A 109981-nucleotide genomic window follows, 5' to 3' on the forward strand; every position below is an offset into this window, starting at 1 on the left:
GCGCGAAGGTTCCCTGGCGCTCGGCGCGACCAAGATCGAGACGCTCTGGCGGGTGGTGCTGCCGATGGCCAGCCCGGCGATGATGACCGGCCTGATCCTCGCCGTGGCCCGCGCCGCCGGCGAAGTGGCGCCGCTGATGCTGGTCGGCGTGGTCAAGCTGGCGCCCTCGCTGCCGGTGGACGGCAACTACCCGTATTTGCACCTGGATCAGAAGATCATGCACCTGGGTTTCCATATCTACGACGTCGGCTTCCAGAGCCCCAACGTCGAGGCCGCGCGGCCGCTGGTCTACGCCACCGCGCTGCTGTTGGTGCTGGTAATCGCGGTGCTGAACCTCACGGCGGTGTTCATGCGTAACCGCCTGCGCGAGAAGTACAAGGCGCTGGATCACTAAATCCTTTTACTTGGCTGCCACAGTGGCGGCCAACGTGATAACGAATTGTTAGCGTAGGGAGCATCCCATGCAGCACCAAACACGTACACAGGGCATCGACATCTCGGCCCTGGGCCGGGACAAGCAGAGCTTCAACCTGGCCGCGGAGACCGTGGCGATCCAGGTGCCGGGTCTGAACCTGTACTACGGCGACAAGCAGGCGCTGTTCGACGTCCAGCTGAACATCCCCAAGCAGCGCGTCACCGCGTTCATCGGCCCGTCCGGTTGCGGCAAGTCGACCCTGCTGCGTACCTTCAACCGGATGAACGACCTGGTCGACGGCTGTCGCGTCGAGGGCGAGATCAACCTCGACGGGCGCGACATCTACCGCAAGGGCGAGGATGTGGCCGAGCTGCGCCGCCGGGTCGGCATGGTGTTCCAGAAGCCCAACCCCTTCCCCAAGAGCATCTACGAGAACGTGGTCTATGGCCTGCGCATCCAGGGCATCAAGCAGAAACGCGTGCTCGACGAGGCGGTGGAATGGGGCCTGAAAAGCGCGGCGCTGTGGGATGAGGTCAAAGACCGCCTGCACGAGTCGGCGCTCGGCCTGTCCGGCGGCCAGCAGCAGCGCCTGGTGATCGCCCGAACCGTGGCGGTGCAGCCGGAAGTGCTGCTGCTCGACGAACCCTGCTCGGCGCTCGACCCGATCTCCACGCTGAAAGTCGAAGAGCTGATCTACGAACTGAAATCCAAATACACCATCGTCATCGTCACCCACAACATGCAGCAGGCGGCGCGGGTGTCGGATTACACTGCCTTCATGTACATGGGCAAGCTGATCGAGTTCGGCGACACCGACACCCTGTTCACCAACCCGGCGATGAAGCAGACCGAGGACTACATCACCGGCCGTTATGGCTGATGGCCATGCCAGCGTGCGCTGGGCAATGTGACGAGGAATGCCGTATTACGCGTAATGTGACCCACAGGGATGCGGGAAATGCCTGAAAGCGAAGGGATCGCGTCAGGCGCTGCGTTCCGCCTCCTTGCCCAGCACCCCCTGGCAAAGACCATCCACCTGATAATTCGTAGGGTGCGTCGTGCGCACCACAGCCAGCCGGCAGCTTTCGCGGAGCGATCAAGATGATCAACAAAGACAACCTCACCCAGCACATCTCCCAGCAGTTCAACGCCGAGCTGGAGGAGGTGCGCAGCCACCTGCTGGCCATGGGCGGCCTGGTCGAGAAGCAGGTCAACGACGCGGTCACCGCGCTGATCGACGCCGACTCCGGTCTGGCCCAGCAAGTGCGCGAGATCGACGACCAGATCAACCAGATGGAGCGCAACATCGACGAGGAATGCGTGCGCATCCTCGCTCGGCGGCAGCCGGCGGCGGGCGACCTGCGCCTGATCATCAGCATCTCCAAGTCGGTGATCGACCTCGAACGCATCGGCGACGAGGCGACCAAGATCGCCAAGCGCGCGATTCTCCTGTGCGAGGAAGGCGAAGCGCCGCGCGGCTATGTGGAAGTGCGGCATATCGGCGACCAGGTGCGCAAGATGGTGCAGGAGGCGCTGGATGCCTTCGCCCGCTTCGACGCCGACCTGGCGTTGTCGGTGGCGCAGTACGACAAGACCGTCGATCGCGAGTACAAGACCGCCCTGCGCGAGTTGGTCACCTATATGATGGAAGACCCGCGCTCGATCTCGCGGGTGCTCAATATCATCTGGGCCCTGCGTTCGCTGGAGCGCATCGGCGACCACGCGCGCAATATCGCCGAGCTGGTGATCTACCTGGTGCGTGGCACCGACGTCAAACACATGGGCCTGACCCGCATGAAGGAAGAAGTCCAAGGCGCTGGCAAAGACCGCTGAGTCAGCGCCCGAGAGCCGAAGGCGGCCGTTGCTCAACGGCCGCTTGCGGCAGGAACGACCGGCCAAGCCGGTAAATTCGCGGATAAATCCGCTCCTGCAAAAGCGTTACTTCACCCGCGAGCGAGAAGCGGGGCATGGCCGCTTTAACGCCGTACCGGCAGCGGAGGTGGTTTTGCAACGGCCGGCTAAAGTGGCCAGCAGCTACTTTAGGGTTGGCCTTTGGCCGTTCGCCGCGCTTATGCTTGCAGCCATTCGAACAGGAGTGGCCGATGAGTAAAGTCAGCGTACTGGTGGTGGACGACGCCACCTTTATCCGTGACCTGGTAAAAAAAGGCCTGCGCGATCACTTCCCCGGCGTGCAGATAGTCGAAGCCATCAATGGGCGCAAAGCCCAGCAGTTGCTCGGCCGGCAAAGCATCGACCTGATCCTCTGCGATTGGGAGATGCCCGAACTGTCGGGCCTCGAACTGCTCGGCTGGTGCCGCGAGCAGGACAGCCTGAAAACCGTGCCCTTCATCATGGTCACCAGCCGCGGCGACAAGGACAACGTGATCCAGGCGATCCAGGCCGGTGTTTCCGACTTTATCGGCAAGCCGTTTTCCAATGAGCAGTTGCTCACCAAGGTCAAGAAAGCCTTGAGCCGTGCCGGCAAGCTGCAAACCCTGCTGGCCAGTGCGCCGCCGAAAATGCTCAGCAGCGGCGGCTTTGCCAATGATTCGCTGGCGGCGCTGACCGGCGCTCAGGCCGCGCTGAGCAAACCGGCGGCAGCCGCTCCGGCTGAAGCCGCAGCGGCGCGTCAGGAGGTTCCCAGGGCTCCAGCAGCCTCGGCCAAATCGGCGGGGCAGGCTCCGGGCGGGCGTGGCCAGGGCCAGCTGCGTCTGGCTGGCGGCACCATGAATTGCGTGATCAAGGCGCTCAGCCTCAAAGACGCGCAACTGGTGGTCAAGCGCGCCGAACTGTTGCCGCAAGTGCTGGACAGCGCGGTGCTCGACCTCGAGCAGGGCGAAGGCGGCGAGGTGGCGCGGCTCAACGGCTACCTGCACGCAGTGGCGGCGCTGGAACCCAAACCGGACAGTGAGTGGCTGCTGTTGACGTTCAAGTTCGTCGACCAGGATCCGCAGAAACTCGACTACCTGTCGCGCCTGATCGCCCGTGGGACGACGCAAAAGCACTTTGTCCCCGGAGCCTGATCCGCTCTAGCAGGCTGTTGAAAAACTACCTGCGTTGCCATCGCCGCGTTAAAAACAGGCTCAAAATGCTCATTTACAACTCGTAAACTCCGCTTTTTCGCCTGTTTTTGCCTTGCGTTGGCTGCCTCGCCAACGTTTTTCAACGGCCTGCTAGCAGGTTGCTAGCCCAGGCGCTGCAGCAGCAGGAAGGACATCAGCAGCAGCGTATTGATCGCCCAGGCGGCCGTCAGGACGCGGGCGATGTCGCCGTGGGATGGGTTTGTCACGTTGCCGCTGCAGTACCAAATCTCACTGATAATCCAGGCGGTATAGGCGATCAGCACGCCGAACATGAGCACGACCGTGGCCAGTGCGGCGCCGCTGAAATACACCGCGAGCGTTACCGCCCAGAGGATATTGCTGGGTATCACGCCGTAGAACCAGAAAATATCCCGCAGCGGTTTGTCGATCAGCAGGCTGTTGAACATCGATGTTTTCATGACGGTTAATCCTCATGCTGGCGAATGCGCTCGTGTGGAATCCGGATGCCCGTTCCGTGTCGAGCCAGCGGGCATCTCTAGTCCTGAGGTTAGGTCTGCGCAAGCGCTGCGTCAAACGGTCGCAGGTGCTCTGGGGCGGCGGCAAATGCGTGGGATCACATTTCGCGCCTATCGGACTCGCGTGTCTGCAACGGCGCTGCTAGTCTCCAGTGCTCTGGAGAGCCACAGCAGTTCGTGAGCCCATGCCCTTTCGTCTGACCGTTTGCTGCGCCCTGCTGCTGGTTGCCAGCCAGGCCGCCGCCCTGACCATCTATAAGTACACCGACGCCAATGGAGTGGTGACCTATACCGATAAAGCGGCGGCGGGCGCCCAGGTGTTCGTCTTCCGTGAGCGCATGGTCGAGCGCCTGGACAACCAGGTGAAGCTGGAAACCCGCAAGCACGCGGCCGGCGACACCCTGCTGGTGCGCAACGACCTGTATGCGCCGGTGCAGATCGAGTTGAAGCTGGAGCAGGTCGACAACGCCATCGGCGCCCCGGATCAACCCATCACCTGGGTATTGCCGCCGCGCAGCAAGATCCGCCTCGCCACCCTGACCGCGCGCGATGCCGGCAAGCCGCTGCGCTATACGCCGAAACTGCGTTATGCCCTGGGCGACCCGCGCCTGCTGCCAACGCAAAAGAACTACCCGCTACCCTGGCGTGGCGGCCCCTTCCGCCTGACCCAGGGCGCCAACGGTAAATACAGCCACTTCACCGCCAAAGGCCGTTACGCCATGGACATCGCCATGCCCGAAGGCACGTCGATAGTCGCGGCGCGCGGCGGCGTAGTGGTCAAGACCGAGAATCGGCAGAGCGGGCGCGGCAACAACCCCTCCGGTAACTATGTGCGCATTCTGCACGACGACGGCACCATGGGCGTCTACCTGCACCTGATGCAGGGCTCGGTCAGCGTGCGCGAAGGCCAGCGGATCAACCGCGGCAGCTTTATCGCCCGTTCCGGCAACACCGGCAACAGCACCGGGCCGCACCTGCACTTCGTGGTGCAGCGCAACGTCGGCCTGGCCCTGGAATCGATTCCCTTCGACTTCACTCAGCCGGTCAACAGCCTGCCGAATTTCGCCGTGGGGGGCGAGTAGCCAGTCGCGACAAGCCAAGGCCAGGGCGCCGCTGATGGGCTGGCGAACGGTACAGGCTGGTGCGGGTTGATCCGCGTGCAGTTAATCCAGCCTGAGCACCTTGGCCAGGACGATCTTCGGCCCCTTCATTTTCTTGACGATGATGCGCAGGCCGTCGACCTCCAGCACTTCCTCTTCCTCGGGCATGCGCTTGAGGGTTTCATAGACCAGCCCGGCCAGGGTTTCCGCCTCGATATGGTCGAGGTTGACCCCCAGCAGGCGTTCGACCTTGAACAGCGGGGTGTCGCCGCGCACCAGTAGCTTGCCCGGTTGGTAGGCGAGGATGCCGCGCTCGGTCTTGTGGTGTTCGTCCTGGATATCGCCGACCAGCGCCTCCAGCACGTCTTCCATGGTCAGGTAGCCGATCACCTTGCCGTCGGCTTCCTCGACCAACGCGAAGTGCGAGCCGCCCTTGCGGAATTGCTCGAGCAGGTCGGACAGCGGCATATGCCGGCCTACCCGTTCGATCGGGTGCATCAGCTCCGTTAGCTTCAGCGCCGAGGGCAGCATTTCCAGCAGCGACAGGTGCAACAGCAAATCCTTGATGTGCAGCACGCCGACGAACTCGCCCATGGCCTCGTCGTACACCGGGTAGCGGCTGTACTTGTGCCGGCGGAACACGTTGAACACCTCGTCCAGCGGTGCGTTGAGTTCCAGGTAGACCAGGTCTTCACGCGAGTTGGCCCAGTCCGCCACCTCCAGTTCGCCGAGCTCCACCGCCGAGGCCAGCACCCGCATGTCCTGGTCGCTGGGGTTGCTGGCGCGGCTGGAATGCAGGATCAGCTTGAGCTCGTCGCGGCTGTAGTGGTGCTCGTGGTGCGGCCCCGGTTCGCCCTGGCCGGCGATGCGCAGGATGGCGTTGGCGCTGGCATTGAGCAGGAAGATCGCCGGGTACATGGCCCAGTAGAACAGGTACAGCGGCGCGGCCGTCCACAGCGAGAGCAGTTCGGGTTGGCGGATCGCCCAGGACTTGGGGGCCAGCTCGCCGACCACGATGTGCAGGTAGGAAATGATCGCAAAGGCGCTGAAGAAGGCAATGCCGTGCACCAGCTGCGGCGACCCGATGCCGATGGCGCCGAGCAGCGGGGCGAGCAGTTCGGCGAAGGCCGGTTCGCCGACCCAGCCCAGGCCCAGCGAGGCCAGGGTGATCCCCAGTTGGCAGGCCGACAGGTAGGCATCCATCTGGTGGTGCACGGTGCGCAGGATATGCCCACGCCAGCCGTTCTGGTTGGCCAGGGCCTCGACCTTGGTGGCGCGCAGGCGGACGATGGCGAACTCGGCGGCGACGAAAAAGCCGTTGAGCAGGACTAGCAACAGGGCGAACAGAAGAAGGCCAAAATCGGCGAAAAAGGTAGCGGCGGAATAACTTGTGGAGGGATCCATATAGGGTTCGGTAGGCCAATGAGCGCTAAAGGGTGGGGCTAAGCAATCGGCTTTGCAAGCCTGTTCGCCTCACGCGCAGGCTTAGCCAACACGGCGCACCGTTTGGCTGTTGGGGAAGTGGCAGGTGAAGCTGCTGCCCTTGCCCAGGCTGCTGGCGATGTCCAGGCGGGCGCGGTGGCGCAGCAGCACATGCTTGACGATGGCCAGGCCCAGGCCGGTGCCGCCGGTGTTGCTGGCGCGGCTGGAGTCGACCCGGTAGAAGCGCTCGGTCAGGCGCGGCAGGTGCCTGGCCTCGATGCCCGGGCCGCTGTCCTGCACCGCGAGGTGCGCGCCTTGTTCGTCGCCCCACCAGCGGATGCGAATCGCGCCTTCGTTGGGGCTGTACTTGACCGCGTTGAACACCAGGTTGGAGAAGGCGCTGCGCAGTTCCGCCTCGCTGCCCTTGAGCTTGAGGTGCGGATCGGCCTCCAGGCTGATGCGGTGGCCCCGTTCGCCGGAGAGTGCCTGGGCGTCGCTCTGGATGCTCAACAACAGCAGGTCGACCGCTACCGGCTGGTTGTCCGAGGGGTAGTCGGTGGCCTCCAGCTTGGCCAGCAACAGCAGGTCGTTGAGCAGGTTCTGCATGCGTGCGCCTTGCTGCTGCATCTGCTGCAGCGCGCGCAGCCAGCGCGGATTGACGCCTTCGACGTTGTCCAGCAGGGTTTCCAGGTAACCGGCGATCACGGTCAGGGGCGTGCGCAATTCGTGGGAGACGTTGGCGACGAAGTCCTTGCGCATCTGCTCGAGCTGATACAAACGGGTGACGTCGCGCACCAGCATCAGGTGCTCGCGATTGCCGTAGCGGGTGATATGGAACTGCAGGCGGCGACGGTCGCTCAGCGGCGAGGGCAGTTCCAGCGGTTCAAGGTAGTTGCCGCGTTCGAAGTAGTCGATAAAGCGCGGGTCGCGCAGCAGATTGGTGATCGACTGGCCACTGTCCTGCGGGGTTTTCAGGCCGATCAGGGTCTCCGCCGCGCGGTTCCACCATTCCAGGTTGCCGTGGCTGTCGAGCATGATCACCGCATCCTTCAGCGCGGCGGTGGACTCCTGCACGCGGTCGATCACCGCTTGCAAGCGGCCGCGAGCCTTCTCATTGCGTCGTTGCAGGTGATAGATGCTGTCGAACACCTCGCCCCACAGGCCATAGCCATCCGGCGGCGGCTCGTCCGGCTGGTGCTCTTGCAGCCACTTGTGCAGGCGCAGCAACTGACTCAGGGTCCAGCCCAGGTAGGCGGCCAGACCGGCCGCCAGCGCCCAGGCGTATTCGCCGCTGAGCAGACCGAGCAGCAGGCAGGCGCCGATTAACAACAGTAGGCGGCGCACCATGGCGCCACGCCAGTTTTGCTTCACTTGGGAGTCATCCGCCAATCGATCCATTGGGCCGTCGAGGCCAGCCGGCAATCCTAACCCGCGGCGTCATCGGCCGGGGACAGCGCTAGTTCTTGCTGGAGAAACGATAGCCCGTGCCGCGCACGGTCTGCACCAGGTTTTCGTAGGCCTCGCCGAGCGCCTTGCGCAGGCGGCGGATGTGCACATCGACGGTGCGCTCCTCGACGTAGACGTTGCCGCCCCAGACCTGATCGAGCAGCTGGCCGCGGGTATAGGCACGTTCCTGGTGGGTCATGAAGAATTGCAGCAGGCGGTATTCGGTAGGCCCCATCTCGGCCGGCGTGCCGTCGATGGTCACCCGGTGGCTGATCGGGTCGAGCAGCAGGCCGCCGACTTCGATCGGCCCTTCGCTGTCGCTGGGGCCGGCGCGGCGCAGCACCGCCTTGAGCCGGGCGACCAGCTCGCGCGGCGAGAAGGGCTTGGTGATGTAGTCGTCGGCGCCGACCTCCAGGCCCTGGATCTTGTTGTCCTCTTCGCCCTTGGCGGTGAGCATGATGATCGGGATGTCGCCGGTCAATTCGTCACGCTTGAGCCGCCGCGCCAACTCGATGCCGCTGGTGCCGGGGAGCATCCAGTCGAGCAGGATCAGGTCGGGCTTGCGGTCGACGATGATGGCGTGGGCTTGCTGGCTGCTCTCCGCCTCCAGGCACTCGTAACCGGCCATTTCCAGGGCCACCGCGATCATTTCGCGGATCGGTGCTTCGTCATCGACGATCAGGATGTTCTTGCCAACCATGGATCCGGCCTCGAGTCGTTGAACTGTCATGCGTGGCATTAGATAACGGAATTATTGCAGTGATATGACAGGTAGGCGGCGAAGACCCATCCTACCCGCGCAGGGCATAGTCCAGCACCAGCCCGACAAAAATCGCCAGGCCGGCCCAGTGGTTGTGCAGGAAGGCGTTGAAGCAGGCCATCGGCTTGCGGTTGCGGGTCTTGTGGTATTCCCAGGCGAAGCAGGCGGCCGCCACGACCAAGCCGAGGTGGAAATACACGCCCAGCTCGAAACGGCTGCCTGCCAGCAGCAAGCAGAGCAGGGCCAGACCCTGGAGCATGGCGATGATCAGCCGATCGGCGTCGCCGAACAGGATGGCGGTGGATTTGACCCCGATCTTCAGGTCGTCGTCGCGGTCGGCCATGGCGTAGTAGGTGTCGTAGGCCACCGTCCACAGCAGGTTGGCGATGTACAGCAGCCAGGCCTCGGGTGGCACGCTGCCGGTCTCGGCGGTGAAGGCCATCGGCATGCCCCAGGAAAACGCCGCGCCCAGCACCACCTGGGGATAGAAGGTGTAGCGCTTCATGAACGGGTAGCAGGCGGCCAGGGCCAGGCCGCCGAACGACAGCCAGACGGTCGCGGCGTTGGTCAGCAGCACCAGACCGAAGGCCAGCAGCACCAGCACGGCGAACAGGATCAGCGCCTCGCGCGGCGTTACCTTGCCGCTGGCCAGGGGCCGCGTCTGGGTGCGTTTGACGTGGCCGTCGAAGTCGCGGTCGGCGTAGTCGTTGATCACGCAGCCGGCGGCGCGCATCAGGATCACGCCGAACACGAAGACCAACAGGTTCTTCGCGCTGGGCACGCCTGCGGCCGCGACCCACAGCGCCCACAGCGTCGGCCACAGCAACAGGTAGATGCCGATGGGTTTTTCCAGGCGCATCAGCTGGATGAAATCCCAGGCGCGTGGGTGCAGGCGATTCAGCGATTTGAGCAGGCGGGTGTACATCGAGCGCGTCTCCGTGCGGGTTGCGCGGATTATACGGGCGTGCGGATAAATGTAGGGTGGGCTTCAGCCCACCCTACGCCTCGATCCCGGCGGCGGGCCAGAATTCGGGCAGGAAGACTTCGGCCACCAGCACACCGAGGACGCCGCGGCTGAAGCAGGAGCGGCGTGCCCACAGACGTTCCTCGCGCACCTCGGCGGGCAGCCAGGGTGCCGGGTAACGGCAGACCTGCAGGGTGTTGCGGTCGAAGGCGCGGTCGCTGAACAGCAGTTCGCCCAGCGAGCGGCTGCCGAGTTGCTCCAGGGCCAGGCCGGAGCCTTCCAGAACGCTGCGCGCGGCCACGCTGCGGGCGAATACCCAGGGTTGGCCATGGCCGCGCAAATACACTTCGCGCACCCAGCCCTGGCTGCCGGCGGCCACGTTGAGGGCGCTGCATTCGTCGCTGCGCAGGCGCTGCCAACCCTCGACCAGCGGGGTGACGCTGAAGCCGTCATGGGACAGCGCGGTCAGCCTGCGGGTCAGCGAGTCTTGATTGAACAGCCAATCGCGCACGCCGGCAGCCGGGGCCGGGTGCAGTTGGCTGGCGGTCAGCCAGCGCGGCGGATGGGCGAGGGCGGCGTGAGGCACGGCAGAATTCACCACGGATCGGAAGCGCGCGAGTCTAGCATGGACGCTTGCGGGCGTAGGGTGGTCTTGCTTGTCGCGCCTAACAGGCCGTTGAAAAACCTAGGCGAGGCAGCCGAGCCTGTTTTTAACGCCGTATCGGCAACGTAGGTAGTTTTTCAACGGCCTGCTAACCCACCCTATGCCGGCTGTTGCTCCTGCGACCAGCCCTCCAGCCGCATGGTCAGCCACGAGCCGAGCGAACGGGTGATCAGCACGCGCCGGCCCTGGGGCGGCTCGGTGCGCGACATGTTGCGGGGCACGCGCTTGATCGCCGGCCAGGGCAAGCATCTGCGTTTCGGCGGCGCGGTCGAAGACGTGCTCGGCCGCTGGCTCTCGAACGCCGCGACGGCTGCGCGCCGATTGGCGCCCCCGCGCATTTACGGTAGCGTAGCTGCATGCACTACCTGCACCCGAGGGCGTTATGAAGAAGTGGCAATGTGTGGTTTGTGGATTGATTTACGACGAAAGCCAGGGCTGGCCCGACGAAGGCATCGCCGCGGGTACGCCCTGGCAAGATGTGCCGCAGGACTGGCTGTGCCCGGACTGCGGAGTGGGCAAACTGGATTTCGAGATGATCGAAATCGGCTGACCGCGCCCCCCGCGTTGGCGTGTGCCGGGCTTGGCGCATGCCGGGCAATGCGCTAGGGTCAAGAAAATATTCGCCGCGCAGAGGTCGCTATGCGCAAGTGGCAATGTATCGTCTGCGGCTTTCTCTACGACGAAGCGGCAGGCCTCCCCGAAGCAGGCATTGCGCCTGGTACCCCCTGGGAAGACATCCCCGCGGACTGGCTGTGCCCGGACTGCGGCACCGGCAAACTGGATTTCGAGATGATCGAGATCAGCTGAGTCTCCTGGCCCTTGGGCCGCCCCCATGAATGCTCCGGGTCGTGGCGATAGCCTGAGACCGTGGCCCTGTTTTGCCGATCGAGGAAGTGAAGATGCATGCAGCTGTGGTGATCGTCGGTACCGGCCTGGCCGGCTACAACCTGGCCCGGGAATGGCGCAAGTTGGACGGCGACACCCCGTTGCTGCTGATCAGCGCCGATGACGGGCGTTCCTACTCCAAACCGATGTTGTCCACCGGCTTCGGCAAGCACAAGGACGCCGACGGCTTGAGCATGGCCGAACCCGGCGCCATGGCCGAACAGCTCAAGGCCGAGATCTACACCCACACCCGCATCACCGGTATCGATCCGGATCAACGCCGGCTGTGGATCGGCGCAGAGGCGGTGCCTTATCGCGATCTGGTGCTGGCCTGGGGCGCCGAGCCGATCCGGGTGCCGGTCGCGGGCGATGCCCAGGACGCGATCCTGTCGATCAACGACCTGGAGGACTACGCGCGTTTTCGTGCCGCCGTGGCCGGGAAAAAACGCGTGCTGCTGCTCGGCGCCGGCCTGATTGGCTGCGAGTTCGCCAACGACCTCAGCCTCGGCGGTTATCAGGTCGAACTGGTGGCGCCCTGCGAGCAGGTGATGCCCGGCTTGCTGCATCCGGCCGCCGCCGCGGCAGTCCAGGCGGGCTTGCACAGTCTCGGTGCGCGCTTCCATCTCGGCCCGCTGCTGGCCAGCCTCAACCGCGTGGATGGGGGGCTGCAAGCGCGCCTGTCCGACGGTACGCTGATCGCTTGCGATCTGGTGCTCTCGGCGGTCGGCTTGCGCCCGCGGATCGAGCTGGCAGCGGCCGCCGGCCTGGCGGTCAATCGCGGGGTCGCGGTCGATCGCGAGCTGCGCAGCTCGCACGCCAACATCTATGCCCTGGGCGATTGCGCCGAGGTCGATGGCCTCAACCTGCAGTACGTCATGCCGCTGATGCACTGCGCTCGGGCCCTGGCCCAGACCCTGGCCGGCAAACCGACCGCGGTCAGTTACGGGCCGATGCCGATCACGGTGAAAACCCCGGTGTGCCCGCTGGTGGTTTCGCCGCCGCCGCACGGTCTGCAGGGCGAGTGGACGGTCGAAGGTAGCGGCCGCGACATCAAGGCACTGTGCCGCGATGCCGCCGGCAGCCTGCTCGGCTATGCCTTGACCGGTACGGCCGTGCAGGAAAAGCTCGCGCTGAACAGGCAGTTGCCGGCGCTGTTGGCATGAATGCCGGTCGTTCTGGCGGATACACCTCTAAATTGTCCGGTTAAACTGTCGGACAAGACTGGCGCAGCTCCGAATCACATGCCATCCTCCTTGAGGTCTGCCGCAGCGCAGAGCTGTTGCGGCGCCTTGGGCGCTGTTCTGGATGAGCAGCACGGACACAACAACAAAAAACCGTCAAAGGGGCATTTATGCGTAAACCGGAACTCGCCGCCGCCATCGCCGAAAAGGCGGATCTGAGCAAAGATCAGGCTAATCGTGTACTCAACACCGTACTGGAAGAAATCACCGGTGCACTGAACCGCAAGGACAGTGTGACCCTGGTGGGCTTCGGCACTTTCGTGCAACGCCACCGCGGTGCCCGTACCGGCAAAAACCCGCAAACCGGCCAGCCGGTAACGATCAAGGCCAGCAACACCGTGGCCTTCAAACCGGGCAAATCCCTGAAAGATGCTGTAAATTAAACAGGGAGCGTTTCATTTTCTGTGGATAAGTTATTCAAAGCCCCGTAATTCGGGGCTTTGTGCTATGTGAGGCAAGTAAAAATATCGAAACAGGGGCGATAAAAAAGACAGGATTGGCCTTACTCCTGCACTTCAGGCCAAGTTCATTGCCATTATTGACCCTGATGAGTCAGGGCTCTTTCAGTTGGAGAGCAAAGGTCTGGCAGCATTGGCGCAGTGAGCCTATGAAACTGTCGACGAGCGGGGAATATGGGCGGTACAGCGGGCGGGCCATGTTAAGCGTATAGGGGATGGACAGCGCAAAACGGCGAACCTGCAGTCCGAGCTTGGCGTAGGCCAGCGCCGTCAGCGGATTGATGATTGCAATGCCAACACCCTGGGCCACGGTTGCACAGACTGCTACCGCGCTATGGGTCTCAACCAACAGGCGGCGTTTGATGTCGCGGCTATCGAAACAACTATCGATCTTGTTCCGGTACGCGTCGCTGGCCGCCAGTGAAATGAAATTCTCACCTGCAAAATCCTCTGGTTGCAATATTGTCTTGGCATTCAACCGATGCTGCGAAGGCAGTATACAGACGGTATCGGCGGTGAAAATGCACTCTACCTCTGTACCACCGGGCACAACGCTGTCCTCGATCAGGCCAAGATCATAGCGTTGCGACGAAAGCCATTCGTTCAAGAGCGGAGCATCCTGCGGCGTGATGTTGATCGCCACGTCCGGGTAAAGGTCGAGGAAATGCTTGCACACCACAGGCACTACTGTTTGAGAAAAGGCAGGCAGGCAAGCCAGGCTAACCTGGCCATGCTTGTATTGCCTGATCGCATCGGCAGCCTTGGAGATTCGCTCCAGCCCGAAATACGCGCGCTTCACCTCGTCGAAGAGCATCAGGGCCTGCTCGGTGGGAACCAACTTAGCGTTGGCGCGTTTGAACAGCACCAATTGCGTGATTGTTTCGATCCTTTTCAGTTCCCGACTGATGGTGGGTTGCGAGGTATGCAGCAGAGCCGCTGCTGCCGTGGCGCTGCCTGTGGTCATAACCGACCAGAATATTTCTATATGCCTTAAATTCAGTCGTCTCATTATATTTATGCCTTTGAGGAATATATCAAGCATATCAAAACTGAATGAATGACGTGAATATTGATATTTTTAATCTAGAAAGCTTGCCGAGACAATATTACTGAACACAGGCGACTTCGCTTGACGATTGCGCGTTAAGGATGACTCGATGAATTACAGAGCTTTTGGCCGACTGGGTTGGAACGTCAGTGAAGTCGGCTTCGGGATGTGGGGCATTGCCGGCGGAGAGGGGGGGTGGACTGGCTCCGACGATGAACGGGGAATGCAAGCCCTGCAGCTAGCAGTCAACAACGGCTGCAATTTCTTTGATACTGCCTGGATATATGGCCGCGGTCACAGTGAGCGAATGCTTGGCCGGCTGCTCAGGAACAATCCGGACAACCCCCCCATAGTCGCGACCAAAGTGCCGCCAAAGAACCGCGAATGGCCATCGCGTCGCGGCGATAAACTCGAAGATATCTTTCCACCCGACCATATCCGCACCTACGTCGACAAGAGCTTGGAAAACCTCGATCGTGGGAGCCTGCAACTGCTGCAGTTCCATGTTTGGGAAGATGACTGGGCCCACGATGAGCGCTGGATGCGGGTGGTTGACGACCTAAAGTCGGAAAAGCTAATTGATGGGATCGGAATTAGCGTCAATCGCTGGGAACCGGAAAATGTGATCCGCACCTTGGAAACTGGACTGATCGACAGTGTTCAAGTGATCTACAACATCTTTGATCAGGCACCAATGGATCAATTGATCCCGTTATGTGCGCAACACCAGATCGCTGTGATCGCCAGAGTGCCCTTCGATGAAGGCTCGTTGACCGGCACCCTGACCAAGCAGTCGATATGGCCAGAGGGCGACTGGCGCAACAGCTACTTCGTTCGGGAGAACCTGCATGCCACCGTTGATCGTGTTGAAGCGCTGAAACAGGACCTCCCCGTCGGCATGACACTCGCCGAATGCGCCTTGCGCTTCATTCTGAGCAATCCGGGCATCACGACAGTCATTCCCGGTATGCGAGCCCTGGGCAATGTTGAGCAGAATCTGGAGTGCTCAAGCAAGGGGCCGCTCCCCCCCCCCACCTCCTGCAGCGTCTTGCGGCGCACCGCTGGGATAGAACGCCAACGGCATGGTCGCAATGAGCGACGGACAATCATGTTTAATTGATCAAGGGAATGTCATGAAACTCGTAGAGCTGAAGAACAAGAAAGTTGAGGAACGTGACCCCAAGGGGCTATATGCCAAAGCACGGGCAGGGGCGATCAGCGAGTTCACCGGTGTAAGTTCACCCTACGAACCACCCTTGAGCGCCGAACTACAGATGGACGGTGGGCAACAGAGCGCCGAGTCGATTGCCGAGAGAATCGTCGGCTACCTGTACGAAACCGGCAGATTGAACTGATTCGAACACAACTGCGTAACCGCACCTGCGGTGCGTATCTAATTGTTGCTTGCGCGTGGAGGCTGGGATGGACGGTTTCGCATACAAAAATGGTGTGCTATGGGCGGAACGGGTGAATCTTGAAACCCTGGCTTCGACATTGGGCACTCCTTTGTTTGTCTATTCGCTGGGTACCTTGGCGGCGCACTTTCGTAGCCTGCAGCAGGCGTTCTCGCCGATCGATCCACTAATCTGTTTTTCGGTGAAGAGCTGCAGCAACCTGAGCGTCTTGAAGTTTCTGGTCGAGCAAGGCTCGGGGCTGGATGTGGTGAGTGGTGGAGAGATCCATCGCGCAATGTTAGCCGGTGCTTCACCGGACACCATTGTCTTCGCAGGCGTAGGCAAGTCGGCCCAGGAAATCCGCTACGCCATAGACTCCGGCATCCACCTATTTAACGTCGAGTCGGAGAGCGAGCTCGAGCGGATCGACAGCATTGCCGGCGAATCCGGTCGTCACGTCAAGGTATCCATCCGCATCAATCCGGATGTCGCTGATGCTGATACCCCACAGAAAACCTCAACCGGAGGACGGCAAACCAAGTTTGGCATCCCGGTCACTCGTGCAGCGCGGCTATATTCACCTGGGTTGTACGACAACCTCCGCGTGGTAGGTATCCACGCGCATATCGGTTCTCCGATCTATAACGCGGCGTCCTACCTGAGCGCCCTGGACGTCATCGAGAGCCTGCTTATTGACGTAGAGCGCCTGGGAGGTAAGGTCGAGTCGATCAATATGGGCGGTGGTTTTCCAGCCATTTACGATGCAGTGCAGTCAGAGCGCGTCTCGCTGCAGGAAATGGGTGCAGCTATCTGCACCCGCCTGCTGAAGTTCAATACCCGCGGCCTACGCTTCGTGATCGAGCCGGGGCGCTCGATCAGCGCCAACGCCGGGGTTCTTCTGACCCGTGTCGAATACCTCAAAGACGGCTGGGATCGCCAAATCATCATCGTAGATGCGGGAATGAATGTGCTGCTACGGCCGACATTGTATTCCGCCCATCACTGTATCTGGCCGGTGCGCAGCGATGGCTCCGATGGGCACTGGATCGAAGTCACCGATAGCTCGCGTGGTGATAAGGCGGGGCAATCCGTGGATGTGGTGGGGCCGATCTGCGAGACGGGTGACTACCTCGCTCTGGCGCGGACGTTACCGCAACTGACCCAGGGCGAGACGCTCGCGGTCTTCAGCGCTGGCGCCTATGCGATGAGCATGGCCAGTCAGTACAACTCTCGAGGGCGTCCCGCCGAAGTGGTGGTTCAGGGCAACCAGTACCGCGTGGCGCGTCAGCGGGAGAGCTATGAGGATCTGACAGCGCTAGAACTGGTAGGCCTCGATCCGTTGGAGCACCCCGTTTAGAGGCAGCCACCCGAAACCCGCAGGCTCGGCCAATTTACTCGGAAGTATGTTGTGGATAGTGAATATTTTTGGTGGGCGTTCCTCTTATCGGCACTGCTGTTAAATCTCTCCCCCGGCCCGGATCTGCTGTACATCCTGTCGAGAACGATTTCCTCAGGACGCAGGGTTGGTATTGCCTCGGCCTTGGGCGTTTGTTCGGGTGCATTCGTCCATGTGGTTCTCGCGGCCTGCGGCGTCAGTGCCATTCTTGCGAGTTCAGAGCGTGCCTTCGATTTTCTGAAGTACGCTGGGGCAGTCTATCTCCTCTACCTGGGGTTGAAGTGTTTGATACCTGCAACAGGGTCGCCTGTCCCCCAAGGTGATCTCGAGCCTAGGAAAATTAGTGCGCTGGAGGCTTACCGCCAGGGGATTCTCATTGATGTGCTCAACCCCAAGGTGGCCTTGTTTTTTCTAGCCTTCCTGCCACAGTTCGTGCGCTCATCAAAGGGTAGCGAAGCGGTGCAGATTTTCTTCTTGGGCTCGCTGGTCATCCTAATTGCGATTGTCGTCGAAGTGTCCTTCGTGCTTTTGGCAGCTAAGACGACCGAAAAACTACGAACCAATCCCAATGCTGGGAAATGGCTCGATAAAGCTTTGGGCTTGATATTGGTCAGTTTAAGCCTGCACCTGGCAACGACAGCCGGTGGGTGATGGGTGAGTCCGCCCATCAGGATGATTTGTACAACAAAGGGATTTGTATATGACTGGCACCTTTCTTTCCGCGGCTGTTGAACCTACGCCCACACCACAGCGCACAGTTTTAGACCTGATTCTGACTGCGCATCTCGCCAATCCGCATGGCGCAGCGGTCCTGAGTGGTGATGCGCGACTGAGCTATCGGGAACTGTTATCCCTAGCCGAGCACTACGCACAAGTATTGCGTGACGCGGGGATGCTGCCCGGGCACTGTTTGTTGTGTGGTGTCGACGCCGGTCTCGAGCTACCCGTCGCCTGGCTAAGTGCAATGATAGTGGGTGCGGTGCTGATCCCCGTCGACCCGCGCTGGCCAGCCAATCGCTTAACGGCAGTTCTGCGGAGCACTCAGGCACGGGTGGTCTTGCTCACCGAAGAGAACCAAGACAGTGTGGCGTTTTGCGACATACTGACCTTGACGGTCTCTCCCCACATTGCACGCCTCAAGCGCAGTGATCCGCCGGCGCTCAGCAGTGCACAAACCAACCTTTACGGCTTCTTCACCTCCGGTACCACAGGCACTCCGAAATGTGCACTGAATCACCACGCCGGGCTGGTTAATCGCTTTACCTACATGACCCGTAGCTTCGGCAGTGAGCATGTGGTCTATCAGAATAGCGCGCCGCTGTTCGATTCCTCGATATGGCAATTGATCTGGCCGTTGACCTGCGGTGCGGTCACTGTGGTACCGGCTAGGCGCGAGCGATGGGATCTTGATAACGTCGTCGAACAGATCGAACGACATCGTGTCAGCATGACCGACTTCGTACCGTCCATTTTTAAGGTATTAGTGCGAGCGCTAGAACAAGGCCAGATTGCTCCGGCGCGTCTACACAGCTTACGTTTCGTCTTGGTGGGCGGCGAAGCCATCGATCCTGTTTCAGTACAGGCTTTTCGCCGGATACTGCCTGGTGTCGACATCATCAATACCTATGGACATACAGAAGCGTCGATCGGCATGGTCTTTCATCGGGTTCGCGATGAGGATGCGCAGGCCATTCCGCTGGGGCAGCCTATCGACAATACATACGTCAAAATCGTTAACGAGGCACTGCAACCCGTCCCTCAAGGGGCCATCGGTGAAATCCTCGTGGGCGGTGTATGTGTCGGTAACGGGTATTTGAATGAGCCCGAACTGACGGCAAAGTCCTTTCTGCGCAACCCCTTCCCGGACATGCCGGGGCCACTCGTCTACCGTACCGGCGATCGTGGCTGCCTGCGGGCCGATGGATTGCTGGAGTTTCATGGACGAAATGATCATCAGGTCAAAATCAGAGGCGTCAGAGTCGAACTCGACGAAGTACGGGCACGTTTCAGTGAAGCTTTTCCAGAAGCTCGGGACGTGGCTGCGGTAGTGGTGCCCGCAACGAACTATGACGCATTGCTGGCCCTAGCCTACACCGCGCCAACAACGATCGAGGCTTTTGAGTTGCGCAAGGGCTTGTCCCGTGTCTTGCCCTTGAGCCACATACCGCAGCAGTTCCTGCGCATGAAAGCCTTACCGATCAGCCAAAATGGCAAACTCGATTACGCTGCAATCAAACGGGCCATCACCGCTGCCCTACAGGCTCCCGAAGCTGGCGCCGCTAACTCATCCCTGCTCGATTGTTTTCGCCAAGTGTTGGGCAACCGTGAGTTCGCTGAATTCTCAGATTTTTTTGAATGGGGCGGAGACTCACTGACCGCGCTTTCGCTCAGGGCTCTTGTCAAGGAGCGCCTGGCCGTTAACCTGACCTTGCAAGACCTGTATCGCAACCCAACACCAGCGCGCCTTGAGGCCATACTGTTCGGCCATGCATCGGAGCTTCCGGCGCCAAGCCTTAACAGTTCTCGCCTGCAGTCTTTACGGCCTTGGGGCGAGCCCAGCAACGCGGTGAGAAACGTGCTGTTAACTGGGGCGACGGGATTCGTCGGCATTCACATTCTGGAACGCTTGCTGAACTCGACCGAGATGCAGGTGACAGTGCTGCTGCGAGGCAGTCACTCTGAGACCGCTCTTGCGCGGCTAAAGGCCCTGTACACGAGCGCCTTTTCCGGTCACCAACTCGATGACAGCCGACTGAGCGTGGTGCTTGGAGATCTTAAGTTGCCCGGCCTGGGGATTGAGCCTCAGCGTTGGGAGCAACTGAGCGCAAGCATTGACGAAGTCATTCATAGCGCCGCTGAAGTCAACTTTCTGTCCGAACCTGCGCAACTCTATGCGGCCAATGTCGGGGGTACGGCTGAGCTGATCCGCTTCTGCAACACATCAACTTTCAAACGGTTGCATCATGTCTCTTCGCTAGCGGCGCGCCACAATGGCGAAGCTGGCAACGGCGATAGCCCCCCGCAAGACATGAACGGCTATGGTTACACCAAGCACTTGGCCGACAAGCTTGTCGCCGATGCTCAGGCTCAGGGGATGGCAGCAAGAATTTATCGTATCGACGATGTATTGCCCTCGGCAACGACAGGCTACTCCAACAAAAAGTCTCTGGTGTATCTGCTGCTGAAACATTGCCTACGTAGCGCAATGGCACCTGACGGCTGCGGACACATCGGCTTGTTGCCGGCGGATCGTTTGGCCAGCTGGATCTGCGGTTTCATAGCGGCGCCCGAGGCTTTTAACGCATTGCCAGCTCAAATGGACATCACAGCCACTGTATTCGTCCCCTTCGAATACCTCGCCAGCCATTTCGCCAATCGGCTGGGACGTTCGGTTCGGGTCATCGACTACGGCGAGTTCACGGCGGCGCTGGCGAAATGTACGGACTATGAATCGATGCTGCTCGCTACCATCTTGCCGAGCAAGGACTGCAAACGCACGCTGTTTACCAAGCCCAGTGACGTGGATCGGCAGGCCTCTATCCATCCGCAATTTGGACATTCCCTGTATCAATGCCTGAACGTTAGCCTCACAGATTTCGCTCAATTCGAGGTGCGATTATCTTCTGAGGTATGTTGACGACAAGGTGCGCTTCCGTGTGCTGAGGCTCGCCAGTCCGGAGCCGGCTGGCTCCGGGCTCCTTTCAGGACGCTGCCGAGCTGGGTAGGGCCGTTTGCCGGCCGACAGTCTCCCTCGCGTATCGCCGACCCCGGAGCAGGGCTGTAGTCGCGTGCGAAAACCACTACAATGCGCCGTCAATTCCCTTCCCCCGTCGAGACCGTGCGCATGAAATTTCGTTTTCTCCTGTGGATGCTGGGGCGCCTGATGGTCAAGGCCAGCCGAGACAACCCGGCGTTCCAGCAGCAATTGGTCGACCGCGACATGGTGTTCCAGCTGTACACGCTGGACGGCAAGGTTGCCCGCCACTTCATCGTCAAGGATCAGCGCATCAGCAGCAAGCGCGGCCCGGCCAGCCAGCCGGCCTTTGCCTTGGGCTTCAAGGATGCCGCCTACGGCTTCGCCACCATGAGCGCGAAGAACAAGCAGTTGGCCTTTATGCAGGGCATCCAGAATAAGGACATCCAGATCCAGGGCAACCCGGCGCTGGTGATCTGGTTCCAGGGGCTGACCAAGTACCTGATGCCGAAAAAGAAAAGCAGCGAGAAAAAAGCCGCCTGATAGGCTGCGCCGCCAGTGCCGCTGCCCGGTTGCTTCACCGGGTATGCGTCAGCGCAATCCGGGATCTGTCCGGGCTATCGGCGGCGGAGTTGAAGCCCAGCTTAGCGGCTGCCGATCGTCGGTCGGTGCGGCGCGATGGCTATCGCGGCGCCCAATCGCATCCTACCGCGGCGGCCGTAAGCCGAGAGGTTGCCGCCAGCCTCAATGCGGCGGATGGAACTGCGCCGCCAGTTCGCGTAGCGCCACTTCGGCGGCGAGCACCTTGTTCACTGCGTCCTCGGCTTTCTCGCGGCTCAAGCCCAGGGCATCGAACAGGCTCTGCGGAATTGCGCATTGCGGGCCGCCACCGATGCCGCGGTTGCGCAGCAGGTTGACCGCCAGACACACCAGATTCGGGTAGGCCGCATGGACACCGGCGTACTCGGGGTCGTGCTGGAAGCGCAGGGCGCTGGCCAGTTCTTCGGGCATGTCCCAGTAGCGCATCAGCCAGGTACCGATCTGCTCGCGGCTGATGCCCAGCAGATGCTGTTCGATATAGCTGTGCGACAGGTGCGGATTGACTTCCATATGCCGGCAGATCAACGAGAAGTGCGGCGGAAAGACATGCGCCAGCACCAGGTAGCCGAAGTTGTGCAGCAGGCCGGCGAGGTAGGTCAGCCCGACCTCCGGACGCTGCGCGCGGGGCATGGCGCGGGTCAGACCCTCGATCACCGCGGCGGTGTAGATCGCCTGTTGCCAATAGGGCGTGGCCTGCTGCGGCTGATCCTTGGGCAGGCTGAGGGTTTTGCCCAGGGCCAGGCCGAGGGCCAGGTTGATCACCAGGTCGAAGCCCAGCACGCGGACGATGGCGTCTTCCACCGAGCGAATCTTGCCGGGTGCGGCGTAGTAGGGCGATGCCGCCCAGCTGACCACCTGGGCGGCCAGCGCCGGGTCGGTTTCGACCACGCCGGTGATGTCGTCTACCGTGGCATTCGGATCGACCCGCAGCTTGATGATCTTCTGCGCGGTTTCCGCCAGTGGCGGGATTTCGATGGTTTCTTCCAGGCGTTGCTGGATGCGCCGCGCGGTGAAGGCTTGCACCGCCTGGGTAATCTCGGCGCGGTCGTCGTCCGGGCGGTCGAGGTTCGGCCGGATATTGCTCAACGGCTCGCCGATACGCGCGGCGCTGGCCTTGCTCAGCAGGTTCTTGAAGGCTTGGCTGGAGATTTCCAGGAGCACGCCGGGTTGGCCGGACTCGATGAACAGGCTCGGCACTTGCAGCAGGCGCTCATCGTACAGGCAGGGCGAACTGGTCAACTGCGGCAGGCCAGGCAAGGTGCCGAGGGCATGTTTGGCGAGCATGCGCGCAAGGCGCTCGGGTTTCACCGCGGTGAGTTTGCGCCCGGTCAGCTCGGCCAGGCGATCCAGGGCGAGCAGTTGACTCTGCGGGTAGAGCACCAGCAAGGCGCCAATCGCGTCATCGAGCAGCACCGCTTGTACGCGCTGGGTGGCGGGCAAGCCGGGGTGCTCGCGGTGCACCCTGTAGCTCAGGCCGAGCTTCTCCAGCAATTGCACGATCACCGACGGTGGCGCCGCGAGGGTGTCTGGGGCGAGGGCTACATCACTCATAACGAAATCCGGTTCGAGGGGCGCAAGTGCCCGAAGTATAAACAGCAGAGCAGTGGGTCGAGGGTTCAGGCGACGGATGCCCTGTGCCCCGGATCACACTTGTCCGTATTGTTGACCATGGCGCAACCAGCGCTCGAGCAGCGGGCTGACATGTTGCGGCCAGTGTTCCAGCAGGGCTTGCGCGGCATCGCGCACGGCCGGCAGCAAGTCGGCGTCGCGCATCAGGTCGGCGACCTTGAACTGCAGCAGGCCGGTTTGCCGGGTGCCGAGCATTTCTCCCGGGCCGCGCAGTTCCAGGTCTTTTTCGGCGATGACGAAACCATCGCAGGTCTCGCGCATGATGCCAAGCCGTTCCCGGCCCAATTGCGACAGCGGCGGGTGGTAGAGCAGCACGCAGTGGCTGGCGGCGCTGCCGCGGCCGACCCGCCCGCGCAACTGGTGCAGCTGGGCCAGGCCGAGGCGTTCGGGGTTCTCGATGATCATCAGGCTGGCATTGGGCACGTCGACGCCGACCTCGATCACCGTGGTGGCGACCAGCAGTTGCAGACGGCCCTGTTTGAACTGCTCCATCACCGCGGCCTTTTCCGCCGGCTTCATGCGCCCGTGGATCAGCCCGACGTGCAGGCCACCGAGGGCGGCGGCCAGATCGGCGAAGGTGGTCTCGGCGGCCTGGCAGGTCAGCTCCTCGGACTCCCCGATCAGGGTGCACACCCAGTAGGCCTGGCGGCCCTCGTTGCAGGCCGAGCGTACCCGTTCGAGCACTTCCAGGCGACGGCTGTCGGCGATCACCAGGGTATTGACCGGGGTGCGTCCGGGCGGCAGCTCGTCGAGGATCGAGGTGTCGAGGTCGGCGTAGGCGCTCATCGCCAGGGTGCGCGGGATGGGGGTGGCGGTCATGATCAGTTGGTGCGGGCACAGGCGCCCGCCGACGCCTTTCTGGCGCAGGGCCAGGCGCTGCTGTACGCCGAAGCGGTGCTGTTCGTCGATGATCACCAGGGCCAGGCGGGCGAATTTGACCTCGTCCTGAAACAGCGCATGGGTGCCGACCACCATGGCCGCACCCGCGGCGATCTGTTCCAGTGCCGCGGCGCGGGCCTTGCCCTTGAGCTTGCCGGCCAGCCAGGCCACGTCGACGCCGAGCGGTGCCAGCCATTTGCCGAAATTGAGGAAATGCTGCTCGGCAAGGATCTCGGTAGGCGCCATCAAGGCCACCTGGTAGCCGGCCTCCAGCGCCTGTAGGGCGGCGAAGGCGGCGACCACCGTCTTGCCGGCGCCGACATCGCCCTGGATCAGGCGCAGCATGGGTTCGTCCTGGCTGAGGTCGTAGGCGATCTCGGCGCCGACCCGTTGTTGCGCGCCGGTGGGGGCAAAGCCCAGGTTCTCGAGGAACTGCTGCGGCAGGCGTTTGGCCAGCGGCAGTGGCGGCGCCTGCTGGGCGCGCACGCTGTCGCGCAGGCGTTGCAGGGACAGCTGGTGGGTCAGCAGCTCCTCGAAGGCCAGGCGGTGCTGCGCCCAATGGCGACCCTCGGCGAGTTCGGCCTGGTCGGCGTCCGGCGGCGGCCGGTGCAGGTAGCGCAGCGCCTGATCCAGCGGGCTGAGCCGGTAGTCGCGGGCCAGTTCGCGGGGCAGCCAGTCCGGCAGGCTCTGCGGGCCGAGGCGGGCCAGGGCCTGTTCGCTCAGGCTGCGCAGGCGCTGCTGGGTCAGGCCTTCGGTGCTCGGGTAGATCGGGGTCAGGGTCTGTTCCACGGCAATCGGCTCGCTGGCCGAGAGTGCGCGGTATTCCGGGTGGTAGATCTCCAGGCCGGAGGAGCCGGGGCGCACCTCGCCGTAGCAGCGCACCTGGGTGCCGCGCTTGAGGCCTTCCTTCTGCGCCTGGCTGAAGTGGTAGAAGCGCAAACTCAGGGTGCCGCTGCCGTCCTGCAGACGCACCAGCAGGCTGCGGCGGCGGCCCATGACCACCTCGGCGCTGGCGACCGTGCCCTCGACCACGGCGTCCTGGCCGGGGCGCAGGGCGCCGATCGGCACGATACGGGTGCGATCCTGGTAGCGCAGCGGCAGGTGGAACAGCAGATCCTGCAGGGTTTCCAGGCCGACCCTGGCGAGTTTCTCGGCCAGGGCGGCACCGACGCCTTTCAGTGCGGTGACGGAAACCGCAGCGAGCTCGGTCATGGGCGTGCCTTAGGCGGTTTCGGCTTGCGGGCGGGCCACCGAGCACAGGCGAATCGAGTCGGCGAGGATCTCGATGGCTTTCGGCCGCGGGAAGCTGGCGCGCCAGGCGATGGCCACGGTGCGGAATGGCGTCGGCGCGCTGAGTGGGCGCACTTCGATGATCCCGGGCGCATAGTGGTGGCTGTCCACCGCCGAGAGCGGCAGGATCGACACGCCCAGGCCCGAGGCGACCATGTGGCGGATGGTTTCCAGCGAGCTGGACTCCACTGTGGTGTGCTTGGCGTGTTCTTCGCTGCCCTTGCGCAGGCTCGGGCAGGCTTCCAGCACCTGGTCGCGGAAGCAGTGGCCTTCGCCGAGCAGCAGCAGGCTCTTGTCGTTGAGCAGTTTGCTGTCGATGCTCGGCAGCGCCGCCCAGGGGTGGCCGGCGGGCAACAGGGCGTAGAACGGCTCGTCGTAGAGCGGCAGGGTCAGTACGTCGGCTTCCTGAAACGGCAGGGCGATGATGATCGCATCCAACTCGCCGGTGCGCAGCTTGTCGCGCAGCACGTGGGTGAAGTTCTCTTCGATATACAGCGGCATCTGCGGGGCGACCCGGTGCAGCTGCGGAATCAGGTGGGGGAACAGGTAGGGGCCGACGGTATAGATGGCGCCGATCTTCAGCGGCGCGGCCAGCTGGTTCTTGCCGGCCTGGGCCAGTTCGCGAATGCCCTGGGCCTGCTCCAGCACCTTCTGCGCCTGGGTGACGATGCCCTCGCCGACCGGGGTCAGGCGCACCGCGCTCTTGCTGCGCTCGAAGATCAATACGCCGAGCTCGTCCTCGAGCTTCTTCACCCCCACCGACAGGGTTGGCTGGCTGACGTGGCAGCGCTCGGCGGCCCGGCCGAAGTGCTGCTCCTGGGCGAGGGTAACGATGTAGCGCAGCTCGGTGAGGGTCATAGCGTTTATCCATTAAGTTGCCGCTAAGCATAGCCTTTGCATTGCAATCAACCAACCGGGCTAAACTGCCTGCCAGTGAATTTGACGGGATGGAGGGTTCCATGTCGACGTGCGCGAGTCTGTTGATTGCCGGTTGCGGCGATGTCGGTACCCGTCTGGGCTTGCGCCTGGCCGCGGCGGGCTGGAAGGTGTACGGCCTGCGCCGTGCAGTCGAGCGGTTGCCCGCGCAGATCCTGGCGGTTGCCGGGGATCTGCAGGCCGCTGCTTGTCCACCGGCCTGGCCGGCGGGCGGGCTGGATTACCTGGTGTACTGCGCGGCGCCAAGCGAGCGTGACGAGGCCGGCTACCGCGCCGCCTACGTCGCAGGCTTGCGCCGGGTACTCGGCTGGTTGGCGGAGCATGGGCAAAGGCCCAAGCGCCTGCTGTTCGTCTCCAGCAGCAGTGTCTATGGCCAGCAGGCCGGCGAGTGGATCGACGAGGGCTCAGCGGCCGAGGCCACCGGCTTTTCCGGACGCATCATGCGCGAGGCGGAGCAGTTGGCGCTGGCCAGCGGTATCGCCGCCAGCGTGGTGCGCCTGGCCGGGATCTACGGCCCGGGGCGGGAGTGGCTGCTTGGTCAGGTACGCCAGGGTTACCAGGTGGTGAGTGAGCCGCCGCTGTATGGCAATCGTATTCATGTCGAGGATGCCGTCGGCTTGCTGGCCTTCCTGCTGCAAGCCGATGCCCGTGGGGTGGCGCTGGCGGACTGCTACCTCGGCGTCGACGATGAGCCGGCACCGCTGCACGAGGTGGTGGCCTGGCTGCGCGGGCAGTTGGGCGTCAGCCACTGGGCCGAGCAGTCCAGCGTGCGCCGCGCCGGCAGCAAGCGTTGCAGCAACGCCCAGGCGAGAGCCTTGGGTTGGGCGCCGCAGTACCCCAGTTACCGCGAAGGCTATGCGGCGCTGCTGAAGGCGGAGCGGTAATGGCCGGGTCGCGCGGCTAGCGTCGCTCCAGCCGCCAGTGCAGTTCGCCCTTGTAGTAATCGGGCATTTCTTCACTCGACGCCCGGTTGCGCGCCTCGAAGATGCGTAACTGCTGGGCGTCGCGCTCGAACAGCCAGCTCTGCCCCTGTTCGCCGAGTTGCAACCAGATGCTGTCGGATTCGCCGCTCATCGCGGCGCAGTCGCCGGCCAGGCACAGGGCATAGCGCTCGGCACCGGGCAGGCCTTCGACGCGGCCATCAGCCTGGAACAGCACCAGGCCGCCTTCGCCCAGGCCTTGTCGGATCGTCCAGCTGCCGCCCAGATAGGCACTGTAGAGCGCTTGCTCGAAGCTCTGGCCCAGCGGAGCCGCCACGGCGGCGGGGCTTGCCGGTCGGACAAAGCGTTGCTCTGGCCAGGAGTCGCTGGCGGCCTGCAGCAGCTCGCCGTCGTTGAGGCTGAGCGCTTCGTGATAGTCCGTGTAGAAATCGACCCGCCAGCGGTTGCCGTCTTCGCTGAGCAGTTGGCCTTCGCCCTGCTCGAAGCCGTTGCTGTAAGCGGCGAGCCGGCGCTGCGGCTGGATCCGCCATTCAAGGTTGGGGCCATAGGCGAGCAGGGCTTCGCGCAGGTTGCCGCCTTCGTTGGCGGCATCGATCGCCGCCTGGTTGATCCAGGTGCCGCTGGGGTCGACTGGCTTGCCGGCACAGCCGCCGAGCAGCCAGGCGCCGAGTAACAGCGCGAGAAGGAGGCGCATGAGCCATTCCTTGTGCAAGAAGGGTGGCGGGGCGTGGCCCCGCCGAAGGGCTTATTCGAGTACCAGGATCGCGTCCATTTCCACTTGGGCGCCCTTTGGCAGTGCTGCTACGCCGATGGCGGCGCGGGCCGGATAGGGTTGTTGGAAGTAGCGGCCCATGACCTCGTTGACGGTGGCGAAATGGGCCAGATCGGTGAGGAAGATGTTCAGCTTGACCACGTCCTTGAACGAGCCGCCGGCGGCTTCCATGACGGCCTTGAGGTTCTCGAAGACCTGCACGGTCTGGGCTTCGAAGCCTTCGACCAGCTCCATGGTCTGCGGATCCAGCGGGATCTGCCCGGACATATAGACGGTGTTGCCGGCCTTGATCGCCTGGGAATAGGTGCCGATGGCGGCCGGGGCTTTGTCGCTGCTGATAACGCTCTTGCTCATGAGGATCTCCTGGTGAGGGTAGGCGGTGGGCTTGGAGCCACCAATGGGTGTAACAAAGTGCGGCGGGCTACAGCCCACTCTAGGGGAATGGGTCTGGCGGCATGGGTTTAGGTGCGGGCCCGAGTGATGCGCATCACGCCCTTGAGTGCGCGCAGCTTCTTGATCACCCGGGCCAGGTGCACACGGTCATGCACGCTGACCACCAGCTGCACGACGCTGATGCGGCCGTCGCGTTCGTCCATGCTGATCTTCTCGATATTGCCGTCGGCGGCGTTGACGCTGCCGGCCAGCAGGGCGATCAGGCCGCGCTGGTGTTCCAGCTCGATGCGCAGTTCGACATTGAATTCGCCGACCACGTCCTTGGCCCAGGACAGCTGGATGCATTTCTCCGGGTTGTGCCGGGCTTCACCGATGTTCCGGCAGTTATCCAGGTGCACCACCATGCCCTTGCCGGCGGACAGGTGGCCGACGATCGGGTCGCCGGGAATCGGTGTGCAGCATTTCGCGTAGCTCAACACCAGGCCTTCGGTGCCGCGAATCGCCAGCGGCCCTTCGGCGCTCGGCAGCTGCTCGCCGTCGCTGGCCAGTAGCCGGCGTGCCACCACATAGGCCATGCGGTTGCCCAGGCCGATGTCTTCCAGCAGATCCTCGATCACTTCCAGGCGATACTCGGCGAGCACCGCGTGCACCCGTTCGTGGGTGAGTTTGTCCAAATGGCTGTTGAAACCGGTCAGCACCTTGTTCAACAGGCGCTCGCCGAGGCTGATCGACTCGGAGCGGCGTTGCAGCTTGAGGGCGTGGCGAATATGCGTGCGCGCCTTGCCGGTGACCACGAAATTCAGCCAGGCGGGGTTTGGCCGGGCGCCGGGGGCGCTGACGATTTCCACCGTCGAGCCGCTTTCCAGGGCTTGGGACAAGGGCGCCAGGCGGCGATTGATACGGCAGGCGATGCAGGTATTGCCGACGTCGGTGTGCACCGCGTAGGCGAAGTCGACCGCGGTCGAGCCCTTGGGCAGCTCCATGATCCGGCCCTTGGGCGTGAACACGTAGACCTCGTCGGGGAACAGGTCGATCTTCACGCTCTCGATGAATTCCAGCGAGTTGCCGGCGCGTTGCTGCATCTCCAGCACGCCCTTGACCCACTGGCGGGCGCGGGCGTGGGTGCCCTTGGGCTGGTCTATCTCGTTGGCCTTATACAGCCAGTGCGCGGCGATACCGTTGTTGGCCATCTCCTCCATCTCGCGGGTACGGATCTGGATCTCGATGGGCACGCCGTGCATGCCGAACAGGGTGGTGTGCAGCGACTGGTAGCCGTTGGCCTTGGGGATCGCGATGTAGTCCTTGAAGCGTCCGGGCAGCGGCTTGTACAGGTTGTGCACGGCGCCGAGCACGCGGTAGCAGGTGTCGACCTTGTCGACCACGATGCGGAAGGCGTAGACGTCCATGATCTCGTTGAACGCCTTACGCTTGCCGCGCATCTTCTGGTAGATGCCGTACAGGTGCTTTTCGCGGCCGAGCACCTCGCCTTCCAGGCCTTCGCGGGTCAGACAGTGGGTCAGCGACTCTTCGATCTTGTTGACGATTTCCTTGCGATTGCCGCGGGCGCGGCGCACCGCGGCGCGGATGCGTTCGGCGCGCATCGGGTGCATGGCCTTGAACCCGAGATCCTCGAACTCCACGCGCATGCTGTGCATGCCCAGGCGGTTGGCGATGGGGGCGTAGATTTCCAGGGTTTCCTTGGCGATGCGCCGGCGCTTCTCGCCGGACAGCACTTCCAGGGTGCGCATGTTGTGCAGGCGGTCGGCCAGCTTGACCAGGATTACGCGAATATCGCGGGCCATGGCCATGGCCATCTTCTGGAAATTCTCGGCCTGCGCCTCGGCCTTGGTTTCGAAGTTCATCTGGGTCAGTTTGCTGACCCCGTCGACCAGCTCAGCCACGGTCTCGCCGAACTGGGTGTTCAGCGCTTCCTTGGCGATCCCGGTGTCTTCGATCACGTCGTGCAGCATGGCGGCCATCAGGCTCTGATGGTCCATGTGCATGTCGGCCAGGATATTCGCCACCGCCAGGGGATGGGTGACGTAGGCTTCGCCGCTGCGTCGGCGTTGGCCGTCGTGGGCTTGTTCGGCGTAGAAGTAGGCGCGCCGAACCAGGTTGACCTGGTCGTTATCCAGGTAGCCCGAAAGTCGATCGGCGAAGGCGTCTATGCTCGGCATGGATGATCTCCCTGCCGATTCTCATGGCCCAGCGCCGCGCGACTTCGTTCAGGCATAGGTTTACAGAGGCTCGTTGGCCTCATCCTCGAAGGCCGCGAACAGGGGCTCTTCTTCGATGATTTCGTCTTGGGCGATGACGTCGTAGCTCATCAGGCCGGCGGCGATTTCACGCAGAGCGACCACGGTCGGCTTGTCATTTTCCCACGCGAGTTTCGGCTCTTTGCCGCCAGTGGCGAGCTGGCGCGAACGCTTGGTGGCGAGCATGACCAGTTCAAAACGGTTCTCAACGTGGTCCAGGCAATCTTCGACGGTAACGCGAGCCATGGTGTTCCTCGTAGCAAATGCAAAATAAGGCTGGGCCCAGATGGGCGAGCGGACTGGATAGTCTAGTTAAGCCCGTGGGGCTGCCGCAAGCTTTAAGCTACAAGCGGCAAGAAATAGCCGGCTGTGAGCCCGGCGTGTGGCGTGCTGCTTGCGCCTGCCTTCAGGCCAGCAATTCGCTGAGCAGGCCGGCGTGACGCTGTTGTTGCGGGCTTTGCAGCAACTGGTTGGCGCGGAAGATGGCCTTCAGGTCGCTGAGCGCATGGGCGAAGTCGTCGTTGATCAGCAGGTAGTCGTATTCGACGTAGTGGCTCATTTCGCTGACGGCCTCGCGCATGCGCCGCTCGATGATTTCGCCGCTGTCCTGGCCGCGATTGGTCAGGCGGTGGCGCAGAGCCTCCTGGGTGGGCGGCAGGATGAAGATGGATTTGGACTGAGGCATCAGGCGGCGTACTTGTTGGGCGCCCTGCCAGTCGATTTCCAGGATCAGGTCGAAGCCTTCGGTAAGTGTCTGCTCGACCCAGGTTTGCGAGGTGCCGTAGAGGTTGCCGAAGACTTCGGCGTGTTCGAGCAATTCGCTGTGGTCGATCATCGCGTGAAACCGGTCGCGATTGACGAAGTGGTAATTCACCCCGTCCACCTCGCCAGGGCGCATGGCGCGCGTGGTGTGCGAGACCGAGACGCGGACTTGGGCTTCGCTGTCGATCAACGCCTTGACCAGGCTGGTCTTGCCGGCGCCGGAAGGGGCGGAAATGATGTAGAGGGTGCCGGTGGTGATGGCCATAGAGTGTTTCCTGGGACGGTCTTTTCTGTTCTTTCAGGTCTTGAATACGTCGCGAGCGACGGCTAGGGCCGCATCCGTGTGGGGCGCAAGGCGCAACGCAGCATAGCCTCGCGCAGTGGTTTTTACTCGATGTTCTGCACTTGCTCGCGCATCTGCTCGATCAGCACCTTGAGGTTGACCGCCGCCTGGGTGCTGCGGGTATCGAAGGCCTTGGAGCCGAGGGTGTTGGCTTCGCGGTTGAGTTCCTGCATCAGGAAGTCCAGGCGCCGACCGGCGGCGCCACCGCTCTTGAGCACGCGGCGCACTTCGCCGACATGGGTGCTCAGGCGATCCAGCTCTTCGGCGACATCGCTTTTCTGGGCGAGGATCACCAGCTCTTGTTCCAGGCGCTGCGGGTCGAGTTCGGCCTGCAGCTCGGCGCTGCGTTCGAGGATTTTCTGCCGTTGCAAGGCGAGCATCTGCGGTACCAGTTCGCGCAGGGTCGCGACTTCGCCGTCGATGCTGTCCAGGCGCTCGTTAAGCAGTTTGGCCAGTTCGATGCCTTCGCGCGCGCGGCTTTGCTTGAGCTCGCCCAGCGCTTGCTTGAACAGGCCCAGGGCCGCTTTGTTGAGGGCTTGCGGGTCGGCGGCGTCGGCGACCAGCACCCCTGGCCAGCTCAAGACTTCCAGTGGATTGAGCGGCGCCGGATGTTTGATCAGGCTGGCGACGCTTTCCGCCGCGGCGACCAGCTGGGCGGCGCGCTCGCGATCCACTTGCAGGGGCTTGCCGGCGCTGTCTTCGGCGAAGCGCAGGGTGCATTCGACCTTGCCGCGCGACAAGCCATTGCGCAGCGCCTCGCGCACCGTGCCTTCGAGGTCGCGCAAGGTGTCCGGCAGGCGCAGGTGCGGCTCCAGGTAGCGGTGGTTGACCGAGCGCAGTTCCCAGCTCAGGGTGCCATTGGTTCCGGCCTGCTCGGCGCGGGCGAAGGCAGTCATGCTGTGGATCATGGGCGAACCTCGCGGAAAGTCGGTACGAAAGGCGCGCGATTGTAGCGCAGTGCATCGGTCGCTCCCAATTCGGCATGTCGTTGCCGGCGTGCGCGCCCTATAATGCCCCGTAGATTTCTATTCAGAGCAGGTATTCCTCGATGAAACGTCCCAGTGGCCGCAGCGCCGATCAGTTGCGCTCGATCCGTATCACCCGCAACTACACCAAGCATGCCGAAGGCTCGGTGCTGGTGGAATTCGGTGACACCAAGGTGATTTGCACGGTCAGCGTCGAGTCGGGCGTGCCGCGTTTCCTCAAGGGCCAGGGTCAGGGTTGGTTGACTGCCGAGTACGGCATGCTGCCGCGCGCCACCGGCGAGCGTAACCAGCGCGAGGCCAGTCGTGGCAAGCAGGGCGGGCGCACCCTGGAGATCCAGCGCCTGATCGGCCGCTCGCTGCGCGCCGCGCTGGACATGAGCAAGCTGGGCGAAAATACCCTGTACGTCGACTGCGACGTGATCCAGGCCGATGGCGGTACCCGTACTGCATCGATCACCGGCGCCATGGTGGCATTGGTCGATGCGCTGAAGGTGATCAAGAAGCGCGGCGGCCTGAAAGGCGGCGATCCGCTCAAGCAGATGATCGCGGCGGTGTCGGTCGGCATGTACCAGGGCGAGCCGGTGCTCGACCTGGATTACCTGGAGGACTCCGCGGCCGAGACCGACCTCAACGTGGTGATGACCAGCGCCGGCGGCTTTATCGAGGTGCAAGGCACCGCCGAAGGCGCGCCGTTCCAGCCGGCAGAGTTGAACGCCATGTTGGCCCTGGCGCATAAGGGCGTGAGCGAATTGTTCGAGTTGCAGCAGGCGGCATTGGCCGACTGAGCGTTGATGTTCTGCTAAGGAGGGTAACGATGGACGAAAACCTGCAAACCCCGGTGCCGACACCTGGCCAGGATGCGCGCCAGTGGGCCATGTTCTGTCACTTTGCCGCCTTTCTCGGGCTGGCGTTCCCCTTCGGCAACCTGCTCGGGCCCTTGATCGTCTGGCAGATCAAGAAGGATCTCGATCCTTTCGTCGATCAGCAGGGCAAGGAAGCCTTGAACTTCCAGATCAGCGTGGCGCTGGCGGCGGTGTTGTGTTTCCTGTTGATGGTGGTGGTGATCGGTTTCCCGCTGCTGGTGCTGGTGGGGGTGGGTGCCCTGGTGCTGACCATTATCGCCGGGATCAAGGCCAACGAGGGCCAGGCCTACCGCTATCCCTTCAGTTGGCGCTTGGTGAAGTAAGCCGCGTGCAGATACAAGAAAACCGGCCAGCGGCCGGTTTTTTTGTATCTGCTGCTCGCGCTAGACGCTGAGAATCCAGTCGTAATCGACAATCAGCGGCGCATGCTGCGAGAAGCGCGGCTGGCGCGGCAAGCGCGCGGTGCGCACGCTGCGGCGCATGCCGGGGGTGAGCAGGTGATAGTCGAAGCGATAGCCCAGGTTGAGCATCTCGGCCTGCTCGCTGTCCGGCCACCAGCTGAACTGGTCGCCTTCGCGACTGACTTCGCGCAGGGCATCGACATAGCCCATGCTGCCGATCACTTCGTCCAGCCAGGCCCGTTCCGGGGCGAGGAAACCCGGCGATTGCTGGCAGTCGCGCCAGTTCTTCACGTCGAGCTTCTGGTGCGCCACGTGCAACGAGCCGCAATAGATGTACTCGCGGCGCTTGCGTCGCTGTTTGTCCAGGTAGTGGGTGAAATCGTCCATGAACTTGAATTTCTGATTCAAGCTCTCGTCGCTGCCCTGCCCGGATGGCAGCAGCAGCGTGGCAATACTCACCTTGTCGAAATCGGCCTGCAGGTAGCGCCCGTAGCGATCGGCCATTTCAAAGCCGAGACCGCTGATTACCGCCTTGGGTTGCAACCGCGAATACAGTGCCACGCCACCTTGGCTTGGTACTTCGGCATCGCAGGCATAGAGGAAATAGCCATCCAGTTGGAAGGCTTGGTCGTCCAGTTCAAAGGCGGAGGCGCGGGTGTCCTGCAGGCAGATGACGTCGGCATTCTGTGCTTGTAACCAGCTGAGCAAACCGCGCTCGACTGCAGCATGAATGCCATTTACGTTCACACTGATGATCCGCATAAATGGCCCCTAAAAACACGTGCGTGTATGATACCCGAGCTCATCTCAAATAAGCTAAATTCCTAGCTAAATCCGTGCCGTCCGGGGCTTTTCATGCAAGCGTACCAGCGCGATTTCATTCGTTTTGCCATTGAGCGCGGGGTTCTGCGCTTCGGTCAGTTCACCCTCAAGTCGGGGCGCACCAGCCCGTATTTTTTCAACGCCGGGCTGTTCGACAGCGGCTTGGCGCTGGCCCGGCTGGGGCGCTTCTACGCCGCCGCGGTGGTCGACAGCGGGATTGCCTTCGATGTGTTGTTCGGTCCGGCCTACAAGGGCATCCCGTTGGCGGCGACCACGGCGGTGGCGCTGGCCGAGCATCATCAGCGCGACCTGCCCTGGTGTTTTAACCGCAAAGAGGCCAAGGATCACGGCGAAGGTGGCACCCTGGTCGGTGCGCCGCTGGCCGGCCGGGTGCTGATCGTCGATGACGTGATCACCGCCGGTACCGCGATCCGCGAGGTGATGCAGATTATCCAGGCCCAGGGCGCGCAAGCCGCCGGCGTGCTGATTGCATTGAATCGCCAGGAACGTGGCCAGGGCCAATTGTCGGCGATCCAGGAGGTCGAGCGCGACTTCGGCATGCCGGTGGTGAGCATCGTGTCGCTCGAGCTGGTGTTGGAGTACCTGGCGGACGACGCTCAACTCAAGCAGTATTTGCCGGCCGTAGAAGCCTACCGCAGCGAATATGGAATCTAACTCCTCGACTTAGGGTGCTGCCTCAATGTGCAAACCGGCGCTGTTCCGCTGTTCGCTGTTGTTCGGTTTGCTGCTGCCGATTGTGGCGGGCGCCACTGAGCTGTACCGCTATACCGATGATCAGGGCATCACCGTACTCAACCGGCAAGGCGTGCCGCCGGAGTTCATCGCCAAGGGTTACGAGGTGCTCAATGATCAGGGGCGGGTGATCAAGGTTATTCCGCCGGCACCGAGCGCTGAGGAAATGCGGCGGTTGTTGGCTGACAAGGCCCGCGCCAATTCCGATGCCCAGCTGCTGCGCCTGTATAGCACGCCCGAGGATATCGACCGTGCCCGCGATCGCAAATTGGCCGAGCTGGACGGCTTGATCGGCGTGGCGCGCGGCAACTTGCAGTCGGCACGCACCCAGCAGGCCAACTTGCAGAGTCAGGCCGCGGATCATGAGCGTGCCGGGCGCGCAGTGCCGGAGCACCTGCTGGCGCAGATCGACAATCAGAAAGATGAACAGCTACGTCTGTACAAGGACATTGCCCGCTACCAGGAGGCGCGCAAGCAGGCCCAGGCCAGCTTTGCCGCCGATCGTGAGCGTCTTGGCGAGTTGCTGGGCCGGCGGCTCTAGCTGGCCGTTGAAAAACTACCTAGGTTGCCGTTTCGGCGGCCGATTTTGCGGGGGCGTCGCGCCGTATGAGTTTCGCCAAGCCCGGTAGGGGGCTTGGTTGGGCTCGTGCCTCGGCGCCAACCGACAACAGGCCGTCAATAGCATTCTCGGACGGGCTGCCAGGCCTTCGGCGGCGCCGCGCCGCTTTCATGCAGATGGCGAATCGGCCCGATTGTGCGGGCCGATTCGGTCTGTTTGGTTGACGTGGCGGGTTGTGGAAAGCCCCGCGTGTGTTAGTGACGCTTGCGGTTGCAGATCTGCGTGCCGACACCGCTGTCGGTGAAAATTTCCAGCAGCACCGCGTTGGGCACGCGGCCGTCGATGATGTGCGCGCTGGTCACGCCGCCCTGCACCGCTTCGAGGGCGCAACGGATCTTCGGCAGCATGCCGCCATAGATAGTGCCGTCGGCGATCAGGCCATCGACCTGTTCGGTGGTCAGGCCGGTGAGCACCTCGCCCTGCTTGTCCAGCAGGCCGGCGATATTGGTCAGCAGGATCAGTTTCTCGGCCTTCAAGGCCTCGGCCACCTTGCCGGCGACCAGGTCGGCGTTGATGTTGTAGGACTCGCCTTGCGCGCCAACGCCGATCGGTGCGATCACCGGGATGAAATCGCCCTTGACCAGCATGTTGAGCAAGGCGGTATTGACCCCGGTGACTTCGCCGACGTGGCCGATGTCGATGATTTCCGGCTGGGTCATCTCGGGCGTCTGGCGGGTTACGGTGAGCTTCTTGGCGCGGATCAGTTCGGCGTCCTTGCCGGTCAGGCCGATGGCGCTGCCGCCGTGGCGGTTGATCAGGTTGACGATGTCCTTGTTGACCTGGCCGCCGAGCACCATTTCCACCACGTCCATGGTCTGCGCGTCGGTCACGCGCATGCCGTCGATGAAGTGGCTCTCGATCGACAGGCGCTTGAGCAGGTCGCCGATCTGCGGGCCGCCGCCATGCACCACCACCGGGTTGATGCCGACGGCCTTCATCAGCACGATGTCGCGGGCGAAGTTGGTTTTTAGTTCGTCGCTTTCCATGGCGTTGCCGCCGTACTTGACCACCAGGGTCTTGCCGACGAAGCGGCGGATGTACGGCAACGCTTCGGACAGGACTTTGGCGACGTTGCTGGCGGCATCACGTTCGAGGGTCATGCGGGTCTCCATGGCTAATCTCAATCAAAACGGCAAAGTGATATCGGGTGCAGCGCTGTGCAGCTGGGCGCGGAATACTGCCTTGATGCGCTCGAGTTCTTCCTCGCTGTCGGCCTCGAAGCGCAGCACCAGCATCGGTGTGGTGTTGGAGGCGCGTACCAGGCCCCAGCCCTTAGGGTAGTCGACGCGTATGCCGTCCAGGGTGGTGAGGTTGGCTTCGCCCCAGTGAGCGTTGCGTTGCAGGGTCTCGACGATGCTGAATTTGCTCTGCTCGGTGACCTGGATATTGATTTCCGGGGTGGAAATATCGCCGGGGAACGCCGCGAACACCTGTTCGGCGTCGCGCTTGTCCTGGCTGAGAATCTCCAGCAGGCGGGCGGCGGCATAAATGCCGTCGTCGAAGCCGAACCAGCGTTCCTTGAAGAAGATGTGCCCGCTCATCTCGCCGGCCAGCAAGGCGCCGGTTTCCCGCATTTTCTTCTTGATCAGCGAGTGGCCGGTTTTCCACATCACCGGACGCCCGCCGTAGCCGCTGATCAGCGGGGTCAGGCGGCGGGTGCATTTGACGTCGAAGATGATGTCGGCACCGGGATTGCGCGCCACCACGTCCTTGGCGAACAGCATCAGCAGGCGATCCGGGTAGATGATGGTGCCGGTGTTGGTGACCACGCCGACGCGGTCGCCGTCGCCGTCGAACGCCAGGCCGAGGTCGGCCTGCTCTTGTTTGACCTTGGCGATCAGGTCGACCAGGTTTTCCGGCCTGCCCGGATCCGGGTGGTGGTTGGGAAAGCTGCCGTCGACCTCGCAGAACAGGGGTATCACCGTGCAGCCCAGGGCTTCGATCAACTGCGGGGCGATTACCCCGGCGGCGCCGTTGCCGCAATCGACCACGACCTTCATCGGCTTGGCCATGGCGATGTCGTCACGGATCTGCTTGAAGTAGCGCTCCAGCACATCGACCTGCTCGACCGTGCCGACGCCGCTGGCCAGGTCGTTGTTGTCGATACGCGCCTTGAGCGCCTGAATCTGTTCGTTGGCCAGGGTGTCGCCGGCAATGACGATCTTGAAGCCGTTGTAGTCCGGCGGATTGTGGCTGCCGGTGAGCATCACCGCGGACTTGCCCGCGAGGATATGCCCGGCGTAGTAGACCACCGGGGTCGGCACCATGCCGACATCGCTGACGTGGCAGCCACAGTCGAGCAGGCCCTGAATCAGCTGCTCGACCAGCTCCGGGCCGGACAGGCGGCCATCGCGGCCCACCGCGACATGCGGTTCGCCCTGCGCCAGGCTCTGCGAGCCCACGGCGCGGCCGACCCAATAGGCGGTTTCTGCGCTCAGGCTGCCGCCGACCACGCCGCGAATGTCGTAGGCGCGGAAGATATCGGCGGGCAATCTCGGGGCTGTTTGCGGGGCGTTCATCAGCGGGAGTTGCTCCAGTCCCAGGAGATCCTGGTCTTCGTCGAGAATGTCGATATCGAGAATGTCGGTGTCTTGAAACAGTGGGTTGATCAGTCCGGCCGTTGGGCTGGGGGCTGCTGCGGGCGAAGCGTTGCCGCCGCTGTTGGGGTTTGCTGCCGGTGTGTTGGCGCGGTGCGGCAGGTGGGTCAGGGTTTGTGCCAGGCGGTCGAGCGCCGGCAGGCTCAGGCTGAAAGCTTTGACGGTTTTCCCGGCGGAGAGTTCTTTAACCAGTTGGCCAAGTTGCAAGGCATCCTTGTGCAGGCGCTGTTGCTGGCCGCGGTATACCAGGTAGAGACCAAGCAGGGCGCCAGCCAGCGCGAGCAGGGTGGCCAGGCCAAGCAGGGTGGGCGAGAAGGCCGCTGCGCTCAGGCTCGGCCCCGGGGTGAAGCTGAGTTGCCAGTTCGGATTGCCACTGTTGAGGCTTTGCCCGGCACCCTGGGCCTGACCGCGCTGCGCCAGTATCTGGCCGGCGGAGTTGCCGAATTGCTGAAGCAGCTGCAGTTGGCCGGCGTCGGCCGGCAGCGGCGGTAAATTGGCCAGCAGGCGATCCAGCTCGACGGCCAGCAGCAGGGTGCCCAGCGCTGGCTGGTCATCGCTTGGACGCAGCGGCGCAGCGCTGTAGACCAGCCAGCGCTGGCCGACCTTGTAGGCTTCGGCAGCCGGTATCTGGCCGTTTTCCACGCGCCGTAGCATATCCAGCGCGGCAAAGTTCATCGGCGCGTCGCGGCCCATGTCCTGCACCGCTTCGCCGCGGGCATTGAGGTGGGCATCGATCACCCCATCCCAGTAGCGCAGATTGCGTTCGGCTGCGCGCACCTGTTGGCTGTCCCGGCTGTGCAGGGCTTGCAGCAGCTCGGGGTTGCGCGCCGCGGTGCGGGTGTCTGCGGCCAGTTGCCGGAGGGATTGCTGCAAGGCAGCGGCCTGGGCGTCGCCCCAGGCCTGGGTGAGTTGTTGCTGTTGCTGCTGTTGCGCGCTGTTGAATACGCCGAACCAGAGCAGTGCGCCAGCCAGAAGCAAGCCGCTGATGACGCCCGGCACGCCTGGAAGCAGGGCGTTGGCGGTCTGTTTACCCGTGCCCGCCAGCTTCGCGCTCGTGCGGGGGGCGATGGCGTCCTTGGCGGTGCGCTTGAAGCGTTTCATCGAACGTCTCCTCGGCAATTCTTCCTGGAATGGGTAAAGGCAATCAGTGGCTGCCGGAGTGGCCAAAGCCGCCGCTGCCGCGCTGGCTCTGATCGAACTGCTCGACCAGGTCGAAGTGCGCCTGCACCACCGGCACCAGGATCAGCTGCGCGATACGCTCGCCAATCGCCATGCTGAACGCGCTTTGCCCGCGGTTCCAGCAGGACACCATCAGCTCGCCCTGGTAGTCCGAATCGATCAGGCCGACCAGGTTGCCGAGCACGATGCCGTGTTTGTGACCGAGACCCGAGCGTGGCAGGATCAGCGCCGCCAGGCCCGGATCGCCGATATAGATCGACAGGCCGGTGGGAATCAGCACGGTTTGTCCGGGTTCGAGAACCAGCTCCTGCTTGAGCATGGCGCGCAGATCGAGGCCGGCGGAGCCTGGCGTGGCGTACTGCGGCAGGGGGAACTCAGTGCCCAGGCGCGGGTCGAGGATCTTGGCTTGTAAGGCGTGCATGTCAGGCTCTGTGGTCGGTGAATGAGTGCGTCAGCCGCGCTGCAAACGGTCGGCGATAAAGTCCACCAGTTGGCGGGCGATCTTGCTTTTGCTGGTCTGGGCGAAACTGCTTTGGCGCAACTCGCGATCGATGATGGTGATGGCGTTATCCTCGCTGTTGAAGCCGATGCTGGGGTTGGCCACGTCGTTGGCGACGATCAGGTCGAGGTTCTTGTCCTTGAGCTTGCGCGAGGCATAGCCCAGCAGGTTCTCGGTCTCGGCGGCGAAACCGACGCTGAACGGTCGGTCGGCGCGCCCGGCCAGGGTGGCGAGGATATCCGGGTTGCGCACCATTTGCAGGAGCAGGCCGTCGCCGCTGCTGGGGTCTTTCTTCAATTTGTGCTGCGCGACCACTTCCGGGCGGTAATCGGCGACGGCGGCTGCCGCGATCAGCAGATCGCAGGGCATCGCCGCTTCGCAGGCCGCGAGCATGTCGCGGGCGCTGACCACATCGATACGGCTGACCCGATCCGGAGTCGGCAAGTGCACCGGGCCGCAGATCAGGGTTACTTTGGCGCCGGCTTCGGCGGCAGCCTCGGCGAGGGCGAAGCCCATCTTGCCGGAGCTGTGGTTGGTGATGTAACGCACCGGATCGATATTTTCCTGGGTCGGACCTGCGGTGATCAGCACGTGCTTGCCGGTCAGGGCCTGGTTCTGGAAACAGTCGGCGGCGCATTGCGCCAGCTCGTCGGCTTCGAGCATGCGGCCGAGGCCGACGTCGCCGCAGGCCTGTTCGCCGGCGGCGGGGCCGAACAGGCGCAGGCCGCGTTCGCTGAGCAGTTGGGCATTGGCTTGGGTGGCCGGGTCGCGCCACATCGCCTGGTTCATCGCCGGTGCCAGGGCTACCGGGGCATCGGTGGCCAGCACCAGGGTGGTCAGCAGATCATCGGCGACACCCTGGGCCAGGCGCGCCATCAGGTCGGCGGTGGCCGGGGCGATCAGCACCAGGTCGGCCCAACGCGCCAGTTCGATATGGCCCATGGCGGCTTCGGCGGCGGGATCGAGCAGATCCAGGTGCACCGGATGGCCGGAGAGTGCCTGCAGGGTCAGTGGCGTGATGAATTCGCGGCCGCCACGGGTCATGACCACGTGCACGTCTGCCCCCTGGTCGCGCAGGCGACGAACCAGCTCTGCGCTCTTATAGGCGGCAATCCCGCCACCCACGCCGAGAACGATGCGTTTTCGATATAGCCGCTGCATAGGCCTGCCTTCTTATAGTTGGGTGGATGTGCGCCGCGGCGGAGACGCCTCCCCAGGCCAGTCGCCGCGCAAAAAGATGGGCTAAGATAGCACAGCGGCCGCAGCGGAAAAGCGCCGCAGGAACTTGCCAGACCAAGGCCGCACGGCCGTTTCAGGGTCGCCAGGTGCAGGGCTCGACAGGGAGGTGGTATGAGTATTCGCGATTGGCCCGCGGCGGAACGCCCGCGGGAGAAACTTCTGGCCCAAGGGGCCGCTAGCCTGGGCGACGCCGAGCTGCTGGCGATCTTCCTGCGTACCGGCGTGGCCGGGCAAAGCGCGGTGGATCTGGCGCGTCATCTGCTTGCTGATTTCGGCGGGCTGCGCGCCCTGATGCAGGCGGATTTGCCGTCCTTCAGCCAGCGCCTCGGGCTGGGGCCGGCCAAGTTCGCCCAGCTGCAAGCGGTGCTGGAGATGGCCCGTCGCCACCTGGCCGAGCAACTGCGGCGCGATTCGGCGCTGGAGAGCCCGCAGGCGGTGCGCGACTACCTCAAGGCCCTGTTGCGGCATGAGCCGCATGAGGTGTTCGGCTGCCTGTTTCTCGATGCCAAGCACCGAGTGCTGGCCTTCGAGGCGCTGTTCCACGGCTCCATCGACAGCGCCAGTGTCTATCCGCGGCAAGTGGTCAAGCGGGCGTTGGCGCACAACGCCGCGGCGCTGATCCTGACCCATAACCATCCCTCCGGCGTGGCCGAGCCGAGTCAGGCGGATCGGGTGCTGACCAAGCGCCTGAAGGAGGCCCTGGAGCTGGTCGATGTACGGGTGCTCGATCATTTTATCGTCGGCGACGGCGAACCGCTGTCGATGGCCGAGTATGGCTGGCTGTAGCGGGGCCGTTCAGGGGCCCACGCGCACCTTGGAAAAATCCTGGCGGCCGAAGGGACTGACCCGATAACCCTCGACTTCCTTGCGGATCAAGGCGTAAGCGGTTGGGTGCGCCAGGGGCAGCCACAGCGCCTGTTGCTGGATGATCCGCTGCGCTTGCCGATACAGCTGGCTGCGTTGTTCCTGGTCGCTGGCGGTTTTGCCGGCGGCGATCAGCTTGTCCAGTTGCGGGTCGCAGTAACGGGCGAAATTGAGTCCCGACTCGAGAGAGGCGCAAGCGAATTGCGGGGTGAGGAAGTTGTCCGGGTCGCCGTTATCGCCGGCCCAGCCCATGAACAGCAGGTCGTGTTCGCCGGCCTTGGCGCGGCGGATCAACTCGCCCCATTCGATCACGCGGATCTCGGCCTGAATGCCGACCTTGGCCAGGTCGGCCTGCAACAACTGGGCGCCGAGGCTCGGGTTGGGGTTGAGCAGGCTGCCGCTGGGGCGTGTCCAGATGGAGGTCTTGAAGCCCTCGGCCAGGCCGGCTTCGGCCAGCAGGGCGCGGGCCCGATCCGGGTCGTGGGCATAGCCGGGCAGCTCCGTGGCGTAGCTCCAGGTGTTGGGCGGATAGGGGCCGTCGGCCATTTCGGCGCTGTTCTCGAACACCGCTTGCAAGTAGCTGGCTTTGTCGAAGGCCAGGTTGATGGCCTGGCGCACGGCGGTGTTATCCAGCGGTGCGTGCTGGCTGTTGATGCCGACGAAGGCGGTCATGAAGGCGGCGGTGTGCACGCTCTGCAGGTCGGCATCGGCGGCGCTGGCTAACACATCCTGCGGCTTGGGCGAGAGGGCGATATGGCATTCGCCACGGCGCAGCTTCTGCAGGCGCACGTTGGCGTCCGGGGTGATGGCGAAGACCAGGTTGTCCACCGCGGGCTTGCCGGCAAAGTACTCGGGGTTGGCCTCGTAGCGCACCATCGCGTCTTTCTGGAAGCGCTTGAAGACGAAGGGGCCGCTGCCGACCGGCTGGCTGTTGAGTCGCTCCGGAGTGCCGGCGGCGAACAACTGTGCGGCGTATTCGGCGGAGTAGATCGAGGCGAAGCCCATGCTCAGGGTGGCGAGGAAAGTGGCGTCGGGGCGGTTCAGGGTAAAGCGCAGGCTGTGTTCGTCGAGCTTGTCGATGCTGCTGATCAGGCTGGGCAACTGCATCGATTGGGCATGTGGGTAGCCGCCTGGCGCAACCTGATGCCAAGGGTGGGCTGGGTCGAGCATGCGCTGGAAGCTGAACAGCACGTCGTCGGCGTTCAGCGGGCGGCTGGGGCTGAAATAGTCGGTTTCGTGGAAGGCGACATCCTCGCGCAAGACAAAGCGGTAGCTCAGGCCGTCCTCGCTGACTTCCCAGCGTTGCGCGAGGCTGGGCAGCAACTGGCCGCTGCCGGCATCGAACTCCACCAAGCGGTTCATCAATACGTCGGCTGAGGCGTTGGTGGTGGTCAGCGAGTTGTATTGCACCACGTCAAAGCCGTCCGGGCTGGCTTCGGTGCACACGCTGAGCGTGGCGGCCTGTAGCAAAAGCGGACTCAGCAGGCTGGCCAATAGCAGCGTTTGGGTGGCGAGGCGCATGACAAACTCCTTGATAATGCGGTGCGCGCCCATCGGTGCGCCGACAAAGGCTTTACCCTAGACCATAAAGCAATGCCAGAACAGCAGGCTTGTCGACGAGCGGTCGGCGGCGGCTGCCGCCTACGCCAGTGGCCTGGATACAGGTATTTCGCGGCATGCGTGCCGGTTGAAAGTGCGTTTAACCTTGTTGCACTCCGGGCTTTCTGGTATAAAGCAGCGCTCTTTTGTAGGGGCCCGGTACTTGCGCTTTCAGGTGTAGCCGGTAAGACCCTCGAGAAATGCGGCGCCGAGCGCCAATGATATTCAAGATAAGCGGCCAACCCATGCCGGGTTGGGCATGTGGTTTTAGAGGGCTGAGGCATGTCGAGAGTCTGTCAAGTTACCGGTAAGGGTCCGGTAACCGGGAACAACGTTTCCCACGCACACAACAAAACCCGTCGTCGTTTCCTGCCGAACCTGCAGCATCACCGCTTCTGGGTCGAGTCTGAGAACCGTTTCGTGCGTCTGCGCGTTTCTGCCAAAGGCATGCGTTGCATCGACAAGCGTGGTATTGACGTCGTTCTGTCCGAGCTGCGTGCTCGCGGCGAAAAGGTTTAAGGAGTAAATCATGCGCGAATTGATCCGTTTGATCTCGAGTGCCGGTACTGGTCATTTCTACACTACCGACAAAAACAAACGCACCATGCCGGACAAAATCGAAATTAAAAAATTCGATCCGGTTGTGCGTAAGCACGTGATCTACAAGGAAGGCAAGATCAAGTAATTGGTCTTGGCTCCTGTCGAAAAAGCCCGCCCTATGGCGGGCTTTTTCATGCCGGCGATTTATCGTCGGTGGCTTGCGGCCGCGCCTCTGCATGCCCGGCGCGACCTGGTCGCCTGCGTAGGCGAAAAAAAGCCCGCGCGAGGCGGGCTAACGGGTGACGCATGAATAGAGCCGGTCAGTGCGGCGCCTGCTCGAAGATCACGTAGACCTTGCGGCAGGCTTCCAGCACTTCCCAGGTGCCGGTAAAGCCGGCGGGGATGACGAAGCGGTCGCCGGCGCGCAGGGTCTTGGCGTTGCCGTCCTGATCGCGCAACACCGAGACGCCCTGGAGGATTTCGCAGTATTCGTGCTCGCTGTAATTGACCGTCCACTGGCCGGCCGCGCCCTCCCAGATGCCGGCGTTGAACTGGCCGCAGGGGCTGCCATAGTGGTTGCGCACACTTTGCTCGGGGTCGCCCTTGAGGATCTTTTCCGGCGCCGGGCGGTAGTGCTCGGCGGCGGTGCTGGCTTGGGCGAAGTCGAGGATCTGTTCGATGTTCATGGGGGGCTTCCGGGGCTGGCGGTTAGTGGGCGGTGCGGATCGCGTCGGCGAGCTTCTCGACCAGGCTGTCGATCTGCGCTTTTTCCACGATCAGCGGCGGCGACAGGGCCAGGGTATCGCCGGTTACGCGCACCATCAGGTCGTTATAGAAGCATTGTTCGAAGATCTGGTAGCCGCGTTTGCCGACGCCTTGGCTGTTCGGCGCCAGTTGCACGCCGCCGACCAGGCCGATGGCGCGGATGTCGAGCACGTTGGGCAGGTCGCGCAGGCTGAGCAGGGCATCCTGCCAGTAGCCTTCCAGTTCGATCGCGCGGTCGAACAGACCGTCACGCTGGTAGATGTCCAGGGTTGCCAGGGCGGCGGCGCAGGCCACCGGGTGGCCGGAATAGGTATAGCCGTGGAACAGTTCGATGCCGTCCTGGCCCTGCATCAAGGCGTCATGGATCTGCTCGTCGACGAACACCGCACCCATCGGGATGGCGCCGTTGGTCAGGCCCTTGGCCGTGGTGATGAGATCCGGGGTGACGCCCCAGCGCTGGGCGGCGAAGGCCTTGCCGACCCGGCCGAAACCGCTGATCACTTCGTCGAAGATCAGCAGGATGCCGTGCTTGCGGGTGATTTCGCGCAGGCGTTGCAGATAGCCCAGCGGCGGCAGTATCACCCCGGCCGAGCCGGCCATCGGCTCGACTATCACCGCGGCGATGTTCTCGGCGCCGTGCAGCGCCACCAGGCGCTCCAGTTCGTCGGCCTTGTCGCTGCCGAATTCCGGCAGACCCTTGCTGAAGGCGTTGCGCGCGATGTCCAGGGTATGCGGCAGGTGGTCGACGCCCGGCAGCAGCGGGAAGGCCCGACGGTTGTTGAGCATGCCGCCGACCGAGATGCCGCCGAAGCCGACGCCGTGGTAGCCCAGCTCGCGGCCGATCAGGCGGCTGCGGGTGCCCTGGCCGATGGCGCGCTGGTAGGCCAGGGCGATCTTCAGCGCGGTGTCGACCGACTCCGAGCCGGAGTTGGTGAAGAACAGCTTGTTCAGCCGGCCCGGGGCGATCTCGGCCAGCCGGCTGGCCAGCTCGAAGGGCAGCGGGTGGCCCATCTGGAAGGTCGGGGCGAAGTCCAGCTTGGCAATTTGCTTACTCACTGCGTCGCTAATTTCCCGACGACCGTGACCGGCGTTGCAGCACCAAAGCCCGGCGGTGCCGTCCAATATTTTACGGCCGTCGTCGCTGGTGAAATACATGCCTTCGGCGCTGTCCAGCAGGCGCGGTTTGGCCTTGAATTGGCGGTTGGCGGTGAACGGCATCCAAAAATCGTCGAGGCTGTCGGTTTTTCTGTTCGGTTGAGCGCTGTTGTCGAGTGTCATGCTGGCTATCCGGGCGCGCGAGGAAGGGGCTGGAGGGCGATTTCGCGCAGTCTATGTTTAATAAAACGAACATGACAAGGGGGTTTTATCCGCCTATGTAAAAAATATTGAAAAGCTGCACCCCGCTGGTTTAGTGTTGCCGGCAGGATTTGGCCCTTGCGGGCCTTGCAGAATAATTGACAGTGCGCGGCTTCGACCCACAGCACTTTTTACTGATAGAGGATGCCCGAATGACTAGCCTGACTCGCGCCGATTGGGAACAACGCGCCGCTACCCTGAAGATCGAAGGCCGCGCCTTTATTCACGGCGAATACCGCGCGGCAGCGTCCGGCGCGACCTTCGAGTGCATCAGTCCGGTGGATGGGCGGATCCTGGCTCAGGTCGCCAGCTGTGACCTGGCGGATGCCGAACTGGCGGTGCAGGACGCCCGCAACACCTTCGATTCCGGGGTCTGGTCGCGCCTGGCGCCGGTCAAGCGCAAGGCCGTGATGATCCGTTTCGCCGAACTGATCCAGCAGCACGGTGAAGAGCTGGCGCTGCTGGAAACCCTCGACATGGGCAAGCCGATCAGCGACGCGCTGAGTATCGACGTCTCCAGCGCGGCCAACGCGATTCGCTGGAGCGGCGAGGCGATCGACAAGATTTACGACGAAGTGGCCGCCACTCCGCACAACCAGCTGGGCCTGGTCACCCGTGAGCCGATCGGCGTGGTCGCGGCCATAGTGCCGTGGAATTTCCCGCTGCTGATGAGCTGCTGGAAGCTCGGCCCGGCGCTGTCCAGCGGCAACTCGGTGATCCTCAAGCCCTCCGAGAAATCGCCGCTGACCGGCATCCGCCTGGCGCAACTGGCCATCGAGGCCGGGATTCCGGCCGGCGTGTTCAACGTGCTGCCGGGTTACGGCCACACCGTGGGCAAGGCCCTGGCGTTGCACATGGACGTCGACACCCTGGTGTTCACCGGCTCGACCAAGATCGCCAAGCAACTGATGGTCTACGCTGGCGAATCGAACATGAAGCGCGTCTGGCTGGAGGCCGGCGGCAAGAGCCCGAACATCGTCTTCGCCGACGCCCCGAACCTGCAGGCCGCCGCCGAAGCCGCGGCCGGCGCGATCGCCTTCAACCAGGGCGAAGTCTGTACCGCCGGCTCGCGTCTGCTGGTGGAAAACTCGATCAAGGCCACCTTCGTGCCGCTGGTGATCGAGGCGCTCAAGGCCTGGAAACCGGGCAACCCGCTGGATCCGGCGACCAACGTCGGCGCGCTGGTCGATACCACGCAGATGAACAACGTGTTGAACTACATTCAGGCCGGGCATGATGAGGGCGCCCAACTGGTCGCCGGCGGCAAGCGGGTGCTGCAAGAGAGCGGTGGCACCTATGTCGAGCCGACCATCTTCGACGGCGTCAACAACGCCATGCGCATCGCCCAGGAAGAAATCTTCGGCCCGGTGCTGTCGGTGATCGGCTTCGACAATGTCGAAGAAGCGCTGGCCATCGCCAACGACAGCCCCTACGGCCTGGCGGCGGCGGTGTGGACCAGCAATCTGTCCAAGGCCCACCTCACTGCCAAGGCGTTGCGCGCCGGCAGCGTGTGGGTCAATCAGTACGATGGCGGCGACATGACGGCGCCGTTCGGTGGCTTCAAGCAGTCGGGCAATGGCCGCGACAAGTCGCTGCATGCCTTCGACAAGTACACCGAACTGAAAGCCACCTGGATCAAGCTGTGATCCCGGGCGGGTAACCGCCCAACAAGGTCCGCTCTCCGCCAGGAGGGCCGGCTCTTACGAGCCAAACCTGCGGCCGGGTTCCCTTGGGAAACCCGGCCGTTTGGTTTTGTCAGCCGGCCACGACATAAAGGAGTCTGGCGATGCGTTGGGGTAGCTATTTCGCGGTCTGTTCGGCGGTCATCAGCATCGGTCTGGCCCTCGGGGTGACCATGCCCTTGGTGTCGTTGCGTCTGGAGAGTTGGGGCTACGGCTCCTTCGCCATCGGCGTGATGGCGGCGACTCCGGCGGTGGGCGTGCTGCTCGGCGCTTCCCTGGCCGGGCGCCTGGCGGGGCACTTCGGCACCGCTCGGCTGATGCAGCTGTGTCTGCTGCTGGCGGCACTGTCCGTGGGCTTGCTGGCGCTGCTGCAGAACTATGCGCTGTGGCTGCTGTTGCGCCTGCTGATCGGTGTGGCGCTGACCGTGGTGTTCATCCTCGGCGAGAGCTGGATCAACCAACTGGCCGTGGAAAAATGGCGCGGCCGTCTGGTCGCCCTGTATGGCACCGGCTATGCGTTGAGCCAGCTGTGCGGGCCGCTGCTGCTGACCGCGTTGGGCACCGGCAGCGACCTGGGTTTCTGGGCCGGTGTCGGTCTGTTGATCGGCGGTTCGCTGATCCTCCTGGGGCGCACCGGCGCGCCCAAGGTCGATGGCCATAGCGCCTCGGGCCGCGGGCTGTCGGCGTTCTGCCGCAAGCTGCCGGCGATTGCCTGGGCGGTGGTGCTGTTCGCCGCCTTCGAGGCGATGATGTTGACCCTGCTGCCGATCTACGGGCTGCGCCAGGGCTTCAGCCAGGACGTGGCGCTGTTGATGGTCAGCGTGGTGGTGGTCGGCGACGCCGCCCTGCAGTTGCCGATCGGCCTGCTCGCCGACCGCATGTCGCGGCGCAGCCTGTTCCGCGGTTGCGGAGTGATCCTGCTGGGTTCCAGCCTGGCGCTTCCGCTGCTGCTGCACTCGCCGCTGGTCTGGCCGTTGCTGGTGCTGTTCGGTGCCAGCGCTGGCGGGCTGTTCACCCTGTCGTTGATCCTCATCGGCGAACGCTATCGCGACGACGCGCTGGTGCGCGCCAATGCCCATGTCGCCCAACTGTGGGGGATCGGTTGCTTGCTCGGCCCGCTGACCACCGGGGCGGCCAGTCAGTGGGTCAGCGGGCATGCGTTGCCGTTGTTGATGGCCCTGGGCGCGGCGGTGTTCGTGGTGCTGGCCTGGCGCGGCCAGGGCGTCGACGAGCCGTTCGCCGCGGCCACGCCGGCGCGCGGCGATTAGCTCGCCACAGGCCGGCGACCCTGGCGCCGGCCGTACCGCCTGCTCGATCGCTGCGCTGGGCGTAGTTGAGCGGCTGGCGGCTGGTTCAGAGCAGTTCCTTGCAGCGATGCCAGAGCATGCCCAAGGCCAGCAATGGCGAGCGCAGGTATTTGCCGCCGGGGAAGGTCAGGTGCGGCACCTGGGCGAACAGGTCGAAGCCGCGGCTTTGCTGGCCGGCGATGGCCTCGCTGAGCAGCTTGCCGGCCAGGTGGGTGGCGTTGACGCCGTGGCCGGAGTAGGCCTGGGCGTAATAGACGTTGGCCTGGCCCTTGAGGCGGCCGATCTGCGGCAGGCGGTTGGCGCCGATGCCGATCATGCCGCCCCACTGGTAGTCGATTTTGACGTCCTTGAGGTGGGGGAAGACGGCCAGCATCTTCGGCCGCATATAGCCGGCAATGTCCGCCGGATCGCGCCCGGAATAATGGCAGGCGCCGCCGAACAGCAGGCGCCGGTCGGCGGACAGGCGGTAATAGTCGAGGGCCACGCGCTGGTCGCAGAGCGCCATATTCTGCGGGATCAGGGCGCGGGCTTCGGCTTCGGCCAGCGGCTCGGTGGCGATCACATAGCTGCCGGCCGGCAGCACCTTGCCGCCCAGGTTGCTGTTCAGGCCGTTCAGGTAGGCGTTGCAGGCGAGTACCAGGCTGGTCGCGCGCACCACGCCCTGGGCGGTGTGCACCTTGATCTCGTCGCCGTAGTCGATGCGGCTGACCGCCGAGTCTTCGAACAATTGCACGCCCAGCGACTGCGCCGCGGCAGCTTCGCCCAGGGCCAGGTTGAGCGGGTGCAGGTGGCCGGAACCCATGTCGATCAGGCCGCCCAGGTAACGCTTGGAACCGACCACTTGATGCATCTGCTCGGGTTGCAGTAGACGCAGTTCATGCCGATAGCCGAGGCTCTTGAGCTCGGCCATGTCTTCGGCGAAAGCGTCGAGATGGCTGGGTTTGTTGGCCAGGTCGCAGTAGCCCCAGGTCAGGTCGCAGTCGATGTTGAACTGCGCGATGCGCTGGCGGACGATTTCCACCGCCTCCAGGCCCATCAGCTTGAGTTCGCGCACGCCCTGCGCGCCAATCACCGCTTCGAACTGCTCGACCCCGTGGCCGACCCCGCGAATCAGCTGGCCGCCGTTGCGGCCGCTGGCCCCCCAGCCGATTTTGTGCGCTTCCAGCAGCGCCACCGAGAGGCCCTTCTGCGCCAGTTCGATGGCCGTATTGAGGCCGGAGAAGCCGGCGCCGACGATGCACACGTCGACCCGCAGAGCGCTCTGCAGCGGCGGGTAGGCCAACTGGCGATTGGCGCTGGCGGCGTAGTAGGAGGGGGCGTGTTGGGGGCTGTGTACCGGCTGGTGAACGCGGGCGTTCATGTGTGGAATCCTGATTGTTATGTTTGGAAAATTTTACGCAGCATAAGCGTCAACTTTGCCATCCGCCAAGAGGCAATCGGCAGAAAAGCGTTTTCCGTCGGTTAAATTCAGCGGCCCAGCCTGATCGAGGCGAGCGAGCGGGTAACATGGCTGCTATTGACCCAGGATCGCGCCCATGAGTTGCACCAGCCGCAAGATCGATCAGCTCCGTTTGCAGATTCCCGGTTTCGCCTGCGTGCCGGGCTGCCATGACTGCTGTGGCCCGGTGACCGCTTCGTCCGAAGAGATGGCGCGGCTGCCGGTGAAAAGCGCCGCCGCGCACGACGCCGCCCTGGCCGAATTCAATTGCGTGCACCTGGGCCCGCAAGGCTGTGAGGTGTACGCGCAGCGCCCGCTGATTTGCCGTCTGTTCGGCACCAGCCCCAGCCTGCCGTGCCCGCGCGGCCAAGGGCCGGAGCAAATGATCGAGCCGGCGCTGGAAAAGCAGGTGCACCAGCTGATCGCCAGTACCCGTCAGGTGTTGGTGTAGCGCACCAGGCTGGCGGCGGGGTCACTCCGCAATGGGCAGCGCCAGCGACTCCTTGACCTCCTCCATGACGATATAACTCTTCGACTCGCGCACATGCGGCAGCTTGAGCAGGATGTCGCCGAGCAGCTTGCGGTAGCTGGCCATCTCGTTGATCCGCGCCTTGACCAGGTAGTCGAAATCGCCGGAAACCAGGTGGCACTCCAGCACATGCGGCAGCTTGAGCACGGCGCGGCGGAACTCCTCGAAGGTGTCGCCGGACTTGTAATCCAGGCTGATCTCGACGAACACCAGCAGGCTGGCCTTGAGGTACTGCGGGTTGAGGCGGGCGTGGTAGCCCATGATGATGCCTTCGCGCTCCAGACGGCGCACTCGCTCGGTGCAGGGCGTGGTCGACAGGCCGACCCGTTCGCCCAGTTCGGTGAAGGAGATACGCCCGTCCTCCTGCAGGAAACGCAGGATATTGCGGTCGATCTTGTCCAGCTCGCGACGGCTTTGGTGTTGGGTGCGCATGGGGGATGCCCCTCCGTGTAAGCGGTTTTTGCCAAGAATTCTCGCCAAATATAGTTATATATATAGTGAAAGACACTGGCTAGTGCTCAATATACTGCGCGCATCAACGCTTAAAACAAAAAACGCCAGCGCATAGTCGTGGCGAGGAGATGACGATGCGGGTTCTGGTACTGGGTAGCGGTGTGGTGGGTGTGGCTAGTGCTTACTACTTGGCTCGCCAAGGCTTCGAGGTGGTGGTGGTCGACCGTCAAGACGGCCCGGCCCTGGAAACCAGCTTCGCCAACGCCGGCCAGGTCTCCCCCGGTTATGCCTCGCCCTGGGCCGCCCCTGGCGTGCCGCTGAAAGCCATCAAGTGGCTGCTGCAGAAGCATGCGCCGTTGGCGATCAAGGCCACCGCCGATATCGACCAATACCTGTGGATGGCGCAGATGCTGCGCAACTGCACCGCCAGCCGTTACGCGGTGAACAAGGAGCGCATGGTGCGCCTGTCCGAGTACAGCCGCGACTGCCTCGACGAACTGCGCGCCGAAACCGGCATCGGCTACGAAGGCCGCCGCCTGGGCACCACCCAGCTGTTCCGCACCCAGGCCCAGGTCGACAGTGCGGCCAAGGATATCGCCGTGCTCAAGCAGTCCGGCGTGCCTTTCGAACTGCTCGACCGTGAAGGCATCGCCCGCGTCGAGCCGGCCCTGGCCGGGGTCAAGCACAAGCTGGCCGGCGCCTTGCGCCTGCCCAACGACCAGACCGGCGACTGTGAGATGTTCACCACCAAGCTGGCCGAAATGGCCAAGCAATTGGGCGTCGAATTCCGTTTCGGTCAGACCATCGAGCGCCTGGATTTCGCCGGCGACCGGATCAATGGCGTGTGGATCGACGGCAAGCTGGAAACCGCCGACCGCTACGTGCTCGCCCTCGGCAGCTACAGCCCGCAACTGCTCAAGCCGCTGGGCATTCGCGCGCCGATCTACCCGCTCAAGGGCTATTCGCTGACCGTGCCGATCACCGATGGCGACATGGCGCCGACCTCGACCATTCTCGATGAGACCTACAAGGTCGCCATCACCCGCTTCGACAAGCGCATCCGCGTCGGCGGCATGGCCGAGATCGCCGGTTTCGACCTGAGCCTCAATCCGCGTCGCCGCGCGACCCTGGAGATGATCACCGCTGACCTCTATCCGCAAGGCGGCGACCTCAAACAGGCGGAATTCTGGACCGGCCTGCGCCCGGCCACCCCGGACGGCACGCCGATCGTCGGTGCCACCGCTTTCAGCAATTTGTTCCTCAATACCGGCCACGGCACACTGGGCTGGACCATGGCCTGCGGCTCCGGCCGTTTCCTCGCCGACCTGATGGCCAACAAGCGCCCGCAGATCAGCCGCGAGGGTCTGGATATCTTCCGTTACAGCCGTTCCCAGGAGACCGCCAAACATGTCAATCCAGCGCCTGCGCACTGAAGCCCGTTACAGCGAAATCAACATCCACCAGGGCGCGGTCTACCTGGCCGGGCAGTTGGCGGACGATTACAGCGGCGACATCGTGCAGCAGACCCGCGAGACCCTGGCCAACATCGACGCGATGCTGGCCGAGGCCGGCAGCGACAAGACGCGCCTGCTCTCGGTGACCATCTACCTGAAGGATATGGAGCGCGACTACGCGGGCCTCAATCAGGTCTGGGACGCCTGGGTGAGCAAAGGTACGGCGCCGGGGCGCATCTGTGTCGAGGCGCGGATGTACAAGCCCGAGGTGCTGGTGGAAATGATGGTGGTGGCGGCCGTCTGAGCGCCTGACCGACCCTTTATTGTTGGCTTTTGCCCGGTTGTCACTCCGGGCTTTTTTAATCTGTAGTCGCTAGAACCCAGGGCGGGCCGCGCCGCCTTGTCCCCCGCTATTTCACAATAAGAAGTGCCCAGCCATGCGTCCAGCCCGTGCCCTGATCGATCTGCAAGCCCTGCGCCACAACTACCGATTGGCCCGTGAAGTCAGCGGCGCCAAGGCGCTCGCGGTGATCAAGGCCGATGCTTACGGGCATGGCGCGGTGCGTTGCGCGCAGGCGCTGCAAGATCAAGCCGATGGCTTTGCCGTGGCCTGCATCGAAGAGGCGCTGCAATTGCGCGAAGCCGGCATCCGCGCGCCGATTCTGTTGCTGGAAGGGTTCTTCGAGGCCGCCGAACTGGCCCTGATCGAGCGGCACGACCTGTGGTGCGTGGTGCATGCCCTGTGGCAGGTCGAGGCCATCGAACGGGTGGCGCTGAGCAAGCCGCTGTGCGTCTGGCTCAAGCTGGACTCGGGCATGCATCGGGTCGGTCTGTTTGCGCAGGACTACCAGGCGGCTTACCGGCGTCTGCTGGCCAGCGGTAAGGTGGCGAAAATCGTGCTGATGAGCCACTTCGCCCGTGCCGACGAGCTGGACTGCCCACGCAGCAGCGAGCAACTTGCGCTGTTCGAGCAGGCGCGCCAGGGGCTGGCGGCGGAAATCAGCCTGCGTAATTCGCCGGCCGTGCTCGGCTGGCCAGGCATCCCCAGCGACTGGGTGCGCCCCGGCATCATGCTCTACGGCGCCACGCCGTTCGAACAGGCGCAGGCCGTAGCCGCCCAGTTGCAGCCGGTGATGACCCTGGAGTCGAAGGTCATCAGCGTACGCGAACTGCCGGCCGGCGAGCCGGTTGGTTATGGCGCGGCCTTCGTCACCGAGCGGCCGACCCGGGTTGGCGTGGTCGCCCTGGGTTATGCCGACGGCTACCCGCGGCATGCGCCGACCGGCACGCCGGTGCTGGTCGATGGCCGGTCGAGTCGGCTGATCGGCCGGGTGTCGATGGATATGCTCTGCGTCGACCTCAGCGACCTGCCCGGCGCCGGTCTCGGCAGCCGGGTCGAGTTATGGGGCAAGAATGTCCTCGCCAGCGACGTGGCGGTCGGTGCAGGCAGCATTCCCTATCAGCTTTTCTGCAACCTGCGCCGGGTGCCGCTGCTCTATTGCGACGACTGAACGGGGCGCCGGGCAGTATTTGCAGTCAGGGTGTTGTAAATACTGAACGCTGTTGCGATGATACGGGCACTTTTTCCGTATCTTCCCGAGGGGGACTCCAGCATTGGACGTCGGTGTACGACTGCAATCCATTCGCAAACTCAAAGGCCTGTCCCAGCGTGAACTCGCCAAGCGGGCAGGTGTGACCAACAGCACCATTTCGATGATCGAGAAGAACAGCGTGAGCCCCTCGATCAGCTCGCTGAAAAAGGTCTTGGCGGGAATCCCCATGTCGTTGGTGGAGTTCTTCTCCCTGGACGCGGAGCAGGACAACCATACCCAGGTGGTCTACCGGGCGGCCGAACTCACCGATATCCACAGTGGTGCGATCAGCATGAAACTGGTGGGCAAGACCCACCCGAATCGCGCCATCACCCTGCTCGATGAGACCTATCCGGCCGGCTCCGATACCGGCGATGACATGTACACCCACGAGGGCGAGGAAACCGGCCTGCTGGTGGAGGGGCGTCTCGAGCTGACCGTCGGCGAGGAGGTGTTCATCCTCGAAGCGGGCGACAGCTACTACTTCGAGAGCAGCAAGCCGCACCGTTTCCGCAATCCGTTCGACCAGCCGGCGCGGCTGATCAGCGCCACCACGCCAGCGAATTTCTGAGTTTAGCCGCGAGTTTCAAGCCATCGGCTGCACAAGCAAGGGCAAAAAACTCGATGGCGCCTGGGCGCGCGGCGCGCGGACTCGCTTGCCGTTTGCCGCCAATAATCCTGCGACAATCTAGGTTGTTTCAGCCTGGCAGGCTTCCCGTTATACTGTCGCCCGCTCGCGAAACCGTGGCCGCGGGCGTGACTAGCCACGATGAGGGTGTACCGTGAATCTGATGAAGAAAATGCTGGTAGCACCGGCTGCCGTATTGGCCCTGTGGGCAGTGACTGCTCAGGCCACGACCGATGAGGCTATCGCCGAGCGCCTGAAGCCGGTCGGTGAAGTCTGCATCATGGGCGAAGAATGCAAGGGCGTGGGCACCGTGGCCGCTGCCGCCGGCGGCGCTGCGCGGACGGCCGATGACATCATTACCAAGCACTGTGGTGCTTGCCATGTCTCTGGCGTGCTCGACGCGCCGAAGATCGGCGACAGCGCCGCCTGGCAGGCTCGCGCCACTAATGGTGTCGATGGTTTGCTGGCCAATGCCATTTCCGGCCTCAACGCCATGCCGCCGAAAGGCACCTGCAACGATTGCTCGGATGACGAGCTGCGCGCCGCCATCGAGAAGATGACCGGCCTGTAAGCGACGCCAGTCACAAGAAACCGCCCTCGGGCGGTTTTTTTGTGGCCGAAGTCAGCCATTTAGTCGAGAAAGCTGACTCGGCCGCCCTGCAGCGAGCTGATCCGCGCCAGCGACTCGACCCGGTAGCCGCGGCCGTCGAGTTCGGCGCGTCCGCTCTGGAAGGACTTCTCAATGACCACGCCAATCCCGGCGATGCTCGCCCCGGCCTGCTGGATCAGCTCGATCAGGGCCTTGGCGGCGTGGCCGTTGGCCAGGAAGTCGTCGATCAGCAGCACGTGATCGCTGGCGCTCAGGTGCTTGGCGGAGATGGCGATGGTGCTTTCGCTCTGCTTGGTGAAGGAGAACACCTTGGCGGTATAGAGGTCGTCCTTGAGCGTCAGCGACTGGTACTTGCGGGCGAAGATCACCGGCACCCCCAGCTCCAGGCCGGCCATGATCGCCGGGGCGATACCCGAAGCCTCGATGGTGACGATCTTGCTGATGCCCTGGCCGGCGAAACGCCGGGCGAACTCATGGCCGATCTGTTGCATCAGCGCCGGATCGATCTGGTGGTTGAGGAAGGCGTCGACCTTGAGCACCTGCTCGGACAGGACGATGCCTTCTGCCTGGATCTTCTGTTTCAGTGCTTGCATGCGGTTGCCCTCGCTATGTACGTAGCCCGGATGCAATCCGGGGAAGCCGTCCCGGATTGCATCCGGGCTACGGAATAAGTCTTTTTATGGCCTGCCATCCCTGGCGGCCACCCTGACGGGCCGTCGCTGCGCGACGTTAAAAATGACTCTGTCCCAATTATGTGTTGCATGCGCGATCTCTTGTAGGAGGCGCGACCCCGCGGCGAATGCAGCCCGCAGGGCTGCCTGCCCATCGTTTCGCGGTATAGCCAAAGCTCGCCCCGAGGTCGGGCCTCCTACGGATCGCAGGCAGTTCGCGCCTGGTGATACAACACCTAACGGGTACAGAGCCTTAAAAATGACTCCCGGTCATTTTTTATGGCCTGCCATCCCTGGCGGCCACCCTACGGGCCGTCGCTGCGCGACGTTAAAAATAGCTCCCGGCTATTTTTTCAGCAGGGCGCGCATGTTGGCCAGCGCCGAGTTGCCGGTGGCGGCCTTGACCTCGGGAGGCGCGTCTTCCTGGCCTTCCCAAATCAGGTCTTCGGGCGGCAGTTCGTCGAGGAAACGGCTCGGCGCGCAGTCGATGATCTCGCCGTACTGCTTGCGCTTGGCGGCGAAGGTCATGGTCAGGTTGCGCTTGGCCCGGGTGATGCCGACGTAGGCCAGGCGGCGTTCTTCCTCGACCGTATCGGCCTCGATGCTGGAGCGGTGCGGGAGGATCTCCTCCTCCACGCCGAGGATATACACCGACGGATATTCCAGGCCCTTGGAGGCGTGCAGGGTCATCATCTGCACGCCTTCGGCGCCTTCCTCTTCCTCCTGCTGGCGCTCGAGCATGTCGCGCAGCACCAGCTTGCCGATGGCGTCCTCGATGGTCATGTCGCCGTCTTCGTCGCGCTCCAGGGTGTTCTTCAGCGCCTCGACCAGGAACCAGACGTTGCCCATGCGCGCATCGGCGACCTTGTCGTTGGAGGCGTTCTGCCGCAGCCAGTTCTCGTAGTCGATGTCCATCACCATGCTGCGGATGGCCGCGATCGGCTCGTTCTGCGCGCACTCCTGGCGCACCCGATCCATCCACCGGGTGAAGCGTGCCAGGCGTTCGCTGAAGCGCGCATCCAGGTGTTCGCCCAGGCCCATCTCGCCGGCGGCGGCGTACATGCTGATCTTGCGGCCGGTGGCGTAGTTGCCGAGCTTTTCCAGGGTGGTGGAGCCGATCTCGCGGCGCGGCACGTTGATCACCCGCAGGAAGGCGTTGTCATCGTCCGGGTTGACCAGCAGGCGGAAGTAGCTCATCAGGTCCTTCACCTCCTGGCGGGCGAAGAAGCTGGTGCCACCGCTCAGGCGATAGGGAATCTGATGGTGCTGCAATTTGAGCTCCATCAGCTTGGCCTGGTAGTTGCCGCGATAGAGGATGGCGTAGTCACTGTAGGGGCGCTCGGTGCGCAGGTGTTCGGTGAGGATCTCCAGCGCCACGCGCTCGCACTCGGCGTCTTCGTTGCGGCAGCGGATCACGCGGATCTCGTCGCCCATGCCCATCTCGCTCCACAGCTGTTTCTCGAACGCATGCGGGTTGTTGGCGATCAGGATGTTGGCGCACTTGAGGATGCGGCTGGTGGAGCGGTAGTTCTGCTCCAGCATCACCACCTTCAGCGAGGGGTAGTCCTCTTTCAGCAGCATCAGGTTTTCCGGGCGCGCGCCGCGCCAGGCATAGATCGACTGGTCGTCGTCGCCGACCACGGTGAACTGGTTGCGCAGGCCGACCAAGAGCTTCACCAGCAAATACTGGCTGGCGTTGGTGTCCTGGTATTCGTCGACCAGCAGGTAGCGGATGCGGTTCTGCCATTTTTCCAGGATGTCGGCGTGCTCTTGGAACAGCTTCACCGGCATCAGGATCAGGTCGTCGAAGTCCACCGCGTTGTAAGCCTTCAAGGTGCGCTGGTAGTGCAGGTAGACGATGGCCGCGGTCTGTTCCTTGGGGTTGCGCGACTCGCTCAGGGCCTGCTCGGGCAGAATCAGCTCGTTCTTCCAGCTGCCGATGTAGTTCTTCACTTCATCGATGCCGTCGTCGCCGGCGTACTCCTTCTGCATGATGTCGCTCAGCAGCGCCTTGATATCGCCCTCGTCGAAGATCGAGAAACCCGGCTTGTAGCCCAGCGCCGCGTATTCCTTGCGGATGATGTTCATCCCCAGGTTGTGGAAGGTCGATACGGTCAGGCCGCGCGCCTCCGGGCCTTTGAGCAGGCTGCCGACCCGCTCCTTCATCTCGCGCGCGGCCTTGTTGGTGAAAGTCATGGCGACGATGTGGCGGGCCTGGATGCCGCAGTTCTGCACCAGGTGGGCGATTTTGCGCGTGATCACGCTGGTCTTGCCGGAGCCGGCGCCAGCGAGCACCAAAAGAGGGCCGCCGACGTAGTTCACGGCTTCCTGCTGCCGGGGGTTCAGTCGGGACATCGGATCAATCGCCTGGGGAGTGGGCGCGCATTTTAGCAGGACTGGGCGTTTGTGCCGCGACCGTCTGGAACTGTGGCGCAGCGCACGTAGTGGCGCTACGCCAGGCTTGGTTATTTCGTGTAATCCAGTACTCTGACGCCGCTTGTCGGGTTTTTGTCTTGAATCCAGGCTGCACCGCAGTAGCACGCGGATGTGCCTGATTAGACGCCGATTACGGCGCAACAGGGCGGAATGCCACCGACTATCTTTGAGGCCTGGGGAGGTTGATTGTCCGCGCTCGACGAACCCTTGCGGTTGGTTCTGCTGGCTGATACGCCGGAATGGCCCGAGCTATTGCGCGAGCGGCTAGGCGCCTTGGGCAGTGTCTTTCCGCTGATTACCGCGCCCTCGTGGGCGGCGGCCAGCAGTCTGTTCGATACCCGGGCCAATGGCCTGCTGCTGACCACGGAGGCGCGCCGGCCCGCGCCCGGGCGTTGCCCTCTACCCATCATCTTGCTGCTGGAGGAGGAACCCGCCGCGGCGCCTGCGGGGGTCTGCGACTGGCTGGTGCGCGACGGCCTGACGGTCGATGTGCTGCGGCGCTGCCTGCGCTATGTGGGCGAGCAGGGTCGTGTGCAAGAAACCTTGCGGCGCCTGGCCGAGCAGGATGCGCTGACCGGCATCGCCAATCGGCAGGGCTTCCAGACCCTGCTTGCCGCCCGCCTGGGCGAATGCCATGGGCGCGGCTTGGTGCTCGCGCACCTCGACCTGGACAATTTCCGCCACGCCAACGATGCCCTCGGCCACCAGGCCGGCGATCAGCTGATTCGGCAAGTGGTGGCGCGCCTCAAGGCACAGCTGCAGGGCGGCGATCAGATCGCCCGCCTGGGCAGCGACGAGTTTGCCCTGCTGCTCGATGTGCGTAGCGATCCGCAGCGTGCATCACGCCTGGCCGAGCGCATCACCGAAGCCCTGGCCGAGCCCTATTGGGTCGATGGCGAGAGTCTGTTGATCGGCTGCAGCATGGGCCTGGCCCATGCCCGTGCCGAGGCGGAAGCTGACCCGTTGATGTGGCATGCGCATATCGCCATGCGGCAGGCCAAGAGCCAGCAGGGCTGCAGTTTCCATATCTACGACGAGCGAACCAACCGCAACGCGCGCAGCCAGGCGGAGTTGGAAGGCCAGCTACGCCAAGCGCTACGGCGTGACGAACTGGAGCTGCATTATCAACCGCGGCTGTGTTTGCAGACGGGGCGCATCGTTGGTCTGGAAGCGCTGGTGCGCTGGCGTCACCGCGAGCGCGGTCTGCTGGCGCCGAATGAGTTCGTGCCGCTGGCCGAGGAAAGCGGCTTGATCGTGCCCCTTGGTTACTGGGTGATTTCCCGTGCGCTGCGCGATATGCAATGGCTGCGCGGTCGCGGTCTGCCGGCTTTGCACATGGCGGTCAACCTGTCGTTCCGCCAGTTTCAGGACAGCCAGCTATTGCCGACCCTTGGTCGTTTGATCGCCGAGCGCGGAGTCGATGCACGCTGGCTGGAGTTCGAATTGACCGAGACCGCCGTGATGCGCCGCAGCGATCAGGTGCAGCAGACCATGCTGGCGCTTGGTCGGCTCGGCGTGCGTTTCTCCCTGGACGACTTCGGCACGGGGTTCTCCTCCTTCGTCCATCTCAGCAGCTTGCCGATTGCCCTGTTGAAAATCGACAAGAGCTTCGTCGGCGATATGCACCAGCGCCCGGAGAATCGTCAGTTGGTACGAGCGATGATCAACCTGGCCCACAACCTCAACCTGGAGGTGGTCGGCGAAGGCGTGGAAAACGCGGAGCAACTGGCCTTGCTGCGCGAGTTCGGCTGCGACCAAGCGCAGGGCTACCTGATCAGCAAGGCGCTCCCATTGACCGAGCTGGCGCGCTTCCTGGTGTTCGGCGTGCGCCAGCCGTTGCTCGGGTTGCTTAAGCCCTAGCGCGGTTCGCGCTCTGGTAGCCCGGATGCAATCCGGGGGCGGTCTCATGGACGCCACCGATGCCCCGGATTTCACCCGGGCTACAAAAGACCGCTTACGCCAAACACGCCTGTTTAGCGGCGTGCGCCGGCCGCAGCAGGCGTGCGCTTTTCCACTCGAAACCCAGGCTCAGGCCGACGGCCGCGCCAGCCAGGCCACTGGCCAAGCCCCACCATACGCCTTGCGCGCCCCAGCCCAGCGGGAAGGCCAGTAACCAGGCCAGCGGCGCGCCGATCAGCCAGTAGCAGGCGAGGCCGACGAAGAAGGTGGTCTTGGCGTCCTTGAGGCCACGAATGGCGCCCATGGCGATGGTCTGGATGCCGTCGAAGAACTCGAACCAGGCGGCAATCGCCAGCAGGCTTATAGCCAGGGCCGTCACCTCGGCGTAGGCCGGATCGCGGCGGTCGAGAAACAAGCCCACCACCCACTGCGGCGCCAGCCAGAACAGCGCGGCGAAGCCGAGCATGCAGGCCGCGCCCAGGCCGATACCCAGACGCCCGGCGCGGCGGGCCTCGAGCAGGCGGCCGGCGCCGAAGTGCTGGCCGATGCGGAAGGTCACCGCGTAGGACAACCCCACCGGCACCATGAAGGCCACGTACACCGACATGATCGCAATCTGATGCGCGGCCAGTTGCAGGCTGCCGAGCGCGCCCATGCACAGCGCGGCGAAGGCGAACAGGCCGGACTCCACCGCATAGGTACCGCCAATCGGCAGGCCCAGGCGCAGCAATTCGTTCAACTCATTCCAGCGCGGGCGCAGCAGGCCGCACCCCAGCGGGTAGCCGGCATAGGCGCGGTGGCGCAACACATGCCAGGCCAGCAGCAACGCCATGGCATTCATCACCAGCGCGGTGACCAGGCCGATACCGGCCAGGCCCAGGTGCGGCAGGCCGAACCAGCCCTCGATCAGCGCGTAGTTGAGGATCAGGTTGGCCAGCGCGCCGCCGATGCTGATCGCCATCACTGGGCCGGGGCGGCCGATCGCGCTGGTAAAACCGCGCAGCGCCATAAAGCTCATATAGCCGGGCAGGGCGAACACCAGCGTGGCGAGAAACTGCAGGGCGCCGCTGACGTTTTCCGGCAACTGACCAAAATACAGGAGCGCCGGCTCGAGGTGCCACAGGCTCACTCCGGCCAGTAACGCCAGCCCCCAGCCCAGCCACAGGCCGTTCTGGGTCAGGCGGGTGACGCCGGCCGCATCCCCGGCGCCGTGACGGATGGCCACCAGGTTGCCGACCGCGGCGATCACGCCGACGCAGAAGATCGACACGAAGGAATAGCTGGCCGCGCCCAGGCCGCCGCCGGCCAGAGCCTGCGGGCCGAGCAGGCCCATCATCACGGTGTCGGTAAAGACCATCAGCACATGCGCCAGCTGGGCGGCGATCAGTGGGCCGGCCAGGCGTAGGATGGCGCCGAGTTCGTTGCGAAGGGCATGCGGCATGATGAGTATCGCTCAGTAAGAGGACTTGCCCGGGCAGGCCAGGGGCGCGGAGAATGGCGCCATTCTCTGGGGTTATCCGCACCCGCACAAAAGGAAAAAACCGATGCCTGGCATGATTAATCCTCATGGATAAACAGCGTCGCCTAGCGCCGCTGTATGCCTTGCGCGCCTTCGAGGCTGCGGCCCGGCACGGCTCCTTCACCCGCGCCGCCGACGAACTGGCCATCACCCAGAGCGCGGTGAGCCATCACGTGCGCACCCTCGAAGAGCACTTCGCCTGCCGCCTGTTCGAGCGGCGCGGGCGCAGCCTGCAATTGACCGAGCCGGCGCGCTTGCTGCTGCCCGGCCTGCGCGAGGGTTTCGATGCCCTGGAGCGGGCCTGCACCACCCTGCGTGCCGACGATGCGATCCTGCGCCTGAAGGCGCCCTCGACCCTGACCATGCGTTGGCTGTTGCCACGCTTGTCGCGTTTTCGTTTGCACAACAGCGATATCGAGGTGCAGTTGACCAGCGCCTGGATGGACGTGGACAAAGTCGACTTTCTGCATGAGCCGTTCGACTGCGCCGTGTTGTTGAGCCGCGGCGAATTCCCGGACGACTGGGGCAGCGCGCTGCTGTTCGCCGAATGGCTGATCCCGGTCTGCGCGCCCGAGGCAGTCCAGGACGATCCCTGGGATCTGCTTCGGCTGCAAGGTGCCGAACTGCTGCACCCGACCCCGGATCGGCGCGACTGGCGGCAGTGGTTGCAGGCGATGAACCTGAGCGAGCAGGTGCCGCTCAAGGGCGGCCAGGTGTTCGACACCCTGGAACTGGGCATGGTCGCCGCCGCGCGCGGTTACGGCGTGTCGATCGGCGATCTGGTGATGGTCGCCGAGGATGTCGCCCAAGGCCGCCTCGGCCTACCCTGGCCCTGCGCGGTGCCCAGCGGCAGTAGCTATTACCTGGTCTGGCCCAAGGCGCGGCGGGGGCAGGAACGTTACCAGCGCTTGCGCGATTATCTGCTTGGCGAGGTGGCGGCGATGCAGTTGCCGCAGGTGCAGCGACTCGGCTGACTGCGCCGATGCGGCGGCGCAGCCTCAGCCCTGCGGATGGCCGCGATACTGCAAGGCCTCAGCCAGATGGCTGCGGGCGATCTGCTCGACTTGTTCGAGGTCGGCCAGGGTACGCGCCACCTTGAGCACCCGGTGCGCGGCGCGCAACGACAGGCCGAGGCGCTCGCAGGCGCTCTCCAGCCAACCCTGGTCGGCGGCGTGCAGGCTGCAGTGCTGGCGCAGGCCGGGCAGGTCGAGGAAGGCATTGGCCACGCCCTGGCGCTGTAGTTGCCGCTGCCGGGCGCGGGCGACCAGGGCGGCGCTGCTCGCGGTGTCGGCGCCAGCACTGGGCGCTACATGCAAAGCGGTGGTTTCGCGCGCCACCGTAACGTGCAGGTCGATGCGGTCGAGCAGCGGCCCGGAGAGTTTGCCGCGATAGCGCTGGATCTGTTCCGGGGTGCAGCGACAGCGGCCGCTGGGGTCGCCGAGAAAACCGCAGGGGCAGGGGTTCATCGCCGCCACCAACTGGAAACGCGCGGGGAAGCGCACCTTGTCGCGCGCCCGGGCGATGACGATCTGGCCGCTCTCCAATGGCTCGCGCAGCACCTCCAATACTTTGCGGTCGAATTCGGGCAACTCGTCCAAAAACAGCACGCCCTGATGGGCCAGGGTGATTTCCCCGGGTTGCGGGCGGCTGCCGCCACCGACCAGGGCTGGGCCGGAGGCGCTGTGATGAGGGTTTCTGAACGGCCGCTGCGGCCAGGCCTCTAGCGGCGCATGGCTGGCGACCGACTGGATGGCGGCAACTTCCAGGGCTTCCTGTTCCTCCAGCGGCGGCAGCAGGCCGGGCAGGCGGCTGGCCAGCAGGGTCTTGCCGGTGCCGGGCGGGCCGCTGAACAAGAGGTTGTGCGAGCCGGCCGCGGCGACCAGCAGGGCACGCTTGGCGGCGACCTGGCCCTGCACTTCGGCCAGATCCGGGTAGGGCAGGCTGCGCCGCAGCAGGCCCTGGGCCTGATAGGGGGCGATTGGCGTCTGGCCATTGAGGTGGGCGGCCAGTTCGAGCAGGTGCTCGACCGCGATCACCACCAGTCCGGAAGCCAGGCTGGCTTCCTCGGCGTTGGCCTTCGGCACCATTAGGGTGCGTCCGGCGGCGCGGGCCGCCAATGCCGCGGGCAGCACGCCCTGCACCGGCCGCACGGCGCCGGACAGGGCCAGCTCGCCCAGGCATTCGAGCTGTTCCAGGGCGGTGGCCGGCACCTGGCCGCTGGCGGCGAGAATGCCCAAGGCGATGGCCAGGTCGAAGCGCCCGCCGTCCTTGGGCAGGTCGGCCGGGGCCAGGTTGAGGGTGATGCGCCGCGGCGGGAAGTCGAAGGCGCAGTTGAGGATGGCGCTGCGCACCCGATCCTTGCTTTCCTTGACCGCGGTCTCGGGCAGGCCGACCAGCGCCAGCGACGGCAAGCCATTGGCCAGGTGCGCCTCGACGGTGACGGCGGGCGCTTCGACGCCGACTTGGGCGCGGCTGTGGACTATGGCCAGGGACATCGATCACTCCTTGATCGTCAGCCGTTCGAGCGGGTTACTCGGTCGGCGGCGTAGCGACTTGCGCGGTGCCTGCTTGCAGTTCGGCAACCTTGGCTTCCAAGGCTTCCAGGCGGGCACGGGTGCGGGCGAGGACGGCCATCTGGCTGTCGAACTCCTCCCGGCTGACCAGGTCGAGTTTGCTGAAACCACTCTGCAGCAAGGCCTTGAACTGGGCTTCGAATTCGCTACGGGGCAGCGGCGTTTCGCCATTGAACAGGCGCGAGGCGTGGGAGCTGAGGGCGTCGAGCAGGGCTTTGGGCGGCAACATGGCAGGGTTCCAGTGACAAACTGGCGGCAGTGTAGCACGCAGCCGAGGCCTGGGCTGGTGCGGCCAGCGCTGCACACTTTTTGCGCACTGATCGGTGTGCGCGCGCACCGTTATCGTGCGTTGTTCGCCGCTCGAGCTCTTGTCAGAAGCCAGTTATTGCCTGTAACTATTTGAAAGTATTGATTTTTATTTAGTGTGGCAAGCTTTCTGCTTAGTCGCCTATGACGAATGCACCGATGCGGTTCCGGTGCGTTAGGCGAAGCGGGAAAATGTTTCGCCAGGAGCGGTTGGTGGGTATCGGTGTCGTCAGCCTAGGGCGACCGATGCATTACAAAAGCCAGACACAGCGCTTAGACTTGAGCCGGGTTCGTAATTCCTGGGGCAAGTCCACCTTACACGGGAGAAAGTTTCATGAAGCTAGTCACTGCCATCATCAAGCCGTTCAAGCTGGACGACGTCCGCGAGTCACTGTCGGAAATCGGCGTGCAGGGCATCACCGTCACCGAGGTCAAAGGCTTCGGTCGGCAAAAAGGTCACACCGAGTTGTACCGCGGCGCCGAATACGTGGTCGATTTTCTACCCAAGGTAAAGATTGACGTGGCCATCGCCGACGATCAGCTGGATCGCGTCATCGAAGCCATCACCAAGGCGGCCAACACCGGCAAGATCGGTGACGGCAAGATCTTCGTCGTCAACCTGGAGCAGGCGATCCGCATCCGTACCGGCGAAACCGATACCGACGCGATCTAAACCTCCGAACGAACCCCCCACGCCCCAGGAGTTAAACCATGACTCTGCGAAAAATCGCAGGGCTAGGCGCCCTATTGTCTCTCGTTCCTGGCTTTGCCATGGCCGACGAGGCCGCTTTGAATGGCGGCGACACGGCTTGGATGCTGGTCGCGACCGTCCTTGTGCTGTTTATGACCATTCCGGGGCTGGCCCTGTTCTATGCCGGCATGGTGCGTTCCAAGAACGTTCTGTCGGTGCTGATGCAGTGTTTCGCCATCACCGGTCTGATCAGCGTGCTCTGGGTCATCTACGGCTACAGCCTGGCCTTTGACACCAGTGGCATGGCGTCGGGGGTGGTCAATCTCAACTCCTTCGTCGGCGGCCTGTCGCAGGCCTTTCTCGCTGGCCTGAGCAGCGACAGCCTGGTGGCCGGGATTCCGGAAAGCGTGTTCATCAGCTTTCAGATGACCTTCGCCATCATCACCCCGGCCTTGATCGTCGGCGCCTTCGCCGAGCGCATGAAGTTCTCGGCCATGCTGGTGTTCATGACGGTCTGGTTCACCATCGTCTATGCCCCCATCGCGCACATGGTGTGGAGCGGCGACGGCGCGCTGCTGTGGGACTGGGGCGTGCTGGATTTCGCCGGTGGCACCGTGGTGCACATCAACGCCGGTATCGCCGGTCTGGTGGCCTGTCTGGTGCTGGGTAAGCGCAAAGGCTTTCCGACCACCGCGATGCCGCCGCATAACCTCGGTTACACCCTGATCGGTGCGAGCATGCTGTGGGTCGGCTGGTTCGGCTTCAACGCCGGTTCGGCGCTGGCCGCCAACGGTACCGCCGGCATGGCCATGCTGGTGACTCAGGTCGCCACGGCGACGGCGGCACTGAGCTGGATGTTTGCCGAGTGGATCACCCACCGCAAGCCCAGCGTGCTGGGTATTGCCTCCGGTGCGGTGGCGGGCCTGGTGGCCATTACTCCGGCGTCCGGCACTGCCGGGCCGATGGGGGCGCTGGTCATCGGTCTGGCGTCGGGGGCGATCTGTTTCTTCTGCGCCACCAGCCTGAAACGTAAGTTCGGCTATGACGACTCCCTGGATGTCTTCGGCGTGCATGCCGTGGGCGGCATTGTCGGCGCCATTCTCACCGGGGCGTTCGCCGCGCCGGCGTTGGGTGGCTTCGGCACGGTGGAGAATATTCCCGCGCAGTTGTGGGTGCAGGTCGAGGGCGTGGCCTTCACGGTGGTCTATACCGCGGTGCTGACCTTTGTGATTCTGAAAGTGATCGACCTGGTAATGGGCCTGCGGGTCAGCGACGAGGAAGAGACGGTCGGTCTCGACCTCGCCTTGCACAACGAGCGTGGCTACAACCTGTAAGCACACGGAGTGCGCCCGGAGCCAACCCGGGCGCCTTAACCGAACAGCGCTATAAAAGCGCGCCGGCAAGAGGTGAACCATGGATAACACAGCATTGACTGCATTGCAGTACGGCTTCGATACCTTCTACTTTTTGATTTGCGGTGCTCTGGTGATGTGGATGGCAGCGGGTTTCGCCATGCTCGAAGCCGGTCTGGTACGGGCGAAGAACACCACCGAAATCCTCACCAAGAACATCGCCCTGTACGCGGTCGCCAGCGTCATGTACCTGGTGATCGGTTACCACATCATGTACTCCAGTCCGGAAGGCGGCATCCTGCCGAGCCTGGGCTTCCTGCTCGGTGCTGAAAACAGCGTCGAGTCGGTTCTCGCCGGCGGTGACGATGCGCCTTATTACTCGGCGCGTTCGGACTTCTTCTTTCAGGTGGTGTTCGCCGCCACCTGTATGTCGATCGTCTCCGGTGCCGTGGCCGAACGCATGAAGCTATGGGCCTTCCTCGCCTTCGCCGTGGTCATGACCGGCTTCATCTACCCGGTGCAGGGCTTCTGGAAATGGGGCTCGGGCTTCCTCAACGAAGCCGGCTTCCTCGATTTCGCCGGCTCCGGCGTGGTGCACATGGCCGGTGCCTCGGCTGCCCTGGCTGGCGTGCTGCTGCTCGGTGCGCGTAAGGGCAAGTACGGCGCGGGCGGCCAGGTCAACGCCATTCCGGGAGCCAACCTGCCGATTGCCACCCTGGGGGCCTTTATCCTGTGGATGGGCTGGTTCGGTTTCAACGGTGGCTCGCAGCTGAAGATGAGCACCATCGAAGACGCCAACGCCGTGGCTAACGTCTTCGTCAACACCAACATGGCCGCCGCCGGCGGCCTGATCGCGGCGATGATCGTGGCGCGCATCCTGTTCGGAAAATCCGACCTGACCATGGCCCTCAACGGCGCTCTGGCCGGTCTGGTGGCGATCACCGCCGAGCCGCTGACCCCGAGCGCCCTGCAAGCGACCCTGATCGGTGGGGTCGGTGGCGTGCTGGTGGTGTTCGCCATCCTCGGCCTGGACAAGCTCAAGATCGACGACCCGGTCGGCGCCATTTCGGTGCACGGCGTGGCCGGTATCTGGGGCCTGTTGGCGGTGGTGCTGACCAACCCGGATGCCACCCTTGGCGCCCAGTTGCTCGGCCTGGCCTGCATCTTCGCCTGGGTGTTCGGCGCCAGCCTGATCGTCTGGTCGCTCATCAAGCTGGTGATCGGCCTGCGCGTCAGCGAGGAGGAAGAGTACGAAGGCGTGGATATCGCCGAATGCGGGATGGAAGCCTATCCGGAATTCACTAAAAGCTGATTGCCGGCGATTTAAAGCAAGGGCGCCCAAAGGCGCCCTTTGTTTTTTCTGACAGCACGCTAGAATGCGCGCCGATAAGCACTGTTATGCGACACGGCGGTGTTGATCCGGGCCAGCGCGAGAAGCGGCTGGGGCTTTGCCAGGCAAGGTCATTTGAATTTTTTCCGGCGACGTACGATAGATCACGGCGCTGGGCTATAACTAACCTGCTTATCGCAAGTCATGAGGTTGAACATGAGCGACGAAGATCTGGAACAAGACGAGCTGGACGGGGCTGACGAGGAAGGTGGCGAGGAAATGGCTGCCGCCGATGATGTCGACAGCACTGATGACGACGGCGACGAAGTTGTCAGCAGCGGCAAGAGCAAGGCCAAGGCCAAGGCTGCGGTCAATGTCGAAGAGCTGCCGAGCGTCGAAGCCAAGCAGAAGGATCGCGATGCCTTGGCGCGCGCCATGGAAGAGTATCTGGCGCGCGGCGGCAAGGTGCAGGAGGTCGAGCCTAACGTGGTTTCCGACCCACCGAAGAAACCCGATAACAAATACGGCAGTCGCCCTATCTAACCGCCCAGGCGAGGCGGGTCGTTTATCAACGGCCTGCCAAGGGTTTGGCCGTCCCGCCTACGCCCAGCTGTGCAGCAGCGCCGGTAATTCGGCCAGGCTGCGGATTTCGCCATCGGCGCGCTTGTCGCCTTCCCAGGTGTTGCCCTGCGGGTTGAACCAGATCGCCCGCAGGCCGGCCGCCTGGGCGCCGGCGATGTCGTCGCAGGGATGGTCGCCGACATGCACGGCGTGCTGTGCGGCAATGCCGGCACGCTTGAGGGCTTCCTGAAAAGGCTTGGGATCGGGTTTGCCGACCCCGAGTTCTTCCGCGCACAGGGCGAACTGGAAATAGTCGGCCAGGCCCAGGCGCCGGATATCGGCATTGCCATTGGTAATCACCCCGAGCTGGAAGCGATTGGCCAGGGTCTCCAGGGTCGGGTGTACCTCGGCGAACAGCTCGACCTGATGGCGCGCGGCGAGAAACACCTGAAAACCACCCTCGGCTAGCGTTGCGGCCTCGCCAGACGGATAGCCGGCACCGGTCAGGGCGCCCAGCAGAATGCGCCGGCGCAGTTCGCTGAGGCGATATTTGAGCGAGGGTTCGGCTTGCAGCAACTGCGCGCGAATCGTCCACAGGTGTTCGATCGGCACCGCACCCAGGCGTGGCGCATACATGCCCAGCCAGTTGCGCAGGGCCGCTTCGGCGTCCTGCATCACTGGGCTGACGTCCCACAGGGTGTCGTCGAGGTCGAAGGTGATCAACTGAATGCTCATTCGCTGCTGCCTTTGCGTTTGGCCCGTGGGTGGGCGCGGTCATACACCGTGGCCAGGTGCTGGAAATCCAGGTGGGTGTAGACCTGGGTGGTGGCGATGTCGGCATGGCCGAGCAATTCCTGCACCGCGCGCAAGTCCTGGGAGGACTCCAGCATATGGCTGGCGAAGGAATGGCGCAGCATGTGCGGGTGCAGATTCTGCCCGAGTTCGCGCGCCCCGGCCTGGCGTACCCGCAGTTGCACGGCGCGCGGGCCGAGCCGACGGCCTTGCTGGCTGATAAATACCGCGCCATCGGCCGGCTTGGCCAGGGCGCGCAAGGGCAGCCACTGCTCCAGCGCCTGACGCGCCATGCGCCCGACCGGCAGCTCGCGGGCCTTGTTGCCCTTGCCCAGCACCCGCACCAGGCCGTCGCGCAGATCCAGGTGGTCGAGGTTGAGGCCGACCAGTTCGGCCAGGCGCAGGCCCGAGGAATAGAACAGCTCGAGCATGGCCTGATCGCGGCGGGCGATGAAGTCGTCCTCGACCGCGCCGTCGAGCAGCTGCGCGGTGCGGTCGGCATCCAGGGTCTTGGGCAGGCGCTGTTGGCCTTTCGGCGGCGTCAGGCCGCTGGCCGGATCGTTCTGGCAATGGCCTTCGCGGATCAGGTAGCGGTACAGCCCGCGCGTCGCCGAAAGCAGGCGGGCCAGGCTGCGGCTGGACTGGCCCTCGAGGTGCAGGCGGGCGATCAGGCGGCGCAGGCGCGCGGCGTCCAGCGCGCGCCATTCGGCGATCTGCTCGCGTTCAGCGAAGGCGACGAGCTTGGCCAGGTCGCGGCTATAGCCGTCGAGGGTGTGTTTGGAGAGCTGACGCTCGCTGCGCAGGTGTTCGAGGTAGGCGTCCAGATGATCTTGCATGGTTGCTCCCCGGGGCCTTGTGGGCGCGGGTGTAGGGGGGGCGGGCGGCGATCCGCTTCAGCCCAGCCTACGTGATTAACGCACCGAGCGCAGCGGCGTGGCGAAGCGCGGCAGAACCCGGGCCAGGACTTCGGCGATATAGCCAAGGAACAGGGTGCCCAGGGAGCTCTTGTAGTGCTGCGGGTCGCTGCTGCCGATTGCCAGCACGCCATGCAGACCCTGATAGGACAGCGCGACCACTGCTGCCGAGCCGACTTGCCGGGCTTCACTTTCGCCGAACAGGAAGTTCAGTTCATGCTCGCGCAACACGCCGCAGATGGTCTTGCCGCCGGCCAGCAGGCCGCCGATGGCCTGATGCGCTTCCGCGCTGCTGACCGAACGGCCGACCGCGAGCGACGTATCGCTGAACAGGATCAGGCTGACGAAGGGCACCTGGAACTGGTGGCGCAGGCTGTCTTCCACGGTGCTGACCACCTCCTCGAGGCCGGCGGCGTCGAGCAGGTCGAGCACCAGGCGGCGGGTCTTGTCGAACAGGCGGTCGTTGTCGCGGGCTACATCCATCAATTGCGAGAGGCGGTGGCGCATCTCGATATTGCGCTCGCGCAACAGCTTGACCTGGCGTTCGACCAGCGAGATGGTGTCGCCGCGCTGGTGCGGGATGCGCAACTCGGGAATCAATTCGTCGTGGTCGATGAAGAATTCCGGGTGCCGACGCAGGTAGTCGGCGACTGCCGCCGAGTCGAGTTCGAGTGGTTGGGGCGAATCCTGCTGGTCGGTCATAGGCGAACCTGTCCTTCGTACACGCGCATCGCGGGTCCGGTCATCATAACGGGCCGATCCGGGCCTGCCCACTCGATGCACAGCTTGCCGCCGGGCAGCTCGAGCTGCACCGGCGAGTCCATCCAGCCTTGGCCAATCGCCGCCACTGCCGCCGCGCAGGCGCCGGTGCCGCAGGCCTGGGTTTCGCCGGCGCCGCGCTCCCAGACGCGCAGTTTGGCATGCTGGCGGTCGATGACTTGGAGAAAACCGACGTTGACCCGCTGCGGAAAGCGCGGATGCTGTTCCAGTTTCGGCCCCAGCTCATGCACCGGCGCCTTGTCGACGCTGTCGACGCGCAGCACGGCATGCGGGTTGCCCATCGACAGGGCGGCCAGCTCGACTGTTTGCCCCTCGACCTCGACGCGGTAGCTCAAGGCTTGCTGTTCGGCCTGGAAGGGGATTTGCGCCGGCTGCAGGCGCGGTGCGCCCATGTTCACGCTGATCTGGCCATCGGGACGCACGTCGAGTTCGATGATCCCGCCCTTGGTTTCCACCCGGATCTGCTTCTTCATGGTCAGGCGCTTGTCCAGCACGAAGCGGGCGAAGCAACGGGCGCCATTGCCGCATTGCTCCACTTCCGAGCCGTCGGCGTTGAAAATCCGGTAGCGGAAGTCGACATCCGGGTTGCTCGGCGGCTCCACCAGCAGCAGTTGATCGAAGCCGACGCCGGTGTGGCGGTCGCCCCACTGCTTGGCGTTCTTCGGCTGGATATGCGCGTGCTGGCTGACCAGGTCGAGAACCATGAAATCGTTGCCGAGGCCGTGCATTTTGGTAAAGCGCAATAACATCAGGATGCCCTTATGGTGCTGGCGGCAGCTGGCTTTCGCCCGCAAAGAGTTCGCTGAGGGTCTCGCGGCGGCGCACTGCGAAGGCCTGCTCGCCATCTACCATCACCTCGGCGGCGCGGCCGCGGGTGTTGTAGTTGGAGCTCATGACGAAGCCGTAGGCGCCGGCCGAACACACTGCCAGCAGATCGCCTTCGGCCAGCGCCAGGCGACGATCCTTGGCCAGAAAATCACCGGTTTCGCAGATCGGCCCGACGATGTCGTAGTTGCGCGTCGCGCCATCGCGCGGCCGCACCGCCACCACGTCCATCCAGGCCTGGTACAGCGCCGGACGGATCAGGTCGTTCATCGCCGCGTCGACGATGGCGAAATCCTTGTGCTCGGTGTGCTTGAGGTACTCGACCTGGGTCAGCAGCACGCCGGCGTTGGCGACGATGGAGCGGCCCGGTTCGAACACCAGAGCCAGGTCGCGCCCGCCAATGCGCTCACGCACCGCCTGAATATAGGCGCCGGCCAGTGGTGGCTGTTCGTCGCGGTACTGCACGCCGAGGCCGCCGCCGAGATCCAGGTGCTGGATGCGAATGCCCTGTGCGGCCAGTTGATCGATCAGCGCCAGGAGGCGATCCAGGGCATCGAGGAAGGGCGGCAGGCTGGTCAGTTGCGAGCCGATGTGGCAGTCGACGCCGACCACCTGCAGGTTCGCCAGGGCGGCCGCGCGGGCGTAGACCCCGGGCGCCTGTTCGATATCGATACCGAACTTGTTTTCTTTCAAGCCGGTGGAAATATAGGGGTGGGTGCCGGCATCCACGTCCGGGTTGACGCGCAGGGAAATAGCCGCGGTCGTGCCCAGTTCGGCAGCGACCTGTTGCAGGCGCTCCAGCTCATCGACGGACTCGACGTTGAAGCAGTGCACGCCGACCTGCAACGCCCGGCGCATGTCGTCGCGGCTCTTGCCGACGCCGGAGAAAACGATCTTGCCGGGCTCGCCGCCGGCGGCCAGAACCCGCTCCAACTCGCCGCGCGAGACGATGTCGAAGCCGGCGCCGAGACGCGCCAACACGTTCAGCACGCCGATATTGGAGTTGGCCTTGACGGCGAAACAGACCAGGTGCGGCACGCCCTGCAAGGCATCGGCATAGGCTCGGTACTGCGCCTCGATATGGGCGCGGGAGTAGACGTAGGTCGGCGTGCCGAAATCTTCGGCGATGGCGGACAGCGCCACGCCTTCCGCGTACAGCTCGCCGTCGCGGTGGGTGAAAGCTTGCATGGAGCCCCCTTAGAGAAAGATGTCTCTGTCGCGTTCTTGCGCCGTTTTCCCGTCATCCGGCAGATACAGCGGGCCTTTCTGGCCACAGCCGGCGAGCAGGGACGTGAGGGCGACGAGCGCGATAAGGGCAGTCAACAGCCGCTTCATGGTGAAGTCCTTGTAATAAAGCATGATTGCGCCGGAGTATACCGACCCCCCGGCGCCTTGCCTATGCGCCAGGATTCCCGTCTGGCGGGGCTTTGCCCGGATCCTTGGCGCCGGCTAACGGGTTTCGCCACGGCACGCAGGGCGGCAGCGGATCATCCGCATATACCGCTGTATACTGCGCCTCTTCGCTTGCCTGGCTGGCTATGCTTGCCCTGCGAACCAGCCCCAGCCATCGTCCGCGAGGTTTTCCCCGCGCCCCTGGCACCTTTTGACGCACCTGAATTTTTCGAGGACATCCGCAATGAGTTTGACCGAAGCCCGCTTTCACGATCTGGTCGATACCGTACAGCAAGCGGTGGAGGACATTTTCGATGACAGCGATCTGGATCTCGACCTGGAAAACTCGGCGGGTGTGCTGACCGTGCGTTTTGAAAACGGCACGCAGCTGATCTTCAGCCGTCAGGAGCCGATTCGTCAGCTGTGGCTGGCGGCCCGCGCCGGCGGTTTTCACTTCGACTACGATGAAGCCAGCGAGCGTTGGATTTGCGACAGCAGTGCCGAACTGCTGGGTGAAATGCTCGCACGCATCACCCTGGAGCAATCGGGAGCCAGTCTTGAGTTCGAAGAGCTCTGAGTCAGATTTGGGCGCGGTGCCCGAGCAGGCTGCGCCGCTGATCGCCTCGCCGTGCGTGCGCCAGTGCTGCCTGGACGAGGGCGATATGTGTCTGGGCTGTGGCCGATTGCTCAACGAGATCCTCGAGTGGGGCAATGCCGATGAGGCGCGCCGACGGGGCATTTGTCGTAGCGCCCAGGTGCGCTTGCGGCAGGGTCGAGACTGACCGGCCGACCTTGTTTATTTGAATGGCTGTGATACGGTCGACTCGACCAGTGTAAAACCCCGTCATCAGGCGGGGTTTTGCTTTTTTCGCCTCCAGTAAAGGACAGTTGAGCCGACCATGACCAGTGCACCGCCAATCACCATTACCCGTCTCGATTTACAGCGTTTGGAGCGTTTGCTCGACAGCCTGGAAGAGTTCGGCCCGGGTGCTGTCGCCCTGCAGGCCGAGTTGGATCGGGCCGACGTGGTTGGCCACGACCAGGTGCCCGCCGGGGTGGTGACCATGAACTCGCGGGTGCATTGTCGCGAGGAAAGCAGCGGCAAGGACTATCACCTGACCCTGGTTTACCCGCAGGACGCAGGCGCCGAGGGCAAGGTGTCGATCCTCGCGCCGGTGGGCAGCGCCCTGCTCGGCCTCAGCGTTGGCCAGCACATCGACTGGGTCGGGCCCGGTGGCAAAGCGTTGAAGTTGACCCTGTTGGCCGTGGAGTACCAGCCGGAAGCGGCCGGCGAATACAGCCGCTGAACCGCGCTCTGGCGGCCTGCGCGCCGGCTCAGGCTTTTTCCAGGGCGGTGTTGAGCGCCGCTTCCAGGCGAGCCTTGTAGCGCAGGTAGTGAACGGTCTGGGCCCGAGCGTCGCCGAGCACGGCGGACAGGTCGAGGTCGGTGATGTAGCACGGGTAGCGCTCGCCCCCGCGGCGTTGGGCGAGGATGTGCCGGGCCACGGCGGCGAACAGGTCGCCGGCATATTCCAGCTCGGAAAATTCACGGTGGTTGCAATACAGGGTCACGTGGGCGCGCTTGCCGTCGACCGGCTCGACTATCGCCTGCACGTCGTAGAAGGGGTGGCTCACCGGCGCTGCCGGCGGCGGGCGCAGCTCCACCTGGCGGGCGCGCTGCGGCGCCGCCGGCAGGACTTCGTAATAGAGCACCTCCAGCGCAGTCAGGGGGATCTGGCTGTCCAGCGGCAGCAAGGCATTGCGCCGGTACAGCAGCGATTGGAGGAAGCGCTGCAGCGGCGTCAGCAGGCTTTGCTCGTCGCGAAACGGCATGCTCTGGCGCCACAGCGCGTTGTGTTCGTCGAGCAGGGTCAGTTCGGCCAGGCCACTGTCTTCGTGGCGCCGGTAGAACACCTGGATGCACTCGGGGCGGCCGAGCGGCAGGATCAAGGCCAGGTCTTCGCCTTCCAGAGCGTTGCGGTCGAGGCGCAGCAGGCTGTAGCCAGGTTGCTCCTTGCCGAGGTGTTCGAGCAGCGCCGGCATGCCCGTCAGGGCGGTGTGGCTGACCTGCCCCGGGGTCAGTTCGAGCAGGTGGTATTGCTGCTTGATTTGCAGCAGGTAGCGGTTGTGTTGCGTACCGGCGAAGTTATCCAGGGTGTCGCGAAACAGTTCCTCGACCCGCTCGGCGATGGTCGTGGCCCGGTTGCGGCAGAAGCAGCGCACCCGCAGCTTGGGTTTGCTGCCGCTGGCCGGCAGGCTGTTGAGAAAATCGCGCAGGCAGTCGAGCAGGGCATGGGGGCCGTCATAGCGGCTGACCAGCAGTTCGTTCCAGCTGTTCAGGTTGACCTGGTCGATGGTCAGCACCAGATTCTCGCGCACCCCGGAATAACCCAAGGCATCGATTCGCTCGGTGGTCATGTGCACATTCATCTGGCTGTGCTGCTTGAGCGGGTCGATGCCGACATTGACCAATAGCAGCACTTCGCCGGGTACGCTGGCGCGCAGCAGGGCGCTTTCCTCGATCGCTGGCAGCGGCAGCGGCACCGTCTGTTGCAGGCTGCTCAGCAGGTTGGACAACTCGAACTCGCTCAGGTCGCTGGCGCCCGGGTGCAGCGACAGCCGCGTGCTGCTGTCGATGACGCCGTTGCGATGGCTCCAGGCGAGCAGCTCGATCAGTTCGCGGGCGCGTTTGAGCGGGGCGAAATCGGCCCATTCCTGGGCGCCGAGACTGCCGCCAAACAGCGCCCACTGGCTTTCGTTGGGGGTGGGGCAGTGAACCAGGGTCAGGGTGTCTTCGCCCAGATCCGGGGCGATCCCCGGGTTGATGAATTCGATCTTGCCGGCCTTGCGCTCGAAGGCGGCGTACAGGCGTCGGCCGAGTACCCCGAGGTCGCGGCTGTTGAGCGAGCTGCCGGCCTGGGCGGCGCGGGCGAATTGGGAGAGGAAGCGGTAGCTGTAGGTCAGTTCGTTGACCAGCGCGCGGCGCTCGGCGTCGACCTGGCGCACCTTCCACTGGCTGCGGCTGTCGAGCATCGCCAGTTGCCGGCTGTCCCAGTTCCAGTCGCAGGTCAGACGCTCGAGCAGCAGGCGTTGCCAGCTTTTGCGGCGGTCGCGCGGCGGCCGGCTGAGTTTCTTGTTGATTTTCAGGTACAGGCAGCGGCGGATCAGCTCCAGGCGCTCGGTTTCGCCGCGCCCGCTCAGGTATTCTTCCAGGCGGCGGTACACCACGATGTAGGGATCGAGTTCGTCGAGGTCGAGGCGATTGCAGAAGACCGCTTGCTTGAGGCGCAGCGCCAGGCATTGCACCTGGGGGTGTTCGCTGGCGTAAACCTCGGTGAGCAGCAGCTTGAGCACCGACTTGTAAGGGGATTCGATGCCCTTGAACAGCTGCCACATGCCGGCGCCGATGAATTCGCCCGGCGGAATCTGCGCCAGGTGACCGAGGTCGAGCACCTCCTCGGCGCGGATAAAGCGCTTGCTCAGCAGGATGTCGATGTAGGCGTGGTAGCGCTGCTCCTCGTACACCGGCACCAGCCACCAGAGCGGGATGCGCCCGGCCAGCCAGATCGCCGTGCGGTAGAACTCGTCGAGCAACAGGTAGTGCTGGGTGGTGCCGCAATCGTCCGAGGTCAGCCGCGCCTCGCGGTCGCCGACGCTAAAGCGCAGCGGGTCGATCAGGAAGCAATGCGCTTCGGCGCCCTGGGTCGCCGCCCAGGCCTCGAGCTGGTCGCACTTCTTGCGCAACTCGGTGAGTTCCTGGGCGCTGAGGTCGGGCGCGTGACACACCCACAGATCCATATCGCTTTGCTCGGCCTGGGCCACCGTGCCCAGGCTGCCCATCAGGAACAGCCCATGTATCGGCAGCGCGTTGTTGCCGCGGCGTGCCTTGTAGACGAAGGAACGGGTCAGGCGCTGCGCCTCGGCAAGCAGATCGGCGTCGGGCTCGAAGCCGCTCAGCCCGGCCGGCGTCAGCCCGGACACATAACCCGGCAGCAACGGATGATTGACGTGAAACAGCAGTGGCAGCAACTTCAGAACCGACTGCTGACGGCTCGACAGCGCCTGCATGGCGCGCTGCAGGCGGCCGTCGTTGACCTTGAGAAAGCGCGCCCGCAGCTGAGCCAACACCTTGCGGTCGATCCCTTCGTCGATATCCGGGCGGATTTCCTGAGTACGGCTCATGCGCAGGCTCGGCGGGCAATGCGCCAAGACGCTAAGCCGGTCTTGGCGAGGTGCGGATGGGGCGCCTTAGCGCCCACGCGATTGCCCGCTGGCGCAGGCGGCGTGGGCAGTGGCGGCGGCTCAGGCGGTTTCGGTCACATTGAGAATGGTCAGCAAGGATTGCGCATGTTCGGCCGCCTCCAGCCCCAGGCTGGTCAGGTAACCGCCATCTTCCTGAGTGACCAGGCCTTTGGCGTGCAGACGTTTGGCCGCGGCAATCGCTTGGGGCGCGGCGACATGATGAACCTTGAGGCCTTCCTGGGTGTTGCCCAGGTTAAACAGGGCGAGAAGATCCAGTTCAGCAACCAACTCAGGGGTAAAGGACATAAGTGCTCCAGGCTCTGGTAAACAGGGGCCGGGCAGCGCGTGTGCCCGACGGGTTGAGTCCCGCGTGGATGAAGCGAGGCGCGGGTGTGTGCAGTGTAGCGAGACGCGCGGTTGCGCGCAGGGCTAAGCGACTAGCGTCAGGATGTTTCGTTAGGCAATTGCGGCAAGGCGCGCAGGGCTTGCTCGTAAGCCGCGCTATCGAATGGTCGATCCTCGTCGAGCATGGCCTTGATCTCATGGGCCAGTACCATCGCCATCAGTTGCAAGATTTCTTCCCGCGCGTAACCGACCAGGCTCAGTTTGTTCAGGGTGGCCAGGGTGGCAGGCGGCTCAGCGGTCGCGAGCTGATTCTCGATGGCCTGGATCAGGGCTTCTTCGGCAAACGCCTCGTCTTCGTTGTCGTCGTGTTCGCTCATGGTGGGCTTATCCGTGGACTGAGCATGCAGTGTGCCAGCGCCGAGTCGGCTGCGCCATGCGTCGCTTGGCCGTAGCCAGCCGTGTTGCCGCTCGGCCGGTTTGTCTCGGGCGCTCAGAACCGTCCTGGCCAGGTACGGTTGGCTCTGCGCAATGGCAAACCGGACGGTAACGATGTTTGCCGCGCGAGGTGCAGTGTTGATCCATGTCAATCTGCCACTACCTGGTGTGCGGTATTGGTAAGACCGCTAGGGTCACCCTCCACTTAATTAAGCTTTATTGCTCTGGCCTGTGCATGGCCTGTTTCCTCGTGGCCTGAAAGACCGTGAAGAGGTTCTCGACTGCGGCGACCGTCTCCAGGTGCCTGCTGCTGATGTTGCGCTATGTCAACAATGGGGCCGTTTGGCTCACTAACCCCCCTGGGGTTTGTGTGGCTCCCGTTCACAACCTTTGAGCGCCATTTGCGGCGAGACGCAAAAACGGAGAACTGTTGATCCTGAAGTTAGAACGTTTTTATGGAGGGCGTCGCCATGTCGACTGAAGTGGCCGAGGTATGCCCGAAACGGGCATCGAAGAGCCGCTGGCTACGGATCAATGTCAACCAGAAAATGGTGATCAATTTTCTGCTGATATTGCTGGTCGCCGCCGCCAACGTGAGCGTGGTGCAAACGATGCTGCGCGACCTCAAGGGGGTGGCGGAGACGGTTGGCCAAGCCGGCAAGTTGCGTGTGTTGAGTCAGAAAATCGCCTTCGAAACCAGCCTGGTGTTACGCCTGGAAGGGCACAAGCAAGAGCAGGCCATCGCCACCATTGACGCCTTCGAAATGCATTTGAGTGGCCTGGAGCGGGGCGACAACGTATTCGGCCATAACGCCATGACCTTATCGACCCAGATAACCCCGCTGGTGGCGTCGATCCGGCCGAAGTGGCACTCCTATCGCAGTCACATCGAATCTCTTCTCGAAATGCGCACCCCCGCTGGGGAGGTGGCCGCCGAGTTGGGTCGCGTCCACGCCGAGGCGGGGCAACTGCTGGGAATTGCCGAGGCGATTGTTGAGGCGCTGACCATTGAGGCGCAGCAAACCCAAGAACGCGGCCTGCAGGAGGTCTATGCGCTGCTGGTGGTGGATGTGCTGGTGCTGTTCGGGATTTTCCTGCTTGCCCGCAAACAGATTGTCCACCCGCTGCGCGACCTGGCCCGGTACAGCCGGAGGCTCGGTGCGGGGGATTACCGCGTGCGCTCGAATTTTCGCGGCACTGATGAAATCGGCGAGTTGGCCGCTGCCTTCAATTTCAGTGCGCAGCAGATTGAAGAATTGATTACCAGCATCGACCTCGATCGGCACCGATTACGGCGGGCAGAGTCGATCTTCCGGGGGCTCGCGGAAAACTCGGTGGTGGGCGTGTACATCGTCCAGGAGCACAGGTTCCAATACGTCAATCTGAAAATGGCCGAGATGTTCGCCTATAGCCAAGGCGAAATGATCGCCTCGCTGGGCGTTCTCGACATCGCCAGCGAGGCCGATCGCAGTCTGGTTGAATCGAATATCCAGAAACGCCTGTTCGGCGAAGCCCGTGCGGTCAACTACGAAATGCGAGGCCGGAAAAAGGATGGCTCAACCTTTGATGTAGAAGTGTTTGGCTCGAAGATGGACGTCGACGGCAAGACCGCCACGATCGGCATCATGCTCGACATCACCGAGCGCAAGCGGGTCGAGCGCGCGTTGAAGGTGTTAAGCGCGTGCAATCAGGCGCTGATTCGCGCCACCGACGAGTCTGCGTTGCTTACCGAAATTTGCGGCATCGTCCAGCAGCTAAGCGGGCATCCCTTTGTCTGGGTCGGTTATGCCGATGATGAGGCGAGCAAGTTGGTGCGACCCGCGGCCAAGAAGGAGGCGGTGGCCGGGGCGCTGCCCTTCACGGCCGGCGAGTTGAGTTGGGATGATTCGGCGCGTGGCAGCGGCGTTACCGGAACCGCGATCAGAACCGGGCGCACCGCCGTTGTGAAATACGGGCAAAACAATCTGCAGTATCCGCCGTGGCGTGATTTTCTGATCGAGCATGGCATCCAGTCGGGCATGGCGTTGCCGCTGATAACGGAACGCAAGGTGATTGGTGCGCTGACCATCTATGCGCAGGACGCCGCGGCCTTTACCGCCAGTGAAATCAGGGTAGTGGAGGAACTGGCCGGCAGTTTGGCTTACGGCATTACCGCGTTGCGGGCTAATTGCGCCCGCCAGCACTACGCGCAACAACTCATGCATCAGGCCACGCACGACGTGCTGACCGGCTTGGCCAACAGAAGCTTGCTGAGCGACCGGATCAAGCAGGCGATCGCCTCGGCAGAGCGTAGCGGGCGGGCGGCAGCCTTGTTGTTGCTCGACCTCGACTGCTTCAAGGTGATTAACGACAGCCTGGGTCATCCGGCCGGCGATGCATTGTTGCAGGCCGTCGCCGAGCGCCTGTGTTCCCTGGTGCGCAAAGCCGACACGGTGGCGCGTTTGGGCGGCGACGAGTTTGTCATCGTGCTTCCCGGTCTGGTGAAAGTGGCGGATGCCAGTCTGGTCGCGGGAAAGATCCTGAGTGCGCTTGCCAACCCCTTTGTGATCGACCGCCAGGAGTTGCATATCGGGGTCAGCATCGGCATCAGCCTCTATCCCCAGGACGGTACGCACGAGGAGGTGTTGCTGAAAAATGTCGACTTGGCCATGTACCGGGCCAAGTTCGAAGGACGCAATAAGTTCCACTTCTATACGGAAGAATTGAATATCCATAGCCGGGAACGGCTGGCGCTGGAGTCCGACCTGCGCGGTGCCCTGGAGCGCGGTGAACTGCTGCTGCATTACCAACCGCAAGTGGCCCTGCACAGCGGCGAGATCGTCGGCGTCGAGGCCCTGCTGCGCTGGCAGCACCCCGCGCGGGGGATTCTGGCGCCCGCGCAGTTCATTCCCATCGCCGAGGAGAGCGGACTCATTATTCCGCTTGGCGCCTGGGCGATTAAGACCGCCTGTGCCCAGCAGCGGGCTTGGCGGGAGGCAGGACTACCCCCGCTCAGGGTCGCGGTGAATATTTCCGCGCATCAGTTCCGCCGCCACGACCTGCTCGCCGTGGTGGCAGAGGCGTTGCAAGAAACCGCGATGGAAGCCCGTTATCTGGAGTTGGAACTCACCGAAACCGCGATCATGCAGGAGCCGGAAAAGGCCATCCCCGTTCTGTTGGAGTTAAAGGCGCTGGGCCTGCACCTCGCCCTGGATGATTTCGGCATGGGTTACTCCTCACTCAACTACCTGCGCCAGTTTCCGCTGGATGTTCTGAAAATAGATCGATCCTTTGTCAACGATCTGACGTCGAGCACGCCCGGCGCAAGCATTGTCAAAACCATTATTTCGCTGGCCCACAGCCTGGATCTGAAGGTGATTGCCGAAGGCGCGGAGACCAAGGCGCAGTTGGATCTGTTGAGCGCATACGGCTGCGACGAAGTGCAGGGTTTCTATTTCAGTAGACCCGTACCGGCCGCTGAGCTGGCGTGCCTGTTTAATTCATGGGGGGAGCTTGAAGCCAGGCCGGCAGACGAAGAATTGATAACATCTAAAAGCGGAGCGGAACATGAGAGTACTTAACAACTTCAGCATCAAGACCCGCCTTATTGCCTTGATCGGTTTTTTGGCGCTGTTGATGGTGGTCATAGGCGTGATAGGGCTCAAGGGTATGTTCAACTCCAACGAGTCACTCAATGACGTCTATCGCGACCAGCTGGTTTCCACGGGCAGGATTGGTCAGATCATGAGCTTGTTGCGCGATAACCGTATCCAGGTGCTCCTCGCCCTGCAGCATGACCCGCGCAGCGGCTATAACTCGCTGCATCGGCACCCGGTCGAGCTGCATGTCGATATGATCGAAGCCAATATCGAGAAAATCAGCGCTATCTGGCAAGCCTACATGGCCGACCCCAGAGGCGGCGAGGAGCAAGGCTTGGCGCAGGACTTCGCCAGCAAGCGTGCGATCTTCGTCAGCGATGGCCTGCGCGCGACCATGGCGGCCGTCGCCGGTGGCCAGTTTGATGCAGCCGGCAGTCTCACCGTGAACCGCCTCGAGTCGACCTTCTCCGCGGTGGCCGCCGCTGCGGATGCGCTTCTGCAGCTGCAACTGGATTCGGCCAAGGCGGAGTTCGTCGCGGCCGAAAGCGAGTACCGCCTGATCCGCAATAGCATGCTTGTCCTGCTCACCCTGGCCATCGGCCTCGGTATCGCCCTGGCCTGGGGCATCATTGCCGCCATCGGCAGCGCCGTTGCCGAACTCGAGCGGGTCAGCGGGCAGATGGCCGAGGGCGATCTGACCGTGCAGGCGAACTACCAGGGTAACGACGAACTGGGCCGAATTGCGCATGCCTTCAATCGTATGCGCGAACGTTTTCACGGCATGCTGCTGCAGCTTTCCAGCGCCACCACTCAGCTGGCAGCCGCAGCGGAGGAGACCTCCTCGGTGAACCAGCAAACCGGCGCGGGCATTCGTCAGCAACAATCCGAGATCGAGCAGGTGGCAACGGCCATGCATGAGATGGCCGCCACCGTTCAGGAGGTGGCGCGCAGCGCTGCCGGGGCTGCCCAGGCGGCACAACAGGCGGATCTGGACGCCGCAGATGGGCGGCAGGAGGTCAGTCGCACCATCGATGCCATCGATCTCCTCGCCACTGAGGTGGAGCAAGCTTCGGCGGTGATCCTGCAGTTGGAGCAAGACACCGACAAGATAGGTGGCGTGCTGGAGGTGATCCGCGGTGTTGCCGAGCAGATCAACCTGTTGGCCCTCAACGCCGCCATCGAGGCCGCGCGCGCGGGAGAGCAGGGCCGTGGTTTTGCCGTGGTGGCCGACGAGGTGCGTACCCTGGCTTCGCGTACGCAGCAATCGACCAGCGAAATCCAGGAGATGATCGAACATCTACAGATGGGCTCCGCCAATGCGGTGAAGGTCATGGGCGCCAGCCGCAGTCGGGCCCAGGACGGGGTAGCACAGGTGGCTCGAGCCGGCACCACTCTGGAGTCCATCACCCGTGCCGTGGCCACCATCAACGACATGAACGGCCAGATCGCCTCCGCCGCCGAGGAGCAGAGCTCGGTCGCCGAGGAAATCAACCGGAATGTCGTCACCGTCAGCCAGGTTGCCGAACAGACCAGCGTGGGGGCGCAGCACACGGCAACCGCCAGCGAAGAACTGGCACGCTTGGCCGAGCAATTACAGGCATTGGTTGGCCAGTTCCGTATTTGAGGACGGGACAGCAACGCGGATCCGCCGAGTCGCTGGCGCCGCCAGAACCCGCACGTCAAGCGCATCGCCGCGGATAAAGCGGCGGCGATGCCGGGGCTCCTGGCGATGGCCCAAGCCAAGGCCGGGAATAACGCTCGCGCCGGCGTTCGATTCGTTCGCGACCGCTGCAGGACGCCGTCGTTGTCCAGACGTCGGCGTCATACGCCCAAGCTCCGGATTCAGAAGCGGTAGTTGAGACCCACGCCCAGGCTGCGGCCATTGCCGGAGAGGAAGGTCGGCTGGTTGGCGTTGGCACGATTGCGGATCACGAAGCTGCTGGCGTAGACCTCGTCGCTGAGGTTCTCACCCTGCAGATAGAGGCTTAGCTGCTCATCGGCCCGGTACTCGACCTTGAAGCCCCACAGGGCGTAGGCGTCCTGATAGTTGTCGGCCGTGTTGGCATGGTCGGTCGGGGTGTCCCGGGGTATCCAGCGCAGGTTGGGGCCGGCGCTCCAGGCGCCGCTGCGGTAGAGCAGCTCGCCGCCGAGCACCTGGCGCGGCACGCCGGCGATGCGCTTGCCGGCGAACTCGCCGCCGCGGAAGCGGAAATCGCTCAGGGTCCAGGCCAGGCGATAGGCGAACTCGCCGGGTGCGACCGCCAGGTTCAGCCCCGGCAGGGTGCCGCTGAGGCCGAACTCGATGCCCTGGTGGCGGGTGCGGCTGGCGTAGTTGTAGGTGCCCACCTTGACCCCCAGGCTGTCGCTGGTGGAAATCAGCTCGTCGTCGACCTCGCTGCGGTACAGCGCCAGGCTCCAGGCGCTGGTGCCGAGGCGACCCTGGCCGCCGACCTCGACGGTTGTGGCGCGCTGCACATCGAGCTGCACCAGTTCGGCGCGGGCCATGGCCGGATTGGCCGGCGACACCGTGCCGCTGACGATTTCCCAGAAGGTCGGCGCCTCGTGGCTGCGGCTGATATTGGCGTACCAGCGCTGCGCCGGGGTTGGCGTCCAGTTCACCCCGAGCTTGGGCGTGAAGTAGTTCCAGTCCTGATCCAGCCGGGGACCCGCATTGGCCGAACGCGCATCGCGGCGCACGGCGCTCCACTTGGTCTCGGCGACCAGGGTCCAGTCGCTCGCCAAGTGCCAATCCAGTCCGGCGAGCAGGTCGCGGTTCTCCGCCGCCAGGTCGAAGTCGCCGTAGCGCTGCAGGCGCCGGCCATCCTGCGGGCTGTTGGCGTACAACTCGCGGGCCATGTCGCTGTGCGACCAGCCGAGGCCCAGGCGGTAGTCCAGGCTTTGCCAGCTGCCATCGAGCTGCCATTGCGCGCCCAGGGTCTCGCTGGCGGTCAGGGTGTGGCTGAGCGGGTCGGTGAAGTCGTCGTCGGTGTGCTGGGCATAGACGCCGAACCCCTGGCGCAGGCGCTCGTCGCCCCATTGCGTGCGGTTGGCGATGCGCAGCTGCTGGGTGTCGCGGTGCGGGTCGCGGCGGTAGACGTTGAGCAGCTTGTCTTGTGGCGAGTTGCCGTCGCCCAGGACGCTGCGCGGATCGTCTTCCAGACGGGCCTTGGGGATGACGTTGGGGACCTCGAAGGTCAGGTCGCTCCAGGACAGGTAGCTGCGGTTCTCGATGCCATCGGCCAGGCGCAGGCCGAAGTTGCTCTGCACGATGCTGCGATGCGAGGCGGAGTGGTGGCGGTAGCCATCGTACTGATCCTGGCTGACGCTGACCCGTCCATCCAGGTCGCCCTGCTGCATGCCGGCCGCGGCCTGCAGGCCATAACGGCCGAAGCTGCCGGCGTCCAGGCGCAGGCGGGCGCTTTCGTCGGCGCCGGTCAGCGACTGCAGGTCCAGCTCGCCGCCCAGGGTGGTGGCGCCGGGGCTGGTCGCATTGGCACCGCGGCGGGCACTGATCAGGGCGCTGTTGCGCGGTTCCAGCAGGCCGATGACGAAGGAACCGTCGGCCTCGTTGAGCGGCAGGCCGTCCTGGAGCAATAGCACGCCACGGTTGAGCGGATTGCTCTGGATGCCCGAGCCGCGGATGTTCAGGCGCGGCTGGTCGGTGGCGCCGAAGAAGTCCTGGATGACGATGCCCGGCTGGTAGTCCAGCGCATCGCGCAGGGTGGCCAGGCGGGTTTCCCGCTGCGGCTCGGCCAGGTTGGTGGCGCCCGGCACGCGCGCCAGGCGTCGGCGTTCCTGCTCGAGCGAGGCGCCGAGCGGGGCCGCCTGACGCTGGCCGCTGACGGTCATGGCGTCCAGCACCGTGATATCGGCGGCCAGCGCCATGCACGGCAGCGCCGCGGACAAGGCCAGGCTGAGTGCGGTTCTGGGCAGAGCGGGATGGGACATGAGGGACTCCAGGTAACGGCGAAAGGGAGACGGATCACCAGCTCAGGTAGAACATGCCCTTGGCCAGCAGGACGATGCCGACCATGTGGCTGAATACGCTGAGGTGGATGCGGCGGAAGTAGCGCGAATTCATGCGCCCGCTCCACAGCAGGAACATGGCGCTGAAGAAGTGCCCGAGCACGCTGCAGGCGAGGAGGATTTTCAGGGTCAACAGGGTGGCGAAGGAGGATGCCAGCGGCGCGCTCAAGGCCGGCCAGTAGCGCAACCAGACCATGCCCAGGCCGGCGGCGAACAGCACCAGCAGAACCCAGGGCATCAATCGCCGGGCGCGCCGGCCGATGCCCTGCTCGACTAGGCGCATCACCTCGGCCGGCACATGCTTGCGCACGCTTTCCAGGATCAGCACCTCGAAGAACACCGTGCCGATGAACAGCAGTGCGGCGAACAGGTGCAGGGTGTGCAGGATCGGGTAACTCATGAGGGGTTCGACTCCAGGTTCAGCAGGACGCTTTGCAGGTTGTTGGCGGTCGCGCGGCGCGCCTCGGCATCGCCGGGTGCGGCGATGCCGAAGCCGCGTCCCCGGCCGCTGTCGAGCAGCACGCAGCGATCGACCAATTCGATCAATTCGTGGGGGTGATGGCTGACGCACAGCAGCGTCGCGCCGGTGTGTTCCAGGCCCTCGCGGCACAATTGGGTCAGCGCGCCGCGCAACGCCGGGTCGAGGGCGCTGAAGGGTTCGTCGAGCAGCAGCAGCTCCGGCTGCACGGCGAAGGCCCGGGCCAGCGCCACACGCTGCGCCATGCCACCCGACAGCTGGCCCGGCCAGGCCTGGGCGTACTGCTCCAGGCCGACCCGTTGCAGCCAGTGCAGGGCCAGCCGGCGCGCCGCAGCGGCGCCGTGGCCGACCGCGCGCAGGGGGATCTCCAGGTTCTCGCCGACCCGGCACCAGGGCAGCAGGCGCGGTTCCTGGAACACCAGCACGACGTGGTGGAAGTCGCTGCGGCACTGCCCGCCCTGGGCCGGCAGCAGCCCGGCGATCAGCTTCAGCAGGCTGCTCTTGCCGGCGCCGCTGGGGCCGAGGATGCCGACCCGCTCGCCGGCCTCCAGGCGCAGGTCGAAACCGTCCAGCACCGGCCGGCCGCCCAGCTGCAGGTGGACGTCGCGATAATCAAGCATGGGCGGGTACCTGCCAGCGGCTCAGGTAACGCTGCAAGGGCTGCAGCAGGCTGAACTCCAGCCCGGCCACCAGCAGCAGGAGCAGCAGGGTCCAGGCATACAAGCCGGCGCTGTCGAAGGTGCTGCGGGCATTGGCCAGGGCGAAGCCGGCGCCGCTGTCGGCGCCCAGCACTTCGGCCATCACCACCAGGCGTACCCCGCCGCAGGCGGCGATCAACAGGGCGGCGGTCAGGGGCGCGGCCAGCGCCGGCACGTACAGATGGCGCAGCCGCTGCCAGGGGCCGAGACGATAGACATGGGCCATCTCGATCAGGCTGCGATCCACCAGCAGCATGCCCTTGACCGTGTTCACGTACATCCCCGGCGCCAGCATCAGCACGCTGATGAACACCACCATCGCCGAACCGAGGCCGAACCAGAGCATCGCCAGCACTACTACCACCACCGGCGGAACCGCCATCAGCAACCAGCGCAGCGGCTCCAGCAGACCGCGCAGGCGCGCATCCAGACCGGCCAGCACGCCGAGGCAGAAACCCAGGGTGCAGCCCAGGCCGACGCCCAGGCCGATGCGCCCCAGGCTGACCAGCCCATGCTGGTGAAACTCCTCGCTGCCGAGCAGTTGCACCAGCGCCTGCAGGGTCTGCCAGGGGGTGGCCATCAGCAGGGTGCCGAGGCGTTGCGCGGTGAGCTGCCAGGCGATCACCAGCAACAGCACGCCGAGGACGGCCCAGTAGCGCGAGGTGGGGCGTTGTCTCTGCAGTTTCATGGCCCGTAGAACTCCGCCGCGGGCAGGCGGCCGCCGATGGCCTGCGGGTTGTGCTCGCCGAGCAGCCGATACAGCGCTTCCAGCTGTCCGCGCACTTCGTGGGCCGGGCGACTGTCCAGGCGGGTGGCGCGGATCGAGGCGGCGATGGCCGCTACCGGCAGATGCGGCAGATGGCGCTGCACCAGTTCGGCGCAGGCCTGCGGATCGCCCGCGCACCAGCGCGCCGAGTGGCCATAGGCGCGTTCCACGGCTTGGCTCAGCTCGAGCTTGCGCGCGGCGCGCGCGCTGGCCATCAGGCCTGCCTGGGGCAGCTCCGGTTGTTCGGGGAAGGCCTGATTCCAGGCGGCCTCCAGGCTCTGCGCGCGGTACAGCGGCGCGCCGCCCTGCTGTTGGTTGCGCCACAGCAGCAGCGACACCGCCGGCTCGACCAGCAGCACGTGGTCGGCCTGCCCGGCCAGCAGCAGCGCCTGCGCATCCTGGCTGTCGCGCACATGGCGCAGGCGCAGATCCTCGCCGGCCCGCAGGCCATGGGCGCGCAGCAGTTCGTTGACCAGCAACGCCGGCAGGTCGCGCTGATAGGGCAGCAGCAATTCCTTGCCTGCCAGGTCGGCGAAGCCCTTGATCTGCGGATCGCGGCTGACCAGCCAGAGGATGCCCCACACCGAGATGCTCAACAGGCGCACCGGCTGGCCGCGGTTGGCCAGCAGCGCCGGCAGGTTGCTCGGCGCCGCGGTGAAATCGATGGCGTCGTTGGCCAGCAATGCGCCCAGCTGATCCGGGTTCTGCCAGAGGCGGAACTCGACGCGCTCGGCGAACTCGGCCAGTGCCCCGCTGTCGACCATGTGCAGCAGCGGGAAGCTCACCACCGCGGCCGGACCGGCCAGGCGCACGACCTCTTCGCGCGGCGGGGTGGCGCTGCCGTGCAGGCTAAGGGAGATGAGCAGCAGCCCGGTTGCGCCGAGGAGCAGACGACGAACCGGATTGATGTTAATGCGAACTAGACTTATCTTCATTCGCAAATATTCGCAGCCGTCACGGGATTCGCACATGACAAATATCAAGTCGCCGGCTAACCGGCTCGACGCCCTGAAGCTGTTGCGCGCCCATGCATTCTTCGCCGATTTGCCCGAAGCGCTGTTCGCCCCGCTGCTCAGCCCGCGGGGCCGGCAGGAGGTGGCGGGCGGCGAACTGCTGTTCCGCGAAGGCGATCGCGCCGGGCACTGCCTGCTGGTGCAGCACGGCTGCGTCGAGCTGTTCAGGTTCACCGCCGATGGCGAGGAGCGGGTGTTCCAGCTGTTCGGCAGCGGGCAACTGGTCGGCGATGCCGCGATGTTCATGGCCCACGGCCGCTACCCGATGAACGCCAGGGCACAATCCACCACAGTGGCCTACCGCTTGAGCCGCACGGCCTTGCGCAGTGCCTGCGAACAGTATCCGCCGCTGGCCATGCGCCTGCTGGAAAGCCTCGGCCAGCGCCTCTATCGGCAGGTCAATGAAGTCGACTGGCTCACCTCCAGCTCGGCCGCGCAGCGGCTGGCGGCCTACTTGCTGAACCTGCAACGCAGCCAGGGCGCCGCCATCGGCCTGCCGATCAATCAGCGCCAGTTGGCCGCCCACCTGGGCATCCGTGCGGAGTCGCTGAGTCGGCTGTTTTCCGAATGGCAGCAGCGCGGCCTGGTGCGGGGGCGCCAGCGCGCCTGGGAGCTGTGCGACCTCGGTTATCTGCAGCAGTTGGCGCAAGGCGCCACGCGCTCCTTCTGAGGCCGTGCCGGCTGGTGTCGCGGCACCCCCAACGTGCGCTCAATCATCAAAAGCATCGCGCCGGGGCGGCCCTCCTACAAAAGCAGCGGGCACCACAAATCCCTGTAGGAGGCGCGACCTCGCGGCGATAGCGGACAACGTCCGCTCCCACGGAAAGCGACAGATGATCCGTTTCTCAGCGCTCCGCCAAGCTGCAGCGCGGGCTGGCGGGATGGGCATCGCGGCTCTGCCAGAGCAGCACCGCGAGTGCCAGATAGGCCAGCGCCCAGCAAGTCGCGGCGAACAGCAACCAGCCCTGCTGCTCCAGGCCCAGCAGTGGCGGCAGCACCCGGGCCAGTGCGGCCAGGCTGAGCAGCAGAGCCAGCGGATGGATCCAGCGCCGGGCGTTGGCGTCGCGGAAGCGATAGATCAGCCGGGTGCGCGCCATTACCGCAAAGGTCAGGCTGCCCAGCGCGCCGATGCTCAGGGCGTGCAACGTTGCCGTCACCGGCAGCGCTGACAGCAGCCTGCTCAGCCCGAACAGCAGCAGACCGATGGCGAGCCAGGCGTAGCCGAGCAGCAGAACCAGCAGATCCACACGTTTGCCGCAATGCCAGGGTTGCCAGCGCAGCAGGCGGATCGCCGCGAGTATGCTGGCGGCGACCAGCAGCCCGCCAACCAGAGGTTCGAGCAGTGGCCAGGGCGGCAGGTTGAACAGCAGAGCGAGCAACAGCAGGATCAACCCGGCGCCTTCGAGCTGCGGTTGTACGCGTGCCGCCAGCTGACGTCCCTCGCTCTGCGCATGCCCGGCAAGCGCCGGAGCGATGATCCGCCCCCCCATGAAGAACAGCAGCACGGCGATCAGCAGCAGGGCTTCACTCAGCAGGGGCAGGGCGAGGGGCTGGCTGAAGCCGCTGCTGGCGACGGCACTGAGCAGGCTCAGGCCGGCGACGACCGGGGCGACGATCTGGTTGCGCCATTTCTTCGCGGCGCCGAGAAAGCGCGGCACGACCTTCCAGGCCAACCCGGCGCCGAACAGCGCGGCGCTCAGCAGTGTCAGCCAGGATCCCGGCCAGAGCAGGAAGCCGAGGCGCGCCAGTAGCCAGCAGCCGAGCAGGGCGAGGGTCAGGCGCATCGGCTGCGGGCCGAGCAGGTAGCCGGCAATTACCGCCAGGGCGAAACCGAAGAGCATTTCATGGGCATGTCCGGCCGGGGTGGCCAGCCCGGGCAGAACGGGGACCAGGCCGAGCATGGTCAACACCGACCAGGGTAGCAGCAGCGCCGCATAGAGTGCGGCCGCGGGAAAGAACCAGGCGTTGGCGAAGGGCAGGCGCGGTTTTCGCGGGTGCATTGCGCAGCTCCGGCAGGAAGCGGGACGGGGCCTGCGCCCCGTCACCGAACAGCAGCTGTCAGCGGCCGGCGAGCAGCTCGCGACCGCGCTGGGCTGCGGCGCGTACCTGGTTCGGTGCGGTGCCGCCGATGTGGTCGCGGGCGCCCACCGAGCCTTCCAGGGTCAATACCGCAAACACATCCTGCTCGATCTGGGTGCTGAACTGGCGCAGTTCGTCCAGGCTCATCTCGGCCAGATCCTTGCCGTTGTCGACGCCGTATTTCACCGCGTGGCCGACGATCTCGTGGCAGTCGCGAAACGGCAGGCCCTTGCGCACCAGGTAGTCGGCCAAATCCGTGGCGGTGGAGAAACCGCGCAGCGCCGCCTCGCGCATGATCGCGTGCTTGGGCTTGAGCGCCGGGATCATGTCGGCGAAGGCGCGCAGGCTGTCGCGCAGGGTGTCGGCGGCGTCGAACAGCGGTTCCTTGTCTTCCTGGTTGTCCTTGTTGTAGGCCAGCGGCTGGCCCTTCATCAGGCACAGCAGGCCCATCAGTGCGCCGAACACCCGGCCGCTCTTGCCGCGCACCAGTTCGGGTACGTCGGGGTTCTTCTTCTGCGGCATGATCGAGCTGCCGGTGCAGAAGCGATCCGGCAGGTCGATGAACTGGAACTGCGCGGACGTCCACAGCACCAGCTCTTCGGAGAAACGCGACAGGTGCATCATGGCGATCGAGGCGGCGGCGCAGAATTCGATGGCGAAGTCGCGGTCCGACACGCCGTCCAGCGAGTTGCCGCCGACGGCGTCGAAGCCGAGCAATTGGGCGGTGACTTCGCGCTCGATCGGGTAGGTGGTGCCGGCCAGCGCCGCCGAGCCGAGCGGCATGCGGTTGGTGCGTTTGCGGCAGTCGAGCAGGCGCTCGTAATCGCGGCTGAGCATTTCGAACCAGGCCAGCAGGTGATGGCCGAAGGTCACCGGTTGCGCGGTTTGCAGGTGGGTGAAGCCGGGCATGATGGTCGCCGCTTCGCGCTCGGCCTGCTCAAGCAGGCCCTGTTGCAGGCGGGTGATCTCCTTGATGATCAGGTCGATCTCGTCGCGCAGCCACAGGCGGATGTCGGTGGCCACCTGGTCGTTGCGCGAGCGGCCGGTGTGCAGCTTCTTGCCGGTCACGCCGATGCGGTCGGTCAGGCGCGCCTCGATGTTCATGTGCACGTCTTCCAGGTCGGTGCGCCAGTCGAACTGACCGGCTTCGATCTCGCCCTGGATCTGCGTCAGGCCGTCGACGATGGCATCGCGTTCGGCGTCGCTGAGCACGCCGACCTTGGCCAGCATGGTCGCGTGGGCGATGGAGCCCATGATGTCGTGGCGGTACAGACGTTTGTCGAATTCGACGGAGGCGGTGAAGCGGGCGACGAAGGCGTCGACCGGCTCGCTGAAGCGGCCGCCCCAGGATTGATTGGTTTTTTCAGTGCTCATGGGTTTCGCTCGGCTGGTGCGCTAAGAAAGGCGGGCCGCAGGTGGCGGCCAGCGTGGCGGAAAAGTCCGTCGATAATAACAGGCTGGCAAGCAAAATCGCCGTGCCGGTTTGTCGCTCGCTGGGGTGACGCCAGCTTGGGCGCTGTTGTGCGGATCACAGTTTGCCGAGGTAGGCCGCATTTCAGCGTTTTATTTTGCCCGACTGGGGCTGGCTCGCTTGCCGCCCGGCCGGGCCACGGGGAAACTGCGCCGATGGAGACTCAATGGATGAACAATAAAAACATGACGGCGCCCAGCGACGACTTCTTCGTCCCGGAACTCTGCGAGCCGGAAGCGCTGCTGAGCATGGTCTTGCTGGCCGAGCTGCTGGTGCTGGTGCTGGTGCTGGCCGAGCCGATGGCGCCCGGCTTCGACTGGGTGCGCCTGGCGCTGACCTCGCTGTTCGTGCAATGGAACCTGCTGCTGTCGGCGGCGCTGCTGTGTCGTTTGCGGCCCTTGCTGGCGCGCTGGCGGGCGGCGCTGGCCGGGGTGCTGTGCTGCCTGATCGTGGTCGGGCTGACCCTCGGCTGCACCGCGGTGGCCGATTATTACGACCTTGGCGGGCCGCTGCCACAGGCTGGCGAGTTCAATCTTTACCTGCGCCACGCCTTGATCAGCATGATCATGTCGGCGCTGCTGCTACGCTATTTCTATCTGCAGAGCCAATGGCGGCGGCAGGAGCAGGCCGAGCTGCGCGCGCGCATCGAATCCTTGCAGGCGCGGATCCGCCCGCACTTTCTGTTCAACAGCCTGAACAGTATCGCCAGCCTGGTGGTGGTCGACCCGTTCAAGGCCGAACAGGCGGTGCTGGATCTTTCCGACCTGTTTCGCGCCAGCCTGGCCAGACCCGGCAGCCTGGTGCCCTGGAGTGAGGAATTGGCGCTGGCCAAACGATATTTGTCGATCGAACACTATCGTCTTGGCGAGCGACTACAGTTGCAATGGGAGGTAGTCGATGTGCCGAACGATTTGCCGATTCCGCAGCTGACGCTGCAACCCTTGCTGGAGAACGCCTTGATCTATGGCATCCAGCCGCGCATCGAGGGTGGCTTGGTGCGTGTCGAGGCGAGCTATAGCGATGGGGTGTTCCAGTTATGCGTCAGCAACCCTTATGAGGAGCCAAACGAGCAGCCGCCTTCGCGTGGGACGCGCCAGGCGCTGGGTAATGTCGATGCGCGCCTTGCGGCACTTTTCGGGCCGCGGGCCAGTCTCAGCGTGGAGCGCCGTGACGGCCGCCACTTCACCTGTCTACGCTATCCATGTGCGAGACTCACGCAGGAAGGCCGTGCCTTATGAATGTCCTGATCGTCGATGACGAACCCCTGGCCCGCGAGCGCCTCAGCCGCATGGTCGGCGAGCTCGATGGCTACCGTGTCCTTGAGCCGGCTGCGAGCAATGGCGAAGAGGCTCTGATCCTGATCGACAGCCTGAAGCCGGATGTCGTGCTACTGGATATCCGCATGCCGGGCCTGGATGGCCTGCAGGTCGCGGCCAAACTCTGCGAGCGCGAAGCGCCGCCGGCGGTGATCTTCTGCACGGCCCATGACGAATTTGCCCTGGAAGCGTTCAAGGTCAGCGCGGTGGGCTATCTGGTCAAGCCGGTGCGCGCGGAGCACCTCAGCGAGGCGCTGAAAAAGGCCGAGCGGCCCAACCGGGTGCAGCTCGCCGCGCTGACCCGCCCTGCGGCGGAAAGCGGTGTCGGTCCGCGCAGCCATATCAGTGCGCGCACCCGCAAAGGCATCGAGTTGATTCCGCTCGATCAGGTAATTTTCTTCATCGCCGACCATAAATACGTGACCCTGCGCCATGCCGGCGGCGAAGTGTTGCTGGACGAGCCGCTGAAGGCGCTGGAAGACGAGTTTGGCGATCGATTCGTCCGTATCCATCGCAACGCCCTGGTCGCCCGCGAGCGCATCGAACGCTTGCAACGCACGCCGCTCGGGCATTTCCAGCTGTTCCTCAAGGGCCTCAATGGCGACGCGCTGATCGTCAGTCGCCGGCATGTGGCTGGGGTGCGCAAGTTGATGCATCACCTTTAACAGGCCGTTGGAAAACTCCCTGCGTTGCCGATGCGTCGTTAAAAACAGGCTCAAAATGCTCATTTACAACCCGTAAACTGCGCTTTTTCGCCTGTTTTTGCCTAGCCTCGGCTGCCTCGCCTACATTTTTCAACGGCCTGCTAGCGGCTTGGTGCGTAGTCGGGAGCCATTCGAGCTAGGGGCTTGCGGCCGGCGAGCCTGTTATTATCCTCGGCAGTCCGTTTTCTGGAATTGCCCATGTCCCGCGAAATCCGTATCGCCACCCGTAAAAGCGCCCTGGCCCTGTGGCAGGCCGAACACGTCAAGGCCCGCCTGGAGCTGGCTCACCCTGGTCTGAAAGTCTGCCTGGTGCCGATGGTCAGTCGCGGTGACAAGCTGCTCGATGCGCCGCTGGCGAAGATCGGCGGCAAGGGATTGTTCGTCAAGGAATTGGAAACCGCCTTGCTCGAGAACGAGGCCGACATCGCCGTGCACTCGATGAAAGATGTGCCCATGGACTTCCCCGAAGGCCTGGGCCTGTACTGCATCTGCGAGCGCGAGGATCCACGCGACGCCTTCGTCTCCAATCGTTTCGACCGCCTGGATGCACTGCCGGCCGGCAGCGTGGTCGGTACCTCCAGCTTGCGCCGCCAGGCGCAGTTGCTGGCGCGCCGGCCCGACCTGAAGATCCAGTTCCTGCGCGGCAACGTCAATACCCGCTTGGCCAAGCTGGATGCCGGCGAGTACGACGCTATTATCCTCGCCGCGGCCGGCCTGATTCGTCTGGGTTTCGCCGAGCGCATTCGTTCTTCGCTGAGTGTCGAGGACAGCCTGCCCGCGGGTGGCCAGGGCGCGGTGGGGATCGAATGCCGCAGCGCCGATGCCGAGATCCATGCCTTGCTGACACCGCTGCACCATCGCGAGACCGCGCTGCGCGTCACGGCCGAGCGGGCGCTGAACAAGCGGCTCAACGGTGGTTGCCAGGTGCCAATCGCCTGTTATGCGGTGCTCGAAGGCGAGCAATTGTGGTTGCGCGGGCTGGTCGGTCAGCCGGATGGTGGCGTGCTGTTGCGGGCGGAAAATCGCGCGCCGGCGGCGCAGGCCGAGCCGCTTGGCGTGCAAGTCGCCGAGGCACTGCTGGCCCAGGGCGCCGCGGACATCCTGCAGGCCATCTACGCTGAGGCCGAGCCCGAGTGAGCCACTGGCGCCTGCTCCTGACCCGCCCGGCCGAGGAGTGCGCGGCCCTGACCGCGACCCTGGCCGAGCGGGGTATTTTCAGTAGCAGCCTGCCGTTGCTGGCGATTGAGGCCCTGGCCGAGACGCCGGAGCAGCGCGCGACCATCCTCGCGCTGGAGCGTTATTGTGCGGTGATCGCGGTGAGCAAGCCGGCGGCGCGGCTGGGCCTGCAATTGCTCGACCGCTATCGGCCGCAACCGCTGGCCGAACCGCCCTGGTTCAGTGTTGGCGCAGCCACTGCCGAGATACTCGAGCATTACGGTCTGACGGTTTTTTACCCCGAACAGGGCGATGACAGCGAGGCGTTGCTGGCTCTGCCGCAGTTGCAGCAGGTGCTGGCTGCGGCGTTCACCCCTCGGGTGCTGATTCTGCGTGGCGAAGGTGGCCGCGAACTGCTCGCCGAGCGCTTGCGCGGTCAAGGTGTGCAGGTCGACTATCTGTCACTGTACCGCCGGCTGTTGCCGTCGTATCCGCCCGCGGCACTGGCCGAGCGGGTGCAGGCGGAACGCTTGAATGGCCTGGTGGTCAGCAGTGGGCAGGGCTTTAGCCATTTGCTGGAGTTGGCCGGCGCGCACTGGCCGGCGCTGGCTCGGCTACCCTTATTCGTGCCCAGCCCGCGTGTGGCCGAGCAGGCGCGGGCTGCTGGCGCCGACGTTATTGTGGATTGCCGCGGTGCGAGTGCTGCGGCGTTGCTGGCGGCGTTGCAAGCGCAACCTGCCCCCGACCTCTGATGCAAAGGATGGACACGTGAGCGAAGCGACTAACCCCGAAGAGCAACAACCGTCGGCAGCGGAGGCGCCCGCTGTTGCGCCGCCAAGCCCTACGGCAGAACCATCGCCGCGCGGCAATCGTCTGGTTCTGCTGGCACTGTTGTTGGGCGCCGCGGGCGTGGCGGTGGGGGGCTGGAGCCTGTGGCAGATGCGCAGCCTGGAGGCGCGTGATCAGCTGCAGCTCGCTCAGTTGGACGCGGCACGCGTGCAGACCGAAACCCTGACGCAGCGTACCCGTGAAATTGACGTCCGCCTGCAGCAATTGCCCGCTGCCGATGAGCTGGATGCGCGCCGCCGCCTGATCGCGCAGCTGCAAGGCGATCAACAGTTGCTCAACCAGCGTCTGGAAACGGTGCTCGGCGCCAGTCGTCAGGATTGGCGCCTGGCCGAGGCCGAGCATTTGTTGCGTCTTGCCAGTCTGCGCCTGTCGGCCTTGCAGGATATCGACAGCGCCGAAGCGCTGGTGCAGGGCGCCGACGAGATTCTCCGCGGGCAGGACGATCCCGCCGCTTTCGCCGCGCGCGAGCAGCTGGCCAAGAGCCTCGAGGCGTTGCGTGCAACCGTCAATCCCGATCGCACCGGGTTGTTCCTCCAGTTGGCGGCGTTGCGTGAGCAGGCGGCGCAGTTGCATGCGCTGACCCCGACCTTCGCCAGTGCGGGCGGGGTGCTCAGCGATCTGGCGGCGAAGGGCGATGGCAGCAGCTGGTGGGCCGAGTGGCTGGAGACGCTGTCGCAGTATTTTCGTATCGACTTCAGCGCCGATCAGAATATTCGCCCGTTGCTCGCCGGGCAGAGCCTGACCCAGGTACGTCTGGCGCTCAGCCTGGCCCTGGAGCAAGCGCAGTGGGCGGCGCTGCATGGGCAGACCCCGGTATATCGACAGGCGCTGGTGCAGGCCCGCGAGGTGCTGGATGCGCATTTCGATCTGGAGAACCCCAGCAGTCGTGCCTTGCGCGCCCGCTTCGAGGAGTTGCTCGAGCAACCTGTCGAGGTGGTCGCCCCCGATCTGAGTGCTGCACTCAACGCCGTGCAGGCCTATATCCAGCGCAAGCAGTCGGCGCGTGAGCGGGTCGAAAGTGCCGCAGCGCTCAGTGAGCTGCCGGTAGAGGCGGCGCCGAACGTGGAGGAGACTGGCCCATGAAGCGCGTCTATCTGCTGCTCGCCGTGTTGGCGGTCGCTGCGGGGCTGGCTTTGCTCGCCCTGGCTGTGGCCGAACACAAGGGCTACGTGTTGTTCGCCTACCAGGGCTTTCGCTATGAGTCGAGCCTGTGGGCTTTCCTGGCGTTGCTCGCGGTGGTCTGGCTGGCGCTCTACCTGCTGCGTCTGTTGTTGCGCCTGCTGGTCGCCTCGGGAGGACTGGTTAATCCCTGGTCGCGTTTGCATGGCCGTCGCCGCGTGCGCCTGGCTCGCGAGCAGGGCTTTCTCGATCTGGCCGAAGGCCGTTGGGCGCATGCCTTGCGCCATTTGCGCCGAGCCGCCGAAGGCGAAGAGCAGCCCCTGGCGTATTACCTGGGGGCCGCCCGCGCAGCGCATCAGCTGGGGCAGCATGCAGACAGCGATCGGTTGCTGGAGCAGGCTCTCGAGCGTCAGCCTCAAGCCGAGCTGGCCATCGCCCTGACCCATGCCGAATTGCAAGTGGCGCGTGGTCAGGCCGACGCGGCGCTGGAGACCTTGCAGGTGATGGGCGAGCGTCATCCCCAGCACCAACTGGTCTTGCGTCAGCTGCAGCAGCTGTATGTGCAGCGCGGCGATTGGTCGGCGTTGCTTGGCTTGCTGCCGCAGTTACGCAAGAGCAAAACCCAGGATGATGCCCAGTTGGCCGAGCTGGAGCGCCAGGCCTGGTGCGGTCGGCTGGCGGCTGCCGGTCGGGTTGGCGGCGGCGGCCAGGACGCTTTGGCGGCGCTGGCGCAGGCCTGGCAACAACTGTCAGCGGCGCACCGTCAGGAGCCTGAGTTGTTGGCTGCCTATGCCGAGCAATTGCGCGTGCTGGGCGCTGAGCCCGAAGCCGAAGAGTTACTGCGTGGCGCACTCAAGCGCAGCTATGACGGTGGTCTGGTGCGACTCTATGGCTTGCTTCGGGGGCGCGATCCGGGCCGCCAGCTGCAAACGGCCGAGGCTTGGTTGAAGCAGCAGCCGAGCGATGCGGGCCTGTTGCTGACGCTGGGGCGGCTGTGTCTGCAGTGCCAGCTGTGGGGCAAGGCCAAAGAATATTTCGAGGCTAGCCTGGTGTTTCAGCGGCACCCGGAAACCTGTGCGGAGTTGGCGCGCCTGCTGGCCCGGTTGGGCGAGACCGAGCAGAGCAATCGTCTGTTTCAGGAAGGCTTGGGCTTGCTCGATCAGCGACTGAACTGCCTGCCTTTGCCGGCCCCACTCGCCAGCTGACAGGGGCCGGACTTATTCGCCATGCGCTTGTGCGCGCTGATGCCGCTGTTGCGGCGGGCCTATTCCTGCGCCAGCAGCATGTTCGGGCGTTTTGGCGTCTTGCCCAGCGGCAGGCGGCGCGGCATGGCCTGTTAGTGTGTCGATCCGCTTGATGTCGATCATGGGATGGTCCGATGGATAAACCCATGCTGGGCAAGTCGGTCTGCATATGTTGTAGTGCAAGCGAGCGTGGAGGGGGTTCGGCTGAGTTTCTGTAAGCCAGGCGCCGCGCGGAACACCGATTAAACGCTCGTATGAAATTTCTGGACTGAGCGCCTTGATGGCGCAGGTTCGCGGGCATAATCTGGCTCGCAAGCGCCGCCGGAAAATTGCCGTTTCGCGGTTGTTTTTCCAAGACCATGTGCCGATTGACAAAAAAACCGTCTCGGATCGGACGTATAACAGCAATACCGATAAGGGAAGTGAGGCCATCATGCTCGATAGTTGTCAGAACGCCCAGGAACGTTGGGGTGGTGTTCACCTGCTGATCGACCGTTGGTTGCAGGAGCGCCAGGAGTTGGTGGGAGCCTATGCGGCCATCAGTAGCGCCCCGCAAGCCCCCGCTACCAATGCACAAACCCTGCAGAGGTTCTGCGAAATTCTGGTCGACTACGTGTCCGCCGGGCACTTCGAGGTCTATGAGCAGCTCACCAATGAAGCCAAGGCCTTTGACGATCAGCGTGGCCTCGACTTGGCCAAGCAGATCTATCCGCGCATTGAAGTGATCACCGAGGTGGCTCTGGCATTCAACGATCGCTGCGACAATGGCGATTGTCGCGATAGCGTGTCCTTGGCTGAAGAGCTCCAGCACTTGGGGCGCTTGTTGCATGAGCGTTTCGAACTGGAAGATTGCCTGATCGAAGTGCTGCATAACGCTCATCGGCAGCAGGCTCCGGCTTCCATAACCTAGCCGGCGGTTTTCAACCACCTGCCAGCAGGGCTCCAGTCGATGCGGTCGAGCGGTTCCGGCTTCGACCATCCGGGCCAGTACTCCTCCGGCAGCAGCGCACTATGAGCGTTGCCGGTTCGCTTGGAACATGGGCGAGGGCGCTTGAGCAAAGCGCCCTCGCTCTGTCGTTCGCCCAAGCCTCGATCGTAGGCCAGAGCCGCGCTATCGGCCGGCGCTTGCGGGCCCAATACATGCAATCAAGGTGTGGGGGGTTGAGCCTTCTGCCGACGGCGGCGGCTTTGTGCCCGGCGTGCGCTCGGGCGCAATGTGGGCGCTAGCGACTGGCGAGCCAGGCGTCTAGTATGGGCTGCACCCATACCCGCCTGGAGGCGCGCCATGTCGGCCACAAAGAACACCAAGAAGTCGGTCAATACCCCTCTGCACCTGCTCCAGCAACTCTCCAGCAGCCTGCTAGAACACCTCGAAGAGGCGTGTTCGCGCGCACTGATCGATGCTGAGAAGCTGCTTGGCAAGCTGGAGAAGCAGCGCGGCAAGGCCCAGGAAAAACTGCACAAGGCCCGCGTCAAGTTGCAGGATGCGGCAGTGGCGGGCAAGGCCAAGGCGCAGGCCAAAGCCAAGGACGCCGTTGCCGAGCTGGAAGATTTGCTCGATACCCTCAAGGAGCGGCAGAGCGAGACCCGCGGTTACATCGTCGGACTCAAACGAGACGCCCAGGAAAGCCTGAAACTCGCCCAGGGCGTGGGCAAGGTCAAGGAGGCTGCCAGCAAGGCGCTGGGCCGTCGTGAGGCCAAGCCGGCAGTCGCCAGGCCTGCGGCTAAACCGGCAGCGGCGAAAACGCCAGCAGCCAAGACCGCGAGCAAGCCGGCGGCGAGCAAAGCGCCTGCCAAGGTCGCCAGCAAATCCGCGGCCAAGCCGGCAGCCAGCAAACCGGTTGCCAAAGCAGCGGCCAAGCCGGCGGCCAGTAAGCCTGCCGCAAACAAGCCCGCCGCCGCGAGACCGGCCGGCAAGGCGCCGCTCAAGTCCACGGCGAAGCCAGTGGTCGCTACCCCTGCAGCCAGTAAACCTGTCGCCAAAGCAGCGGCCAAGCCGGCAGCGAAAAAACCGGCCGCCAGCAGAACCCAGCCCGCGGTGGCTAAGCCTGCGGTTAAGCCAGCTGCAGCCAAGCCGACAACTAAGCCCGTGGCTCGGCCTGCGGCGAAACCGGCTCCTAAAGCGGCCGCCAAGCCCGCGGCGGCAGAGCCGGTGGTCAGCTCGCCAGCAGTGCCCGCCGCAGCCGCCGGCACCCCGCCTACCGCGTCCTAAGGTTGCAGGGCTGCGGCGCGCAGCAGATGCAGTGCGTCGCGGTTGGCCCCCGTGTTGACGGGGGCCAGCGCGTGCAGCCAGTCGTGGATGTGCTCGGCGCCGTCGCTCGGCCAGGCATGGCTGGCTGACGCCAGGCGCTGCAATAGTTCGCGTTCGGCCGCCAGTTCAAGTTGCTTGATCTGCTCGCGCAGCGCCGTCAGGGCGCGGTCGCGGTGGGCGGCGGCGCGCCATTGCTGGCGGATCTGCCTGAGCACGCTGACCACCTCGCGCTGCCAGGGCTGGGCGATGGCGCGCAGGCCGTCGGCGCGTTCGGCGCTGCAGGCCACGCCGCGGCGGCCGAGCCAGGCGCCGCAGAGCAGCAGGCAAATATCGCCACCCCGACTCTGCAGGTGCAGGCAGGCGCTCTCGACGCCGGGGCGGCGATAGAGGTCTTCGGCGAATCGCCACAGGTCAGGATGCATGGTGCTTTCCGGGTGTGCGGCGGGCGACTCTGGTAGACTCCGCCGCCATTATGATCCGACTCCAGAACCTCACTTTACAGCGTGGTCCCCAGCGTCTGCTAGAAGACGCCGAGCTGACCCTGCATCCCGGCCAGAAAGCCGGTCTGATCGGCGCCAACGGCGCCGGCAAATCCAGCCTGTTCGCCTTGTTGCGCGGCGAACTCAGCGCGGACGCGGGCGACTGCCTGATCCCCGCCGACTGGCGCATTGCCCATATGCGCCAGGAGATCGACGCGGTCGAGCGCCAGGCGGTGGACTATGTGCTCGATGGCGACGTGCAGCTGCGCCGGGTGCAGGCCGAGTTGGTGGTGGCCGAGGCGGCGCACGATGGCGTCGCGATTGCGCGCCTGCACACCGAGCTGGATAACCTCGACGGTTACAGTGCCGATGCGCGGGCGCGCAAATTGCTCGCCGGCCTGGGTTTCGAGAGTGCGCAGATGGATCGCCGGGTCGGCGATTTCTCCGGCGGCTGGCGCATGCGCCTGAACCTGGCCCAGGCGCTGATGTGCCCATCCGACCTGCTGCTGCTCGACGAGCCGACCAACCACCTGGATCTGGATGCGATCCTCTGGCTGGAGGGCTGGCTGCAGAGTTATCCCGGCACGCTGCTGCTGATTTCCCACGACCGCGACTTCCTCGATGCGGTGGTCGATCACATCGCCCATGTCGAGCAGCGCAAGTTGACCCTCTATCGCGGCGGCTATTCGGCCTTCGAGCGCGCCCGCGCCGAGCGCCTGGCCCAGCAGCAGCAGGCGTTCGAGAAGCAGCAGGCGCAGCGCGCGCACATGGAAAAGTACATTGCCCGCTTCAAGGCCCAAGCGACCAAGGCGCGCCAGGCGCAAAGCCGGATCAAGGCGCTGGAGCGCATGGAGGAGCTGTCCGCCGCGCATGTCGACTCGCCGTTCGACTTCAGCTTTCGCGAGGCCAGCAAGATTTCCAGCCCGCTGCTGGACTTGAGCGAAGGCCGCCTCGGTTATGGCGACAAGGCGGTGCTCGAACAGGTCAAGCTGCAGCTGGCGCCCGGCGCGCGCCTGGGCTTGCTCGGACCCAACGGGGCCGGTAAATCGACCCTGATCAAGAATCTGGCAGGCGAGTTGCAACCCATCGGCGGCCGCCTGCAGCGTGGCGAGAACCTGGCGGTGGGCTATTTCGCCCAGCATCAGCTCGACGCCCTCGACGACAAGGCCAGCCCGCTCTTGCACTTCCAGCGCCTGGCCCCGACCGAACGCGAGCAGACTCTGCGCGACTTTCTCGGCGGTTTCGACTTCCGCGGCCCGCGCTGCGACGAGCCGGTGCTGAACTTTTCCGGTGGCGAAAAGGCGCGCCTGGCCCTGGCCTTGATCGCCTGGGGCAAGCCCAATCTGTTGCTGCTCGATGAACCGACCAACCACCTCGACCTGGAGATGCGCCTGGCGCTGACCATGGCCCTGCAGGAATTCTCCGGCGCGGTGGTGGTGGTCTCGCATGATCGGCATCTGCTGAAAAGTACCACCGATGAGTTCCTCCTGGTCGCCGATGGCCGGGTGCAGCCGTTCGATGGCGACCTCGAAGACTATGCGCGCTGGTTGGCGGACTTCCGGAGCAGGCAGGCGCCCGTCAGCAGCGCCGAAAGCAACCTGGACAAGACCGACAAACGCGCCCAGCGCCAGGCCGCCGCGGCGCTGCGCCAGCAGCTGGCGCCGCTCAAGCGGGCCGCCGACCAACTGGAAAAGGAGCTCGGCCAACTGCATGAGCGCCTGGCGGCGGTGGAGGCCCGGCTGGGCGACACGGCGATCTACGAGGCGACCAGCAAGAATCAACTGCGCGACGCGCTGGCCGAGCAAGCCAAGCTGAAGAGCCATGAGGCCGACCTGGAAGAACGCTGGTTGCACGCGCTGGAAACCCTCGAGGCCTTGCAGGCCGAGCTGGAGGCGGCCAGTTGAGTAGCGCCAGCTGGGAATGGTTGAGCGTCTACCGCGAGCCGCTGCTGGGTGGCGCTCAGGTGTTGCTGATTCTGCTGTTGGCCTGGCTGCTGCAATTTTTGCTGGCGCGCGGCCTGGGTCGTCTGGCTGCGCGTTACCCGCAGCTGCCCGCAGGGCTCTTGCTGCCGCTGCGGGGCGGTCTGCGCTGGCTGATCATCGGCAGTGCCTTGATGTTGGTGCTGGAGCGTTTGGGCGTTTCCGCGCAGGTGCTGTGGGCGGCACTCAGCGGATTTGTCGCGGTGGCGGCGGTGGCGTTCTTCGCCATCTGGAGCGTGCTCTCCAATATGTTCTGCGCGCTGTTGATCTTCGTTCTGACGCCGTTCCGCATTGGCGACTGCGTCGAGGTGATCGAGAGTGCCGATAAGCCCGGGGTCAGAGGCCGGGTTGTGGACATCAACCTGTTCTACACCACCCTGGAAGACCTCAGTGGCGATGCGCCTGGCACCTGGGTGCAGGTGCCCAACAGTCTGTTCTTCCAGAAAGCCGTGCGCCGTTGGCGTAATGGCGAACTTCCCGCTCCCCGCAAGCTCGAGATCTAACCCCTATGGAATGGCTGGCCAACCCTGAACTCTGGGTCGCTTTTCTGACCCTGACCGCCCTGGAAATCGTCCTCGGCATCGACAACATCATCTTTATCTCGATCCTGGTCAGCCGTCTGCCCAAGGCCCAGCAACCCAAGGCGCGCTTTTTCGGCCTGGCCCTGGCCATGGGCACGCGAATCATGCTGTTGCTGTCGATCAGCTGGGTGATGCGCCTGACCGCCGATCTGTTCCAGGTCTTCGGCGAAGGCTTCTCCGGGCGTGACCTGATTCTGTTCTTCGGCGGCCTGTTCCTGCTGTTCAAGAGCACGGCGGAGATCTACCACAGCCTGGAAGGCGAAGAGGATGGCCAGCCGGCCGGCGGCAAGGCCTACGGCTTTATCGGGATCATCGTGCAGATCGCCATTATCGACATCATCTTCTCCCTGGACTCGGTGATCACCGCGGTCGGCCTGGTCGACAACGTGCCGGTGATGATTGCCGCCATCGTCATCTCGGTGATAGTGATGATGCTTTCGGCCGGCACCATCAGCGCCTTTATCGACAAACACCCGAGTCTGAAGATGCTCGCCCTGTCGTTCCTGATCGTGGTCGGAACCGTCCTGATCGCCGAAGCCTTCGGCGTGCACGTGCCCAAGGGCTATGTGTACTTCGCCATGGCCTTCTCGCTGGCGGTGGAGGCGATCAATATTCGCATGCGTTCGGCTCGTGCTCGTGCCCGTAAGGAAGAGCTGCAGCCGGTGCAGCTGCGCAAAGGTTCGCCTGACTGATTCGCCGGCTGGGCGCGGCCAGCGACAAGAGGTAGGCTAGAGCACCTGCCTCTGCTCGCTGGCAGCCCTTCATCATTCTGTTTGAGGTATCCGTCATGGCGCTCGAAACCTGGCTTGCGTTCTTTGTCGCCTGCTGGCTGATCAGCCTGTCGCCGGGGGCCGGGGCCATTGCCTCGATGTCCGCCGGGGTGCAATACGGTTTCTGGCGCGGTTACTGGAACGCGCTGGGCCTGCAGTTGGGCCTGGCGCTGCAGATCGCCATCGTCGCCGCCGGCGTCGGGGCGATTCTGGCCGCGTCGGAAGTGGCGTTCAGCCTGATCAAGTGGTTCGGCGTGGTCTATCTGGTGTACCTCGGCTATCGCCAATGGCGGGCCTTGCCCAGCGATATGACGGCACAAGCCGAGCGGCCACTGGGGCGGCCGCTGACGTTGGTGTTGCGCGGCTTTCTGGTGAATTTCAGCAACCCCAAGGCCATCGTCTTCATGCTGGCGGTGCTGCCGCAGTTCCTCGATCCGCAGGCGCCATTGCTGGCGCAGTACCTGCTGATGGGGGTGACCATGATCTGCGTCGATCTGGTGGTCATGGCCGGTTACACCGGGCTGGCGGTGCGGGTGCTGCGCGCCCTGCGTTCGCCGCGTCAGCAGCGCATCATGAACCGCAGCTTCGGCATGCTGTTTGTCGCGGCGGCGGCGCTGCTGGCGACGGTGCGCCGCGCGCCGGCCTGATTGGGCGTTCTGCGCAATGAAAGAAGGCGGCCTTTCGGCCGCCTTCTGCTTATTGCAGGATCTGAGCGGGTTCGTCCGGCGGTAGTTGGTTGCGTGCCGGGTAGCTACCGCTACCGTTGCTGGCGGTTCCCAGCAGCTGTTCCTGCAGTTGCCGGGCCACATCCTCGCCGATAGCTTTGGAGACATCACGAATCACCCGGCCGCGATTGGGCGTGATGCGTCCGTCTTGGCCGTTGACCAGCTTGACATCCTGTCCTTCGCCGATGGCGGTGAAGGCCGAGGTGATCTCATGGGTTCTGGTGTCAATCAGGCTGAAGTCCGCCACCAGCGTCAGGCCAAGTACCTTGGAGTAGCTGTCGGTATTGGCGATGTCGTTGATGTCCTGGCGGAAGTCGATGTCCGACAGGGTGCCGAACAGCACGTAGTCGGCGCCCTGGAAGTGGCCTTGGCGAATCCGTGCAATCACGTCGTAGAGGCCTTCGTTCTCCTTGGCGGTATAGGGCTTGCCCTGGATCAGCTGGAACATCCGCGACTTGAGGATTTCGCCCTTGATGTCGCCGGTGAACTTGCGCAGTTCTCCGCGCTCGATGTAGCTGTAGGTTCCTTCCACTTCGGTATAGCTGGACGAGGCGCTGCCGGCGAAACCGTTGACCTGGGCCTGGCTCTGGGCGCTGGTCAGGTGAATGTATTCACGCACACGCTCTTCGTAGGCCAGGTCGCTCACCGCGACTTTTGGCGCTGCCTGGGCGATGCAGGCCAGACCCAGGGCGAACAATCCAATCAAGACTCGCATATCAACGCTCCGTGGTCTTGCGGATTTCTTTTTCGTCCATCCATTCGGCCAGACCGCTCTCCACGTCGACCAATTGCAGGCTGAACTTGTAGAACACGTCCTTGTAGCTGCTGCTGCGTTTGACGATGGAGCTGATCGAGCCTTCCAGGCGGTATTGCGCCGCGATCATGTTGCCGGTCTTGCTCACCGTGGAGTTCTTGTACAGGCCGCTCTGGTTCTGCAGCTTGAGCTGGTCGACCTGGCTCTGCATGTCAACGTTGTCGCTGGCGAAGCGGGCGGTACCGCTTTTCATCAGCTGGGTCTTGATCGAGGTGGTGATCTCGCGGGTGTCGATGTACTCGCTGGTCTTGTTCTTCACGTCGTACACCTGTACCACCGGACGGCCCTGAAGAATGCCCGATTGAGCCAGCGAACGGGTCATCGACTCGGCGATCATCTGCAGGTCGGTGGAGCCGAACTCGTTGGTCACCAACTCGACGGCCTTGCTGTCGCCGTAGCTGATATTGCCGCCGCCGAGTACCGGCGAGGAGGTGGACGCGCAGCCCGCGATCAGCAGGCACAAGGTGGCGATGAGGGAAAGGCGGGTAAACAGCATCGTGAGGCTCTCTTAACGGAACAGGTTGACGGAGTTTTCCGGAGTCTGCACTTCCAGGCGGAAGTCGCTGGCATGCGGTACCGGCGCGATGGCGGGCAGGTAACTGGTCTGGGTGCCGTAAAGGGTCAGGCTCTTCCAGCTTTCCTCGTCGGCGACCGGGAAACCATCGCTACCCAGCCAGGCAAAGCGGTAATACATCGATTTGTTCTTGTGGCTGGTATTGCGCAGCGCGACCTTGACGGTGAGGAAGCCGTTCTCGCGGGCGACGCGCATGGCATCGACTTCGATGTGTTCCATGCTTCCCAGCGATACCACCTTGCTGGCGGCGCTGCCCGGTGCCGCAGGCGGAGGGGTGGCACAACCGGCGAGCAAGGCCAGGCCGAGTAGGGCGAGAATAGTGCGAGGCATGCTGCTTCTCCTTTAAATGTCGTTGGCCAGGGCCAGGGGCTGCCCTGCGGCGGGGGTGATGGTGTGGGCAGCATTGCCGCTGGTGAAGACTTGACTGCCGGTGACCCGCAATGGAATCACCTGATAGTCCCGCTCGACCTTGATGGTTACCAGCGTGCTGCCGGCCGCGGTCGGCAGGCGCAGCCGGTGTTCGCCCTTGGCCAGGCGCAGGCGAGCGATCTGCGTGTTGTCCGGTAAGGTGCGCCAGGTGCGTTCGTCGGCGCCCTCGGTAATGGCCGAGGCAATACCGACGGCCAAGCCGGCCAGCGGGTTGATATCGTTCAGCTGCTTTTGCGCCACGCTGCGGGTGGCCGCGCGAACGCTGGTGCGCAGGATGATGCCGGGCATGTCGTCGCGCAGGGCACGACGGGACATGGCCTCGATGCTGTTCAGCTGAGTCAGGCTCAGCGTCTGCTCGTCCAGGCTCAGACCGGCGATGCGTGGTGTCGAGGTGTCCGCTTTGATCACCGGGAAAGACAGCGGGGTGATGATCAGGCCGTTGCTGGTCGGAATCGGCAACGGAATGCGGATCGAGGCGCGAGAGGGGGCGAGGCCGCTCTGTACCACCACTAGTACTTCGCTCTGGCCTATGTCCAGCGGTGCCTTGCTGTCCAGGTCGAGCAGCGCTTGCTCAAGCAGCGGGGTGTTGGGGAGCAGCTCGGCAGCCTTGCGGTACCCGGGCGCCGCAAGGCCTTTCTCGCCGAGCGCTTCATAAACGAAACCCGAAAGGTAATGGCTGAACGCGCTCTGATAGCTGTTTTTCAGATTGACCACTTCGGGGGCGTTGAGCGCCTCGACCGGATAGCCCTGAAGATCCTTGAATTGGGCGGTGATGCCCTGTTTCTCGGCTTCTTCCTCGCGTTTGAGGTATTCCTTGTCGCGTAACTCGGCGATCAGCGCTTCGCGCTCATGGGTCTTTTTGATTTCCGTTCTGGCGGCTTCGAAATCGCCCAGGGCCAACTGGTTGAGCGCCATCTGGGTGGTCAGCATGACCTTCTCGTAGTCGTAGCCTTCATAGCGGCGTACACGGTCGTTGACCAGGAAGCTGCCAAACTCGCCCAGGTATTTGGCCGGATCGCCGCGCACGGCGTCTTCCCAGACGAGCACGGCCTGGTCGGCACTGCGCCAGGCGTCCTGGCTAGCCTGGAGGTCGCCTTTGGCGCGCAGCAGCTCGCCCTTCTCGAGGAAATAGAGGAGGTCTTTGTTTTCGCCGGTGTTGTTCTTTTCGAGCAGTGCCAGGGCCGCATCGACGTTACCGCCCTGCAATTGCAGGCCGGTCTGGGTCAGTTCGTTGTCGTAACTGCGAAAGGCGGCGCAGCCGCTCAACTGCAGGGAGGCGCACACCAGAAGCGCGAGCAAGCCACGAGATGTCATGGGGACTCATCCATCGTTTGAGGAAAACCTCCGGCTCTAGCGCCGGGTCGAGGAAATCCGCTTGGCATGCATGGCTGCTGGCTATCCCTGCCAAGCCCTCATGGACACGAGGGCCAAAATACTTTTTGGGTATATATGGTGGAGGCGCGATTATATTCATAAATAGCCATCATATGATGGCTATTTATGATTGTTTTGATATTGCGGTCACGCAGCAGTGGTGACGGGTGCTAGAGAAGACAGTTTGCGGGGCGTCCTTAGCCTCGGTTGACAGAGAAACAATCCATTTAATCCCTGGCGTTCTTGCTACACACGCCAGCGTCCGACAGTCTCCCGCAGACGGAGGAAACAACGATTATGCGTGTCTGGATCGATGCCGATGCCTGCCCGCGTGCCGCGCGCGATCAGTTGGTCAAGTTCGCCCTCAAGCGCCGCTTCGAGGTGGTGCTGGTGGCCGGTCAGGCGCAAACCAAGCCGGCCTACGC

At 64.0% G+C, this 109981-nt stretch carries 107 protein-coding genes and 2 pseudogenes (2 of these 109 cut by a window edge); 57 read left to right on the forward strand and 52 right to left on the reverse strand.

What is annotated here, in order from left to right; all coding sequences use genetic code 11:
• From pstA to P8H27_RS06655, 4 genes are all read left to right on the forward strand, one after another.
• Positions 1-394 carry the final stretch of a phosphate ABC transporter permease PstA gene (pstA, locus tag P8H27_RS06640; RefSeq protein WP_289635929.1) on the forward strand. Its footprint begins 1283 nt before the window's first position, so only the last 394 of its 1677 coding nucleotides appear in the window; its start codon lies beyond the left edge, outside the window; its stop codon occupies positions 392-394.
• 67 nt (positions 395-461) lie between these two features.
• Positions 462-1295, forward strand: coding sequence for a phosphate ABC transporter ATP-binding protein PstB (gene pstB / locus P8H27_RS06645; RefSeq protein WP_289635930.1), 834 nt, complete (start codon positions 462-464; stop codon positions 1293-1295).
• A 221-nt stretch (positions 1296-1516) separates the two neighbouring features.
• Positions 1517-2248: a phosphate signaling complex protein PhoU gene (gene phoU, locus P8H27_RS06650; protein ID WP_289635931.1), complete on the forward strand. Its 732-nt coding sequence runs from the start codon at positions 1517-1519 to the stop codon at positions 2246-2248.
• A 269-nt stretch (positions 2249-2517) separates the two neighbouring features.
• Positions 2518-3438, forward strand: a complete 921-nt coding sequence (locus P8H27_RS06655) for a response regulator (protein ID WP_289635932.1) — start codon at positions 2518-2520, stop codon at positions 3436-3438.
• A gap of 161 nt (positions 3439-3599) precedes the next feature.
• Here P8H27_RS06655 and P8H27_RS06660 read toward each other — a convergent pair whose 3' ends face one another.
• Positions 3600-3905, reverse strand: coding sequence for a hypothetical protein (locus P8H27_RS06660; RefSeq protein ID WP_289635933.1), 306 nt, complete (start codon positions 3903-3905; stop codon positions 3600-3602).
• A 254-nt stretch (positions 3906-4159) separates the two neighbouring features.
• Here P8H27_RS06660 and P8H27_RS06665 point away from each other — a divergent pair, with 254 nt between their 5' ends.
• A complete protein-coding gene (locus tag P8H27_RS06665; RefSeq protein WP_289635934.1) occupies positions 4160-5056 on the forward strand; it encodes a peptidoglycan DD-metalloendopeptidase family protein in 897 nt (298 codons plus the stop codon).
• An 81-nt stretch (positions 5057-5137) separates the two neighbouring features.
• Here P8H27_RS06665 and P8H27_RS06670 read toward each other — a convergent pair whose 3' ends face one another.
• The 5 genes from P8H27_RS06670 to P8H27_RS06690 form a co-directional block, all read right to left on the reverse strand.
• Complete coding sequence (locus P8H27_RS06670; protein ID WP_289635935.1) at positions 5138-6478, reverse strand: hemolysin family protein; 1341 nt, start codon at positions 6476-6478, stop codon at positions 5138-5140.
• A gap of 81 nt (positions 6479-6559) precedes the next feature.
• Entirely contained in the window at positions 6560-7894 is a 1335-nt protein-coding gene (phoR, locus tag P8H27_RS06675; RefSeq protein ID WP_289635936.1) for a phosphate regulon sensor histidine kinase PhoR, read from the reverse strand.
• Positions 7895-7952: 58 nt separating this feature from the next.
• Positions 7953-8642 (reverse strand): phosphate regulon transcriptional regulator PhoB, encoded by a 690-nt coding sequence (phoB, locus tag P8H27_RS06680; protein ID WP_289635937.1) that lies wholly within the window; start codon positions 8640-8642, stop codon positions 7953-7955.
• Positions 8643-8733: 91 nt separating this feature from the next.
• Positions 8734-9627 (reverse strand): 4-hydroxybenzoate octaprenyltransferase, encoded by an 894-nt coding sequence (gene ubiA, locus P8H27_RS06685; RefSeq protein WP_289635938.1) that lies wholly within the window; start codon positions 9625-9627, stop codon positions 8734-8736.
• A 73-nt stretch (positions 9628-9700) separates the two neighbouring features.
• A complete protein-coding gene (locus P8H27_RS06690) occupies positions 9701-10252 on the reverse strand; it encodes a chorismate lyase (protein ID WP_289635939.1) in 552 nt (183 codons plus the stop codon).
• Between the two features lie 255 nt (positions 10253-10507).
• Here P8H27_RS06690 and glcE point away from each other — a divergent pair.
• From glcE to P8H27_RS06715, 5 genes and pseudogenes are all read left to right on the forward strand, one after another.
• Positions 10508-10627: pseudogene (glcE, locus tag P8H27_RS06695) on the forward strand (glycolate oxidase subunit GlcE); the annotation flags it as partial.
• Positions 10628-10712: 85 nt separating this feature from the next.
• Complete coding sequence (locus tag P8H27_RS06700; RefSeq protein WP_079203891.1) at positions 10713-10880, forward strand: rubredoxin; 168 nt, start codon at positions 10713-10715, stop codon at positions 10878-10880.
• Between the two features lie 89 nt (positions 10881-10969).
• Entirely contained in the window at positions 10970-11137 is a 168-nt protein-coding gene (locus P8H27_RS06705; protein ID WP_289635940.1) for a rubredoxin, read from the forward strand.
• A 92-nt stretch (positions 11138-11229) separates the two neighbouring features.
• A complete protein-coding gene (locus P8H27_RS06710; RefSeq protein ID WP_289635941.1) occupies positions 11230-12378 on the forward strand; it encodes an NAD(P)/FAD-dependent oxidoreductase in 1149 nt (382 codons plus the stop codon).
• 188 nt (positions 12379-12566) lie between these two features.
• A complete protein-coding gene (locus tag P8H27_RS06715) occupies positions 12567-12839 on the forward strand; it encodes an HU family DNA-binding protein (protein WP_090499841.1) in 273 nt (90 codons plus the stop codon).
• A gap of 169 nt (positions 12840-13008) precedes the next feature.
• On the opposite strand, the gene P8H27_RS06720 is transcribed toward P8H27_RS06715, so the two are convergent.
• Positions 13009-13923: a LysR family transcriptional regulator gene (locus P8H27_RS06720; RefSeq protein ID WP_289635942.1), complete on the reverse strand. Its 915-nt coding sequence runs from the start codon at positions 13921-13923 to the stop codon at positions 13009-13011.
• Positions 13924-14071: 148 nt separating this feature from the next.
• Here P8H27_RS06720 and P8H27_RS06725 point away from each other — a divergent pair, with 148 nt between their 5' ends.
• From P8H27_RS06725 to P8H27_RS06750, 6 genes are all read left to right on the forward strand, one after another.
• Positions 14072-15082, forward strand: a complete 1011-nt coding sequence (locus P8H27_RS06725; RefSeq protein WP_289635943.1) for an aldo/keto reductase — start codon at positions 14072-14074, stop codon at positions 15080-15082.
• 13 nt (positions 15083-15095) lie between these two features.
• The gene (locus P8H27_RS06730) at positions 15096-15317 is read left to right on the forward strand and encodes an adenylyl-sulfate kinase (protein ID WP_289635944.1); all 222 of its coding nucleotides are present in this window, start codon (positions 15096-15098) and stop codon (positions 15315-15317) included.
• Between the two features lie 67 nt (positions 15318-15384).
• Complete coding sequence (lysA, locus tag P8H27_RS06735; protein ID WP_289635945.1) at positions 15385-16713, forward strand: diaminopimelate decarboxylase; 1329 nt, start codon at positions 15385-15387, stop codon at positions 16711-16713.
• Positions 16714-16764: 51 nt separating this feature from the next.
• Positions 16765-17403, forward strand: a complete 639-nt coding sequence (locus P8H27_RS06740; RefSeq protein WP_289635946.1) for a LysE family translocator — start codon at positions 16765-16767, stop codon at positions 17401-17403.
• 49 nt (positions 17404-17452) lie between these two features.
• On the forward strand, positions 17453-20389 hold the full coding sequence (locus P8H27_RS06745; protein WP_289635947.1) for an amino acid adenylation domain-containing protein: 2937 nt from the start codon (positions 17453-17455) through the stop codon (positions 20387-20389).
• Positions 20390-20596: 207 nt separating this feature from the next.
• Complete coding sequence (locus tag P8H27_RS06750) at positions 20597-20989, forward strand: helicase (RefSeq protein ID WP_289635948.1); 393 nt, start codon at positions 20597-20599, stop codon at positions 20987-20989.
• Between the two features lie 201 nt (positions 20990-21190).
• Here the strand turns inward: P8H27_RS06750 and P8H27_RS06755 are convergent, their stop codons facing one another.
• From P8H27_RS06755 to P8H27_RS06765, 3 genes are all read right to left on the reverse strand, one after another.
• Positions 21191-22597: an aminoacyl-tRNA deacylase and HDOD domain-containing protein gene (locus P8H27_RS06755; RefSeq protein WP_289635949.1), complete on the reverse strand. Its 1407-nt coding sequence runs from the start codon at positions 22595-22597 to the stop codon at positions 21191-21193.
• Positions 22598-22690: 93 nt separating this feature from the next.
• Positions 22691-24766: an ATP-dependent DNA helicase RecG gene (recG, locus tag P8H27_RS06760; protein WP_289635950.1), complete on the reverse strand. Its 2076-nt coding sequence runs from the start codon at positions 24764-24766 to the stop codon at positions 22691-22693.
• Positions 24767-24775: 9 nt separating this feature from the next.
• Complete coding sequence (locus P8H27_RS06765; protein WP_289635951.1) at positions 24776-25702, reverse strand: hydrogen peroxide-inducible genes activator; 927 nt, start codon at positions 25700-25702, stop codon at positions 24776-24778.
• A 101-nt stretch (positions 25703-25803) separates the two neighbouring features.
• Between P8H27_RS06765 and P8H27_RS06770 the strand changes: the two genes are divergently transcribed.
• Positions 25804-26664, forward strand: coding sequence for an NAD-dependent epimerase/dehydratase family protein (locus tag P8H27_RS06770; protein WP_289635952.1), 861 nt, complete (start codon positions 25804-25806; stop codon positions 26662-26664).
• Between the two features lie 16 nt (positions 26665-26680).
• Here the strand turns inward: P8H27_RS06770 and P8H27_RS06775 are convergent, their stop codons facing one another.
• The 6 genes from P8H27_RS06775 to P8H27_RS06800 form a co-directional block, all read right to left on the reverse strand.
• Positions 26681-27415, reverse strand: coding sequence for a hypothetical protein (locus P8H27_RS06775; protein ID WP_289635953.1), 735 nt, complete (start codon positions 27413-27415; stop codon positions 26681-26683).
• A 51-nt stretch (positions 27416-27466) separates the two neighbouring features.
• The gene (locus tag P8H27_RS06780) at positions 27467-27847 is read right to left on the reverse strand and encodes a RidA family protein (RefSeq protein ID WP_289635954.1); all 381 of its coding nucleotides are present in this window, start codon (positions 27845-27847) and stop codon (positions 27467-27469) included.
• A gap of 107 nt (positions 27848-27954) precedes the next feature.
• Positions 27955-30063 carry a bifunctional GTP diphosphokinase/guanosine-3',5'-bis pyrophosphate 3'-pyrophosphohydrolase gene (gene spoT, locus P8H27_RS06785; protein ID WP_289635955.1) on the reverse strand — a complete coding sequence of 703 codons (2109 nt, stop codon included), beginning with the start codon at positions 30061-30063 and terminating at the stop codon, positions 27955-27957.
• Between the two features lie 60 nt (positions 30064-30123).
• Positions 30124-30387, reverse strand: a complete 264-nt coding sequence (rpoZ, locus tag P8H27_RS06790; RefSeq protein WP_079203875.1) for a DNA-directed RNA polymerase subunit omega — start codon at positions 30385-30387, stop codon at positions 30124-30126.
• A 160-nt stretch (positions 30388-30547) separates the two neighbouring features.
• Complete coding sequence (gmk, locus tag P8H27_RS06795) at positions 30548-31168, reverse strand: guanylate kinase (protein WP_289635956.1); 621 nt, start codon at positions 31166-31168, stop codon at positions 30548-30550.
• 122 nt (positions 31169-31290) lie between these two features.
• The gene (locus tag P8H27_RS06800) at positions 31291-32154 is read right to left on the reverse strand and encodes a YicC/YloC family endoribonuclease (protein WP_289635957.1); all 864 of its coding nucleotides are present in this window, start codon (positions 32152-32154) and stop codon (positions 31291-31293) included.
• A gap of 140 nt (positions 32155-32294) precedes the next feature.
• Here P8H27_RS06800 and rph point away from each other — a divergent pair, with 140 nt between their 5' ends.
• Both rph and P8H27_RS06810 read left to right on the forward strand, forming a co-directional pair.
• On the forward strand, positions 32295-33017 hold the full coding sequence (rph, locus tag P8H27_RS06805) for a ribonuclease PH (protein WP_289635958.1): 723 nt from the start codon (positions 32295-32297) through the stop codon (positions 33015-33017).
• 29 nt (positions 33018-33046) lie between these two features.
• On the forward strand, positions 33047-33418 hold the full coding sequence (locus P8H27_RS06810) for a DUF4870 domain-containing protein (RefSeq protein WP_289635959.1): 372 nt from the start codon (positions 33047-33049) through the stop codon (positions 33416-33418).
• A 60-nt stretch (positions 33419-33478) separates the two neighbouring features.
• Here the strand turns inward: P8H27_RS06810 and P8H27_RS06815 are convergent, their stop codons facing one another.
• Positions 33479-34258 (reverse strand): exodeoxyribonuclease III, encoded by a 780-nt coding sequence (locus P8H27_RS06815; RefSeq protein ID WP_289635960.1) that lies wholly within the window; start codon positions 34256-34258, stop codon positions 33479-33481.
• A gap of 93 nt (positions 34259-34351) precedes the next feature.
• Between P8H27_RS06815 and pyrE the strand changes: the two genes are divergently transcribed.
• Positions 34352-34993, forward strand: coding sequence for an orotate phosphoribosyltransferase (gene pyrE / locus P8H27_RS06820; RefSeq protein WP_289635961.1), 642 nt, complete (start codon positions 34352-34354; stop codon positions 34991-34993).
• Positions 34994-35018: 25 nt separating this feature from the next.
• The gene (locus tag P8H27_RS06825) at positions 35019-35612 is read left to right on the forward strand and encodes a DUF4124 domain-containing protein (protein ID WP_289635962.1); all 594 of its coding nucleotides are present in this window, start codon (positions 35019-35021) and stop codon (positions 35610-35612) included.
• Between the two features lie 272 nt (positions 35613-35884).
• Here P8H27_RS06825 and argB read toward each other — a convergent pair whose 3' ends face one another.
• The 4 genes from argB to coaBC all read right to left on the reverse strand — a co-directional run bounded on the left by argB (position 35885) and on the right by coaBC (position 41126).
• The gene (argB, locus tag P8H27_RS06830) at positions 35885-36790 is read right to left on the reverse strand and encodes an acetylglutamate kinase (RefSeq protein WP_289635963.1); all 906 of its coding nucleotides are present in this window, start codon (positions 36788-36790) and stop codon (positions 35885-35887) included.
• Between the two features lie 24 nt (positions 36791-36814).
• Positions 36815-38209 carry a phosphomannomutase/phosphoglucomutase gene (gene algC / locus P8H27_RS06835; RefSeq protein ID WP_289636519.1) on the reverse strand — a complete coding sequence of 465 codons (1395 nt, stop codon included), beginning with the start codon at positions 38207-38209 and terminating at the stop codon, positions 36815-36817.
• 1222 nt (positions 38210-39431) lie between these two features.
• Positions 39432-39887 carry a dUTP diphosphatase gene (gene dut, locus P8H27_RS06840; RefSeq protein ID WP_289635964.1) on the reverse strand — a complete coding sequence of 152 codons (456 nt, stop codon included), beginning with the start codon at positions 39885-39887 and terminating at the stop codon, positions 39432-39434.
• A 30-nt stretch (positions 39888-39917) separates the two neighbouring features.
• Entirely contained in the window at positions 39918-41126 is a 1209-nt protein-coding gene (coaBC, locus tag P8H27_RS06845) for a bifunctional phosphopantothenoylcysteine decarboxylase/phosphopantothenate--cysteine ligase CoaBC (protein ID WP_289635965.1), read from the reverse strand.
• 189 nt (positions 41127-41315) lie between these two features.
• Here coaBC and radC point away from each other — a divergent pair, with 189 nt between their 5' ends.
• Positions 41316-41990, forward strand: coding sequence for a DNA repair protein RadC (gene radC, locus P8H27_RS06850; RefSeq protein WP_289635966.1), 675 nt, complete (start codon positions 41316-41318; stop codon positions 41988-41990).
• 9 nt (positions 41991-41999) lie between these two features.
• Here the strand turns inward: radC and P8H27_RS06855 are convergent, their stop codons facing one another.
• Positions 42000-43589 carry an ABC transporter substrate-binding protein gene (locus tag P8H27_RS06855; protein ID WP_289635967.1) on the reverse strand — a complete coding sequence of 530 codons (1590 nt, stop codon included), beginning with the start codon at positions 43587-43589 and terminating at the stop codon, positions 42000-42002.
• A 360-nt stretch (positions 43590-43949) separates the two neighbouring features.
• Between P8H27_RS06855 and rpmB the strand changes: the two genes are divergently transcribed.
• Complete coding sequence (rpmB, locus tag P8H27_RS06860) at positions 43950-44186, forward strand: 50S ribosomal protein L28 (protein ID WP_010489195.1); 237 nt, start codon at positions 43950-43952, stop codon at positions 44184-44186.
• Positions 44187-44196: 10 nt separating this feature from the next.
• The gene (gene rpmG / locus P8H27_RS06865; protein WP_090499893.1) at positions 44197-44352 is read left to right on the forward strand and encodes a 50S ribosomal protein L33; all 156 of its coding nucleotides are present in this window, start codon (positions 44197-44199) and stop codon (positions 44350-44352) included.
• A 175-nt stretch (positions 44353-44527) separates the two neighbouring features.
• Here the strand turns inward: rpmG and P8H27_RS06870 are convergent, their stop codons facing one another.
• On the reverse strand, positions 44528-44893 hold the full coding sequence (locus P8H27_RS06870) for a cupin domain-containing protein (RefSeq protein WP_289635968.1): 366 nt from the start codon (positions 44891-44893) through the stop codon (positions 44528-44530).
• Positions 44894-44915: 22 nt separating this feature from the next.
• Complete coding sequence (locus P8H27_RS06875; protein WP_289635969.1) at positions 44916-46250, reverse strand: aspartate aminotransferase family protein; 1335 nt, start codon at positions 46248-46250, stop codon at positions 44916-44918.
• Between the two features lie 230 nt (positions 46251-46480).
• Here P8H27_RS06875 and P8H27_RS06880 point away from each other — a divergent pair, with 230 nt between their 5' ends.
• Both P8H27_RS06880 and P8H27_RS06885 read left to right on the forward strand, forming a co-directional pair.
• The gene (locus P8H27_RS06880; protein ID WP_289635970.1) at positions 46481-47974 is read left to right on the forward strand and encodes an aldehyde dehydrogenase; all 1494 of its coding nucleotides are present in this window, start codon (positions 46481-46483) and stop codon (positions 47972-47974) included.
• 140 nt (positions 47975-48114) lie between these two features.
• Positions 48115-49278 carry an MFS transporter gene (locus P8H27_RS06885; RefSeq protein WP_289635971.1) on the forward strand — a complete coding sequence of 388 codons (1164 nt, stop codon included), beginning with the start codon at positions 48115-48117 and terminating at the stop codon, positions 49276-49278.
• An 85-nt stretch (positions 49279-49363) separates the two neighbouring features.
• Here the strand turns inward: P8H27_RS06885 and P8H27_RS06890 are convergent, their stop codons facing one another.
• Entirely contained in the window at positions 49364-50677 is a 1314-nt protein-coding gene (locus tag P8H27_RS06890) for an FAD-binding oxidoreductase (RefSeq protein ID WP_289635972.1), read from the reverse strand.
• 175 nt (positions 50678-50852) lie between these two features.
• On the opposite strand from P8H27_RS06890, the gene P8H27_RS06895 reads away from it, so the two are divergent.
• Entirely contained in the window at positions 50853-51206 is a 354-nt protein-coding gene (locus P8H27_RS06895; protein ID WP_289635973.1) for a YkgJ family cysteine cluster protein, read from the forward strand.
• Positions 51207-51227: 21 nt separating this feature from the next.
• On the opposite strand, the gene P8H27_RS06900 is transcribed toward P8H27_RS06895, so the two are convergent.
• On the reverse strand, positions 51228-51716 hold the full coding sequence (locus tag P8H27_RS06900; RefSeq protein WP_079203848.1) for an Lrp/AsnC ligand binding domain-containing protein: 489 nt from the start codon (positions 51714-51716) through the stop codon (positions 51228-51230).
• 155 nt (positions 51717-51871) lie between these two features.
• On the opposite strand from P8H27_RS06900, the gene dadA reads away from it, so the two are divergent.
• The 5 genes from dadA to P8H27_RS06925 all read left to right on the forward strand — a co-directional run bounded on the left by dadA (position 51872) and on the right by P8H27_RS06925 (position 55982).
• Positions 51872-53170 (forward strand): D-amino acid dehydrogenase, encoded by a 1299-nt coding sequence (dadA, locus tag P8H27_RS06905; protein WP_289635974.1) that lies wholly within the window; start codon positions 51872-51874, stop codon positions 53168-53170.
• On the forward strand, positions 53145-53495 hold the full coding sequence (locus P8H27_RS06910) for a RidA family protein (RefSeq protein WP_289635975.1): 351 nt from the start codon (positions 53145-53147) through the stop codon (positions 53493-53495). Before dadA ends, P8H27_RS06910 begins: the two co-directional genes overlap by 26 nt.
• Positions 53496-53628: 133 nt before the next feature.
• Positions 53629-54702 (forward strand): alanine racemase, encoded by a 1074-nt coding sequence (gene alr / locus P8H27_RS06915; RefSeq protein WP_289635976.1) that lies wholly within the window; start codon positions 53629-53631, stop codon positions 54700-54702.
• A 103-nt stretch (positions 54703-54805) separates the two neighbouring features.
• Positions 54806-55354, forward strand: a complete 549-nt coding sequence (locus P8H27_RS06920; protein WP_289635977.1) for a cupin domain-containing protein — start codon at positions 54806-54808, stop codon at positions 55352-55354.
• Positions 55355-55565: 211 nt separating this feature from the next.
• Entirely contained in the window at positions 55566-55982 is a 417-nt protein-coding gene (locus P8H27_RS06925) for a cytochrome c5 family protein (RefSeq protein WP_289635978.1), read from the forward strand.
• A 59-nt stretch (positions 55983-56041) separates the two neighbouring features.
• Here P8H27_RS06925 and P8H27_RS06930 read toward each other — a convergent pair whose 3' ends face one another.
• Together P8H27_RS06930 and rep are read right to left on the reverse strand one after the other, a co-directional pair.
• On the reverse strand, positions 56042-56614 hold the full coding sequence (locus tag P8H27_RS06930) for a xanthine phosphoribosyltransferase (RefSeq protein WP_289635979.1): 573 nt from the start codon (positions 56612-56614) through the stop codon (positions 56042-56044).
• A 423-nt stretch (positions 56615-57037) separates the two neighbouring features.
• Positions 57038-59047 carry a DNA helicase Rep gene (rep, locus tag P8H27_RS06935; RefSeq protein ID WP_289635980.1) on the reverse strand — a complete coding sequence of 670 codons (2010 nt, stop codon included), beginning with the start codon at positions 59045-59047 and terminating at the stop codon, positions 57038-57040.
• A 267-nt stretch (positions 59048-59314) separates the two neighbouring features.
• Here rep and P8H27_RS06940 point away from each other — a divergent pair, with 267 nt between their 5' ends.
• Complete coding sequence (locus P8H27_RS06940; RefSeq protein WP_289635981.1) at positions 59315-60988, forward strand: bifunctional diguanylate cyclase/phosphodiesterase; 1674 nt, start codon at positions 59315-59317, stop codon at positions 60986-60988.
• 94 nt (positions 60989-61082) lie between these two features.
• On the opposite strand, the gene P8H27_RS06945 is transcribed toward P8H27_RS06940, so the two are convergent.
• Positions 61083-62468, reverse strand: coding sequence for a NorM family multidrug efflux MATE transporter (locus P8H27_RS06945; RefSeq protein ID WP_289635982.1), 1386 nt, complete (start codon positions 62466-62468; stop codon positions 61083-61085).
• A gap of 125 nt (positions 62469-62593) precedes the next feature.
• On the opposite strand from P8H27_RS06945, the gene P8H27_RS06950 reads away from it, so the two are divergent.
• Positions 62594-63520, forward strand: coding sequence for a LysR substrate-binding domain-containing protein (locus P8H27_RS06950; RefSeq protein ID WP_289635983.1), 927 nt, complete (start codon positions 62594-62596; stop codon positions 63518-63520).
• A 24-nt stretch (positions 63521-63544) separates the two neighbouring features.
• Here P8H27_RS06950 and P8H27_RS06955 read toward each other — a convergent pair whose 3' ends face one another.
• Both P8H27_RS06955 and P8H27_RS06960 read right to left on the reverse strand, forming a co-directional pair.
• A complete protein-coding gene (locus P8H27_RS06955) occupies positions 63545-65041 on the reverse strand; it encodes a YifB family Mg chelatase-like AAA ATPase (protein WP_289635984.1) in 1497 nt (498 codons plus the stop codon).
• 34 nt (positions 65042-65075) lie between these two features.
• On the reverse strand, positions 65076-65348 hold the full coding sequence (locus P8H27_RS06960) for an accessory factor UbiK family protein (RefSeq protein ID WP_289635985.1): 273 nt from the start codon (positions 65346-65348) through the stop codon (positions 65076-65078).
• Positions 65349-65759: 411 nt separating this feature from the next.
• Between P8H27_RS06960 and glnK the strand changes: the two genes are divergently transcribed.
• The 4 genes from glnK to sutA all read left to right on the forward strand — a co-directional run bounded on the left by glnK (position 65760) and on the right by sutA (position 69341).
• A complete protein-coding gene (glnK, locus tag P8H27_RS06965) occupies positions 65760-66098 on the forward strand; it encodes a P-II family nitrogen regulator (protein WP_003096476.1) in 339 nt (112 codons plus the stop codon).
• Positions 66099-66136: 38 nt separating this feature from the next.
• On the forward strand, positions 66137-67450 hold the full coding sequence (locus tag P8H27_RS06970) for an ammonium transporter (protein ID WP_289636305.1): 1314 nt from the start codon (positions 66137-66139) through the stop codon (positions 67448-67450).
• A 79-nt stretch (positions 67451-67529) separates the two neighbouring features.
• Positions 67530-68780, forward strand: coding sequence for an ammonium transporter (locus tag P8H27_RS06975; protein WP_289636306.1), 1251 nt, complete (start codon positions 67530-67532; stop codon positions 68778-68780).
• Between the two features lie 234 nt (positions 68781-69014).
• A complete protein-coding gene (gene sutA, locus P8H27_RS06980) occupies positions 69015-69341 on the forward strand; it encodes a transcriptional regulator SutA (RefSeq protein ID WP_289636307.1) in 327 nt (108 codons plus the stop codon).
• Between the two features lie 57 nt (positions 69342-69398).
• Here sutA and P8H27_RS06985 read toward each other — a convergent pair whose 3' ends face one another.
• From P8H27_RS06985 to P8H27_RS07010, 6 genes are all read right to left on the reverse strand, one after another.
• The gene (locus tag P8H27_RS06985) at positions 69399-70094 is read right to left on the reverse strand and encodes an HAD family hydrolase (protein ID WP_289636308.1); all 696 of its coding nucleotides are present in this window, start codon (positions 70092-70094) and stop codon (positions 69399-69401) included.
• A complete protein-coding gene (gene xerC, locus P8H27_RS06990) occupies positions 70091-70987 on the reverse strand; it encodes a tyrosine recombinase XerC (protein ID WP_289636309.1) in 897 nt (298 codons plus the stop codon). The genes P8H27_RS06985 and xerC overlap by 4 nt, the downstream gene beginning before the upstream one ends.
• A gap of 75 nt (positions 70988-71062) precedes the next feature.
• A complete protein-coding gene (locus tag P8H27_RS06995) occupies positions 71063-71767 on the reverse strand; it encodes a DUF484 family protein (RefSeq protein WP_289636310.1) in 705 nt (234 codons plus the stop codon).
• Positions 71764-72594, reverse strand: coding sequence for a diaminopimelate epimerase (dapF, locus tag P8H27_RS07000; RefSeq protein ID WP_289636311.1), 831 nt, complete (start codon positions 72592-72594; stop codon positions 71764-71766). Before dapF ends, P8H27_RS06995 begins: the two co-directional genes overlap by 4 nt.
• Before the next feature lie 10 nt (positions 72595-72604).
• The gene (gene lysA, locus P8H27_RS07005) at positions 72605-73858 is read right to left on the reverse strand and encodes a diaminopimelate decarboxylase (RefSeq protein ID WP_289636312.1); all 1254 of its coding nucleotides are present in this window, start codon (positions 73856-73858) and stop codon (positions 72605-72607) included.
• 9 nt (positions 73859-73867) lie between these two features.
• On the reverse strand, positions 73868-74005 hold the full coding sequence (locus tag P8H27_RS07010) for a lipoprotein (protein ID WP_289636313.1): 138 nt from the start codon (positions 74003-74005) through the stop codon (positions 73868-73870).
• 301 nt (positions 74006-74306) lie between these two features.
• Here P8H27_RS07010 and cyaY point away from each other — a divergent pair, with 301 nt between their 5' ends.
• From cyaY to rnk, 3 genes are all read left to right on the forward strand, one after another.
• Positions 74307-74639, forward strand: a complete 333-nt coding sequence (gene cyaY / locus P8H27_RS07015) for an iron donor protein CyaY (protein WP_289636314.1) — start codon at positions 74307-74309, stop codon at positions 74637-74639.
• Positions 74620-74844, forward strand: a complete 225-nt coding sequence (locus P8H27_RS07020) for a DUF1289 domain-containing protein (RefSeq protein WP_374761338.1) — start codon at positions 74620-74622, stop codon at positions 74842-74844. Before cyaY ends, P8H27_RS07020 begins: the two co-directional genes overlap by 20 nt.
• Positions 74845-74961: 117 nt before the next feature.
• The gene (gene rnk / locus P8H27_RS07025; protein WP_289636315.1) at positions 74962-75369 is read left to right on the forward strand and encodes a nucleoside diphosphate kinase regulator; all 408 of its coding nucleotides are present in this window, start codon (positions 74962-74964) and stop codon (positions 75367-75369) included.
• Between the two features lie 28 nt (positions 75370-75397).
• On the opposite strand, the gene P8H27_RS07030 is transcribed toward rnk, so the two are convergent.
• The 3 genes from P8H27_RS07030 to P8H27_RS07040 all read right to left on the reverse strand — a co-directional run bounded on the left by P8H27_RS07030 (position 75398) and on the right by P8H27_RS07040 (position 79026).
• Positions 75398-78244 carry a class I adenylate cyclase gene (locus tag P8H27_RS07030; protein WP_289636317.1) on the reverse strand — a complete coding sequence of 949 codons (2847 nt, stop codon included), beginning with the start codon at positions 78242-78244 and terminating at the stop codon, positions 75398-75400.
• Positions 78245-78364: 120 nt separating this feature from the next.
• Entirely contained in the window at positions 78365-78610 is a 246-nt protein-coding gene (locus tag P8H27_RS07035; protein WP_289636319.1) for a TIGR02647 family protein, read from the reverse strand.
• Between the two features lie 137 nt (positions 78611-78747).
• Complete coding sequence (locus P8H27_RS07040) at positions 78748-79026, reverse strand: hypothetical protein (RefSeq protein WP_289636320.1); 279 nt, start codon at positions 79024-79026, stop codon at positions 78748-78750.
• A 528-nt stretch (positions 79027-79554) separates the two neighbouring features.
• On the opposite strand from P8H27_RS07040, the gene P8H27_RS07045 reads away from it, so the two are divergent.
• Together P8H27_RS07045 and P8H27_RS07050 are read left to right on the forward strand one after the other, a co-directional pair.
• Positions 79555-82644, forward strand: a complete 3090-nt coding sequence (locus tag P8H27_RS07045) for an EAL domain-containing protein (RefSeq protein ID WP_289636321.1) — start codon at positions 79555-79557, stop codon at positions 82642-82644.
• A complete protein-coding gene (locus P8H27_RS07050) occupies positions 82631-84286 on the forward strand; it encodes a methyl-accepting chemotaxis protein (RefSeq protein ID WP_289636322.1) in 1656 nt (551 codons plus the stop codon). The genes P8H27_RS07045 and P8H27_RS07050 overlap by 14 nt, the downstream gene beginning before the upstream one ends.
• Positions 84287-84504: 218 nt before the next feature.
• Here P8H27_RS07050 and P8H27_RS07055 read toward each other — a convergent pair whose 3' ends face one another.
• Genes P8H27_RS07055 through P8H27_RS07075 form a run of 5 tightly spaced genes read right to left on the reverse strand, consistent with a single transcriptional unit; the run spans position 84505 to position 89565 of the window.
• Positions 84505-86610, reverse strand: a complete 2106-nt coding sequence (locus P8H27_RS07055) for a TonB-dependent receptor domain-containing protein (protein ID WP_289636324.1) — start codon at positions 86608-86610, stop codon at positions 84505-84507.
• Between the two features lie 34 nt (positions 86611-86644).
• The gene (locus P8H27_RS07060; protein WP_289636326.1) at positions 86645-87088 is read right to left on the reverse strand and encodes a CopD family copper resistance protein; all 444 of its coding nucleotides are present in this window, start codon (positions 87086-87088) and stop codon (positions 86645-86647) included.
• A complete protein-coding gene (locus tag P8H27_RS07065; protein ID WP_289636328.1) occupies positions 87085-87786 on the reverse strand; it encodes an ABC transporter ATP-binding protein in 702 nt (233 codons plus the stop codon). The genes P8H27_RS07060 and P8H27_RS07065 overlap by 4 nt, the downstream gene beginning before the upstream one ends.
• Complete coding sequence (locus tag P8H27_RS07070) at positions 87779-88552, reverse strand: ABC transporter permease (RefSeq protein WP_289636330.1); 774 nt, start codon at positions 88550-88552, stop codon at positions 87779-87781. The genes P8H27_RS07065 and P8H27_RS07070 overlap by 8 nt, the downstream gene beginning before the upstream one ends.
• Positions 88549-89565, reverse strand: coding sequence for an ABC transporter substrate-binding protein (locus P8H27_RS07075; RefSeq protein WP_289636332.1), 1017 nt, complete (start codon positions 89563-89565; stop codon positions 88549-88551). Before P8H27_RS07075 ends, P8H27_RS07070 begins: the two co-directional genes overlap by 4 nt.
• Before the next feature lie 34 nt (positions 89566-89599).
• On the opposite strand from P8H27_RS07075, the gene P8H27_RS07080 reads away from it, so the two are divergent.
• Complete coding sequence (locus P8H27_RS07080) at positions 89600-90313, forward strand: Crp/Fnr family transcriptional regulator (protein ID WP_289636333.1); 714 nt, start codon at positions 89600-89602, stop codon at positions 90311-90313.
• A gap of 175 nt (positions 90314-90488) precedes the next feature.
• Here the strand turns inward: P8H27_RS07080 and P8H27_RS07085 are convergent, their stop codons facing one another.
• Together P8H27_RS07085 and argH are read right to left on the reverse strand one after the other, a co-directional pair.
• Positions 90489-91643: an NnrS family protein gene (locus P8H27_RS07085; RefSeq protein WP_289636335.1), complete on the reverse strand. Its 1155-nt coding sequence runs from the start codon at positions 91641-91643 to the stop codon at positions 90489-90491.
• A 58-nt stretch (positions 91644-91701) separates the two neighbouring features.
• Positions 91702-93096 (reverse strand): argininosuccinate lyase, encoded by a 1395-nt coding sequence (argH, locus tag P8H27_RS07090; protein ID WP_289636337.1) that lies wholly within the window; start codon positions 93094-93096, stop codon positions 91702-91704.
• A 267-nt stretch (positions 93097-93363) separates the two neighbouring features.
• On the opposite strand from argH, the gene P8H27_RS07095 reads away from it, so the two are divergent.
• The 8 genes and pseudogenes from P8H27_RS07095 to P8H27_RS07130 form a co-directional block, all read left to right on the forward strand.
• Positions 93364-94431 (forward strand): sensor histidine kinase, encoded by a 1068-nt coding sequence (locus P8H27_RS07095; protein WP_289636338.1) that lies wholly within the window; start codon positions 93364-93366, stop codon positions 94429-94431.
• A complete protein-coding gene (locus tag P8H27_RS07100) occupies positions 94428-95174 on the forward strand; it encodes a LytTR family DNA-binding domain-containing protein (RefSeq protein ID WP_289636339.1) in 747 nt (248 codons plus the stop codon). Before P8H27_RS07095 ends, P8H27_RS07100 begins: the two co-directional genes overlap by 4 nt.
• 237 nt (positions 95175-95411) lie before the next feature.
• Positions 95412-96350 carry a hydroxymethylbilane synthase gene (gene hemC, locus P8H27_RS07105; protein ID WP_289636340.1) on the forward strand — a complete coding sequence of 313 codons (939 nt, stop codon included), beginning with the start codon at positions 95412-95414 and terminating at the stop codon, positions 96348-96350.
• Entirely contained in the window at positions 96347-97120 is a 774-nt protein-coding gene (locus tag P8H27_RS07110) for a uroporphyrinogen-III synthase (RefSeq protein ID WP_289636341.1), read from the forward strand. The genes hemC and P8H27_RS07110 overlap by 4 nt, the downstream gene beginning before the upstream one ends.
• A 16-nt stretch (positions 97121-97136) precedes the next feature.
• The gene (locus P8H27_RS07115; protein WP_289636343.1) at positions 97137-98300 is read left to right on the forward strand and encodes a uroporphyrinogen-III C-methyltransferase; all 1164 of its coding nucleotides are present in this window, start codon (positions 97137-97139) and stop codon (positions 98298-98300) included.
• Entirely contained in the window at positions 98297-99541 is a 1245-nt protein-coding gene (locus P8H27_RS07120) for a heme biosynthesis HemY N-terminal domain-containing protein (protein ID WP_289636344.1), read from the forward strand. Before P8H27_RS07115 ends, P8H27_RS07120 begins: the two co-directional genes overlap by 4 nt.
• Positions 99542-100013: 472 nt before the next feature.
• Positions 100014-100490, forward strand: a complete 477-nt coding sequence (gene rsd / locus P8H27_RS07125) for a sigma D regulator (RefSeq protein ID WP_289636523.1) — start codon at positions 100014-100016, stop codon at positions 100488-100490.
• 375 nt (positions 100491-100865) lie between these two features.
• Positions 100866-101786: pseudogene (locus tag P8H27_RS07130) on the forward strand (AlgP family protein); the annotation flags it as partial.
• Positions 101787-101788: 2 nt separating this feature from the next.
• Here P8H27_RS07130 and P8H27_RS07135 read toward each other — a convergent pair.
• Positions 101789-102253: a TIGR02444 family protein gene (locus P8H27_RS07135; RefSeq protein WP_289636345.1), complete on the reverse strand. Its 465-nt coding sequence runs from the start codon at positions 102251-102253 to the stop codon at positions 101789-101791.
• A gap of 50 nt (positions 102254-102303) precedes the next feature.
• Between P8H27_RS07135 and abc-f the strand changes: the two genes are divergently transcribed.
• The 4 genes from abc-f (at position 102304) to rhtB (ending at position 106287) form a co-directional block, all read left to right on the forward strand.
• Positions 102304-104214 (forward strand): ribosomal protection-like ABC-F family protein, encoded by a 1911-nt coding sequence (gene abc-f / locus P8H27_RS07140; RefSeq protein ID WP_289636346.1) that lies wholly within the window; start codon positions 102304-102306, stop codon positions 104212-104214.
• Complete coding sequence (locus tag P8H27_RS07145; RefSeq protein ID WP_289636347.1) at positions 104211-104792, forward strand: mechanosensitive ion channel family protein; 582 nt, start codon at positions 104211-104213, stop codon at positions 104790-104792. The genes abc-f and P8H27_RS07145 overlap by 4 nt, the downstream gene beginning before the upstream one ends.
• 5 nt (positions 104793-104797) lie before the next feature.
• Positions 104798-105562 carry a TerC family protein gene (locus P8H27_RS07150; RefSeq protein ID WP_289636348.1) on the forward strand — a complete coding sequence of 255 codons (765 nt, stop codon included), beginning with the start codon at positions 104798-104800 and terminating at the stop codon, positions 105560-105562.
• 95 nt (positions 105563-105657) lie between these two features.
• Positions 105658-106287, forward strand: a complete 630-nt coding sequence (gene rhtB / locus P8H27_RS07155) for a homoserine/homoserine lactone efflux protein (RefSeq protein ID WP_289636350.1) — start codon at positions 105658-105660, stop codon at positions 106285-106287.
• A 49-nt stretch (positions 106288-106336) separates the two neighbouring features.
• On the opposite strand, the gene P8H27_RS07160 is transcribed toward rhtB, so the two are convergent.
• From P8H27_RS07160 to P8H27_RS07175, 4 genes are read right to left on the reverse strand one after another with little or no spacing between them, the layout of a single operon-like run.
• Positions 106337-107080 (reverse strand): penicillin-binding protein activator LpoB, encoded by a 744-nt coding sequence (locus P8H27_RS07160; protein ID WP_289636351.1) that lies wholly within the window; start codon positions 107078-107080, stop codon positions 106337-106339.
• Position 107081: 1 nt separating this feature from the next.
• Entirely contained in the window at positions 107082-107672 is a 591-nt protein-coding gene (gene lpoB / locus P8H27_RS07165; RefSeq protein ID WP_289636525.1) for a penicillin-binding protein activator LpoB, read from the reverse strand.
• A 15-nt stretch (positions 107673-107687) separates the two neighbouring features.
• Positions 107688-108083 carry a YcfL family protein gene (locus P8H27_RS07170; RefSeq protein WP_289636352.1) on the reverse strand — a complete coding sequence of 132 codons (396 nt, stop codon included), beginning with the start codon at positions 108081-108083 and terminating at the stop codon, positions 107688-107690.
• A 12-nt stretch (positions 108084-108095) separates the two neighbouring features.
• Positions 108096-109496 carry a COG3014 family protein gene (locus tag P8H27_RS07175; protein WP_289636353.1) on the reverse strand — a complete coding sequence of 467 codons (1401 nt, stop codon included), beginning with the start codon at positions 109494-109496 and terminating at the stop codon, positions 108096-108098.
• Positions 109497-109853: 357 nt separating this feature from the next.
• Here P8H27_RS07175 and P8H27_RS07180 point away from each other — a divergent pair, with 357 nt between their 5' ends.
• Positions 109854-109981, forward strand: the start of a protein-coding gene (locus P8H27_RS07180; RefSeq protein WP_289636354.1) for a YaiI/YqxD family protein. It continues 325 nt past the right edge of the window; 128 of the gene's 453 nt are visible here — the first part of the coding sequence; its start codon is at positions 109854-109856; its stop codon lies beyond the right edge, outside the window.

This window comes from Pseudomonas sp. sp1636 (assembly GCF_030376615.1).
Lineage (GTDB): Bacteria > Pseudomonadota > Gammaproteobacteria > Pseudomonadales > Pseudomonadaceae > Aquipseudomonas.

What these genes read in the sequence shown, in the direction of transcription:
- pstB (WP_289635930.1), top strand. Translation starts at nt 462, where the DNA reads ATGCAGCACCAAACACGTACACAGGGCATCGACATCTCGGCCCTGGGC.
- phoU (WP_289635931.1), top strand. Translation starts at nt 1,517, where the DNA reads ATGATCAACAAAGACAACCTCACCCAGCACATCTCCCAGCAGTTCAAC.
- P8H27_RS06655 (WP_289635932.1), top strand. Translation starts at nt 2,518, where the DNA reads ATGAGTAAAGTCAGCGTACTGGTGGTGGACGACGCCACCTTTATCCGT.
- P8H27_RS06660 (WP_289635933.1), bottom strand. Translation starts at nt 3,905, where the DNA reads ATGTTCAACAGCCTGCTGATCGACAAACCGCTGCGGGATATTTTCTGG.
- P8H27_RS06665 (WP_289635934.1), top strand. Translation starts at nt 4,160, where the DNA reads ATGCCCTTTCGTCTGACCGTTTGCTGCGCCCTGCTGCTGGTTGCCAGC.
- P8H27_RS06670 (WP_289635935.1), bottom strand. Translation starts at nt 6,478, where the DNA reads ATGGATCCCTCCACAAGTTATTCCGCCGCTACCTTTTTCGCCGATTTT.
- phoR (WP_289635936.1), bottom strand. Translation starts at nt 7,894, where the DNA reads ATGGATCGATTGGCGGATGACTCCCAAGTGAAGCAAAACTGGCGTGGC.
- phoB (WP_289635937.1), bottom strand. Translation starts at nt 8,642, where the DNA reads ATGGTTGGCAAGAACATCCTGATCGTCGATGACGAAGCACCGATCCGC.
- ubiA (WP_289635938.1), bottom strand. Translation starts at nt 9,627, where the DNA reads ATGTACACCCGCCTGCTCAAATCGCTGAATCGCCTGCACCCACGCGCC.
- P8H27_RS06700 (WP_079203891.1), top strand. Translation starts at nt 10,713, where the DNA reads ATGAAGAAGTGGCAATGTGTGGTTTGTGGATTGATTTACGACGAAAGC.
- P8H27_RS06705 (WP_289635940.1), top strand. Translation starts at nt 10,970, where the DNA reads ATGCGCAAGTGGCAATGTATCGTCTGCGGCTTTCTCTACGACGAAGCG.
- P8H27_RS06710 (WP_289635941.1), top strand. Translation starts at nt 11,230, where the DNA reads ATGCATGCAGCTGTGGTGATCGTCGGTACCGGCCTGGCCGGCTACAAC.
- P8H27_RS06715 (WP_090499841.1), top strand. Translation starts at nt 12,567, where the DNA reads ATGCGTAAACCGGAACTCGCCGCCGCCATCGCCGAAAAGGCGGATCTG.
- P8H27_RS06720 (WP_289635942.1), bottom strand. Translation starts at nt 13,923, where the DNA reads ATGAGACGACTGAATTTAAGGCATATAGAAATATTCTGGTCGGTTATG.
- P8H27_RS06725 (WP_289635943.1), top strand. Translation starts at nt 14,072, where the DNA reads ATGAATTACAGAGCTTTTGGCCGACTGGGTTGGAACGTCAGTGAAGTC.
- P8H27_RS06730 (WP_289635944.1), top strand. Translation starts at nt 15,096, where the DNA reads ATGAAACTCGTAGAGCTGAAGAACAAGAAAGTTGAGGAACGTGACCCC.
- lysA (WP_289635945.1), top strand. Translation starts at nt 15,385, where the DNA reads ATGGACGGTTTCGCATACAAAAATGGTGTGCTATGGGCGGAACGGGTG.
- P8H27_RS06745 (WP_289635947.1), top strand. Translation starts at nt 17,453, where the DNA reads ATGACTGGCACCTTTCTTTCCGCGGCTGTTGAACCTACGCCCACACCA.
- P8H27_RS06750 (WP_289635948.1), top strand. Translation starts at nt 20,597, where the DNA reads ATGAAATTTCGTTTTCTCCTGTGGATGCTGGGGCGCCTGATGGTCAAG.
- P8H27_RS06755 (WP_289635949.1), bottom strand. Translation starts at nt 22,597, where the DNA reads ATGAGTGATGTAGCCCTCGCCCCAGACACCCTCGCGGCGCCACCGTCG.
- recG (WP_289635950.1), bottom strand. Translation starts at nt 24,766, where the DNA reads ATGACCGAGCTCGCTGCGGTTTCCGTCACCGCACTGAAAGGCGTCGGT.
- P8H27_RS06765 (WP_289635951.1), bottom strand. Translation starts at nt 25,702, where the DNA reads ATGACCCTCACCGAGCTGCGCTACATCGTTACCCTCGCCCAGGAGCAG.
- P8H27_RS06770 (WP_289635952.1), top strand. Translation starts at nt 25,804, where the DNA reads ATGTCGACGTGCGCGAGTCTGTTGATTGCCGGTTGCGGCGATGTCGGT.
- P8H27_RS06775 (WP_289635953.1), bottom strand. Translation starts at nt 27,415, where the DNA reads ATGCGCCTCCTTCTCGCGCTGTTACTCGGCGCCTGGCTGCTCGGCGGC.
- P8H27_RS06780 (WP_289635954.1), bottom strand. Translation starts at nt 27,847, where the DNA reads ATGAGCAAGAGCGTTATCAGCAGCGACAAAGCCCCGGCCGCCATCGGC.
- spoT (WP_289635955.1), bottom strand. Translation starts at nt 30,063, where the DNA reads ATGCCGAGCATAGACGCCTTCGCCGATCGACTTTCGGGCTACCTGGAT.
- rpoZ (WP_079203875.1), bottom strand. Translation starts at nt 30,387, where the DNA reads ATGGCTCGCGTTACCGTCGAAGATTGCCTGGACCACGTTGAGAACCGT.
- gmk (WP_289635956.1), bottom strand. Translation starts at nt 31,168, where the DNA reads ATGGCCATCACCACCGGCACCCTCTACATCATTTCCGCCCCTTCCGGC.
- P8H27_RS06800 (WP_289635957.1), bottom strand. Translation starts at nt 32,154, where the DNA reads ATGATCCACAGCATGACTGCCTTCGCCCGCGCCGAGCAGGCCGGAACC.
- rph (WP_289635958.1), top strand. Translation starts at nt 32,295, where the DNA reads ATGAAACGTCCCAGTGGCCGCAGCGCCGATCAGTTGCGCTCGATCCGT.
- P8H27_RS06810 (WP_289635959.1), top strand. Translation starts at nt 33,047, where the DNA reads ATGGACGAAAACCTGCAAACCCCGGTGCCGACACCTGGCCAGGATGCG.
- P8H27_RS06815 (WP_289635960.1), bottom strand. Translation starts at nt 34,258, where the DNA reads ATGCGGATCATCAGTGTGAACGTAAATGGCATTCATGCTGCAGTCGAG.
- pyrE (WP_289635961.1), top strand. Translation starts at nt 34,352, where the DNA reads ATGCAAGCGTACCAGCGCGATTTCATTCGTTTTGCCATTGAGCGCGGG.
- P8H27_RS06825 (WP_289635962.1), top strand. Translation starts at nt 35,019, where the DNA reads ATGTGCAAACCGGCGCTGTTCCGCTGTTCGCTGTTGTTCGGTTTGCTG.
- argB (WP_289635963.1), bottom strand. Translation starts at nt 36,790, where the DNA reads ATGACCCTCGAACGTGATGCCGCCAGCAACGTCGCCAAAGTCCTGTCC.
- algC (WP_289636519.1), bottom strand. Translation starts at nt 38,209, where the DNA reads ATGAACGCCCCGCAAACAGCCCCGAGATTGCCCGCCGATATCTTCCGC.
- dut (WP_289635964.1), bottom strand. Translation starts at nt 39,887, where the DNA reads ATGCACGCCTTACAAGCCAAGATCCTCGACCCGCGCCTGGGCACTGAG.
- coaBC (WP_289635965.1), bottom strand. Translation starts at nt 41,126, where the DNA reads ATGCAGCGGCTATATCGAAAACGCATCGTTCTCGGCGTGGGTGGCGGG.
- radC (WP_289635966.1), top strand. Translation starts at nt 41,316, where the DNA reads ATGAGTATTCGCGATTGGCCCGCGGCGGAACGCCCGCGGGAGAAACTT.
- P8H27_RS06855 (WP_289635967.1), bottom strand. Translation starts at nt 43,589, where the DNA reads ATGCGCCTCGCCACCCAAACGCTGCTATTGGCCAGCCTGCTGAGTCCG.
- rpmB (WP_010489195.1), top strand. Translation starts at nt 43,950, where the DNA reads ATGTCGAGAGTCTGTCAAGTTACCGGTAAGGGTCCGGTAACCGGGAAC.
- rpmG (WP_090499893.1), top strand. Translation starts at nt 44,197, where the DNA reads ATGCGCGAATTGATCCGTTTGATCTCGAGTGCCGGTACTGGTCATTTC.
- P8H27_RS06870 (WP_289635968.1), bottom strand. Translation starts at nt 44,893, where the DNA reads ATGAACATCGAACAGATCCTCGACTTCGCCCAAGCCAGCACCGCCGCC.
- P8H27_RS06875 (WP_289635969.1), bottom strand. Translation starts at nt 46,250, where the DNA reads ATGACACTCGACAACAGCGCTCAACCGAACAGAAAAACCGACAGCCTC.
- P8H27_RS06880 (WP_289635970.1), top strand. Translation starts at nt 46,481, where the DNA reads ATGACTAGCCTGACTCGCGCCGATTGGGAACAACGCGCCGCTACCCTG.
- P8H27_RS06885 (WP_289635971.1), top strand. Translation starts at nt 48,115, where the DNA reads ATGCGTTGGGGTAGCTATTTCGCGGTCTGTTCGGCGGTCATCAGCATC.
- P8H27_RS06890 (WP_289635972.1), bottom strand. Translation starts at nt 50,677, where the DNA reads ATGAACGCCCGCGTTCACCAGCCGGTACACAGCCCCCAACACGCCCCC.
- P8H27_RS06895 (WP_289635973.1), top strand. Translation starts at nt 50,853, where the DNA reads ATGAGTTGCACCAGCCGCAAGATCGATCAGCTCCGTTTGCAGATTCCC.
- P8H27_RS06900 (WP_079203848.1), bottom strand. Translation starts at nt 51,716, where the DNA reads ATGCGCACCCAACACCAAAGCCGTCGCGAGCTGGACAAGATCGACCGC.
- dadA (WP_289635974.1), top strand. Translation starts at nt 51,872, where the DNA reads ATGCGGGTTCTGGTACTGGGTAGCGGTGTGGTGGGTGTGGCTAGTGCT.
- P8H27_RS06910 (WP_289635975.1), top strand. Translation starts at nt 53,145, where the DNA reads ATGTCAATCCAGCGCCTGCGCACTGAAGCCCGTTACAGCGAAATCAAC.
- alr (WP_289635976.1), top strand. Translation starts at nt 53,629, where the DNA reads ATGCGTCCAGCCCGTGCCCTGATCGATCTGCAAGCCCTGCGCCACAAC.
- P8H27_RS06930 (WP_289635979.1), bottom strand. Translation starts at nt 56,614, where the DNA reads ATGCAAGCACTGAAACAGAAGATCCAGGCAGAAGGCATCGTCCTGTCC.
- rep (WP_289635980.1), bottom strand. Translation starts at nt 59,047, where the DNA reads ATGTCCCGACTGAACCCCCGGCAGCAGGAAGCCGTGAACTACGTCGGC.
- P8H27_RS06945 (WP_289635982.1), bottom strand. Translation starts at nt 62,468, where the DNA reads ATGCCGCATGCCCTTCGCAACGAACTCGGCGCCATCCTACGCCTGGCC.
- P8H27_RS06950 (WP_289635983.1), top strand. Translation starts at nt 62,594, where the DNA reads ATGGATAAACAGCGTCGCCTAGCGCCGCTGTATGCCTTGCGCGCCTTC.
- P8H27_RS06955 (WP_289635984.1), bottom strand. Translation starts at nt 65,041, where the DNA reads ATGTCCCTGGCCATAGTCCACAGCCGCGCCCAAGTCGGCGTCGAAGCG.
- P8H27_RS06960 (WP_289635985.1), bottom strand. Translation starts at nt 65,348, where the DNA reads ATGTTGCCGCCCAAAGCCCTGCTCGACGCCCTCAGCTCCCACGCCTCG.
- glnK (WP_003096476.1), top strand. Translation starts at nt 65,760, where the DNA reads ATGAAGCTAGTCACTGCCATCATCAAGCCGTTCAAGCTGGACGACGTC.
- P8H27_RS06970 (WP_289636305.1), top strand. Translation starts at nt 66,137, where the DNA reads ATGACTCTGCGAAAAATCGCAGGGCTAGGCGCCCTATTGTCTCTCGTT.
- P8H27_RS06975 (WP_289636306.1), top strand. Translation starts at nt 67,530, where the DNA reads ATGGATAACACAGCATTGACTGCATTGCAGTACGGCTTCGATACCTTC.
- sutA (WP_289636307.1), top strand. Translation starts at nt 69,015, where the DNA reads ATGAGCGACGAAGATCTGGAACAAGACGAGCTGGACGGGGCTGACGAG.
- P8H27_RS06985 (WP_289636308.1), bottom strand. Translation starts at nt 70,094, where the DNA reads ATGAGCATTCAGTTGATCACCTTCGACCTCGACGACACCCTGTGGGAC.
- xerC (WP_289636309.1), bottom strand. Translation starts at nt 70,987, where the DNA reads ATGCAAGATCATCTGGACGCCTACCTCGAACACCTGCGCAGCGAGCGT.
- P8H27_RS06995 (WP_289636310.1), bottom strand. Translation starts at nt 71,767, where the DNA reads ATGACCGACCAGCAGGATTCGCCCCAACCACTCGAACTCGACTCGGCG.
- dapF (WP_289636311.1), bottom strand. Translation starts at nt 72,594, where the DNA reads ATGTTATTGCGCTTTACCAAAATGCACGGCCTCGGCAACGATTTCATG.
- lysA (WP_289636312.1), bottom strand. Translation starts at nt 73,858, where the DNA reads ATGCAAGCTTTCACCCACCGCGACGGCGAGCTGTACGCGGAAGGCGTG.
- P8H27_RS07010 (WP_289636313.1), bottom strand. Translation starts at nt 74,005, where the DNA reads ATGAAGCGGCTGTTGACTGCCCTTATCGCGCTCGTCGCCCTCACGTCC.
- cyaY (WP_289636314.1), top strand. Translation starts at nt 74,307, where the DNA reads ATGAGTTTGACCGAAGCCCGCTTTCACGATCTGGTCGATACCGTACAG.
- rnk (WP_289636315.1), top strand. Translation starts at nt 74,962, where the DNA reads ATGACCAGTGCACCGCCAATCACCATTACCCGTCTCGATTTACAGCGT.
- P8H27_RS07030 (WP_289636317.1), bottom strand. Translation starts at nt 78,244, where the DNA reads ATGAGCCGTACTCAGGAAATCCGCCCGGATATCGACGAAGGGATCGAC.
- P8H27_RS07035 (WP_289636319.1), bottom strand. Translation starts at nt 78,610, where the DNA reads ATGTCCTTTACCCCTGAGTTGGTTGCTGAACTGGATCTTCTCGCCCTG.
- P8H27_RS07040 (WP_289636320.1), bottom strand. Translation starts at nt 79,026, where the DNA reads ATGAGCGAACACGACGACAACGAAGACGAGGCGTTTGCCGAAGAAGCC.
- P8H27_RS07045 (WP_289636321.1), top strand. Translation starts at nt 79,555, where the DNA reads ATGTCGACTGAAGTGGCCGAGGTATGCCCGAAACGGGCATCGAAGAGC.
- P8H27_RS07050 (WP_289636322.1), top strand. Translation starts at nt 82,631, where the DNA reads ATGAGAGTACTTAACAACTTCAGCATCAAGACCCGCCTTATTGCCTTG.
- P8H27_RS07055 (WP_289636324.1), bottom strand. Translation starts at nt 86,610, where the DNA reads ATGTCCCATCCCGCTCTGCCCAGAACCGCACTCAGCCTGGCCTTGTCC.
- P8H27_RS07060 (WP_289636326.1), bottom strand. Translation starts at nt 87,088, where the DNA reads ATGAGTTACCCGATCCTGCACACCCTGCACCTGTTCGCCGCACTGCTG.
- P8H27_RS07065 (WP_289636328.1), bottom strand. Translation starts at nt 87,786, where the DNA reads ATGCTTGATTATCGCGACGTCCACCTGCAGCTGGGCGGCCGGCCGGTG.
- P8H27_RS07070 (WP_289636330.1), bottom strand. Translation starts at nt 88,552, where the DNA reads ATGAAACTGCAGAGACAACGCCCCACCTCGCGCTACTGGGCCGTCCTC.
- P8H27_RS07075 (WP_289636332.1), bottom strand. Translation starts at nt 89,565, where the DNA reads ATGAAGATAAGTCTAGTTCGCATTAACATCAATCCGGTTCGTCGTCTG.
- P8H27_RS07080 (WP_289636333.1), top strand. Translation starts at nt 89,600, where the DNA reads ATGACAAATATCAAGTCGCCGGCTAACCGGCTCGACGCCCTGAAGCTG.
- P8H27_RS07085 (WP_289636335.1), bottom strand. Translation starts at nt 91,643, where the DNA reads ATGCACCCGCGAAAACCGCGCCTGCCCTTCGCCAACGCCTGGTTCTTT.
- argH (WP_289636337.1), bottom strand. Translation starts at nt 93,096, where the DNA reads ATGAGCACTGAAAAAACCAATCAATCCTGGGGCGGCCGCTTCAGCGAG.
- P8H27_RS07095 (WP_289636338.1), top strand. Translation starts at nt 93,364, where the DNA reads ATGAACAATAAAAACATGACGGCGCCCAGCGACGACTTCTTCGTCCCG.
- P8H27_RS07100 (WP_289636339.1), top strand. Translation starts at nt 94,428, where the DNA reads ATGAATGTCCTGATCGTCGATGACGAACCCCTGGCCCGCGAGCGCCTC.
- hemC (WP_289636340.1), top strand. Translation starts at nt 95,412, where the DNA reads ATGTCCCGCGAAATCCGTATCGCCACCCGTAAAAGCGCCCTGGCCCTG.
- P8H27_RS07120 (WP_289636344.1), top strand. Translation starts at nt 98,297, where the DNA reads ATGAAGCGCGTCTATCTGCTGCTCGCCGTGTTGGCGGTCGCTGCGGGG.
- rsd (WP_289636523.1), top strand. Translation starts at nt 100,014, where the DNA reads ATGCTCGATAGTTGTCAGAACGCCCAGGAACGTTGGGGTGGTGTTCAC.
- P8H27_RS07135 (WP_289636345.1), bottom strand. Translation starts at nt 102,253, where the DNA reads ATGCATCCTGACCTGTGGCGATTCGCCGAAGACCTCTATCGCCGCCCC.
- abc-f (WP_289636346.1), top strand. Translation starts at nt 102,304, where the DNA reads ATGATCCGACTCCAGAACCTCACTTTACAGCGTGGTCCCCAGCGTCTG.
- P8H27_RS07150 (WP_289636348.1), top strand. Translation starts at nt 104,798, where the DNA reads ATGGAATGGCTGGCCAACCCTGAACTCTGGGTCGCTTTTCTGACCCTG.
- rhtB (WP_289636350.1), top strand. Translation starts at nt 105,658, where the DNA reads ATGGCGCTCGAAACCTGGCTTGCGTTCTTTGTCGCCTGCTGGCTGATC.
- P8H27_RS07160 (WP_289636351.1), bottom strand. Translation starts at nt 107,080, where the DNA reads ATGCGAGTCTTGATTGGATTGTTCGCCCTGGGTCTGGCCTGCATCGCC.
- P8H27_RS07170 (WP_289636352.1), bottom strand. Translation starts at nt 108,083, where the DNA reads ATGCCTCGCACTATTCTCGCCCTACTCGGCCTGGCCTTGCTCGCCGGT.
- P8H27_RS07175 (WP_289636353.1), bottom strand. Translation starts at nt 109,496, where the DNA reads ATGACATCTCGTGGCTTGCTCGCGCTTCTGGTGTGCGCCTCCCTGCAG.